The organism is Psychrobacter sp. AOP22-C1-C5 (assembly GCF_052378885.1).
Lineage (GTDB): Bacteria > Pseudomonadota > Gammaproteobacteria > Pseudomonadales > Moraxellaceae > Psychrobacter.
Window position 1 is genome coordinate 1 of sequence record NZ_JBQSYC010000010.1, and the last position, 89,557, is coordinate 89,557.

Annotated in this window: 75 protein-coding genes, 1 tRNA gene and 2 pseudogenes; 41 read left to right on the plus strand and 37 right to left on the minus strand. The window is 43.1% G+C overall.

What is annotated here, in order from left to right; translation table 11 throughout:
- Both ACT3TH_RS11575 and ACT3TH_RS11580 read right to left on the minus strand, forming a co-directional pair.
- Positions 1-1,657: molybdopterin-dependent oxidoreductase (locus tag ACT3TH_RS11575; protein ID WP_444755987.1), on the minus strand; the 1,657-nt coding region annotated here is incomplete at its 3' end.
- Positions 1,658-2,008: 351 nt separating this feature from the next.
- Positions 2,009-3,388 (minus strand): NarK family nitrate/nitrite MFS transporter, encoded by a 1,380-nt coding sequence (locus ACT3TH_RS11580; protein WP_444755988.1) that lies wholly within the window; start codon positions 3,386-3,388, stop codon positions 2,009-2,011.
- A 443-nt stretch (positions 3,389-3,831) separates the two neighbouring features.
- On the opposite strand from ACT3TH_RS11580, the gene ACT3TH_RS11585 reads away from it, so the two are divergent.
- A complete protein-coding gene (locus ACT3TH_RS11585) occupies positions 3,832-5,799 on the plus strand; it encodes a histidine kinase (protein WP_444755989.1) in 1,968 nt (655 codons plus the stop codon).
- A 105-nt stretch (positions 5,800-5,904) separates the two neighbouring features.
- A complete protein-coding gene (gene narL, locus ACT3TH_RS11590) occupies positions 5,905-6,570 on the plus strand; it encodes a two-component system response regulator NarL (RefSeq protein WP_444755990.1) in 666 nt (221 codons plus the stop codon).
- Between the two features lie 126 nt (positions 6,571-6,696).
- Here narL and ACT3TH_RS11595 read toward each other — a convergent pair whose 3' ends face one another.
- On the minus strand, positions 6,697-8,175 hold the full coding sequence (locus tag ACT3TH_RS11595) for an MFS transporter (protein ID WP_444755991.1): 1,479 nt from the start codon (positions 8,173-8,175) through the stop codon (positions 6,697-6,699).
- A gap of 225 nt (positions 8,176-8,400) precedes the next feature.
- On the opposite strand from ACT3TH_RS11595, the gene ACT3TH_RS11600 reads away from it, so the two are divergent.
- Positions 8,401-8,784 (plus strand): DUF1971 domain-containing protein, encoded by a 384-nt coding sequence (locus tag ACT3TH_RS11600; protein ID WP_444755992.1) that lies wholly within the window; start codon positions 8,401-8,403, stop codon positions 8,782-8,784.
- Between the two features lie 357 nt (positions 8,785-9,141).
- Here the strand turns inward: ACT3TH_RS11600 and ACT3TH_RS11605 are convergent, their stop codons facing one another.
- Entirely contained in the window at positions 9,142-9,420 is a 279-nt protein-coding gene (locus tag ACT3TH_RS11605; protein WP_444755993.1) for a peptidylprolyl isomerase, read from the minus strand.
- Between the two features lie 270 nt (positions 9,421-9,690).
- Between ACT3TH_RS11605 and ACT3TH_RS11610 the strand changes: the two genes are divergently transcribed.
- Both ACT3TH_RS11610 and ACT3TH_RS11615 read left to right on the plus strand, forming a co-directional pair.
- Entirely contained in the window at positions 9,691-9,825 is a 135-nt protein-coding gene (locus tag ACT3TH_RS11610; RefSeq protein ID WP_444755994.1) for an SDR family NAD(P)-dependent oxidoreductase, read from the plus strand.
- Positions 9,826-10,082: 257 nt separating this feature from the next.
- The gene (locus tag ACT3TH_RS11615) at positions 10,083-10,694 is read left to right on the plus strand and encodes a hypothetical protein (protein WP_444755995.1); all 612 of its coding nucleotides are present in this window, start codon (positions 10,083-10,085) and stop codon (positions 10,692-10,694) included.
- A 159-nt stretch (positions 10,695-10,853) separates the two neighbouring features.
- Here ACT3TH_RS11615 and ACT3TH_RS11620 read toward each other — a convergent pair whose 3' ends face one another.
- The 4 genes from ACT3TH_RS11620 to ACT3TH_RS11635 all read right to left on the minus strand — a co-directional run bounded on the left by ACT3TH_RS11620 (position 10,854) and on the right by ACT3TH_RS11635 (position 16,149).
- Positions 10,854-11,948 carry an NADH:flavin oxidoreductase/NADH oxidase gene (locus tag ACT3TH_RS11620; RefSeq protein WP_444755996.1) on the minus strand — a complete coding sequence of 365 codons (1,095 nt, stop codon included), beginning with the start codon at positions 11,946-11,948 and terminating at the stop codon, positions 10,854-10,856.
- Between the two features lie 354 nt (positions 11,949-12,302).
- Entirely contained in the window at positions 12,303-13,148 is an 846-nt protein-coding gene (locus ACT3TH_RS11625) for an IclR family transcriptional regulator (protein WP_444755997.1), read from the minus strand.
- Positions 13,149-13,431: 283 nt separating this feature from the next.
- Complete coding sequence (locus tag ACT3TH_RS11630) at positions 13,432-14,697, minus strand: MFS transporter (protein WP_444755998.1); 1,266 nt, start codon at positions 14,695-14,697, stop codon at positions 13,432-13,434.
- Positions 14,698-14,994: 297 nt separating this feature from the next.
- Positions 14,995-16,149, minus strand: a complete 1,155-nt coding sequence (locus tag ACT3TH_RS11635; protein WP_444755999.1) for an acyl-CoA dehydrogenase family protein — start codon at positions 16,147-16,149, stop codon at positions 14,995-14,997.
- Positions 16,150-16,506: 357 nt separating this feature from the next.
- Between ACT3TH_RS11635 and ACT3TH_RS11640 the strand changes: the two genes are divergently transcribed.
- From ACT3TH_RS11640 to ACT3TH_RS11705, 14 genes and pseudogenes are all read left to right on the plus strand, one after another.
- Positions 16,507-17,283: an enoyl-CoA hydratase gene (locus tag ACT3TH_RS11640; RefSeq protein WP_444756000.1), complete on the plus strand. Its 777-nt coding sequence runs from the start codon at positions 16,507-16,509 to the stop codon at positions 17,281-17,283.
- A 128-nt stretch (positions 17,284-17,411) separates the two neighbouring features.
- Positions 17,412-19,004, plus strand: a complete 1,593-nt coding sequence (locus ACT3TH_RS11645) for a 3-hydroxyacyl-CoA dehydrogenase (protein WP_444756001.1) — start codon at positions 17,412-17,414, stop codon at positions 19,002-19,004.
- Between the two features lie 107 nt (positions 19,005-19,111).
- Positions 19,112-20,314: a 3-oxoadipyl-CoA thiolase gene (locus tag ACT3TH_RS11650; RefSeq protein ID WP_444756002.1), complete on the plus strand. Its 1,203-nt coding sequence runs from the start codon at positions 19,112-19,114 to the stop codon at positions 20,312-20,314.
- A 46-nt stretch (positions 20,315-20,360) separates the two neighbouring features.
- On the plus strand, positions 20,361-22,061 hold the full coding sequence (locus ACT3TH_RS11655; protein ID WP_444756003.1) for a fatty acid--CoA ligase: 1,701 nt from the start codon (positions 20,361-20,363) through the stop codon (positions 22,059-22,061).
- Between the two features lie 132 nt (positions 22,062-22,193).
- Positions 22,194-22,664 (plus strand): acyl-CoA thioesterase, encoded by a 471-nt coding sequence (locus ACT3TH_RS11660; RefSeq protein WP_444756004.1) that lies wholly within the window; start codon positions 22,194-22,196, stop codon positions 22,662-22,664.
- A 397-nt stretch (positions 22,665-23,061) separates the two neighbouring features.
- Positions 23,062-23,586 carry a DUF2939 domain-containing protein gene (locus ACT3TH_RS11665; RefSeq protein WP_444756005.1) on the plus strand — a complete coding sequence of 175 codons (525 nt, stop codon included), beginning with the start codon at positions 23,062-23,064 and terminating at the stop codon, positions 23,584-23,586.
- A 331-nt stretch (positions 23,587-23,917) separates the two neighbouring features.
- Positions 23,918-24,247, plus strand: a pseudogene (locus tag ACT3TH_RS11670) (D-glutamate cyclase family protein); the annotation flags it as partial.
- 124 nt (positions 24,248-24,371) lie between these two features.
- Positions 24,372-24,890, plus strand: a complete 519-nt coding sequence (accB, locus tag ACT3TH_RS11675; protein ID WP_444756006.1) for an acetyl-CoA carboxylase biotin carboxyl carrier protein — start codon at positions 24,372-24,374, stop codon at positions 24,888-24,890.
- Positions 24,891-24,961: 71 nt separating this feature from the next.
- The gene (accC, locus tag ACT3TH_RS11680; RefSeq protein WP_444756007.1) at positions 24,962-26,311 is read left to right on the plus strand and encodes an acetyl-CoA carboxylase biotin carboxylase subunit; all 1,350 of its coding nucleotides are present in this window, start codon (positions 24,962-24,964) and stop codon (positions 26,309-26,311) included.
- A gap of 26 nt (positions 26,312-26,337) precedes the next feature.
- Positions 26,338-27,039 carry a 5-oxoprolinase subunit PxpB gene (gene pxpB / locus ACT3TH_RS11685; RefSeq protein WP_444756008.1) on the plus strand — a complete coding sequence of 234 codons (702 nt, stop codon included), beginning with the start codon at positions 26,338-26,340 and terminating at the stop codon, positions 27,037-27,039.
- A 194-nt stretch (positions 27,040-27,233) separates the two neighbouring features.
- The gene (locus ACT3TH_RS11690; protein WP_444756009.1) at positions 27,234-28,157 is read left to right on the plus strand and encodes a biotin-dependent carboxyltransferase family protein; all 924 of its coding nucleotides are present in this window, start codon (positions 27,234-27,236) and stop codon (positions 28,155-28,157) included.
- Entirely contained in the window at positions 28,147-28,881 is a 735-nt protein-coding gene (gene pxpA, locus ACT3TH_RS11695) for a 5-oxoprolinase subunit PxpA (RefSeq protein ID WP_444756010.1), read from the plus strand. The genes ACT3TH_RS11690 and pxpA overlap by 11 nt, the downstream gene beginning before the upstream one ends.
- Before the next feature lie 42 nt (positions 28,882-28,923).
- Complete coding sequence (locus ACT3TH_RS11700) at positions 28,924-30,111, plus strand: NRAMP family divalent metal transporter (RefSeq protein WP_444756011.1); 1,188 nt, start codon at positions 28,924-28,926, stop codon at positions 30,109-30,111.
- 19 nt (positions 30,112-30,130) lie between these two features.
- Positions 30,131-30,556, plus strand: a complete 426-nt coding sequence (locus tag ACT3TH_RS11705) for an acetyl-CoA carboxylase biotin carboxyl carrier protein (RefSeq protein ID WP_444756012.1) — start codon at positions 30,131-30,133, stop codon at positions 30,554-30,556.
- Between the two features lie 163 nt (positions 30,557-30,719).
- Here the strand turns inward: ACT3TH_RS11705 and ACT3TH_RS11710 are convergent, their stop codons facing one another.
- On the minus strand, positions 30,720-31,604 hold the full coding sequence (locus tag ACT3TH_RS11710; RefSeq protein ID WP_444756013.1) for a LysR substrate-binding domain-containing protein: 885 nt from the start codon (positions 31,602-31,604) through the stop codon (positions 30,720-30,722).
- Positions 31,605-31,767: 163 nt separating this feature from the next.
- On the opposite strand from ACT3TH_RS11710, the gene ACT3TH_RS11715 reads away from it, so the two are divergent.
- From ACT3TH_RS11715 to ACT3TH_RS11730, 4 genes are all read left to right on the plus strand, one after another.
- Positions 31,768-32,907 carry an alkene reductase gene (locus ACT3TH_RS11715; RefSeq protein WP_444756014.1) on the plus strand — a complete coding sequence of 380 codons (1,140 nt, stop codon included), beginning with the start codon at positions 31,768-31,770 and terminating at the stop codon, positions 32,905-32,907.
- A 228-nt stretch (positions 32,908-33,135) separates the two neighbouring features.
- The gene (locus ACT3TH_RS11720) at positions 33,136-34,185 is read left to right on the plus strand and encodes a zinc-binding alcohol dehydrogenase family protein (RefSeq protein ID WP_444756058.1); all 1,050 of its coding nucleotides are present in this window, start codon (positions 33,136-33,138) and stop codon (positions 34,183-34,185) included.
- A 245-nt stretch (positions 34,186-34,430) separates the two neighbouring features.
- Positions 34,431-34,640: a hypothetical protein gene (locus tag ACT3TH_RS11725; RefSeq protein ID WP_444756015.1), complete on the plus strand. Its 210-nt coding sequence runs from the start codon at positions 34,431-34,433 to the stop codon at positions 34,638-34,640.
- 267 nt (positions 34,641-34,907) lie between these two features.
- Positions 34,908-35,702, plus strand: a complete 795-nt coding sequence (locus tag ACT3TH_RS11730; protein ID WP_444756016.1) for a tetratricopeptide repeat protein — start codon at positions 34,908-34,910, stop codon at positions 35,700-35,702.
- A 121-nt stretch (positions 35,703-35,823) separates the two neighbouring features.
- On the opposite strand, the gene ACT3TH_RS11735 is transcribed toward ACT3TH_RS11730, so the two are convergent.
- From ACT3TH_RS11735 to pqqA, 6 genes are all read right to left on the minus strand, one after another.
- Positions 35,824-36,873 (minus strand): dipeptidase, encoded by a 1,050-nt coding sequence (locus ACT3TH_RS11735; protein WP_444756017.1) that lies wholly within the window; start codon positions 36,871-36,873, stop codon positions 35,824-35,826.
- A 2-nt stretch (positions 36,874-36,875) separates the two neighbouring features.
- Positions 36,876-38,027 carry a pyrroloquinoline quinone biosynthesis protein PqqE gene (gene pqqE, locus ACT3TH_RS11740; RefSeq protein ID WP_444756018.1) on the minus strand — a complete coding sequence of 384 codons (1,152 nt, stop codon included), beginning with the start codon at positions 38,025-38,027 and terminating at the stop codon, positions 36,876-36,878.
- Positions 38,024-38,308, minus strand: a complete 285-nt coding sequence (gene pqqD / locus ACT3TH_RS11745; RefSeq protein WP_444756019.1) for a pyrroloquinoline quinone biosynthesis peptide chaperone PqqD — start codon at positions 38,306-38,308, stop codon at positions 38,024-38,026. The genes pqqE and pqqD overlap by 4 nt, the downstream gene beginning before the upstream one ends.
- On the minus strand, positions 38,305-39,072 hold the full coding sequence (gene pqqC / locus ACT3TH_RS11750; RefSeq protein WP_444756020.1) for a pyrroloquinoline-quinone synthase PqqC: 768 nt from the start codon (positions 39,070-39,072) through the stop codon (positions 38,305-38,307). Before pqqC ends, pqqD begins: the two co-directional genes overlap by 4 nt.
- Positions 39,073-39,084: 12 nt before the next feature.
- Positions 39,085-39,996, minus strand: coding sequence for a pyrroloquinoline quinone biosynthesis protein PqqB (pqqB, locus tag ACT3TH_RS11755; RefSeq protein ID WP_444756021.1), 912 nt, complete (start codon positions 39,994-39,996; stop codon positions 39,085-39,087).
- Between the two features lie 71 nt (positions 39,997-40,067).
- Positions 40,068-40,142, minus strand: a complete 75-nt coding sequence (gene pqqA / locus ACT3TH_RS11760; protein WP_082894360.1) for a pyrroloquinoline quinone precursor peptide PqqA — start codon at positions 40,140-40,142, stop codon at positions 40,068-40,070.
- A gap of 369 nt (positions 40,143-40,511) precedes the next feature.
- Between pqqA and ACT3TH_RS11765 the strand changes: the two genes are divergently transcribed.
- The 4 genes and pseudogenes from ACT3TH_RS11765 (at position 40,512) to ACT3TH_RS11780 (ending at position 43,177) form a co-directional block, all read left to right on the plus strand.
- Positions 40,512-40,724 carry a hypothetical protein gene (locus tag ACT3TH_RS11765; protein ID WP_444756022.1) on the plus strand — a complete coding sequence of 71 codons (213 nt, stop codon included), beginning with the start codon at positions 40,512-40,514 and terminating at the stop codon, positions 40,722-40,724.
- Between the two features lie 424 nt (positions 40,725-41,148).
- Positions 41,149-41,526 carry a hypothetical protein gene (locus tag ACT3TH_RS11770; RefSeq protein ID WP_444756023.1) on the plus strand — a complete coding sequence of 126 codons (378 nt, stop codon included), beginning with the start codon at positions 41,149-41,151 and terminating at the stop codon, positions 41,524-41,526.
- A 335-nt stretch (positions 41,527-41,861) separates the two neighbouring features.
- Positions 41,862-42,047 carry a hypothetical protein gene (locus ACT3TH_RS11775; protein WP_444756024.1) on the plus strand — a complete coding sequence of 62 codons (186 nt, stop codon included), beginning with the start codon at positions 41,862-41,864 and terminating at the stop codon, positions 42,045-42,047.
- A gap of 125 nt (positions 42,048-42,172) precedes the next feature.
- Positions 42,173-43,177: pseudogene (locus ACT3TH_RS11780) on the plus strand (TerC family protein).
- Positions 43,178-43,354: 177 nt separating this feature from the next.
- Here the strand turns inward: ACT3TH_RS11780 and ACT3TH_RS11785 are convergent.
- From ACT3TH_RS11785 to ACT3TH_RS11800, 4 genes are all read right to left on the minus strand, one after another.
- On the minus strand, positions 43,355-43,963 hold the full coding sequence (locus ACT3TH_RS11785) for a DedA family protein (protein ID WP_444756025.1): 609 nt from the start codon (positions 43,961-43,963) through the stop codon (positions 43,355-43,357).
- 158 nt (positions 43,964-44,121) lie between these two features.
- Positions 44,122-44,197: transfer RNA gene (locus ACT3TH_RS11790), tRNA-Arg, on the minus strand.
- A gap of 67 nt (positions 44,198-44,264) precedes the next feature.
- A complete protein-coding gene (locus ACT3TH_RS11795) occupies positions 44,265-45,071 on the minus strand; it encodes a hypothetical protein (RefSeq protein WP_444756026.1) in 807 nt (268 codons plus the stop codon).
- 21 nt (positions 45,072-45,092) lie between these two features.
- On the minus strand, positions 45,093-45,632 hold the full coding sequence (locus ACT3TH_RS11800; protein WP_444756027.1) for a hypothetical protein: 540 nt from the start codon (positions 45,630-45,632) through the stop codon (positions 45,093-45,095).
- Positions 45,633-46,045: 413 nt separating this feature from the next.
- On the opposite strand from ACT3TH_RS11800, the gene ACT3TH_RS11805 reads away from it, so the two are divergent.
- The 3 genes from ACT3TH_RS11805 (at position 46,046) to recD (ending at position 57,445) form a co-directional block, all read left to right on the plus strand.
- Positions 46,046-50,491 (plus strand): exodeoxyribonuclease V subunit gamma, encoded by a 4,446-nt coding sequence (locus ACT3TH_RS11805; RefSeq protein ID WP_444756028.1) that lies wholly within the window; start codon positions 46,046-46,048, stop codon positions 50,489-50,491.
- A 210-nt stretch (positions 50,492-50,701) separates the two neighbouring features.
- On the plus strand, positions 50,702-55,186 hold the full coding sequence (locus ACT3TH_RS11810; RefSeq protein ID WP_444756029.1) for a UvrD-helicase domain-containing protein: 4,485 nt from the start codon (positions 50,702-50,704) through the stop codon (positions 55,184-55,186).
- Positions 55,187-55,261: 75 nt separating this feature from the next.
- Positions 55,262-57,445, plus strand: coding sequence for an exodeoxyribonuclease V subunit alpha (gene recD, locus ACT3TH_RS11815; RefSeq protein ID WP_444756030.1), 2,184 nt, complete (start codon positions 55,262-55,264; stop codon positions 57,443-57,445).
- A gap of 92 nt (positions 57,446-57,537) precedes the next feature.
- Here recD and ACT3TH_RS11820 read toward each other — a convergent pair whose 3' ends face one another.
- Together ACT3TH_RS11820 and ACT3TH_RS11825 are read right to left on the minus strand one after the other, a co-directional pair.
- The gene (locus ACT3TH_RS11820; RefSeq protein WP_444756031.1) at positions 57,538-58,101 is read right to left on the minus strand and encodes a hypoxanthine-guanine phosphoribosyltransferase; all 564 of its coding nucleotides are present in this window, start codon (positions 58,099-58,101) and stop codon (positions 57,538-57,540) included.
- Positions 58,102-58,191: 90 nt separating this feature from the next.
- Positions 58,192-58,860 carry a hypothetical protein gene (locus ACT3TH_RS11825; RefSeq protein ID WP_444756032.1) on the minus strand — a complete coding sequence of 223 codons (669 nt, stop codon included), beginning with the start codon at positions 58,858-58,860 and terminating at the stop codon, positions 58,192-58,194.
- A 301-nt stretch (positions 58,861-59,161) separates the two neighbouring features.
- Between ACT3TH_RS11825 and ACT3TH_RS11830 the strand changes: the two genes are divergently transcribed.
- The 3 genes from ACT3TH_RS11830 to ACT3TH_RS11840 all read left to right on the plus strand — a co-directional run bounded on the left by ACT3TH_RS11830 (position 59,162) and on the right by ACT3TH_RS11840 (position 62,336).
- Positions 59,162-60,841: a carbon starvation CstA family protein gene (locus ACT3TH_RS11830; RefSeq protein ID WP_444756033.1), complete on the plus strand. Its 1,680-nt coding sequence runs from the start codon at positions 59,162-59,164 to the stop codon at positions 60,839-60,841.
- Positions 60,842-60,958: 117 nt separating this feature from the next.
- On the plus strand, positions 60,959-61,267 hold the full coding sequence (locus tag ACT3TH_RS11835; RefSeq protein WP_444756034.1) for a cory-CC-star protein: 309 nt from the start codon (positions 60,959-60,961) through the stop codon (positions 61,265-61,267).
- 46 nt (positions 61,268-61,313) lie between these two features.
- Positions 61,314-62,336 (plus strand): ArsA family ATPase, encoded by a 1,023-nt coding sequence (locus ACT3TH_RS11840; protein WP_444756035.1) that lies wholly within the window; start codon positions 61,314-61,316, stop codon positions 62,334-62,336.
- 53 nt (positions 62,337-62,389) lie between these two features.
- Here ACT3TH_RS11840 and ACT3TH_RS11845 read toward each other — a convergent pair whose 3' ends face one another.
- Positions 62,390-64,078 (minus strand): GTPase/DUF3482 domain-containing protein, encoded by a 1,689-nt coding sequence (locus ACT3TH_RS11845; protein ID WP_444756036.1) that lies wholly within the window; start codon positions 64,076-64,078, stop codon positions 62,390-62,392.
- 60 nt (positions 64,079-64,138) lie between these two features.
- Positions 64,139-65,536, minus strand: coding sequence for a DUF2868 domain-containing protein (locus ACT3TH_RS11850; protein WP_444756037.1), 1,398 nt, complete (start codon positions 65,534-65,536; stop codon positions 64,139-64,141).
- Between the two features lie 246 nt (positions 65,537-65,782).
- Here ACT3TH_RS11850 and ACT3TH_RS11855 point away from each other — a divergent pair, with 246 nt between their 5' ends.
- On the plus strand, positions 65,783-66,556 hold the full coding sequence (locus ACT3TH_RS11855) for an SDR family oxidoreductase (protein WP_444756038.1): 774 nt from the start codon (positions 65,783-65,785) through the stop codon (positions 66,554-66,556).
- An 83-nt stretch (positions 66,557-66,639) separates the two neighbouring features.
- Here ACT3TH_RS11855 and ACT3TH_RS11860 read toward each other — a convergent pair whose 3' ends face one another.
- From ACT3TH_RS11860 to prpF, 3 genes are all read right to left on the minus strand, one after another.
- Positions 66,640-67,266, minus strand: coding sequence for a GNAT family N-acetyltransferase (locus ACT3TH_RS11860; RefSeq protein WP_444756039.1), 627 nt, complete (start codon positions 67,264-67,266; stop codon positions 66,640-66,642).
- 119 nt (positions 67,267-67,385) lie between these two features.
- Positions 67,386-69,239 (minus strand): ABC transporter ATP-binding protein, encoded by a 1,854-nt coding sequence (locus ACT3TH_RS11865; protein WP_444756040.1) that lies wholly within the window; start codon positions 69,237-69,239, stop codon positions 67,386-67,388.
- Between the two features lie 68 nt (positions 69,240-69,307).
- On the minus strand, positions 69,308-70,561 hold the full coding sequence (gene prpF / locus ACT3TH_RS11870) for a 2-methylaconitate cis-trans isomerase PrpF (RefSeq protein WP_444756041.1): 1,254 nt from the start codon (positions 70,559-70,561) through the stop codon (positions 69,308-69,310).
- 113 nt (positions 70,562-70,674) lie between these two features.
- Here prpF and ACT3TH_RS11875 point away from each other — a divergent pair, with 113 nt between their 5' ends.
- Entirely contained in the window at positions 70,675-70,896 is a 222-nt protein-coding gene (locus tag ACT3TH_RS11875; protein WP_021815393.1) for a TA system antitoxin ParD family protein, read from the plus strand.
- Positions 70,897-70,913: 17 nt separating this feature from the next.
- Entirely contained in the window at positions 70,914-71,204 is a 291-nt protein-coding gene (locus ACT3TH_RS11880) for a type II toxin-antitoxin system RelE/ParE family toxin (RefSeq protein ID WP_444756042.1), read from the plus strand.
- Here the strand turns inward: ACT3TH_RS11880 and ACT3TH_RS11885 are convergent.
- The 6 genes from ACT3TH_RS11885 to ACT3TH_RS11910 all read right to left on the minus strand — a co-directional run bounded on the left by ACT3TH_RS11885 (position 71,188) and on the right by ACT3TH_RS11910 (position 79,509).
- Positions 71,188-71,448, minus strand: a complete 261-nt coding sequence (locus ACT3TH_RS11885) for a type II toxin-antitoxin system Phd/YefM family antitoxin (protein WP_444756043.1) — start codon at positions 71,446-71,448, stop codon at positions 71,188-71,190. The two genes, ACT3TH_RS11880 and ACT3TH_RS11885, sit on opposite strands and share 17 nt — an antisense overlap.
- A 142-nt stretch (positions 71,449-71,590) precedes the next feature.
- Positions 71,591-74,260 carry a Fe/S-dependent 2-methylisocitrate dehydratase AcnD gene (acnD, locus tag ACT3TH_RS11890; RefSeq protein ID WP_444756044.1) on the minus strand — a complete coding sequence of 890 codons (2,670 nt, stop codon included), beginning with the start codon at positions 74,258-74,260 and terminating at the stop codon, positions 71,591-71,593.
- 230 nt (positions 74,261-74,490) lie between these two features.
- Positions 74,491-75,618 (minus strand): bifunctional 2-methylcitrate synthase/citrate synthase, encoded by a 1,128-nt coding sequence (prpC, locus tag ACT3TH_RS11895; RefSeq protein ID WP_444756045.1) that lies wholly within the window; start codon positions 75,616-75,618, stop codon positions 74,491-74,493.
- A 59-nt stretch (positions 75,619-75,677) separates the two neighbouring features.
- Positions 75,678-76,571, minus strand: coding sequence for a methylisocitrate lyase (gene prpB / locus ACT3TH_RS11900; protein WP_444756046.1), 894 nt, complete (start codon positions 76,569-76,571; stop codon positions 75,678-75,680).
- 346 nt (positions 76,572-76,917) lie between these two features.
- Positions 76,918-78,189, minus strand: coding sequence for an NRAMP family divalent metal transporter (locus ACT3TH_RS11905; RefSeq protein WP_444756047.1), 1,272 nt, complete (start codon positions 78,187-78,189; stop codon positions 76,918-76,920).
- 294 nt (positions 78,190-78,483) lie between these two features.
- On the minus strand, positions 78,484-79,509 hold the full coding sequence (locus tag ACT3TH_RS11910) for a LysR family transcriptional regulator (protein ID WP_444756048.1): 1,026 nt from the start codon (positions 79,507-79,509) through the stop codon (positions 78,484-78,486).
- Positions 79,510-79,739: 230 nt separating this feature from the next.
- Here ACT3TH_RS11910 and ACT3TH_RS11915 point away from each other — a divergent pair, with 230 nt between their 5' ends.
- Complete coding sequence (locus ACT3TH_RS11915; RefSeq protein ID WP_444756049.1) at positions 79,740-80,738, plus strand: hypothetical protein; 999 nt, start codon at positions 79,740-79,742, stop codon at positions 80,736-80,738.
- A 9-nt stretch (positions 80,739-80,747) separates the two neighbouring features.
- Here the strand turns inward: ACT3TH_RS11915 and ACT3TH_RS11920 are convergent, their stop codons facing one another.
- The gene (locus ACT3TH_RS11920; RefSeq protein WP_444756059.1) at positions 80,748-81,875 is read right to left on the minus strand and encodes an NAD(P)/FAD-dependent oxidoreductase; all 1,128 of its coding nucleotides are present in this window, start codon (positions 81,873-81,875) and stop codon (positions 80,748-80,750) included.
- A gap of 135 nt (positions 81,876-82,010) precedes the next feature.
- On the opposite strand from ACT3TH_RS11920, the gene ACT3TH_RS11925 reads away from it, so the two are divergent.
- Positions 82,011-82,799 carry a DUF2071 domain-containing protein gene (locus tag ACT3TH_RS11925; protein ID WP_444756050.1) on the plus strand — a complete coding sequence of 263 codons (789 nt, stop codon included), beginning with the start codon at positions 82,011-82,013 and terminating at the stop codon, positions 82,797-82,799.
- Between the two features lie 93 nt (positions 82,800-82,892).
- On the opposite strand, the gene ACT3TH_RS11930 is transcribed toward ACT3TH_RS11925, so the two are convergent.
- Positions 82,893-84,020, minus strand: a complete 1,128-nt coding sequence (locus ACT3TH_RS11930; RefSeq protein WP_444756051.1) for a zinc-binding dehydrogenase — start codon at positions 84,018-84,020, stop codon at positions 82,893-82,895.
- Between the two features lie 38 nt (positions 84,021-84,058).
- The gene (locus tag ACT3TH_RS11935; RefSeq protein ID WP_444756052.1) at positions 84,059-84,736 is read right to left on the minus strand and encodes a glutathione S-transferase family protein; all 678 of its coding nucleotides are present in this window, start codon (positions 84,734-84,736) and stop codon (positions 84,059-84,061) included.
- Between the two features lie 201 nt (positions 84,737-84,937).
- Between ACT3TH_RS11935 and ACT3TH_RS11940 the strand changes: the two genes are divergently transcribed.
- Positions 84,938-85,834: a LysR family transcriptional regulator gene (locus ACT3TH_RS11940; protein WP_444756053.1), complete on the plus strand. Its 897-nt coding sequence runs from the start codon at positions 84,938-84,940 to the stop codon at positions 85,832-85,834.
- Positions 85,835-85,898: 64 nt separating this feature from the next.
- Here the strand turns inward: ACT3TH_RS11940 and ACT3TH_RS11945 are convergent, their stop codons facing one another.
- Together ACT3TH_RS11945 and ACT3TH_RS11950 are read right to left on the minus strand one after the other, a co-directional pair.
- A complete protein-coding gene (locus ACT3TH_RS11945; RefSeq protein WP_444756054.1) occupies positions 85,899-86,537 on the minus strand; it encodes a LysE family translocator in 639 nt (212 codons plus the stop codon).
- Positions 86,538-86,862: 325 nt separating this feature from the next.
- A complete protein-coding gene (locus ACT3TH_RS11950) occupies positions 86,863-86,988 on the minus strand; it encodes a hypothetical protein (protein WP_444756055.1) in 126 nt (41 codons plus the stop codon).
- Between the two features lie 715 nt (positions 86,989-87,703).
- Here ACT3TH_RS11950 and ACT3TH_RS11955 point away from each other — a divergent pair.
- On the plus strand, positions 87,704-87,904 hold the full coding sequence (locus tag ACT3TH_RS11955; RefSeq protein WP_444756056.1) for a hypothetical protein: 201 nt from the start codon (positions 87,704-87,706) through the stop codon (positions 87,902-87,904).
- A 148-nt stretch (positions 87,905-88,052) separates the two neighbouring features.
- Complete coding sequence (locus ACT3TH_RS11960) at positions 88,053-88,907, plus strand: hypothetical protein (protein ID WP_444756057.1); 855 nt, start codon at positions 88,053-88,055, stop codon at positions 88,905-88,907.
- Positions 88,908-89,557: the final 650 nt, after the last annotated feature.

An 89,557-nucleotide genomic window follows, 5' to 3' on the forward strand; every position in this document is an offset into this window, starting at 1 on the left:
TATCGAGGTGATACCAGTGGTTCATACCAGCACCGATGATGATCATCGATTTACCATGGGTTTTATGAGCGTTTTCTGCGAACTCACGTGCCACTTGAATGACACGCTCACGACTCAGACCAGTGATTACTTCTTGCCATGCAGGCGTGCCTGGTACGGTTGCATCGTTGTAGTCATCAGTGACATGCTCGCCACCAACCCCATTATCTACGCCAAGGTTAGCAACCGTTAAATCAAATACGGTTGCGACGATAGCGGTTGTGCCATCGGCAAGGGTGATGGTTTTGCAGGGAATGGTTTTTTGTTGTATGGCTTCGCCTGGTACGGACGCAAAATGTGGGTGTTCAACATGACCAAAATAGTCAAAGCCGACTAAGCAGGTTTCACCACTGTCTTTTAAAGTCAGTGTTAGATCAATATCTGTACCTGTGGTACCGTTTTTTTGTTCAAGGTTCCATTTGCCTTTTTCTCCCCAGCGATAGCCGATAGAGCCAAGCGGGGAAACCAGTTCGCCATCACTGTTCAGTCCGATAGTTTTCCATTCTGGATTGTTTTCTTGACCCAGATTATCAATTAAGTCAGAAGCACGCAGATAGCGACCAGCATGGCGCGCGCCGTTTTCGCCTTCTAGCATGACTAGGACCGGTAAATCGGTGTAGCGCTTGGCATAGTCTAAGAAATAATCGCTTGGCTGCTTGAGATAAAATTCTTTGATAATGACGTGACAAAAGGCTTGAGCCACGGCGGCATCGGTACCTTGTTTTGGGTTCAACCATAAGTCGGTTAATTTAGACACTTCAGCATAGTCAGGGGTGATAGAGACGGTTTTAGTGCCTTTGTAACGAACTTCGGTGAAGAAATGCGCATCGGGTGTACGCGTTTGCGGAACGTTAGAACCCCACGCAATAATATAGTCAGAGTTGTACCAATCCGCTGATTCTGGCACGTCTGTTTGTTCGCCCCAAACCATGGGCGAAGCAGGCGGTAGATCGCAGTACCAGTCATAAAACGATAAGCAGACGCCACCGATAAGAGACAAATAACGACTACCCGCCGCATAACTGACCATCGACATGGCAGGAATCGGAGAGAAGCCAACAATACGATCAGGACCAAAGGTTTTAGCGGTATAGACGTTACTGGCCGCGATGATTTCATTGACCTCGCTCCACGTCGAGCGGATAAAACCACCCAAACCACGCTTGGACTTATACTGTTCAGCTTTGATAGGGTCTTGGACGATACTGCCCCAAGCATCCACTGGATCAGGATGCTGAGCTTTGGCTTCGCGCCATAATTTGAGTAGCGGCTTACGCACTTTAGGATATTTGACACGGTTGGCAGAGTACATGTACCAGCTGTAACTTGCGCCACGAGGACAGCCACGCGGTTCGTGATTCGGTAGATCTGGGCGGGTTTCTGGATAGTCGGTTTGCTGTGTCTCCCAAGTCACCAGTCCGTTCTTTACGTAGATTTTCCACGAGCAAGAACCAGTACAGTTGACACCATGTGTCGAGCGCACGATTTTGTCATACTGCCAACGACTGCGATACACGTTTTCCCAATCACGAGGCTCATCGCGCGTCTCGCCATGTCCATCGGAGAATTCGCCTTGTTTGCGTTTAAAAAAACGGAATTGGTCGAGTAAATGGCTCATTTCGCTATCCTCTGTGTTGTTGCGTATGGTTTATTTAGAGCTGAGTGCAGGCGAGTTCTGTATTCGTATCTGTATGCACATAAGCCGTCAATATCATGTCGATAGCGTCATTCTAAGTAAGTCATAGCAGTCTTACTATCATCTAACATGAGCACAGCACTACCACCTTAGTAGTAGCTGCTAACACTCAAATCTTCTTAAAAGCATCGTTAAGAACAAATAAGTACTGCCAATTAATAAGCCAAAAGTAGCAGTAAACATTTAAAATAATATTTAAGACAAAAAAAGTGCCACTTACATCAGCAAGTAGCACGGTTAAAAGGATAAGGATTGTTTATCGGAAGAGGCGTATTAGCAAGGAATCTCAGCGTTGGAACGGCTATAATACCACCAAGTCAACAAAATACAGAGCACATAAAAGACAACCAAAGCGATAAAAGTGCCGTCAACACCCAGTCCTGAGCCAAACATCTTGGGGACGAAGAATGCGCCATATGCTGCTACTGCTGAGGTAAAACCAACCACCGCAGCTGACTCTTTACGTATCTCAACGAACAGTTCTTCTGTACCCGCTTTTTGTGGTTTAAGGCGCTCATGAAAGGTTCTAAAAATAACGGGAATCATCGTAAAGGTAGAGCCGTTACCAATACCGGTGGTAATAAACAGCACCATGAAGGAGATAAAGTAACCAATGAAACTGCCTTCACTGGTTTCGCTCGGTAAGAAGTACATCACAGCCAAAACGGCCAATACCATCACCACATAGTTCCAAAGCGTCACTTTAGCGCCGCCAACTTTATCAGAGATCCAGCCACCTATTGGACGAAATAACGCCCCAACCAGCGGCCCTAAAAAAGCAAATTTGAGTGCATCAATGGCGGGAAACGAGTTTTTAATCAACATCGGAAAAGCCGCTGAAAATCCAATAAATGAGCCAAACGTGGCCATGTAAAGAATACACATGATCCAGTTGTGTTTACGTTTAAAGATGATTGATTGATCTTTGAATGACGCTTTAGCGGTAGAGATGTCGTTCATCCCAAACCAAGCCAGCACTGAAAACAGTAAGATAAATGGTACCCAGATAAAGCCGGCGTTTTGTAGATAAATCAATTTACCAGTATCTGATACCTGCGGGTCACCGCCCAAACTACCAAATGCCGCCACCAGTATGATGACTGGAACGACGAACTGCATGACAGATACGCCCAGATTACCAAGACCTGCATTCAGGCCAAGCGCGGTGCCTTGCTCCGCTTTGGGATAGAAAAAAGAGATGTTAGACATGGATGACGCAAAATTGCCCCCACCAAAGCCGCAAAGTAGCGCAATAATGGCAAATATCATAAACGGTGTATCAGGATTTTGCACAGCAAACCCCATCCATAGTGCTGGGATGAGTAACGATGCCGTAGAGATTGCCGTCCAACGGCGTCCACCAAAAATAGGCACCATAAAGGAATAAAAAATCCGCAGTGTTGCCCCCGATAGACCTGGCAACGCCGCCAACCAAAACAGCTGTCCGGCATCAAAGTCAAAGCCGACCTCTGGTAGGCGAACGATGACCGCGCTCCACACCATCCATACTGCAAATGCCAGTAATAATGATGGGATAGATATCCATAAATTTCGAGTAGCGACTTTTTTGCCGCCACCTTCCCAGAACTCTTTTATTTCAGGACGCCAGTCAGTGATGAGCTTACCACCTTTGAAGTTGTAATCATTGCCCATACTATTCCTCACTTAATATCGTCTGTGCTTAGTGATCGTTGATATTTTTATATCGTTAAGCCGCTATAAAAATTGCGGTACGCCGCCGCTTTTATTACAAATGATAAAAAAAGCGCGAGTACGATTACGCGTTAGCGCTAACCATCACTTGATGGAGGCATAACAAATAATGACTTACGGTACTTCGTTAACCCCATTATTAGTATTAATACATAGTGGTATACTGATGACTAAAAGGAGTATATTGCAGGCAGGTTTATTAGCGATGGGTTTGTCTTTCAATCCCTTGATACTCAAAACCATGGTCTTAAAAGTTTTAAGTGTGAGGTTTTCAAAAACTGGTTTTTGATGGGTGAACGTTATTAATTATGTATAGTCTACGAAGACAATCTTTGTTCCTTCATGCTTGGATTACGATTCTCATAATCTTTGTCTTATGTTTTATGTCAGCGGTCGGTAGTGGGGTACTTGCTTGGATAGCAAAATCAGATGCCGAGGCTATTAATACCGCAGGCTCGATTCGAATGGCGACGTATCGTATTAGCCTTCAGATAGCGACTGATTTTGAGGCTGATGATCCTTTTAGCTCAAACCTAAGTATTAAACAGAGTGGCTTGGAGAATCAAAGTGACAATCAAATTGCAAACCAGGCAGAACAACAAGATAGATTAGACTTTTCTGATAAAGACATTGCCGAAAAGGTGGACATTCTTGTTGAAGACATGGAAAACCGGCTTGAAGAGTTGCAGGCGTATCAGCTAACGAGTGCCAATAGACATACACTTATTAACAGTGAACTGAGTCAGATTAAAGCCCAGTGGTTTGAAGAGTTGAAGCCCGCGTTATTAGCACAAGATAAGCAGGGTTTTTATGGCGTCTCAGCGCAGTATATCGAAGATGTAAATCGCTTTGTTGGTGAGCTACAGTATAGAAATGAGCAGCGGCAGACATGGCAGCAAAAACTGCAAATGCTCTCACTGATACTAACCATCATTATTATGCTCATTGGCATACGTAGACTCCATCAGTCAGTCCTAACGCCTATCCAGCAACTGATTAAAGCCAATAATCGGTTTAAAGAAGGCAAGTGCGATACCAGAGTATTTATTACGGGTTATAGAGAATTTGAAACGCTTGGCAGCTCTTTTAATGAGATGGCGAGTACGATTGAGACTTCTCAGCGCTCGCTTGAAAATGAAGTGCAGATCAAAACCCAGCATCTGGTAAAAGCCAATCAAGTACTGTCGCTGTTTTATGACTTTTCAAAATCTATCACTACCAATCAAGTGAGCTTATATCGGCTCGATGCGTTGATTGCCGATTTCAGCAAAACCTTTCCCCATTTAGAATTTACGCTGTGTATACAGAATAAATATATCACCCAAAAAAATGCCATTGTTCTTCATGGCGAAAAAATGAAAGAGCTGTGCAAAAAGCTCAACTGCGATAACTGCGTGACCAAAAATGGCGAGTTCACCAAGTCTTATCCTATTAGTCATCAACAAGAAGAGTTTGGTGAGCTACGTGTCAGACCAAAGTCTGCCCTAGTGATGAGCAGTACTTTGACATCGGATGACAAGAATGACATATCGCCATCACAGCGCATTAAAATGACAGAAGAGGAGAGTGCGTTTCTATTTTCAAGTACGGAATTAGATGCCCAAAACAATGAGTTAATCGTTGCATTGACCAATTTAATCAGTGCCGCATTGTCGCTACGCAAGCAAAGACAGCAAGAGCATCAGCTTATTTTGCTCGAAGAGCGCTCGACCATTGCCAGAGAACTGCATGACTCTTTAGCGCAGTCGTTGTCTTATCTAAAAATCCAAGTGAGCGTTTTAGAACGACATCTTAAAAATGCTGGCAGCGAATCAGTGCAAGCCCCTGTGTATCAAAATATTGAACAGATAAAAGTGGGACTGGGTTCAGCTTATCAGCAGTTAAGAGATTTATTGGTCACTTTTCGCCTGACTATTGATACCGACAGTTTTGATGAAGCATTGCACGACGCCGCCAGCGAGTTTGCCTTGAAGGGTAACTTTGATATAGCGGTACACAATCATATTATGACGCTCAATCTAAGTGCCACTGAACAGATAGATTTGATTCAAATTGCCAGAGAAGCCCTATCAAATATCAGCCGCCATGCCCAAGCACAACGCGTAGAGATTCGTCTCGGTTATGAAGAGGACGATAAGCATATCGCTATGAGCATCATTGATGATGGTATCGGTATGTCGGGTAGTGTCGATCAAACACAGCACCACGGTTTAATGATTATGAAAGAGCGCGCCCATAACATCGGTGGCGAGCTAATCGTTGCTGAAAATCAACCGCAAGGCACCATCATCACAGTCAGATTTGAACCCAACTTTTTTAATGAAGATAGCAACAAAGATGCTTATTTGTAATTTAACAAAATAATAATTTTGAATGATTGGCTTGTTGTTTCTAATCTTTTTGTTTTAATTTCGGACAATGAAATTTTTGCACCATTTTTAATTTGTGAGTATGTTATGAGTACTAAAGTTTATACCAGCAGTTCTCCAGCTCGGCTGTTATTAGTGGACGACCATCCTATGCTACGCCGCGGCATATCTGAACTATTAAGTCTTGAGAGCGATGTCAAAGTCGTTGGTGAGGCCAGCAATGGTCAAGATGCATTGGCTTTTTTAGAAAACAATGAAGTGGATTTGGTGATACTTGACCATAAGATGCCGGTACTCACTGGTATCGAAACATTAAGAGAAATCAAAGCAAGAAATATCAGTATCAAGACTGTACTGTTCACGGTTTCTGACAGTGGTGAAGATGTACAAGAGGCTTTAAAGTTGGGCGTCGATGGCTACTTATTAAAGGATATGGAGCCTGAGTTAATTATCGTCGATATTCGAAAGGTATTGCGAGGAGAGCTGGTCATTAGTCCCAATCTTGCATCGATACTGGCACAAACGTTGCGTACACCCAGTATTGAAGACATTGCAGGCAATCTAACGAGTAGAGAACTACAGGTGATTCAAATGATCGCTGAAGGACTCAGTAACAAAATGATTGCCAATAAATTGGATATCGCAGAATCTACCGTCAAGGTTCATGTTAAACACATTCTCAATAAAACAGGTCTGCGCACGCGGGTAGAAGCGGCGGTATGGACAGTGAATCATTTGTCTAAGCAGTCATAGAGGAAGCATCCAGCAGTTATGAAAGTCTTTTAGGTAATGCCCATACTTGCGATAATACACCTCTATCTATGCCAAAAAACCACCGAGCCTATAAGCTAGGTGGTTTTCTTATACAGGTTAATCAGATTAGCCTTCTTCGGCGGCAATCTGTCGATCTACTGATGACATTTTGTATTCGTCATCAAAAGCGCCTTCAGGTTCTTTTAACCAGAAAAAACAAAGTATCCAAGCAATAAACGCCCCTATAGCAATAATAAAAAAGAACTGGTTTGGTTCAACCAAGGTAAAGACAAATAAGTAAAACACGGCCCCAACGTTACCATAAGCCCCTGCCATACCAGATATTTGCCCCGTTAGGCGTCGCTTAATCGACGGAATAATACCGAAAGTTGCGCCTTCTGCACCTTGCACAAACACTGAACATAAAATGGTGAAGACCACGGCAATAAACAATGGCCACTCTGCATTCAGTAACCCCATCAGACCAAAGCCGATACCAATGCCGAACATATATACCAACATAACCAAACGACGATTGCCGATGCGATCAGAGATATAACCCCCTAGCGGACGCGCCCATAAATTAACAAAAGCAAAAGTCGACGCCACTAGACCTGCTACGGTAGGGTCAAGCTTCCACGTTGCTGCAAAAAACATCGGTAGCATAGAGACCACTGCTAGCTCTGCGCCAAAATTGGCGAAATAAGTGACATTGAGGGCAGCCACAGAGGTAAAGGGGTATTTATCGTCTTCAGGAATACCCGCTTTGAGCATGGGCACGTTGACACTAATGGCCTTATAAATTTGGTAGATAACCACAACAGCGATCAGAATATAAAAAGCCCACGCACCTGTCTCACTCAGAAACCCCATATTTTGAGTGCGGTAAACCAATACGCCCAATACACCATATAAGGGAACGATAAATAGGCAATATAGTAAAAGATCTCGCCAACTTGACACCTCTAAGGCTCCCGCCTTACGGGCTTTTTTATGGGTATCTTCTGTAGGGCCATCGGTTATCAAAAACCAATAGGCAACGCCATATGCTGCCATGAGCAAGCCAGATAATGCAATGGCCCAACGCCACCCATCTTCACCACCAAAAAACTGTAGCGCAACGGTAGGGATAGTAATCGCGGCGGCAGCGGAGCCAAAGTTGCCCCAGCCTGCGTAAAACCCTTCAGCAAGGCCAATGTCTTTGGGCTTAAACCACAATGCGGTCATATGTATACCGACAACAAAACCTGCGCCAACGATAGACATAAACAACCGCGCGACAAATAGCTGCATGGCAGAGTTACCGAAAGCGAAAAACCACGTCGGTATCGCCATCACCACCATAAGTATGGAAAACACGCGTCGAGGGCCAAAACGGTCCAATGCCATTCCTACGACCACGCGACCAGGAATCGTTAAAGCGACATTGGCAATCAAAAACAATTTGATGTGATCAGGGGTCAAGTAGCTTTCAGTCTGTAGCATCGACGTTGCGAGCGGTGCCATATTGAACCAGACATAAAAGGTAAGGAAAAAAGCAATCCACGTGTAGTGAAGTGCTCTTATATCACGACGTTCAACCTCAAGTAGCTCTTTCGCATGCATGACAAGTGTCCTCCACCATAAAACTGGCTAGTTTAAATGGAGACAATGTAGCAACAAGTAGGAGACGCTACTATTGGGCGAAAGCAGTATATATCCTGCTTTACATACTACTTAATGAGGATTAAAAAGTAGACTCAATGTGATATATTAATTGATACTCAGAGTCGCAAGACGCTCTTAAGTCGAACACTAAAATAAATAAATCAAATTCGCTAAGGAAGTACCATGAGTCAGTCAATAATACCAACTCACTGGAAAATAAAACGTTCTACCCATTTTTTCACCAAGGATAATGTCCCTAAAGCATTATTGACCCATCACAACACGGCAGAAGGCGTATTTGGCCAAATTTGCGTCATGCAGGGCACAGTCACCTTTTATGGCTTTGCGAATGAAGCCGCTACCGACCCAGAAAAAACCATCGTGATCAAAGCAGGACAGTTTGCTGTTAGCCCGCCTCAATATTGGCACCGCATAGAGTTGAGCGATGATGCCCAATTCAATATCAACTTTTGGACAGAAGGGGACACGGGTAACAAGTCGATGTTTAATAGCTCAACCATCCACACGAAACCCATCGAAAAATTATTTGATCAGTCAGTCAAATGAAAACCATCACACTGACTGAAGTCTTAAACGGTTATTCAAGATGTGAGAGGTAACTCATGAACCACTTTTGTCACCAATCTCGGTAGCGATACGAGCTTTGCAGCAGCTCGTCTTGATAACCAAGGCAATGTTACGCTTAGGGCGGCAAAACCAATCTGAATATGGAATACAAAAAAGTTAGAGAAAAGTCTGGTATCTTTGCTAATCAAGCCAACCTTGTCGCTCATTTATCACCTCATAGGACGGACAAGCCAATAACGAGAGCAACATTAGAATTGGTCACAAACTATAATACAAAATATATATTGTAGCGCGTAGGTCGAGCAGAGCTTCTAATCAAAGCTCCAACTCTAAAGCCTAAGTTCTATAAAGCACCTTAACCACATGCCAGCCAAATTTGGTCTTTACCAAATGCGGGGTAAATAGCTCACCGTTGAAGCAGATTTTATCGAATGCTGGTACCATCTCGCCTTGTGTAAACTCACCTAAATTGCCACCTTTTTTACCTGAGGGGCAGGTTGAGTGTTTCTTAGCCAGCACATCAAACTGAGCGCCTTTTTTAAGCTTGGCAATAATGTCTTCTGCCTGTTCTTTATGTTTTACTAAAATGTGTGATGCGCTAGCTGTACGAGCCATAAGAGTAAACCTTTTATAAAATATAGATAATCGCGGCATTATATCACGGCTTATCTAGGTTGTTAGTCTCACTTGAATGCTGGCAAGTTAACAATATTGCTCATACCAATGTGTATTAACAAGAATAAAGACAATATGTTTAAGTATTTATTGGTATTATTCATCAAACGTTGTTAAATCCTTGGTAGTAAAGAAACTGAATGAGAAGTAAATTTTTACTCTTTTCCTACTACTGTATTTCAAGCTCAATCAAAAAAAGAGACTAATATAATGAAGATTGAACACTCAATCATAATGATAACGGGTGCGTCGTCTGGTATTGGCAAGGCGACAGCGATTGCCGCTGTAGAGAAGGGTGCACACGTTGTTTTACTTGCTCGCCTTGGCAATCTCTTGCGATATTAAAATTGTTACGGAAATCGTAGCCTAACAAGCTATTAAATATGGACAAATAACAGTTGGTTTTTACTCTTTCTTTGCTAATTTTAAGCGACTACTTTTAGCCTGCTAACAAGCCGTGATTTTTGGATATTTTAATTCTTGGTTTGCATTGCAGTCATTCAGTGGAATTATTGAGCTATGTAATATACATCGTTTTAGGGTGTTATAAATCACAAAAATGGGACAGAATAAGCTATTAAGTTTCTTTATCGAGATCGAGCATGGATGAAAAAGTTAAAGCATCATGGGAGCGAGTACTTCATCCTGAGACGCTTAAAAAAAATATTATTACCGCCTCTATATTTTCGATGGCCTTCGAAATGCTCAAGAGCAGCATTGTTGAAAAAATAGAAGGATTTTTTACAGATGGGTTTGATGAAAATGGGATGATTGTTAGTCCTGAATATAAAGAAAAGGTTCTTACCTTAAATAGAAGCCCTCTCTATGCATCATTGAAATGGCTTCAAGATATGAGTGCTATTGATGATAAAGATGTAGAGAAATTTGAGCATATTAAAAAGTGTCGTAATACCTTAGCTCATGAGATGCTCACGTTTGCCTCGTCAGGTGTAGAATTTGATGTCGCCGAAGCATTCGAAGAAATGACTGGCCTATTGAGAAAAATAGAAATTTGGTGGTTTGAAAACCTTGAAATGGCGATAGACCCAGAGGCTTATCCCGAAGGCCTAGACTTAGATCAAGTGATTCTTGGCCCCGTATGGAGTCTTCAAATGCTCATTGACGTTGCTCTTGGGCCAGAGGAGGAGGCGCGAAAATACTATGATCACTTTGTCGCAAATGCAGTCGTTACCAATGACTACTCATGTCACTGAGCCGACAGCCAACATTTAAACGGTATCACTCTTTACTTCTTTTTTAATTGTGCAAAGCCTCTTAACCACTTCTACGCTGAAAAGTGCTCATTAACCACTCTATTTATAACGGCAAAGCTCAATCGGTTTTAACCAATTGAGCCTTTATTGCTTATGTGATTACTCTATCGGAGACGGTTTACCGTGTGGGCTTGAGCGCAGATATTGTTTAGGCGCTTTTACTTTTGCGCCAAGCTCTGCAGCAGCATACCAAGGCCAGTGCGGGTTATAAAGGATGCCTCGTGCTAAGGCAACCGCATCAGCTTGCTGCTCAGTAATGATGCTTTGCGCTTGCTTGGCTTCAGTTATCAAGCCCACTGCGATGACGGGTATATTGACCGCTTCTTTTAAGGCTGTTGCAAAAGGCACTTGATAATTAGCTTCCACAGGAATTTGTTGTTCTGGGCTAAGTCCTGCCGTGCTTACATGGATATAATCACAGCCTAATGCCTCTAATGCTTTAGCCAGTTCGATCGTTTGTGTAAGATCCCAGCCGCCCTCAACCCAATCGGTTGCAGACACACGCACACCCACTGGCTTTTCGCTTGGAAACTCAGCCCGAACCGCTGTAAATACGTCAAGCAGCAAACGCATTCTGTTCTCAAGGCTGCCGCCGTATTGATCATCACGTTTATTAGAAAGTGGCGATAAAAACTGGTGTAATAGATAACCGTGAGCGCCGTGGATTTCAATCAAGTCAATACCCAGCGCATCGGTGCGTTTTGCTGCATTGACAAAGTCGCTTATTAGCGCATCAATGTCATTTTGATCCATTGCTTTGGGCACAGTGGAATTTTCATCATACGCAAGTGCCGACGGTGCAACCGTTTGCCAGCCGTTTAACTGATCCGGCGCAATCGAACCGCCGCCGTCCCATGGTTTTTCAGTTGACGCTTTACGCCCCGCATGGGCAAGTTGGACACCAATCGGCATAGGGCTGTACTGTCTGATAGCTGTTAAAGTTTTACCCAGCGCTGTTTGCGTTCTGTCATCCCACAATCCCAAGTCAGCATAGCTGATACGTCCTTGTGGGTTGACGGCCGTTGCTTCTAAAATAAGTAGTCCTGCGCCGCTCAAACTCAGTTGGCCCAAATGAATCGTATGCCAATCGCTTGCCGCGCCATCATTGGCAGAGTATTGGCACATGGGTGCAATGATAATACGGTTATCTAGTGTTAGTTGCCCAAGTGTCAAAGGCGAAAAAAGCTGGCTCATGGTGAATCCTTAAAAAATACGTCTAAAGGCACGGAAAATAAAATGCAAAAGCGATATAAATTGTCTATGGTCGATTCTCTTTAAAAGAGATACAGTGAGACTGGGATAAATTTTGCGCAACCTCTGTATTAACAGCATGCAAGAAAAATTTATACCAGTCACACATTATTAACGGATCTATTTTATTGAGAACTGACTATATATGATCAGCGATTGAATAGTTGATGGGGATGAATGGTTATTTTTATAGGGCACATTTATGTATAAGCCATGACATGTAGGCCTAAGTGGTTTAAAATTTTTGGCAGGTATGTCTTCATATGACGTTTTACTACTAAATTTTGCTGCAATGCCCTAGCTAATATACAGGTTGTCTTGGATACTGTTTTTCATATGTAGCAGGCGAGGGGCGATGTCTTCTTCTAATTTGTCACGACTAAGCACAAAGCTTGGTGCGCCGCAGTTAAACGTTAGAAGTCCCTCAGTCGGATGCATTAAAGCAGTGGCGACCGCATTCACATCTTTTTGCCATTCACTGATCGAAAAACAATAGCCATAATCGTCATAGTCTTTAAACGCTTTGTCGAGTCCTCGTCTGATTTTTAGCCAATCCTCTTTATACTTACTCCGAATGGCATTTAGGATAAACTCTTGCTCGGCAGGCGGCATACTTGCCAAACAGGCTCTACCCATTGAGCTTAAATGAATGGGCAGGTAAGAGCCAACGTTGCGGCGCATGGTTGTGGCGCCAGAGCCTTGCACGACGTTTAGATAGACCATCATTAGTCGGTCGCGGGTTGCCATAGCGACAGCACTATTGGCATAATCGGCAAGCTCCTCCATGTAAGGTGTGACCAAATTATTGGTAGAGATATTGGCCATCATCGTATAGCCAAAACCCAATACACCGACAGAGAGCTGATATTTACTGCTGTTTGTTGATTGTTTTAAATATCCCAACTTGACCAAGGTATAAGTCAGGCGGGTGATTGTGCCTTTAGGTAGCCCTGTCAATTGACTCAAATCTTGATTGCCAAGATACGGCCGCTGAGGCGTAAAACAACGAAGCAATTCCAGTCCACGAGCCAAGGCTGTGACAAACTGCCTGTCGTTTTGATCCCTCATCTCTGCAATCGGCTCTAACAATTCGATATGGGCGGCATTGTTAGTGTCTTGATCTGCACCAGCTTTAGTTGTCATAGGGTCTTTTTTAGTCTCAATTAAGTGAAGGTAAGTACAAGGGTACACACTACTTGTAAGGCTGTTTGTACAGGTAAATGCAAAACAAAGACGGTGTGACTGGGATAAATTTTTCGTAGCCTCTGTCGGCCTAGGCACAGCAAGCAAGAAAAATTTTTACCAGTCACGTACTATAATGTCGTGTAGCCCTTATTTATCAATATACATTCAGATCTTTAATATAGGCATTATAAGCTATTTCGCTATGCGGTACATATACTGACTGATATTTCATTTATTGGTATTAAGCTTGCTGGGGATCATACTGCTTTTCTTTGATAAACAAAGTTGGAATCAGACCACATAAGAAGTACGCGCCTGCCATCAGCAATAACCCTGAGCCAATAGAATTGTGCATGGCCATATAACCAATAGCGACAGGCGCAATCACTGAACCGAGTCGGCCAATATTAAAAGCGCCGCCAATAGCAGTGCCACGGATAGCAGTGGGGAAGCTTTCGGTTAAATAAGTGGCGTTAATAGCATAAGGAATACCGTATAAGAAACCGAAGGTAATCATCAACCAGCCGATGTTTTCCGGCGTGTGCATATACACCAAAATAGGGATAAATAAGGCAGTGCCCATCGTACCGAAGGCAAATACGATTTTGCGACCGATTTTATCAGCCACAAGGCCCGCGACGACTTTAGCAAACATCATGGTCAAATACGTACCCGCCATATATAGCGCCATCTCTTTAAACTTAATACCTAGTTCGGTTTCTAAATAAGACGGCAGCCAGTTACTGACGCCAAAATAACCAAACAGTAGTAGTCCTGAGCTCATCGACCATAAGATAAACATCAAGCGATGTTTTGGATGTTCAAATATGGCTTTATAGGGGTTTTCAGGTTTTTCAAGCGAGTTTTTGAGTCCGCTGAGCTTAAGCGCGCGCGCCTCTTTCCAAGATTGAGGTTCAGGAATCAAAAAATACATAGAGATTGAGAGAAGAATCGGGATAAAAGTTAAGAGATATAAGGTGCGCCAGCCATAGACAGGAATGATCCATGCTGAGATGCTGGTGATGACTAGTGATCCCAAGGTAAAGCCTGTCATTAGTGCAGCAAGCACGGTCGTTCGATGCTTAGTTGGGACCATCTCAGACATCAGCGTGTTGGTTGCGATATACAAACTACCAAGACCCAAACAAGCGACAAATCGCAATGCCACAAACTGCTCATAGCTCTGCACAAATCCGCTAAAACCAGACAGGATAGAAAACATTGCCGTTGCAATCACGATAACACGCACGCGGCCAAAACGATCACAGGCCCAGCCGCCAAAAACCCCACCGATTGCCATACCAAATAAGGACCAACTGCCGAGCGCTCCAGCTTGTACGTTGGTCAAGCCAAACTCTTCCTTCAAACTTGACAAAGTAAAGGCAAGAATACCAATATCCGCACCATCACATAACAATACTAAAAAACAAAAAAAGAACGCCAATTTCCAAGGTTGTTTTTGAGCGGCATTCAAGCTTGGATTTGACGCGATAGCGGCACTTTTCACAATGAATATCCTTATTGTTGTGAGAGTAAAAGACGATTGTCTCTAGCATGGGTTGTTATATGGCTTAGGTTCAAGCTCAAGCTTAACTTTAGGTATCTGCGTCCTAGCAAATACCTAAGTACGCCTTGATATAGTCAATCCAAAAAAGAAGTAGTGCATATAGACATAATGCGCTACTGGTATAAATTTTTCTCACTGGCTGTTCACAAGCGTGACACAGGTTTCGAAAAATTCAACTCAGTAGAACCGTACTCTTTTAAAATGGATTAGATATCAAATTCCTTAAATGACCGATGATTACTCGCTCGCTTCTTTAATCATATTGCGGGCGATAATAATTTGCTGGATTTGGGTGGTACCTTCGTATAAGCGGTATAAGCGCACGTCACGATAAAAGCGCTCAATGCCGTAATCTGCAATGTAGCCTGCACCGCCATGAATTTGCACCGCTCTGTCAGCAACGCGGCCACACATCTCGGTCGCAAACATCTTAGCGCACGACGATTCTGTCACCACGTCTTTACCTTCATCACGTAGGCGCGAGGCATCTAACACCATTGATTTGGCCGCATAAATTTCTGCCTTTGAATCCGCAAGCATGGCTTGAATCAACTGAAAATTGGCAATGGGTTGACCAAACTGCTTACGATCTACCGCATAGCGTAGAGCATCATCCAACATCCGAGTGGCCGCGCCCGTACTGGCAGCCGCGATATGTAAGCGACCTTTATCAAGTACTTTCATCGCTGTTTTAAAGCCCACGCCTTCGACACCGCCGATCAACGCACTTGCAGGAACGATGCAATTATCAAAGATGACATCGCAAGTGTGCGCGCCTTTTTGTCCCATTTTTTTGTCAATTTTGCCAAGCGTAATACCAGGGGTGTCACTTTCAACGATAAAGGCAGAAATGCCACCTGAGCGTTTGTTTTGCGGATCAGTACGCGCCATGACAGTAAACACACCTGCCTGCGGAGCGTTGGTGATGTAGCGCTTGGTGCCGTTGATTACATAGGTGTCACCATCTTTGATCGCTGTGGTGCTCAGTGACGCGGCATCTGAGCCGGATTCGGGCTCAGTCAAACAAAATGAGCCGATAATCTCACCGCTGGCAAGTTTTGGTAGATATTTTTGTTTTTGTTCTTCAGTTCCATCGATGACCAGACCAGATGAGCCAATGCCGTTATTAGTGCCGATTAGAGAGCGAAAAGCCGGAGAAGTGCGGCCCAATTCAAAAGCCACGATGACTTCCTCTTCCATCGTCAGACCAAGCCCGCCGTATGCTTCAGGAATAGTTAGTCCAAACAGACCCAATTCTCGCATTTGACTAATGATCTCTTCTGGTAAGCGATCGTTTTCTGCCACCCAGTCTTCTTTTGGTATGAGCTGGTTGTTAACGAATTGGCGAATGGTTTGGACGATATGGTCAAGTACTTCCTTATCTCTAATCATAAGATACTTCCTTGTTTAAATAGCATCTGCTGCTTATGGATGATGACTTCGTAATTCAGTCGAATCCCCAGCATAATAGATAATTTATTCAATTACAATACTTTTGGTTTTAAAAACCGCATTGCGGTATTTTTAATAATTAATGAATTTGAAAAGTTCTGATTAAGTAACATTTAATTAAATTTCTTTCTTCACAAAGGAAAATAAACGGTATATATTGGTATCAAATATCGCTGTGCGGTATTTAAGATTTATTTTTGATGTGCTCTTAGGCTTGTAGTGATTTACCTAAGTAGTGCCTTTTACAGCAACGCATGCAAAAACCATATTTAAAAACAGTCGTTAGAGGACAGTATCATGGAAGAGCAAATTATTAGTTGTGAGTACCAAGGAAATGGCGTTAGCGTGGTCAAGTTAAATCGACCTAAGGTTCGCAATGCGTTAAACGGTGAGCTGCGTGAAAAGATGGCAGATATCTTTATTCAATTAAATGATGATCCCCAGACCAAGGCGATTGTATTGACTGGCGGTGACAAAGTGTTTGCCGCTGGCGCTGATATCAATGATTTTTTGACCGCAAAAACAGTCGACGTCTATTTGCGCAATAGCGAGCGCCACTGGGATGCAATTACCAACTGCCGCAAACCTATCATTGCAGCGGTCAATGGCTATGCACTAGGCGGCGGCTGTGAGCTTGCCATGCATGCCGATATCATTGTCGCAGGCAAGTCTGCTAAGTTTGGACAACCAGAGATAAAGATTGGCCTGATGCCGGGAGCAGGTGGCACGCAGCGCCTGTTTCGTGCCATTGGTAAGCACAAAGCAATGAAGCTGATTTTGACAGGCGACATGATAAGCGCAGATGCAGCCGACCAGATGGGACTGGTGTCTGAAGTCGTTGACGATGAGGCCACCATTCAGCGTGCCATTGAAATCGCTGAGCAACTGGCAAACTATTCACCCATTGCTTTGGCCCAAATCAAAGAAGTCGCCAATCTAGGGGTAGATATGCCGCTACAAGCTGGCTTGGCATTAGAGCGTAAAGCCTTTCAGATTCTATTCGATACCGACGATCAGAAAGAAGGTGCCAAGGCCTTTTTGGAAAAACGCACGGCTGAATACAAAGGGCGGTAGTTTGTTTAGGTATGGCCAGTTAGCGTTATAGTGCGCAACTGCTACAAACTTTTCTTGCTTGCTGTCGCCATGCTGGCCCTCTCTGATATTGAACGGATGATAAAAACAAGATTGTATAAGGGATTATTATGACTGTGAACACATTGGCCATTGTTGGCACCGGTATTATGGGCATGGGCATTGCCCAAATCGCCGCCCAAGCAGGCATTCAAGTCCTGTTATTTGATGCAAAATCAGGCGCTGCGGATAACGGCCGACAAACGCTCAAAGTCACGCTCGAAAAGCTGGCTGCCAAAGGCAAGTTTACCGATGACGAGCTACAGGCGACTTTAGAAAATCTTGTCGTGGTTAAAGAGCTGGCATCGATTGCCAATGTCGATGTTGTGATTGAAGCGATAATTGAAAATCTAACCATCAAACAACAGCTTTTTAAACAATTAGAAGATGTGGTATTCGCTGAGACAATTTTGGCAACCAACACGTCATCGCTATCCGTCACGGCGATTGCTGCTGATTGCCAGCATCCAGAGCGCGTAGTGGGCTTTCATTTTTTTAATCCTGTACCCCTCATGAAAATCGTCGAAATCATCCCAGGGCTTTCTACCAAGCCAGCAGTCGTAGAGACACTCACGACCTTAGCTAAGCGTATGGGACATTTGGGTGTGGTGGCAAAAGACACGCCAGGGTTTATTGTCAATCATGGAGGCCGAGCTTACGGCACAGAAGCGTTAAAGATATTGGGCGAAGGCGTTGCAAGTTTTGAGCAGATTGACCGTATTTTACGCGATGGTGCAGGCTTTCGTATGGGGCCATTTGAGTTGATGGATCTCACGGGTGTTGATGTGTCGCATCCAGTGATGGAGTCCATTTATGAGCAGTTTTATCACGAACCCCGCTATCGCCCGCATCCGCTAACCCGTCAGATGCTCACTGGGAAAAGACTTGGTCGTAAAGTGGGAGAAGGGTTTTATCAGTATCAAGATGGACAAAAATTCGTCGCAAATGCGTCGCAATCATCAACTGGGGCGTCATTGTCTACTTTAGAGACTGACTTATCAAATGTCTCAGTTTGGATTGGTGCAGATAGGGCAGAAGACAAGCAACGATTAATTGATTATCTAACTGATTATGACATCAATGTTGATGATAACGATACGCCACACCCCAACAGCCTAGTACTGCTGGCAACTTATGGCGAAGACACCACCAATGCCGCTATGCGCTATCAAGTTAATCCTGAACAAGCTGTGTCCATTGATATGCTCACTGACTTGTCTAAACATCGAACGCTCATGCCAAGTATTGTCACGCAGGATAATTTTATTGCTCAAGCTTATACGCTATTTGGTAGCAATGATAAGAGTAATAAAAGCGCTCAGAATGAGAATATATCAACTACTCAAACCAATGCCACGCTGATTGCTGAGAGCACGGGCTTTGTGGCGCAGCGAGTGCTGGTAATGGTAATAAATCTTGGCTGCGATATCGCCCAGCAAGGCATTGCCACACCTCGCGATATCGACAATGCCGTCAAACTTGGACTGGGTTACCCGTATGGGCCTATCTCATGGGGCGATGCGCTTGGTGCTGAGCGAATCTTACTTATTCTAACGCGTATCTATGCGCTAACAAATGATCCGCGTTATCGTCCAAGCCCATGGTTACAGCGCCGCGCTACCCTTGGTGTCTCGCTGTTTGCTGAGCAAACCCAATATTTGTAATACCAGCATTCGTAACAATAGCTTTTTAAAAACAATACTTTAGAAAACAACGATTTAAAAGACAAACACCAAAAATACGACTATTAAAAATATGACAAGGAAACGTTATGTTAGATGCCTACATTTATGATGGATTAAGAAGCCCTTTTGGTCGCCACGGCGGCGCCTTGGCAAGTGTGCGACCTGATGATTTGATTGCGACCGTGATAAAAGCCTTGGTCGAGAAGCACCAGCTAGCCGATGACACGTTTGATGAAGTATTAATCGGGAATACCAATCAAGCAGGTGAGGACTCACGCAATATCGCTCGCAACGCCGCATTGCTGGCAGGATTGAATGTCAAAACGCCCGGTCAAACCGTCAATTGTTTGTGCGCCTCAGGGTTATCAACGGTCATTGATGCTGCGCGTAGTATCACTTGTAATGAGGGCAATATATTTTTGGCAGGCGGTGTGGAGTCCATGACGCGTGCGCCTTTTGTTTTTGCCAAGACTGAGCAGCCTTTTAGTCGTGAATTCAAAGTATTTGATACGACCATTGGTAGCCGCTTTCCTAATTCTATTTTGACCGAAAAGTTTGGCAACGATAGCATGCCGCAAACGGGAGACAATGTCGCGCGTAAATACAATATCACTCGTGAAGAGGCGGATAAATTTGCGGCGGCCTCGCAAGCGAAGTATCAAGCGGCAAAACAAGCGGGATTTTTTGAAGATGAGATAACGCCAATTGCAGTTTCACAAGGTAAAAAACTGCCGCCAAAAGACATCATAGAAGACGAGCATCCTCGCGCCAGCTCCACGGTTGATGCCCTACAAAAACTCAAACCATTAAATAAAGACGGTATCGTAACCGCAGGCAATGCCTCAGGTATCAACGATGGGGCCGCCGCTTTGATCATTGGCTCGGCGCAAGCAGAACAAAAACTAGGCTTTAAACCCGTTGCCAAGATTTTATCCTCTGGTGCTGTAGGCGTTGAGCCAAACATCATGGGTGTCGGGCCTGTCGACGCCATAAAACTGGCATTAACGCGTGCTGATCTGAGCCTTGAGGATATGTCTATTATTGAGATCAATGAAGCCTTTGCTTCACAAGTATTGGGCTGCCTTAAAGGCTTAGATCTTGATTTTGATGACAAGCGCGTCAATCCGAATGGCGGGGCGATTGCCGTAGGTCATCCACTTGGTGCCTCAGGTGCCAGAATAGCGTTGAGTACAGCGCGCGAGCTACAGCGTACTGGCGGCAAATATGCCGTGGTCAGTCTATGTATTGGTATTGGGCAGGGACTCGCCATGGTTATAGAGCGGGTGTAACGCTTGCCATAACTTCGCACTATTATTTTTATCAAGGATGACATTTATGAAGGCCATGACAAACAGTACAACAACGCCCTCAATACTTAATCAAAATGAAAACTACCATCAAGCTGACGAAGCGTACGGTTTTCCTTTGATTATTAAGCAGCTTCTAAATCGCGCAAAAATCGCTTCTACTAATCAAACCATTAGCTATGCTGACAAGGTAACTTATACGTACGCTGAGTTTTTCCAGCGCGTGAACCGCTTGGCAAATGTGCTTAAGAATATGGGATTGCAAGCAGGAGATGTGGTGGCTGTTATGGATTGGGACAGTCATCGCTATCTTGAGGCGTATTTTGCTGTGCCCATGTCGGGCATGATTTTACAAACAGTTAATATACGCCTGTCTGAAGACAAAGTGCTGTATACCATCAACCATGCCAAACCCAAAGCCTTATTGCTAAATGCTGAGTTTGAGCCGATGGCGAAAGACTATCGTCATGATGCGCCTTCTATTGAGCACGTTATTTGGCTTGATGACGTAGAAGATAGCAATACTGTCCTGCCAGACTATGTCGATGGTGAGTATGAAGCCTTGCTAGCCGCTGTCAGTGACGAGTTTGATTTCCCAGATTTTGACGAAAACACCATTGCTACCACCTTTTATACGAGTGGCACAACGGACGACCCAAAAGGGGTGTTTTTCACCCATCGGCAAATTGTACTGCAAACGCTGGCGAGTACCTTGGCATCAGCGCTCAATGCTGAAGGTCAGGGCGCACGCTACAACGATGTTTATATGCCAATGACACCATTATTTCACGTCCATGCTTGGTGCTGGCCGTATGGTGCGACCATGATAGGACTCAAACAAGTCTATCCTGGGCGATATCTAGCGCCAACCTTGATTGATTTGATTGAGGAGCACAAAGTCACGCTGTCACACGGCGTACCATCGATACTACAGATGCTACTTAAAGAGATGGCAGCGCGAGGGCGTAAGTTTAATAATCTCAAGCTGTTACTAGGCGGCTCAAAGCTAAATGAAGGCTTAGCCAAAGCGGCGATTGAGAGCGGTATCGAATTTATGTCAGGGTTTGGTATGTCAGAATCCTGTCCTGTGTTATCTAGAGCGGTGTTCGATGACAAAACAGACTCAATGACCACAAAGGATCAGCTCAATTATCGTTGTCTGTCAGGTTCGCCCATTATGCTGGTTTCGATGGAAATTTGGGATGAAAACGGCAAACCGCAACCAATGGATGGCAAGTCGACAGGCGAGCTTGTGATTCGAGCGCCTTGGCTGACCCAAAGCTACTTTAAAAATCCAGATGCAGGCAACGAGCTGTGGCGCGGCGGCTGGATGCACACCCAAGACATTGCTTGTATCTCAGCCAACGGTACGCTTAGCATCACGGATAGGCTCAAAGACGTCATTAAGTCGGGCGGTGAGTGGGTATCCTCGCTCGAAGTTGAAACCATCTTATCCTTTCATCCGAGCGTCGCTGACGTGGCTGTGATTGGGATACCTGATGAGCGCTGGGGCGAGCGACCTTTAGCATTGGTGGTGTTAAAACCTGAACATAGCGCAACTAGAGCAGAAGATATCTTGGCACTCGGTCATCAAGCGGTTGAAAAAGGCCATTTACCTAAGTATGGCGTGCCAACCGAGATCAAGTTTTTGGTCGATATGCCAAAAACAAGTGTCGGTAAGCTCGATAAGAAAAGAATGCGAATGATGCATGCAGAAAAGCTTATTTAGTTCAAAAACCTATTAAATAAGAAACTATTAAACAAGAAACTATTAATAATTAAAAATATATTTTGCACTGATGGATGATTTTAAAAACCCTTACTTTACAGTGCATTCATGGCATGACCAGAAGAGAAGATTATGAAAGATTTTGCGATTCTACCAGAAATTCAAGACACTATTGATAAAGATAGCAGCCATCCACTGCACGGTTTTGCGGTTGTCTATCCGCAACAAGTCGCCTGGGGAGATATGGATGCGTTTGGCCACGTCAATAATGTGGTCTATTACACGTACGCTCAAAACGCGCGTATCCACTACAATAGCCAACTCAATTTATTTAATGAAAAAACATTTTCAGTGATGGCGGCGTCATCTTGCCAATACTTCAAACCTGTCACGCAACCTGATACCTTATGGATTGGCGTACAGGTCAAAAAAATCGGCAACGCCAGCTTAATTCATGAATACACATATTATAGTACGGCGATGAATACCGTTGTTGCACGCGGTGAGTCAGTGCTGGTCTATCTTGATAAAGACAGTGGTCAAAAAAAGAATATTGATGAATCAAGAAAAGCGGCGATTGCTACGCTTGAAGGGTTTGGTTAAAGAATAGGTGGGCTGTTAGGTAACGATCGTTTTTTGGACATTGTTGGCATTCTAAGGACTTGCATTAAAAGACAAATGACCATTAAAAACATGCCGAACCAGCCAATAGAAGAAAACACCTCGCCTACAGCCACGATAGCAAGTATTGTGGCAACGATACTTTCACAATAGTGAGTTCACCGAATCCAGCCATTACTAATGACTGATATAGATTAACAAAGTGCTATTCATGATGCATGATGTCAGTTTATGCAATTATTGCGAATAGTAATGAAGTAGGTATTTAAAATAAAAACCATATTAAAACGCTATATTCTAGAAAAGTAATAATGAGAAATACGACTATAGTTCATTAAAAATGTGTTAAGGTAATGTTTTTTTATGTTAAAGAATATCTATGAAAAAGATACTGAGCTCAGTTGTTATATTATTAGTTTTAGTAGCAGGTTATTTATATGCATCTCCTTACTTAGCGCTTAATAGCATAAAAAATGCCGCTCAAGCCCGAGACGCTGACAAACTATCTAGCTATATTGATTTCCCAAGCGTAAAACAGAGTGTCAAAGATCAATTTAAAGCTAAGCTTGCTGCAGAGATGATTACAAGTGAAAATAATGACGGTTTTGAAGCATTAGGCTCAATGTTTGCTACTGCAATGATAGATCCGATAGTTGATGGCTTGATTACTCCAGAGGGGGTAGCAGCTATAATGTTAAAGGAGCAAGAACAAGACTCTCCAGAAGCTACTGGTATACAAGAAGAACCTAAGGAACTAGAATATGAGACCAGTTACGATTCGTTTAATAGCTTTCATGTTGATATAAATAACACAGAAAGGGATGATAATGTAAAGGTTATCTTACATCGCCAAGGTTTAAGCTGGAAAATAACCAACATAGATTTCCCTTTAAATAACTTTTAGTAGGATTTAAAAAGTCTTATTTTAGTTGATAACAATTTTATCTATTTGACCCGATAACTACTAGCTGATATCTAAGTGTCGATTGACATGTAGACATCCAAAAAAATAAAAGCCTTACATAAATTTGTAGGGCTTTTTTTATGCTTACTTGAGTTATTTCCTCAATAACTACCAATCAAACATAGTTCGTCACTAGCAAGATAATAGGAATTGAAGTCGTATTGTAATCTAAAAACCATTCTATTAAATTCAAATAAGGACTAAGGACAGTGCATTTATTAATATATAAGATAATCTATGGAGAGATGTCTCAATTTGGATCCTACACACCGGACGGTTTCATGGAAAAATGGTGGTAAGCATGCGGCCGATACGCTATCAGCTAGTAATGAGAACGGTGCAAGCCACTTTTCGGTTTCCTCAAATACATGGCGCACCCATCCATATAGGCGACCCAAGCTTAATCGGTATAAAAGACATTCATTCCCCCGACTTTGGTGATCAATCGATCTTAAAAGAGGGCGAAGTTCCTGTGTTTTGGGCTTGCGGTGTCACGCCCCAAAGTATCGCCATGACCAGCAAACCTGAGCTTATGATCACGCATGTACCGGAGCATATGTTTATCTGCGATCCCAAAGATGAGGACTTGGCAGTTCTATAATTTTGGCTTACGCCATTCGCTACAGACCGTTATATATAACGTCTTAATCAATACTCACTTCAAACTAAATCAGCCATTTCTCAAAATAATTGCCCATTTTTACTTTAACGGAATAATCAATCATATGAATATTAACTTCACGGATTTAGAAAAGCTCATAAAACTGGCAGAAGGCTCAGACATAAAGTCTTTAGAAATAACGGATGGCGATACGCGTATCTCTATCGTTTGTCAGGTCAATGACAATCACAATGCCAACAGCAGCACGCGCAATTCTACTAATAAGGTGTCCACATCAGAGCAGCAGACAGCAAGCGTATCTGCTCAGAAAGCCAGCACCAATGATGATGAAACAATAGGCTCTAATACAACTGACGAAACAGTAGCTACTGAGGGCGCAGGGAATCACGTCACTGCCCCAATGTTAGGTACTTTTTATCTGCGCCCAGATCCGACAGCCGAGACCTTTTTTAAAGTCGACGATCAGATAGAAGCAGGGCAGACACTGTGTATTATTGAAGCCATGAAAATGATGTATGAAGTTAAAGCAGAAACGAGTGGTACGCTTAAAGAGATTTTGGTAGAAGAAGGTGACGTCGTAGAGTATGAGCAGCCTTTATTTGTGATAGCGCCAAACAGTTAAGGTCAAAGAGCACCGCGTCTATAACGACGCATAAATACTGTATTTGACATCATCTTCTTAGGAAAACAGACATGTTCTCAAAAATCTTAATTGCCAATCGCGGCGAGATTGCTCTACGTATTATCCGAGCTTGCAGACAGTTAGGTATTCAAACCGTCATTGCTCATTCTGAAACCGATAAAGACTCACTGCCCGTACGCTTAGCCGACGAAAGAGTATGTATCGGCCCTGCCAGCGCGGTAAACAGTTATCTTAATCAAAGAGCGATCGTTTCTGCCGCCAAGATAACAGGCGCGCAAGCCATTCACCCAGGCTATGGTTTTTTGTCCGAAAATGCCGATTTTGCGGCTTTAATTGAAGCCTCAGGGCTGATATTTATTGGTCCAACGGCAGATAATATTAGCAAGATGGGTGACAAAGTCGCAGCAAAAGAGCAAATGACGATCGCTGGCGTGCCCTGTGTGCCAGGTTCTGATGGCGCTTTGCCTACCGACTCGGAGCAAGTCATTAAGATTGCCAAAGACGTCGGCTATCCAGTCATTATAAAGGCAGCTAGCGGTGGTGGCGGTCGCGGCATGCGAGTGGTCGAAAAAGAAGCCGATTTACTCTCGGCTATTGCTATGACGCAAACGGAAGCCAAAGCCAATTTTGGTAGCTCAATCGTTTATCTTGAAAAGTACTTACAAGCGCCTCGCCATATTGAAGTCCAAGTGCTGTCTGATACGCATGGTAATGCCATCTATTTAGGTGAGCGCGATTGTTCGATGCAACGTCGCCACCAAAAAGTCATTGAAGAAGCGCCAGCACCCGGTATCACGGACGAACAGCGTCAGCAGATAGGACAGGCTTGCGTAACGGCATGTCAAAAAATGCAATATAGAGGGGCAGGCACGTTTGAATTTTTATACGAAAATGGCGAGTTCTTTTTTATCGAGATGAACACTCGAGTTCAGGTGGAGCACACCATTACTGAAATGATAACGGGCGTTGATATTGTTCAAGAGCAAATAAGAGTCGCTGCAGGATTGGCGCTTGCGCACAAACAAAGCGATATTACAATCACGGGACACGCTTTTGAATGCCGTATAAATGCTGAAAATGCCCAGACATTTTTACCAAACGCAGGACGTATAGACTATTGTCATATGCCAGCAGGATTTGGTATTAGAGTGGATAGCCATGTCGAATCCAACTATACCGTACCGCCGTCTTATGACAGTCTAATTGCCAAAATATGTGTGCATGATCATTCAAGAGCGCAGGCGATAGCGAAGATGCAAGCAGCCTTATCAGAGGCACAAATTACAGGCATTGATACCAATATTGGTCTGCATCAGCGTCTGTTTGAAGACAAGGTGTTTTGTGACGGTCAAATGAGCATTCACTATCTGGCTGAGTGGATACAAGACAATATAAGTTAAGAATAAAAACGAGCGCTAAAGCTGAAATGAAAGCTGACGTTGAAATAAAGATCATGGAGCGCGTACAAATGGAACTACAGTGGCAACTATGCAGTGAAACCAATCTGGCTTTGTTCTTCCCAAAGCCTGTTACCTTAGACAAGCAGCGCCAATGCTGGGCGTTAGCAGATATTATCAATAAAATGCCAGAAGTCATAGAAGTGGTGATAGGTATGAATACGCTCAGTGTGTTCACCCTATCATTGACATGGACTGAGCTTCAAGCCTTTGAACAGACACTATCAGCGTTACTCAATGACATCCCATCAAAAACTATAGAAGGCAAACACATCGAAATCCCTGTGCATTACGGTGGCAAGTATGGGCCTGACCTTGCTGCCATGGCAAAGGCATTAAACCTTTCAGTTGAAGACGTTGTTAATTTGCATACTGAGGTGACTTACACCGTGTATTTCATTGGTTTTCAGCCAGGCTTTCCTTATCTTGGCGGCTTATTTGAATCCTTATATTTCCCAAGACACGCCATACCCCGTACGCAAGTACCAGCAGGTTCAGTCGGTATAGGCGGCCAGCAGACAGGGGTCTATCCTTTTGAATCTCCGGGTGGTTGGCAACTGCTGGGCCAAACCGATACCGCGTTATTTGATTTGACTAAAGAGTCTCCAACCTTGCTAAACGCAGGCGATACCTTAACGTTTACAGCGATTGATATTCATGAGTGTAGTTAATCAAAAATAAAAATGGCAAATCCAGTCATCAGGTTCTACTGGTATAAATTTTCCTTGCTGGCGGTTCGTAAGCGTGACAGAGGCTTTGCAAAATTTACTCCAGTAGAACCGTACTGTTTTTAAAATGGATCGACTATAGGATCATAGCTATAAAGGTAATACGAATAAAAAATATAAATAAATAGGTGGTATCAATGAAAATTTTAGACGCAAGCGCCCTTGCTAGTATCCAAGATTCGGGACGCTTGGGCTACCGAAGCATGGGCGTGGGCAGAAATGGAGTAATGGACAGCTGGTCGCTACAAGCTGGCAACGCCTTGATAAAAAATAAGCTTAACGAGCCAGCAATTGAAATTGCTTTGGGTAATTTGACCATACAGTTTGAAGAAGACGTCAGTTTTTGCTTAACGGGCGCCTTGTATGAAGCTTATTTAGACGATAAGCGTATTCCTTGCTATTGGCGTATCAATGCAAAAGCCAAGCAAATACTTAAACTCGTACGCCCACTACAAGGCATGTATACCTACTTATGTGTGCATGGTGGTTTTAATATTGAGCCAGTCCTACAGTCGACCAGCACCAATACCAAAGCAGGCTTTGGCGGCTTTGAAGGTAGGTATCTTAAAGCTGGCGACATGATAAACGTAAAAAAGGCTTCAAGCTTACCCGTCATTGGCGTGGCTCGCCTTGCGCCAACCCAAACGATCAGAGTGATAAAAAGTAGCGAGTATGAATGCTTTACCGCAGCCTCCCAAGAAGCGTTTGAGACACAAGCGTGGAAGCTGCAAACTAACAGCAATCGTATGGGCTATCGCTTAGCTGGCCAGTCAGGGCTTGAATTTAGCGAGCCTGTAGAGATGAGCTCGCACGGTGTCGATATCGGTATGATTCAAGTACCACCGCAGGGTCAACCCATTGTCTTGATGGCAGATGGGCAGACGACAGGTGGCTATCCCAAAATTGCCACCGTCATTAATGCAGATATCGGACTGATGGCACAAACTCGATTTGGTAAAGCCTGTCATTTTACCGTGGTAGATGTAGAACAAGCTTTGCATGAGCAACAAAAAAGACACCATTATATTAAGCAAATTAAGGAATATGCCGATGAAAATTGATTTGAATGCCGATGTCGCTGAAGGCTGCGGGCAAGATGATAGATTGTTGACCATTGTCAGCTCCGCTAACGTCTGCTGTGGCCTGCACGCAGGCTCTTATAGCGAGATGCTAGCTACTTTGCAACTGGCCAAAAAAAATAATGTCAGAGTAGGCGCACATCCTGGGCTAGATGATAGAGAAAACTTTGGCCGTATTCATCAGCCTTTAGATGAAGCTGATTACCGCGCCTTACTATCGTATCAGTTGGGTGCGACCAAAGCGCTATGTGATTTGGTTGGTGTGCCTTTAGAGTACGTTAAACCGCATGGTGCTCTGTATAACCAAGCCGCCGTTGATGAAGCCTTGTCAGATATTTTGGTGAGCGAAATCAAACGCTTTAATCCAAACTTAAAAGTGATGGGTTTGTCAGGAGGCTATCTTGTCAAATCAGCAAAAAATCATGGTTTGGAGGCGATATCAGAAGTATTTGCCGACAGAAACTATGAAAAAGATGGCTCATTGGTCTCTCGCAGTAAGGACAATGCGCTAATAACAGATACGGATGAAGCGATTAATCATGTATTGCAGATGATTACGGAAGGGACTGTGACTAGTGTATGCGGCGCAAAAGTGCCTGTAGATGCGCAAAGCATCTGCTTACATGGAGATGGCGAACATGCCATTTTATTTGCTCAGAATATAAAAGAGCAACTAGAGCGTAAAGGTATAAAGATATCCGCCTAACAATAGTTTGATTGACCTATTTTGTATCACACAAGGATGTTTATGAGTACCTTAAAAAAACACAATACCGCCATTTTAGGCGCGGCCTTCTTGATGGCGACATCAGCCGTCGGACCAGGATTTTTGACCCAAACGGCGACTTTTACCGAAAGCCTCATGGCAAGCTTCGGCTTTGTTATCTTAATCTCTATTGTTATGGATATTGGGGTACAGCTTAATGTTTGGCGCGTAGTCGCTGTCTCCAAAAAACGCGCACAAGAGATTGCTAATTTAGTGTTTCCTGGCGTCGGCTATTTGCTCGCTTTCTTAATTATTGCAGGCGGGCTTGCTTTTAATATTGGCAACATTGGCGGTGCAGGGCTTGGCATGCAGTCCATGTTCAATATATCGCCTATCACTGGTGCATTAATTAGTGGTGTCATCGCGGTGGCCATATTTTTAGGCAAAGAAGTTGGCCCTATGATGGATAAATTTGCTCAGCTCATGGGCTTTATTCTTATCGTACTGATCATTTATGTAGTATTTAAATCTGATCCGCCACTAGCAGAAGCTGTTACTAAAACCATTATGCCCGATAAGATTGATGCAGTCGCTATTGTGACTTTGGTGGGTGGTACGGTTGGCGGTTATATTACGTTTTCAGGTGCGCATCGCTTGCTAGAAGCTGGCGTGAGCGGAGAAGAGAATCTAAGCGCAGTTACTCGCAGTTCGGTCTCTGGGATCTTAATTGCTTCTATTATTCGTGTGTTTTTATTCCTTGCGGTGTTAGGTGTGGTGTCTCAGGGCTTTGCATTGGATCCTGCCAACCCAGCGATGTCGCCTTTTGAATATATCTTGGGCAATGCAGGTAAGGTTATTTTTGGTATGGTGATTTGGGCCGCCTCTGTGACCTCTGTCATTGGCGCCGCTTATACTTCTGTCTCTTTTATGACCAATTTCCACCCGTTCATTGAAACGTACAAGCGTTATTTTATTATTGGTTTTATCGTGATTTCAACATTCGTGTTTGCCACTATCGGTAAACCGGCTCAAGTTCTAGTATTGGTCGGTACGTTAAATGGCTTGGTACTACCTATTGCCATGGTCATTATTCTTATTGCAGCCTATAGAAAAAATATTGTGGGTAATTATAAACATCCTATTTGGATTGCTGTATTTGGTTGGATAATCGCTATTGCTATGAGTATTTTAAGCGTGATGACGATCGCTAAATATCTTGGTATGAGTTGATAATTAAGTTAAGGAATTTATGATGGATATAGAGCAAATAGCACGTGTGGTTAAACTGGTTGAGAGCAGCCAGTTGCATGAAGTCACGATTGCAGAGAGTGGACAGTCTATTAAAGTGGTTAACAATTTGGATTCACAGAGCAGTGCTAATCCGATAGAAGCTAAGCCGACTCATGAGCCTGAGCAGAGTGGTGGTAGTGGACAGGTGCAGGTACGTGCAACTCATGTGGGAAAAATTTATCTAAGTGAAGACAATGCTACCGATAATTTGGTCAAAGAAGGGGATGTTATTAAAAAAGGTCAGACGATATGCTTCATTGAAGAGCTGACCCGTTTATTACCGGTTGTCAGTGATAAGGAGGGCGTTGTTGACGCCATCTTAGTTGAAAACGGACAAAACATTGAATATGGGCAACCTATTTTGGCGTTGGCGATAAACGCGTAGTCTAGATCAGCCATAATTACTTAAATGAAAAAACCCCACATCGCAAAGTTTGTGGGGTTTTTTGGTATGTACCATTATGTTTCATGGTGCGCCTACCAAGAATAAACGATATATTGCATAGGATAAATAAATCTAAGAGATTGGCTATAGCTAATATTGGCTATTATAGGTTTCGTAACTGGTCAATTAACCAACGATGTATACCACTGTCCCTAGTACGTGGATGCCACGCAGCTATGACCTTAAATGTGGGGGGTAATGCTTCAACCCTAAGCTCTTTGACCTTACTGCTCGGCAATAACCGCGAAGGATAATACGCAATCATATCTGTTGTGTGCAAGATATCTGGTACTGCTGAAAAGCTAGGAACTGACATAACAATGTTTCGTTTTAGACCTCTTTCTAAAAACCATTGATCATGAGAGCCACGCAAGTTAGCACGCGAAGGAGATACCACCAGTTGCGGATGAGCGGCAACTTGTGCCAGTGTTAATACCTCGGTTGCAAACTCATTTTGGCAACCTGTCACGCATAAATGTTGTTCTTCAAATAGAGTAACATACGATAAGTTATCAGGGATAAACTCAGGAAAGGTAATCAGTAAATCAAGCTCACCTGCCGCGATAAGCTGATTGATGTTGTCTGAGGCGAAGTCGCGCACAATCAACTTTAAATTCGGTGCGGCACGGCGCGTTATATTAAACAATTGTGGTAATAATGCCTGTGTCGCATAGTCGGTCGCACTAATCGTAAATACGCCTTTGTATGTTTGAGGTTGGAAAACATCTGGTTCTAACAGCACTTCTAACTGCTTTAATATATGGTCAATGGGTTGCTGCATCGATAGCGCCTTTGGTGTTGCTACCATGGTATTCCCTTGACGAATAAACAATCGATCATCAAACAAATCACGTAACTTACGTAATTGCTCACTAATAGCCTGTTGGGTCAGACCCATTTTGCGCGCGACTTGTGAGAGGTTTTTTAGATCAAGTAAGGCTTGTAGTACTCTAAGCTGCTTAATATCGAGTCTATTCATACCGTTCATAATTTGTACCATTAATAATTGTGTCTTAAACAACAAGTGGTTGTTTCTAATTGTACCTATAAAACTCTATGCTTACCAACATTGCTTAATTAGCCAGTTAACCTGACAGCAGGTGGATTGACTCAAAGAATAAGCCTATCCGTTTGTTTAAAAAGAGAGTGTTATGAATCAACCTATACCAAATACGAGTGCATTATTTTCTTCTGTAGAACTTGGGCCTTATACACTTAAAAACCGTATCGTGATGCCACCGTTGACACGTTCTCGTAGCACGCAACCTGACAATATTCCTAATGACTTAATGGCAAGCTATTATGGACAGCGTGCGACAGCAGGCTTTATGGTTACCGAAGGTACGCAGATTGAACCAAGAGGCCAAGGTTATGCATGGACACCAGGCATCCATTCCCAAGCACAAATTGAAGGCTGGAAAAAAGTCACACAAGTGGTACATGCTAAAGGCAGTATTATTTTTGCTCAGCTATGGCATGTTGGACGTGTGTCTCACACCAGCTTACAGCCCCAAGGTGCTCAGCCTATTGGTCCATCAGCCATTACTGCTGACAACGTCAAAGTATTTATTGAAACAGGCCCAGGCGAAGGTGCATTAGCCGATCCAAGTGAACCACGTACACTCAGCACTGATGAGGTTGGCGAGCTGGTAACGATGTATGCCCAAGCAGCACGCAACGCATTGGAGGCAGGTTTTGATGGGGTAGAGCTGCATTGTGCCAATGGCTATTTGGTGAATCAATTTATTTCTGAGTATAGTAATACCCGTGATGATCGATATGGCGGTTCATTAACCAATCGTCTGCGTTTCTTAAAAGAAGTGGTCGCTGCTGTCAGTGAGGTGGTCGGGGCTGATCGCTTAGGGGTACGTTTTGCGCCTTTATTTGCGAGTACTGGTGAGACTCGTGTGTATTTAGGGCTGGTAGAATCAGATCCACATCATACGTATATTGAAGCGATTAAAGTGCTCGAACAAGCAGGCATTGCTTATTTATCAATTGCAGAGGCCGATTGGGATAACGCACCTAATTTACCAGAGAATTTTTATCAAGCGGTAAGAGCTGAATTTTCAGGACGTATCATTTATGCGGGTAAGTACACCGTGCAGAAATCGATTGATATGTTATCTAAAGGTTATGGTGACTTATTTGCTTTTGGTCGTCCTTTTATTGCTAATCCCGATTTACCTGAGCGCATCGCCAATAATTTGCCACTTAATGAGGTAGACCCTGACACTATGTATGGAGGCACTGAAATTGGCTATAACGATTATCCTCGCTACGAAGAATAGTGAGTAAATAAAAATAAGGCCTTTTATGGCCTTATTTTTATTTATAACTTTAGGGTGTGTTGAACCTTCATAATCAGCCCCAATGATAAAAGTGGAGAATCAGTGCCATGATTGCCATGGTTGAATGCTATATAGCCTTTAATGACCGTTCATGTCGCTACTTTATTCAACACGCCCTATTATTAGGAATAAAAAATTATTAGGAATAAAAAAATGCAAAATCAGACAATAAAAGCCATTGGGTATCAAGACAATTTAGCCATCGATAATGAAAAATCACTAGAAGACATCACCCTCGATAAACCGACTGCCTCAGGTCATGATATTTTGGTAGAGATCAAAGCAATATCCGTAAACCCAGTAGATTATAAAATCCGTCAATCGCGTCCTGCACCAAAGGGTGAGTATGCAGTGATTGGTTGGGATGCTGCTGGCATAGTGACGGCTGTTGGAGAAGAGGTCAGCCTATTCTCAGTAGGAGACAAGGTCTACTATGCAGGTGATTTAACCCGTTCAGGTAGCAACGCTGAGTATCAGCTGGTTGATGAGCGTATCGTGGGGCATATGCCAGCATCGTTGTCTTTTGCTGAAGCAGCTGCACTACCATTGACGACCATCACTGCTTGGGAGATGTTGTTTGATCGTTTACAAGTACCTGTCCCTGATAGCTCGGCAAATGAACACAGTAGTAACGAGAATACTAATGATGTCTCAGTATTGGTCATTGGCGCGGCAGGCGGCGTGGGTTCAATATTAACCCAGCTATTAAAAGTACGCACCTCTGCCACGATTATCGGCACTGCTTCGAGAGATGGAAGTGTACAGTGGTTGAAGGATTTGGGCGCAGATCATGTCATCAATCATCGCAATCCATTGTATGATGAGCTAAAAAAGACGGGCATCAGTGAAGTGGATTACGTCATCAGTCTGAACAACACCGACGAGCATTATGAAGAAATCATCAAATGCTTAAAACCGCAAGGTAAGTTGGGGGTCATTGATGATCCAAAATCATTGGATGCCACCCCTTTAAAAACCAAAAGTTTGAGTCTACATTGGGAGTTTATGTTTGCACGTTCTATGTTCCATACGCCAAATATGATCGAACAGCATCATTTGCTAAATGACGTGGCAAAACTAATTGATGCAGGCAATATCAAAACCACGGTTGCTCATAATCTTGGCACTATCACAGCTGAGCATGTACGCAGTGCGCACCAAATGCTAGAAAACCAACAAGCACATGGCAAGATTGTCTTAGAAGGCTGGTCTGTATAAGTCATAAATCTTTAGAAAGTATAATCTTACAAACCAAAATAGAAAATCACTCTTGCTTAAACGGTCAGGGTGATTTTTTGTGTTTAAGTGGATATATAATTAGTTGTGTTTAAATATCTAATAGTACTTCCGTTAAGGAGGGTAACCAAAAGCGCTATTCTACTGATAAAATTGAAGAGATGGGTGTGATTTATACTCTTTTCGACATAGTTGATCCACTTCCTCCTCAAGGTTTCGCAGCTAAAATGGCTCATGATTATTGGGACGTACCTAAGAATTATATTCTCTTTAGTACAGGTGAAGGTGAAGGGGGTTATTTGTATAATACAGAAGATGATAGCATATGGGATTTTCAGATTGGTCAGCTACAGCAACTGATTGATGGAACATTACCGCACTGGAATAGTTTTTATGAGTTTATAATATGGTATCTGACCGATGAAGAAGATGCGTAATATTCGATGATTTTTATCACAAGGCGTAACTTAATTAGCACCCTATGGCAGGATAGTTGCCACCCCCTAAAAATTAATCTAAATGCGGTCAACAAAAATACATCATGCGATGTTATAGCCGTTTAATCTTGGTACTATGTATAAGGAAGACAAAGGCGTTAGTAAAAACTATGCCAAAGCGGTTGAATGGTATAGTGGAGCTTGTGATCAACGCTATCAAGAAAGCTGTGATGCTCGTCAAAAATTAAATGAGAAAGAATAACTATCATGCAAAAACTCAATAAGCTATTAATTTATAACATGATGGCAGTAGGATTATCGTGTGTGCTAACCCTACCAGCTTCTGCTGCGGATCTTAGTATTGTAAGAATTTTGGTGGATAAAGGAATAGCGACTACTCAAGGCACTCTTGGCTACATGTACCGTACTGGTGATGGTATTAACCAAGATGATATTAAAGCTTTTAAATGGACTCAAGAAGCTGCCAATCGAGGCCATGCATTTTCTCAGTATACGCTTGGAGAGATGTATAGCAATGGCACAGGCGTACGTCAAAATTACGCTAAGGCCATCGAGTGGTATGAAAAAGCTGCCAATCAGGGCAATGCTGAGATTCAATTCAATCTTGGCACTTTTTATCAGAATGGCAAAGGCATTCCTCAAGATTATGAGAAAGCAGTTCAATGGTATCAAAAATCAGCTGATAAAGGTTTTGCACCCGCTCAGTATAATCTCGCTGGAATGTACGATAAAGGCCAAGGTGTTAGTCGGGATTACGCCGAGGCAATGAAATGGTTAAGAAAAGCTGCTGCTCAGGGAGACTCTGGCGCTCAAAATAATATTGGTGATATGTACGAAACTGGTAGAGGAGTTAAACTTGATGATACAAAAGCAGCTGAGTGGTATCTAAAAGCGGCAAATCAAGAAGTAGCCTTAGCGCAGAACAGTCTTGGTTTGATGTACTTTGAGGGCAGAGGTGTGGAGCAAGACAAGGTTAAATCACAAGAGTGGTATAGCAAATCTTGTGACAACGGATATCAGCCTAGTTGTGATGAGTTATAGCAAGTAATAGCGAAGCTAGCGGAGTGTTTGGTAAAGTCTATGTTAGTAATAGCATTATCTACAGTGATAAATCTAGCGCCATAGAGTGACTTGATCGCGCTTATGAAAACGGTGCTCTCGATCATTGCCATATCTTATCCAACACAGCAAACCAGTTTTTTGATGTTACCTTTTCAATAAGATCATCAGAAAAGTGACGTTGTTGCATTCGCTCGATTAGCATAGATATTTGGCTAATATCAGACAAATCATCAGGTAGTAGACAACCATCAAAATCAGAGCCGAAACCCACTTGATCTTTGCCCAGATGGTCAATCAAATAAACAAGGTGATCCACAATCACATCAAGTGAAGTTTGCGTATTACGTTGCCCATCAGCACGAAGAAACGCAACATCAAAATTCACCCCAATCATACCACCGCTTTGCTTAATGGCATTCAGCTGGCGATCGGTTAGGTTTCTTGCTTGCTGACATAAAGCATGCGCATTGGAATGTGTAGCGACAATAGGTTGATGGATAGTCTCTAGCGTATCCCAAAAAGCACGTTCATTCATATGAGATACATCAATCAGCATGCCTTTTTTACTACATTCTAAAATAAGGTCTTTACCTTGATCGGTTAAACCAGATCCCGTATCTGGAGAATGCGGAAAAGATGCGTTTAGGCCGTCACCAAAGAGACTTTTTCTATTCCAAAGTGGGCCGATACTTCTGAGTCCGGCATCATAAAAAACATCCAGCAGGTCAGGCTTAATGGCTAAAAATTCAGCACCTTCAAGGTGAAGAACGATTGCCAGCTTTTGATTTTGCTGACAGGCTTGAATTTGCGCTAAAGACGTACAAATTTGAATCTGACCGTCTGATCGCGCCTGTAATTGCTGAGCGAGTGCTAACTGCTCGCAACAAATATCGACAATTTCTTGCGGGGTGAAGTCTGAGCCTGAGGGATTAGACAATTTATCAGGATGACTGTTTTTGACATACGCATAAGGTGGTAGGAAAATAGAAAACAACCCTCCCATCCAACCTGCTTGTCGGCAACGTTTTAAGTCCAAATGTCCCGGTAGCGTACCATAAATAAAATCGTGCACAGGATCTACGGCTGAGCTCAGCCAAAGACGGGTCAATAGATCGTTATGGCCATCAAAGATGACTGGCTGAGCATTCATAGTCAATCCGTTACGGTACGAGTAGGAATTAGGTGTTCTTGACTCAAGAGTTTGGAACTTTTTGGATTTCTAAAAAGCAAATCTTCAAAAGGAACAGGTGTTTCACTGTTCACACGCGCTTCCTCAATCAGATAGTGATAAGGCGATTTGCCACACACAGGATCGGCATTTTTGGCATCACCTGTCAGCATAAACGCTTGGCAACGACAGCCGCCGTAATCGCGCTCTTTATCTGGACAGCTTTGACACATGTCAGGCATCCAATCATCACCGCGAAACTGATTAAAGCTTGCCGAGTCATACCAAATATCTTTAAGCGGCGTTTCTCGCACATTAGGGAATTGTATTGGCATTTGTCTCGCGGCATGGCAAGGTAGGGCAGTGCCATCAGGTGCCACGGTCAAAAAAATCTTACCCCAACCATCCATACAAGGTTTTGGACGTTCTTCGTAATAATCAGGTACCACAAAAATCAGTTTGCACTTGATACCACGCTCTTCAATCTTTTTACGATACTCATTGGTAATCCGCTCGGCTCTCACCACTTGTTCTTTGGTGGGCAATAGACCTTGTATATTCTCAAACGCCCAGCCATAAAACTGACAAATCGCAAGCTCAACCGTATCCGCTTCAAGCTCTAGGCAGAGATCAATGATCTGGTCAATCTGATCAATATTCTGCCGATGAATCACAAAGTTAAGTACCATCGGATAGTCATATTGCTTGACCAGGCGTGACATCTCATACTTCTGTTCAAAAGCATGTTTTGAACCCGCCAATGCATTGTTTACCAACGGATCACTGGCCTGAAAACTGATTTGAATATGTTGTAGGCCTGCTTCTTTTAGACTTGCGATTCTGGCCTCAGTGAGTCCCATACCTGAGGTGATAAGGTTGGTATAAAAGCCTTGTTTGTGTGCATAAGCGACCAGCTCTTCCAAATCTTGGCGCACGAGTGGTTCACCACCCGAAAATCCAAGCTGTACCGCGCCCATTTGCCGCGCCTGATCAAACACATCAAACCACTCTTGCGTGGTCAGCTCTTGTTTATACTGAGCATAATCAATGGGATTGGAGCAATAAGGACACTGTAATGGGCAGCGATAGGTCAGCTCCGCAAGTAGCCATAATGGAAGCCCTACTGGTGCAGTCATATTAAATCAATCCAATGTTCACGCTGGGCGACCAACATGTATTCGATAATGTCTTGCTCAATTTCAGGAATATCTCCAAACATGGCTTTCACCTTTTTGATAATATCAGCAATGGATGCCTGACCGTCAATATGTTGACCAATGATGCTGGCACTATCGTTTAGCTTAATCATACCCTCAGGATAGAGCAGTACATATGCGTTTTGCGCAGGCTCAAACTGAAAGCGATAACCATGACGCCACACAGGGACGATGGAATGATCTAACTCAGGTAAACTCATTTAAACAATCCTTTATGCCAGACATTATCAGTCGTGACGCTTTGATAAGGGGCTTGATTATGGACATAAGCCAAGCTTAAAGCATCCAAGATGGTCCACAAGATATCGAGCTTAAATTGCAGGATTTCAAGCATACGCTCTTGTTGTTCAATCGTTTTGAATGAGTCTAATGTGATAGTTAGACCATGCTCAACATCACGGCGAGCTTGACTCAAGCGCGAGCGGAAATATGTGTACCCTTCCTCTTTAATCCAAGGGTAATGTTTTGGCCAAGACTCTAAGCGCGATTGATGAATCTGCGGTGCAAACAGCTCTGTCAGTGAGCTACTGGCCGCTTCTCGCCATGATGTGCGTCTGGCAAAATTGACATAAGCATCCACAGCAAAACGAACACCCGGCAACACCAATTCTTCAGAAATCACTTGCTCACGAGTCAGCCCAACGGCTTCTGCCAGACTCAACCAAGCCTCACGGCCACCACCATCAGGATACACCCCATCTTGATCAATCATGCGCTGAATCCACTCTTGACGCACCCGTTGATCAGGGCAATTTGCCATAATCGCAGCGTCTTTCAATGGAATGTTGATTTGATAATAAAATCGGTTGGCGACCCACGCTTGGATCTGCTGCTGGGTCGCTTGCCCTTCATGCATCATAGTATGAAAGGGATGATAAATATGATAATACTGACCTTTAGCCAAAATCGCTTGTTCAAATGCTTCTGTGCTCAGTGCTGTTTTTTCTTCTTGCGCTGTATTCATTTTGTTTTCACCTTACAGTTCAATCTGCATACCATCAAAAGCCACTTCAACACCGTGTCGTTTCAACTCAGCAGCCTGTTCGGATTGTTCATTCAATATCGGATTGGTGTTATTAATGTGGATCAATACTTTACGAGAATTTTCGAGTTGATCTAAATAATGAAGTGAGCCGTCTTTACCGCTAATATGCAAATGCCCCATGTCTTGACCTGTTTTGGTACCGACGCCGCATTCTTGCATCTCGTTGTCAGTCCATAGAGTGCCATCAATCATCACGCAGTCAGAAGCATTCATGATTTGCATGATATCATCGTCAATTTTGCCCAAACCTGGCGCATAAAAGAGTTGTTTTTGTGTTTTTAAATCTTTCACGATCAGAGCAATATTGTCGCCATCGTGTGGATCATTACGGTGCGGAGAGTAGGGCGGCGCTGAGCTTCTAATAATCAAAGGCGTCAATTCTAGATTATCAAAACCTTCAATCTTGAATGTCTGTTTTGGATCAATCTGGTTGTATTGTAGGCCGCCATTCCAATGCTTTAGCATATTAAAGATAGGAAATCCCGTTGTAAGGTCTTGGTAGACCATCCCTGTACACCAAACAGGAATCGGACAACCTTCGCGTAGAGTCAATAGACCCGTCGTATGGTCGAGCTGACTGTCCATCAAGACCACATTCGTGATCCCAGTATCTCTCAATTGACGCGCTGGCTGTGCCGCTTTGAATTCAAATAACTGTTGGCGAATATCTGGTGACGCGTTGAATAAAATCCAATCTACGCCATTTTCTGAGATGGCGATTGAAGATTGAGTACGGGTTTTTGCTTCAATAGTACCAAGGCGTACGCCATGACAATTATGGCAATTGCAATTCCACTGTGGAAAACCACCACCAGCCGCTGAGCCTAAAACATGAATATACATAAATTGATATTTCCAAAAAAATAAAAGCCCTAATCATCTAGGGCTTTTAATGGTTTTAAGTCTAATAAATTCTAACGTGCTTCAAAATACATAGTTACTTCGAAACCGATACGAATGTCTTGAAAAGCTGGTTTAGTCCATTGCATGGGATTACTCCTACAGGATCTTATTAATTAATAAGAAAGGTAAATAAAATGAGTATTTAATGGTATATAATATGAGCCTTGCTGTCAATTTCTGAGGCGTTAGGCTTGTAAGGTTTTGGTAACGTAGCATGATAGTAAAACTCAAAATTTATCTGTCTTTAGTTAATTCTAATCGTCTTTTTTCTGACTTGAATTAAGAGTTAAAAATTGTCTAACCCATTCAGAGCATCTGTCTCAAATGCTTAAAGCTAAGAGAGATGTAGTAGCCGATCAGGCATATGTGAATAACATTGAGTTCTGTCTAGCATCTTGAAACAACAATCATTGATTCAACATAAGTAGCTCCAGTGGTGCAAATGAGGATTTACGATGAACTTGACACAAGAAGATTTTGACGGCAAGGTTCTTGAATTCACTAAAGCTATTATAAAAGCTACCTATGTAGCTACCATGAGCCCTCCAAACCAGAAATTAACTCTAAGTTATGCGAGACAATTTGCTGTAGCTTGGTATGAAGACGCAGATTCTCGACAAGAGGACTTTCAGCATCTTATCAATAAGTTAGCATCTGAAAACAAATAGAATCGTTAGAGCCAGATAAAACCTACTACTCGGTGGGTTTTTTATTGCCTAAGATTTGGTTTCCTCATTCGTGAGGGTGCTACACCACCTTTTGTTCTTCTTAAATGTGAGCGATATAGTGGATGGTGTGGACAGTTGGGAATAAGTACTTGCTATAAGGGAACTATATGAGTCTTATGGCCCATATGAGGTTCTGGCTAAAAACCTTTGTTATTTCGCTTGTTCTAGAAGTCTTGTATCATATTTATAAAGGTCTGACTCTATAATAATTACATTACTAACGTTGTTAAAGATTTAGTAAAAGTTAACAAAAACGTCTTAGTAGGCATATATATTAATATTGGAATTCGTTTAGAGTGACGGTTAGTTACAATGTTTAACACCATAATCAATGGTTTATCTTAACTTTATTAAGGATATTAAAATGAAGAAAATAACATCTAACTATTCATTTCAAAGTAAATTATGGATCGCGTTATTGGTCAGCGCTGTGGGACTAAGTGCTTGCAGTAACGAAGTGGAAGAGAAGCCAGCTAGTACGGACACTACTGAAGCTGCATCGGTTGAAACAGGACCGACTGGTACTGAAGTAGGTACGGACACTGCTATGGGTGAAACAACTAACGATATGGGCATGGCAGATGCAGATAGCCCTATGGATCCAGCTGGTACAACTACGACTGACACAACAGATACTACTGTAACCGATGAAATGACTGACGGCTCAGTAATTGGTGACACAACGATGGTAGACGGACAAAATACGAGTTTCAATAAAACACCAACAGAAAGTGATCAATAGATTATAGAGGTCCCAGATTATAATCTGCATACGCCTAGATTAAACTTAGGATAAGGGTAGTAGTAACTTATCTTAAGGTCATAAACATTAATGAATTGTATGTTGAATAATTAGAAACACAGACGGTTATTACTATATTAAGAAAATTAATTTTCTTAATATAGTAATAACCGTCTTTTTATTGAGAATTGAGTTTACATGGCTTTGAGAATTGAAAGGCCTACTAGTGTGTTTTTCTTTGCCTAAACCCCAACGGAACACCCCCACAGCCTAGCCGTCAAAACTTGCAACAATAAACCTATCTTATCACTACTAATAAATTTAGGCGTCAAGCAATGGCATATATCACCCTCAATAAAGCACACACCCATCATCAAACCACTATTAACGGACAGCCTACCAACCAGTATAGCCGCTATGAAACAGGCTTAATCACTGGTAGTAAGCGCAACTTGCTAGCAATCCTAGCAGATAATACTGGTAGCGACGGTTACGAATTTGACGGTAGGAGTCATAATTAATGTAGATGAAAATAAGTAAAATGTGTATATTAAAGTTTCTTTTTAGGGTTCTGTTACTAGTATGAGTGCATACCAATTGGAACCAAATAGAATCTGATCCCTGTTGTCTATACTTGAGGAATATTGTGGAAACCATCGGCACCCCTTGGCTATATGCCATTTTTTTTGCGATAGTCGCAGTCATGCTACTGATCGACTTTTTAGGCTTTAAGCATAAAGATCAGCCAGAGAGTTCCGACGTAAACGCATTGCAAAATGAGCACCAACCTGTATCTATTAAATTGGCTGCACTATGGAGTATTGCTTGGGTCAGTGTATCTGCTTTATTCGCAGGCGGATTATGATGGTATTTAAATACAAATTTAGGCACAGCAGTTGCTAACCAAAAAACCTTAGAGTTTGTGACTGGTTATTTAATCGAAAAATCACTAGCGATTGATAACGTATTTGTCTGGCTCATGATTTTTGGCGCGTTTGCTGTCCCACCTGCTCTGCAGCGTCGTATACTATTATACGGTGTAATAGGCGCTATTGTTTTACGCACTATTTTTATTCTTGCAGGCGCATGGCTCATTCAAGAGTTTTCATGGGTACTTTATATCTTTGGTGCGTTTTTGGTTTATACCGGTTATAAGTTTCTAAAAGGCGGTCACGACGAACCTGTCGATCTTGAGGAAATGAAGCTATTAAAATGGCTGCGTAGACATATGCGCATTACGCCCACGCTGCGAGGCGAAAAGTTTTTAGTGCGTGAAAATGGTCTATTGTGGGCGACACCCATGTTGGTAGTGTTAATTCTAGTCGAAATCTCTGATGTTATTTTTGCGGTTGACTCTATTCCTGCCATTTTTGCCATTACCACCGACCCATTCATTGTATTGAGTGCTAACTTATTCGCTATTTTAGGTCTGCGTGCTATGTTCTTCCTGTTAGCAGGCGCAGCAGCCACAATGCACTACTTACCGTATGGGCTGGGCGTAATCATGACCTTTATTGGTATAAAAATGCTTCTACTGGATCTTTATCATGTTCCAATTGCAGTTTCTTTAGGCTTTATTGCAGTAGTACTAATTATTACTGGATTGATGTCATGGCGTTATGCTAAAAATAATCCGCAGGCAAAGATATAAGCAAATATGGGACTAATTCGGTAAGTACTTGATATCAAGTTGGCACTGGACGTATTATTGGTTCCCTATAGGTATACCCCAAGGGAACCACATAGTTAGAATTGTTAATCAATTAATAGACCGTTTATAACAGACTATTTTCATTCAGAAATGAAACAATAAATTTTTTTTATTTGCTTAGGTATGTTTATTGGACAGTCGATGTTTAATAAACAAACTAAGAATAATAACTCCTGCAAGCAGTAAGAAAACTTTGGAGTAAGGCGCTAACATAGTCTCAATAACCTCGTAGTTTTTGCCCAAGTAAAATCCTGATAGGGTTAACATTGTCGTCCAAATACCAGAACCTAAAGCCGTTAAGACTAAAAAAGAGACAAGCGGCATTTTATTCATTCCTGCAGGAATGGAGATCAGTGAACGAATACCAGGTACCATTCGTCCAAAAAAGACAGCTTTTTTACCGTGTTTATCGAACCAAGCATTGGACGATAGAACATCCTCAGACTTGATAAATACGTACTTACCGTATTTCTCAGTAAATATTACTAGGCGTTCTTTATTGAATAACGTTCCCAAGTAATAGAGAGGTAATGCCCCAAGGACGCTGCCCAACGTACCTGCTAGTATGACTAACCATATATTTAGATCACCTCTAGCTGCTGCAAAACCTGCTGCCGGCATAATCAGTTCAGACGGTATAGGCGGAAAAACGTTTTCGGCAAACATAGCAAATATAACACCGATATAGCCAAAATCTGCCATGATAGCTAGTACCCATTCACTCATTTGATTTACCTCATACTTATAATGACTGATTAAGTCGTGTTAAATACTCATTTTTAGTGAATCAAGGTAATCTGCCCACGCCTGCATCCCACTATAACCAGAAAACCCCCGTAGCTGTATAGGCTATGAGGGTTTTTGTTGTGATAAGATATATATAGTGGTGCGCCCACCAAGACTCGAACTCGGATCGATCGCTTAGGAGGCAACTGCTCTATCCTGTTGAGCTATAGGCGCATTATGGAGTGACATTGTAGAAAAAAGCGGTCACAAAAGCAATCAACAAAAGCTAAATAGGGACAATTTATCGTGCATCGCCATTGCTAAGCGCGTCGGCGACATCTACTTCTGCCTCACCTGACGCTTGTTTTGACTGCGATGTTGGGTTAAATAAGTCATCCACGCTATTTCTATAACCCTCGATATTATGATAATCGTATTTTTCTAATATATCTTGTCCTGTGCTCGAAAGTAAAAAATTACGGAAGTTAATAGCTGCTGTGTTGTTGGTTAAAATAACCCCTTCAAGTGTCCGCTCGCCTTTCAGTGCATAGCTGTAAGAGTTCAGTGTGGGTGCTTCGGTATAGTAAGTTTTAGCCATCCCAGTCTCATCATCAATGACTGGCTCTTCACTATTTTCAGTAGCGTTACTGGTGCTTGCTCGGCTTTGATTAATTTTGTCTTGAGCTGATTTTAGCTCAGCTTGTAATGGCGCAAGCCGCTGCTCGGGTAGTCTGTCGTTGGCGATAATCATATCTATTCCCACAACGGAGTCTGCGCTATTATCAGATGCAGTGTCTGGCAGTGTTAAAAGAGTACGAGAGGGTACATAACTTGCCGCTACTTTGATATGAGGATAACGAGATTCAAAGCGAGCTATGACATCATCTAAAGCTGCTTGCAAGTTTTCTTCCACTTGTACGTATAAGATAATGTCAGAGACGGTGCTTTCTTCATCGTTCTCAGTGATCATTTTAGCGTCGTTCTGGTTTGCCATGATAGGTAGCGGATCGACATTTTTACGATTGTTGATCCATAACCAAGTGAAGATGGCAATGAAAAGTATCAACAGTAAAATTAGCCCAGCGAGTAGCAGCTTGTAGTCTTTCATATGTAACCGCTCTTCTGTTTGTTAATTTGGTTTAAAGGGTTGATGCAGCACTTCATCTGCCAAGTCTGCCAGCATTTCTGCAAAAATGTCTTCTTCTACAGAGTGGGTCGTTACTTGAGCATCGCTTTTATGACCAGTATTGTTATCGTCTTCGGGCTGCGCGGGTGGATAGTTTGAGGGGGAAGAGGGCTGATTGTCAATGGCTTTTGTGGGTGTCGTAGTTTCATGCACCGCGAGAGGCGACTGACCTGTCACAAGCTTGTCTTTAAGCCATTTAAAACCGTGGGTCTCCCACCATGCTTCAAAGCGAGGTAATCGACTGCCACGCACTGCCGCGGGCAAGTTCAATGTTCGCAGCTTTTGTGCCAACACAGGGTCACCAATGGCTTGATGAATACTAAGATAGAGCGCACTACTATCACCCGTATAAAGACATCTATTCTGCCATGATGTGTCATCAATCTTCATACGCGGTAATTGCCATAACTCACCGCGATAATAAACAACATATAGACGTTGTTTTGGGTGAACGAAAATGGCATCAATGGGACGCAAAGGCATAGTGTTCGATTATCTCGTCAATAAAGAGGATGAAGTATAGACAGAGCGCAGATGCTGGTTCGACAAATAAGATGACGCACCTTTGTACTTTGATAAATATCTTATAACAAAGAAAAGCAGCATAACAACGTAAATAAGCGACACTCAATGTCGTGCAATATTATAATACTGGTATCTATACTGGTAAACGATAATCATCAATGGCAAACTGGCTATCAGTATATTTTGTTATTTTTACAACTATTATGCTAACAGAAATGCTATTGGCGGACGACTACCAAACATGTATTGGTCAGTATCGTTTGTCGCTTGTTCTTTACTTTTCTCAACGCTTTTAAGAGTAGGTTTTTCTTCTATCTACTTTAATTCGTGTTTGTTAGCCTCATTACTTTATTCCAATCAGATTATCTTCTATGTTTACCATTATTCAGTCTCATCGCACCGAAAACCTTGTTGATCAATTGCTTGTGCAATATCAGTCAAAGAACCAATCTGTTTTTGAGCCTTTTATGGTCATTGTGCCTTCAATGGTATTGGGTGATTGGTTGGATAAGACGATTGCCAGCCGCGCTGGGATCAGTACTTTGGTGCATACAAAGTTTTGGGGTCAGTATCAGTGGACGCTGATGCAGGATGTGTTAACGCGTCACAATGCGTATTTGTTGGAGCATAATCCTGAGACTGCAGTCTTAAATGTGCCTGAAGTGGCAGTGTTGTCGCCAACGGTGATGCAATGGCGACTGTTTGGGTATTTGACCTACTATCAAGAGTCGATTGTTAAGGATGAGGCGCATCCGGTCAACCCACTGCTGGCGTCTTTGATTGATGAGCCGCAAGAAGGAGTCAAGCAGGACAAGGTACAACAAGATAAGGCGCAACAAGATGCGCGTATTTGGCAGCTGGCAAGCGATTTGGCGCGAGTGTTTAACCGCTATTTGACCCACCGTGAGGATTGGCTGGCACTGTGGTCGCACAACAAACCGCTTAATGTAGAAGAGTTGATAGCGGATAAAGATGCTTTGTCGTTGCGCTTTGATAAGTATGCACGCGGTACACCTGAGTGGTTGGTGGAGCATTACGTAGAGTTAGAAGTCGCGCAACGATTCTTATGGTCGCACCTGTTTGCCGATGTCCATCAGCACCGCGTCACCATTGAAAATACCTTTTGGTCAGCCTTAGAAAATAATAGAGCAAATGAGCATGCGCAGTTACCCAACGTACTGCGTATTTTTACCATTCAGCAATTGCCGCAGACCGAGCTTGACTTTTTACAGCGCTTATCGAAATACGTGGATATCACATTATTACACTACAATCCATCAAAGCTATTTTGGGCAGATATTGTCGATAAGTCTTGGCTACAGCGTCAGCAGATCATCAATCCTGAAAGCGTATTTTTACGTGAATATGGACATAGTCTGCTATCACGTTTGGGCAAACAATCTCGTGATACCTTTGCTATGCTTGCCAACTTATCGGGTAATGAGCAATACCAAGAGGCGCTTGTAGAGTGGCAAGACAATTTTGATGACGGTTTTGATGAGGGAGCAGCTCAAGGCTTTGATGACATTAATTATGATGTCGATGATCCTGACGCTGCTCGTCATCAAGGCATGCAAGATAGCCCAAGTTTATTGCGACGTCTACAAAACGATGTATTGATGCTGGATGAGCAATCAACCCAACAAGCGACAGCGGCAAAAGTATCAGAAGCGATCAGTCAGCAAATCGAATTGAATGTTGAGACACAAGCGTCATGGTATGAAGATGAGGTGTTAGAAAATAAACGCTTTGAGAAGGAGCGTCTTTGGTCGATATCGTCACAAGATAATAGCCTAAGCATTCATTCATGTCATAATCTACAACGTCAACTCGAAGTACTGCGTATCATGATTGGGCGCTGGTTAAATGAGCCTATCAAAACAGGTGAGAAAAAACGCCATATATCCGATATTGTGGTTTTGCTACCTGATGTTGAGCGTCATCATGCCCTCATTGGCTCTATTTTTGTCAGTGGTAAAGGTCAAGATGGTTTGACCTTACCTGCAAAGGTGACCGGCGTTGTCGATACCGATATTCGTCAATTGTGGGAAGCAATTGTTGGTTTTTATAAACTGCTCGGCAGTCATAGCGCCCGTTTTGAAGCCGCTGAAGTCTTAGACTGGTTGATGCTACCACCTTTGTTTGAAAGCTTTGGCTTAACCCATGAACAAATGAGCCGTGGCTGTGATTTGTTGGTAGAGGCCGGTTTTATTCGAGGTTTTGATGAGCGACATCTCAAGCAAACGTTAGATGCTAACGACTACGATTACCGTTTTAGCTTTGCTCAAGCGTTAGATAGATTGACCTTGGGGCTTGTGATGCCAGAGGCCAGTTTGAGTGATTGCTTATATCCTTTAGCAAAAGAGGATTGGGCGAGCACAGCAATGCCAGAGATGAGTTTGCCGTTGCCGCAGGTGAGTTTAAACGATGCAATGATTGTTGAAGCCCTTTGCCGTATATATACGGGTCTGGTCACACGGCGTGATGATCATATGCAAAGAATGAAAGCGGAAGATTGGCTAGATCAGATTGAGACCCAAGTGATCCATCGCTACTTTGGCGATGTCGATCAAACTCGTACGATGCGCGCCATATACAACGCCATGAACGGTTTCAAATCAAGTTTGCGAGCCAATCGTCATTATAGGCAGTACTCTAGCGGTGATAGCGCTAACAAGGAAGTTGAACAAAGGCTGGCAGGCGTCGAGCAGTTACCGCTAAAATTGAGCTTTATGCTGGACAGTATCGAAGATGAGCTAGAAAGCCAGCAAGTGAGTGCGGAGCCGACGGGCGTTATTACCTTTGGTCGCTTTGGTGCCTTAAGAAATGTGCCATTTGAGCTAGTAGTCATGCTTAATATGGATCTCTCTGAGTTTCCCAATCGTGACCGTGATAATCGATATGATTTGATGAAGGCTGCTAACGCTCGTCGCGGCGATAGAGCCAGTGAGGACGATGATAATGGAGCGTTTTTAGATGCGATGCTGTGTGCGCGTAGTGCTTGCTGGATATTTTATAATGGCCAAAGCTTAACTGATACCCATGAGCATCTGCCAGCTAACCCAGTTAGTGAGTTGTTACAGTTTTTGCAAGGGGAGGTACAGTGGCAGATGAGCTCGCTTGCAACTTTGCCTAAAGATATTGACCCAACGACTGAGAGTCTCAAGCGTTATCTGCCTAAGCTGATTAAGCAGTGGCTGGTCACCGAGCATCCAGCATTACCTTTTCATCGGAGTCTGTTTGAGACCGAAATTGAGGACATTAATGCGTCTGAGCCACAAACCGATACACGCATTGATAGTGCTCAGGATGATAGTGCTATTAATATAGCCAATGAGCTAGACACGTTATTAAATAACGCCATGCGCAAAACCAAATTGGATCAGAAAAAACAATTCCCACCTGCGCCGCTGTGGCAAGCAGTCTTTGATACGCTCAATGGGCGAGCATCACGCGCGTATCCACAATTGGTTGGCTTACCCACCAAAGCACAATACGAAGCCATCGCCCAGATGCTTGGTAAAGGTTTAGGTCAACTGGGACAAGTAGACAATCACACCTTATCTGCATTGGTTGATATGTTAGCGCTAGACACCAGTACTAATAAAGACATGACTAAAAGCGATACCAGCGACTTGCTTGCTCAAATCGTGTTTGATACCGTATTTAATGTGGGAGAAATAGACATCGAAGGCGTATTGGCCTATCAAGTGCGTCATCCTGCCAAAGCGTTTTTGCGTACCCAAAAGGTGCATGTGGTACAAGGTGAGGAAGCGATAGCGCATCAAGAACCGCTGTTTTTAGATAACCTAACGACCTATAAAATTAATGAGCATCTGATTCAAGCATTGGTTGCTGATGCGACCGAAAACGCCAACCCAGCGATGATGTATCAAAAAATCATACCAGCAGGTGTGGCTCGTCAAACCACGATACCCAATCAAAAACAAAAACTGCGACAGCAATGTATAGAATTTAAAGCGCAATTAGTTGCTAATGGCTTTAGTGAAAGTAGTATGGCCAATGAGGGTAAAGAAGGGGATGGGGTAGGTTTGCAGCTGCTTACCTCAACGACCGAGCACTCTGTTCAGATAGAGCTGATGGCCGTGTTAAATAGTATTAATAACGAATCAAGTCATCAGACGGACATAAAAATACTGATGAAGCTATTGCCCAAGGCCATTAAAATAAAAGGTCTAGTGCCGATAGATGCTCAGATGCAGTCTAGCATGTCCTATGCTCAGCAATCACCAAAACAGTGGTTCAATATTTTACCCAACTCTGCAAGCCCCAAGCATCTACTCAAGTTTTGGCTGTCACATTTATATTGGCAAGTTGCCAGACGCACCACTGCTGAGCAAGTGGCGTTGAATGATGGCGTCAGCATTTGGCGCTTTAGCAAGCCCAGCGCGCAAGTGGATACGTATAAAAATATCATTGCCTTTAAACTAAGCCCTGTAATATATGAAGAGGCAATGGTTGAGCTCATCAAGTGGGCGATGTTTGGTAACCTATCTGGTCAAGTACCCATTGCATTATTGCCTGAGTATGCGCTCAACTACCTAGGTAAGTGCTCAAAAGCTGAGCAAAGTGCGGATAAAAATGACAGCTACTGGCCAAAGCGAGCGGATTTTTCCGACTGGTTAAGACCCAGTTATCACTCAGACACGGTATATGATACTTGCTCGCAGCATGCCATTTGGCAATACGTGTTGCGTGAGCAAGATGCCTTTAAAGCGTTAACAGCGGCATTGAATTCCTTAGCACAGCCCCTGTATGGCCCGATGTTTTCTGCCTTAACTGGTCTGGACAACTAGCTAAAATGACTAACACCTAATTTATTTATCTCAATTATCTAATGCGCTGCTTCGTTTATAATAAGGTAAATATAAAAATGGCCACTATAAAAAAGAGTCAGCAAGAAAAATTTGTATCAGTCACGCATTATGATGCCGTGTATCGATTTTATTGAGTATCGATGATAGTTTTTTTGATCCAACAGATAATAATGAAAAGTATATGCCTATATGACAGACTTTATGGACACAACCAATACCACTGATACAGCTATCCAGCCAGGCTTATTTGACGAGTATCCAGATGAGTCATCTCAATCCTCTAACGGGCTTGCTCATACGGCTGAAAGTAATGACATAGAGGATCGCAAGGCGGATGTGATACCAGCAGTTGACGTTGAATTGACAGGTAAGCATCTTATTGAAGCGTCAGCTGGGACAGGCAAGACTTGGACGTTAACTGGTATTGTGCTACGTCTACTGATCGAAGCAAGGCGTGCGCCAGAGCAAATCATTGCTACTACCTTTACTCGTGCTGCGGCAGCCGAAATGCGTCAGCGTATTCATGATCGTTTGGTAGACTTTTACCAACTATTGCAGTGGGTCAATAACCTAAGCGCTGATACAAGCCATAAAAATGTTTTATATCCCGATATATTACAGGTAATGCCTGACAGCGACGACAAGGATAGACAAACAGCTAATAATTCAAGTACTGATAAAGATATTGACGACTTAAATCAAGATCTTGCCCATGATAAACAGGTGGCGGCTGAAAAGCGTATTCAAGCAAAAAAAGAGCGTGAAGTTTGGTTGGTTACTCAGGCGAAATATGTGCGCTTAGATGGCATTATGCAAGACCCTATTAACCTGCACCTAGTCGGTTATTTGTTAGATCACGTATATAGCTACCCAATGGCGGAGGCACTTCGACGCACGGCGCTGGTATTAACCACGTTGGACAAACTGTTTGTGGGTACGCTTGATAGCTTGGCGCAAAAGTGGCTGACCGAATACAGTAGCGAGACTGGTCATCAGCAAGGCATGGCCATTATCGAAGACAGCAGTATTGAGCAGGTGACTGGCAGTATTATTCACGATGAGCTGCGCCAGTTTCAAAGCCGCTTGCATCACGAGCAGCCCAAACTGTATGCGCTAATGGAGCAGCAAGGTAAGCTGACGAGCGTGAGCGATCATAAAAAGTTTGTTTCTCGCTCGCTTAACTTTATTTCTGCGCCGATTGATGAGATAAAACTGGAACAAGGTTTTGATTTTAATACATATGAGCGGCTCATTGCTGAGTTTGCGCAGTTAGATTTAGCCGATATACAGCCTTACTTAAATCCTGATTATAGAAAGTCGCAAGGATTTCGTGGGGGTTCTAATTTAACTAAACAGTTTGATGCTCTCATTGATGTCCATCAAAAAATAGCAGAACATCAGCTGGCATTTAACAGCTATTTAAACGAGCGCGAACATAAGATTCTGACATCATTGCAGGATGCCAGGTATCCAGATGAAGACGGTAAGATTAAGAACTTTAATAAGAATAAAGAAAAAGAGCATCAGACCCTTTTTGAATTAAAAACCATTAGCAAGTTAATGGTTCTTTTAGACATGGTTGAAGGTTTAAATCAGCATATCATCTTGATACTAGCCAATCTGAACCGCCACATTGTTCTCGCGGTGCGTGACAGGCTTCCCGTTATTTTAGAAGAGCGCGGTGAGACGACCTTTAGCCTACAGATGGTGCGCTTAAACCAAGCATTGACTGGTCGTCAAGGCAATAAGCTGGCACGTTATATTCGTCATCATTATCCAGTGGCATTGATTGATGAGTCACAAGATATCAATGGTGAACAAGCCATTATGATTGAAAGCATTTATCTACCAAAGAAAAAGGACAAGCCGTCAACGACCAATAAAACCAATCGCGAGTTTTTACTATTGGTTGGTGACCCAAAGCAGGCTATCTATGGATTTCGCGGTGGTGACGTGGCTAACTATAACTATATGAAAGCCCAGTTTGATACCAGTAGTCGTTGGACGCTAGATATCAACCGCCGCTCAAACGCTGGTATGATTCATGCATTAAACTGCTGGTTTGGTATGCCAACGGCAATGACTGGTGAAAACAAACAATCGCAGCTGGGTCACGGTATTTATTACCAGCATATCAAAGCAGAAAAGCTAGAACATGAATTGTCTTGGTTTAAGTATTCAGCCATGCAAGACAGTAGCTTAGTGACTGAGGTGCTCTCTGACAAACCAGTGAGCGTATTGCATCTATACAGTGGTAAAGACACAGAGCTTGATTATGATGAATTTGAGATTACGGCACGTCATATTGCAACTTTACTCAGCAGTGGTCAGACACTAAAAGGCCAAGCTATACAGCCGAGTGATATCGGAGTGCTGGCTCGCACCAAAAAGAACTTAAAGCAGGTTGAGGATGAGCTGGTCAAGCTGGGTATACCGACTTTGACAACCAGCGATGTCAGTATCTTTGACACTATTATGGCAGAAGAGGTGGCAGCACTACTGGGTGCTATGCTGTATCCGTATCGTCATGACATGATTAATCGGGTGTTGACCAGTCACCTTTATGGTCTGAGTATCAAAGACGTCAAAATTATGATGACGGATCATGAGTCAGGAATTGCTGAGGCTGACAGCACTACGTTCAACTTGCATTCAAATACTTCTCATTCGGCAATTGACCCAACTCAGAAGAGTAAAAAAAGCTATCAAGACTTTATTACTTATCTAAAACAAGGGACGCAAAACTGGCAGCACTTTGGTATTTTGTCAGCGATGCATTACTTATTAGATAAAAGTCCTGTACAACTAGAAGGCGTTTGGCAGTCTTTGGCGGCGCACCCAGAAGGGGATCGGCACATCATGGATTTGCGTCATGTGATGGATATCTTGGCGCAGTATGGCACCAGTATGGGCGAGCATGAGTTGCTGGCTTGGTTTAGACGGCATATAGACACCGCCCCTAATAGCGATTGGGCCAAGCAATATCCGCTACCAACAGAATCTGGCGTGCAACTTATGACCATTCACAAGTCAAAAGGACTTGAGTTTCCGATTGTCTACGTACTGGGTATGGGCGATGCCAGTAGGAAGTCAGGCAACAATGAGAAGTATGGGTTGTATCTTTATAACGCGCAACAAACGCCCGCTGCATTAGGACAACCAGCAAGTCAGAAACAATCAACAGGCAATCAGCGCCGCTTCTCACCACTACAAGGCTCTGCCACCACGGATGGTTATTATACTGATATCGAGACAAATGAGGATTTTGATGAGCTACGCCGGCTTGGTTATGTGGCATTTACACGGGCCAGTGAGCAGCTTTATGTAGTATTGCAAGACCCGAAAAGAAATGTGGATGTTAACTTAAAGCCAGTACTTTATTGGTTTGATTCGCCAGAATCAAATTTTGAGTTGCCTGATATGCTCAAAGAAACCATCGGCATGATCAGAGGACACAAGATCAATGACTTTCATAGTAACAACCATGCCCAGTCAACGGGCTTAAACGATCCTACTCAGCTTGCCAATACCAAACTCACCACAAAAGCGATTGAATACGAAACCTTTTCAGAGGTTATGAAAACAAATTACTTTTATGGCTGGGCTAAGACGAGCTTTACAGCATTGGCCCGTCAGTTAGATGAATCTACACAAGCAATGGCGGTGGTCGATGAGCGCATCGATGATGCAATAGATATTGATATGACAAACGGCTCGATTGAGCCATCACTTGATAGTAATGCGTCTCTTAACAAAACCGATGAGTTAAGTCTTAAGTTAGAGGACGATATCCGTTTTACCTTTGTTAAAGGCGCTAATGCGGGTACATTTTTGCATGAGATATTTGAAAAAATTGATTTTACTAACAAGTCGCAATGGCCTCAGGTTATTGATAGAGCCGTTAGTAGCTACCAGTTGCCGCTGATCTATAGCAGTGCTGAGCAGCAAAATCGTAGATTGCAAGGTGGCACGGCAGGAGAGGGTGTTTTACTTGATTCTAGTTCAATAGATACGACAAAGCATGAGGCATTGATCAATTGGATTGATGAGGTGATACAGGTACCGCTATTGGCCTCTAATCAACCCTTATGCGCTCTTAGTACAGGTCAGCGATTTGCCGAATTGTCGTTTAATATGGGTCTGTCAGAGCGCTTTAAAGCACAGGATATTAACAAGCTGTTTCAAAAATATCTGCCCGATGAGATAGACAAACACGTTAACCTTATCGCGCAAAATAAAACGCACTTATACCGCTATTTACGCGGTGAAATTGACTTAGTATACGAGCACGCTGGCAAGTATTATGTTGTCGATTATAAGAGTAATTTTTTAGGAAATAGCCTAAGCGATTACGATGAAAGTACGCTTAAACAAGCCATGTCTAAAGCAGGGTATTGGTTGCAAGCAGCGATTTACCAAGTGGCCTTACATCGATTTCTTTCGATGAGAATGCATGATTACGCAGGCAATGAAAACAAATATCTAGGCGCAGTAGAGTATGTGTTTTTGCGAGGCGTTTATGATCCCAATTCTCAAGCAGCTGCTCATGTATCACAAGAGTCTAACAATCCTAGCAGTAGTACCTTACACAGCGCTCAATATGGACTAGTGACCTGGGACATCCCAATCGATTTTATTAAAGGTTTAGATGCGTTGTTTGGTATGCCTGATTAGCGAATGTCAAATCAAGACTAACCATTCAAAAAATACAATATCGATTCATCAGTTCAACATAGAGATAAATATAAAATGAGTAATAACAATAATAAAAGTAAAGCAGCAATTGGTTTGCAAGAGAGCTGGGCCAATAACATCAGCGACTATATTTTGCTACGCCGTCAGCAAACGCATTCAGCGTATAATGCGGCGAATCTAGAAGCTACCGACGACAAGCAGGTTGATAAAGCAGAAGACAGTCATGTATTCACTGCTTTATTTGCTATGTTAGCGACGCACTTAGAAGAAGGGCATACTGTCTTAACTATTGAGGAAGCGGAGCACGAAGTACCGCTGCAAGGTCAAATTAAAGGAGAAGTCATTGCGCTATATGCTTGGCAGCGACAGTTATTAGAAATGCTAGCAATGCCGATTTTTGCGCTGATAGATGCCCAAGTAAACACACAAATAGAAGATACGACTGCTGAGGTATCGCTATTTAGTTTACTAGACACGTTATTTGGCAGACGAGATCAGCTCTGGACGCAGCTCGCATTTAGTAATCACAAAAAAGACATGCTTACCAAGCGTCTTGATACGATTGTTAGGCTGTATCAGCTTCTAAAAAACACGAATTTATCTTTCTTTATAAATCTACTTCATCAACACACTTTACTGGTAGAAGTTAATGCCAGCCTTATCAATCAAAATAGCCTAAGTAATAAAATAAACCAACCTATTATATATAACATAGTCGATAATAAAAACACAAAAATATCCGTAACTTTCTGGTTACATCGTTCTTGGCAGGCAGAATTTAACTTAGCAAAACATATCAATACTATTTTGGATCAACACATAACCCCTTTGACCATATCAATACCTGAGAGTTTGAACGGAGAACAGATAAAAGCCATTAATGTGGCTAATAATAATGCTTTTAGTATTATTACTGGTGGTCCAGGTACAGGCAAAACTTATACAGTGGCTCAACTCGTTATCGCATTGCAACAAGCCGCAAAGAGTAGGGATGATAAGCAAGAGAACATCAGATTCAGTACAGACAGTGCTAGCTTAGCACTAGCGGCACCGACTGGTAAGGCCGCCCAGCGGATGCAGGAATCTTTACAAGCAGCTTTAGATGCAGCTGATGTAGAGTTGAATTTGCCAGAAGCCAAGACTATCCATCGTCTTTTGGGAATCGGTCGGACGGGCAGACCACGTTACGATAGTAATAATCCACTGGGTGAAGATATCATCATCGTTGACGAGGCATCAATGCTAGGAGTGGAGCTGGCCAATTATCTTGTAAGTGCAGTGAAGCCAGGCGCACGGCTTATATTATTGGGAGACGCAAACCAGTTAGCAGCAGTAGATGCAGGAGCAGTGCTGGCTGATTTGTGTCGTATCCCAATATTGCAGACCATTCATGCTGAGCTGACTGAAAGCCGTCGATTTAGTGCAGATTCTGGCATTGGTAAGCTTGCCTATCAAATTAATAAGTTGAACGTAGACACACAAAGCATTTGGCAGTTGTTGCAGCAGGATGAAGCATTACGCTTTCAATATGTAAATATTCTACGAGAAGAAATATTAAGTGATAATAAAATAAAAAATAGCCTAAGCGATGAAAAATCAATATCAGGAATGACAAAAAATTATAACTCATACTTAATTGAAATGAAAAAACTAGAAATAAATCCAGTAGAAAAATCCGTACCAGAATCAGTAAAAAACACCGTTACATCATTAATGGAAACATTTAATAAATTTAGAATTCTAAGCGCGGGGCACAATGGTGAGTGGGGCGATCACTACATCAACAATTACCTAACTCAGTGGCATCTTTCTGAGCTGAAGCTACCGCTAGGTCAAAACACATGGTTCCATGGGCGACCTATTATGATTCTGCAAAATAACTATGAGCTAGGCTTGTTTAACGGCGATATTGGTTTTTGTTTGCAGACGGGGGGTGAAAAAGATCGTTTAGAAGTATTCTTTGAAAACAAGACACAGGGTATTGCTGTCAATTTACTGAATGAAGAGTTGGTTGCTACTGCTTATGCGATGACCATTCATAAGTCGCAAGGCTCTGAATTTGACCATGTCGCAATTACTTTTGATAATAGTCATGCAAGATTGCTGAGCAAAGAGCTTATCTATACGGCAGTGACACGCGCTAAGAAACAAGTGACCATATACAGCACAAAAACTGCTTTTGAAAAAGCAGTTCAGACGCCCACTGAGCGCCATACAGGTTTGGCTTTGCAGTTTTAGCTATTCTTGCTAACTGGCTTATCGCTACTTTACTTTTCACAAAATAAAAAAGCATCCAAAATGGATGCTTTTTTAGAACTCAAATGTAATATTTAAACTTTGTCTTCTTTGATTGCGTAGATACCAGGGAGATGACGCAAGTAACCATGAAAATCCATACCACAGCCATAAACATAACGATCTGCAACATTGATACCTACAAAATCCACGTCAAAATCTGCAACTTTGCGATCGTGTTCTTTATTGAGTAGGACACAAGACTCAATTGATAACGGTTTTTCTTTACTCAGTTCTTCGACAACTGCTTTTAGCGTGATACCTTCATCAAAAATATCATCAATCAGCAATACATGCTCGCCTTCGATACTGACATCAGGCTTGAATTTCCAATCAAGCTCGCTCGTGCCTTCGTTGTCACGATAGCGCGAAGCGTGGATATAATGCATGCGATGGTAGAATGTCAAATGAGTCAGCAGTTGGCCAGCTGGGATAAGACCGCCGTTCATTACGACCATGACGATTGGATTAAGACCAGCATAATGTAGATTTAGCTGTGCTGCCAAACGCTCATAAGCAGCAGCAACTTCGATGCTACTGATAAGGCACTCTGAGTTGCGCAGGGTTTTTTCGATTTCTTGATTACTAATTTGGGTCATGAGTTGCGCCTTCGGTAAAAGTGCCGCCTATTTTAGCAAATTTTAGTAAATTTGCCCAACATTACAGTTCTAATAAAAACAACTTATGCATTATTCTGGTTTTTCTACGATAAAAGGGCGGTAATAGTTCGCCAAACGGTTCAGCGAACGATCAGGCAAATCTGGCAACAGCTTATTGAGCGCCATATTCATGCCTTTATCGATTGCAGCTTTGGCAACTGGTACAGATTTGCGTTTGATGATACCAAGTTTAAGCGTTTCGGCGTAACGACTGATAAAGTGAGTCAGTGTCTCTTCATTCATTGTTTCGAGCGCTTTTTTAAATGCTTTCATATCTACATGTTCAGGGGTGATAGCCGCAAAACCTTCATTGACCGTTTTAGCATCGGCGTCAGACAGTTTAAAGCCTACACGCTTTACGCCTTCATTATCGATAAAGGTTGCCTGATCTCGCAAAAAATGAAAACTCGGCAGCACTTCTTCATTGCTTTCTTTACCAAGCAAGATATTGAGTAGAGTATCTGTCGAACGTTCAATCATGGCAACGATTTTGCGCATGGCGGCTTGGCGTTCAGGGTTCGGGATAATGTCAACCAGTCCAACCAATAAGTTATCAATAAGGTCGCGCGCTGTTTGATGAGTAAGCGCATCACGATAAGGGTAGTAATCCACCTTTTCATTTGAAGCAACGACTTGTTCGGCCTCACTAATTAGGGCTTTCAATTTATCTGAAGGTACAAATCCAAAATAATGTGCCATTAAGCTTCCTTTATTTGTTGTTTTTAATGTCTTACCAACGTTACATTCTTTATTAAATCAGTTACTATTTAGTCAGAATACCAAACAAAGGCTCACCAAGCTAAATACTGATTAGTGATTTTCTTGATTATAAAATTCAAGGCTTTGTTAGATAAGACCAATCTTGCAAAGTTTTTATGATTTATTTGATGACTGGTGAGCTGAGTTATTCATTGCACACTAATTTAGCATATTTTTCATATTTTGATTTAAAAAGCTTGAACTTATAAGGCTATCTACTAATTGTCTAGGGAGAGATAAAATGAACAGTGCTATTGTACTGGTATTTGGCATAGCTGCTATGCTTTGTGGTTATGTCTTTTACTCAAAATTTATTGCCACCAAAATCTTAGCATTGGACAACAGTCGTCCCACGCCAGCGCATACGTTGAAAGATGGGGTAGATTATGTTCCTACCAATAAGTATGTGTTGTGGGGACACCATTTTACGTCAGTAGCAGGGGCAGCGCCTATGATCGGTCCTGCGATTGCTGTCATTTGGGGCTGGGTGCCTGCCATCATTTGGGTGGTGCTTGGTACTATTTTTATGGCGGGTGTGCACGACATGTCAGCCATTTGGGCAAGTATGCGTAATAAAGGTCAATCAATCGGCTCTATCGCTGGTACTGTCATGGGCACACGCGTACGCAGTTTGATGATGATCGTGATCTTCTTATTACTGCTGATGGTCAATGCTGTATTTGGCGTCGCTATTGCTAATATGTTGATAAAAACGCCTTCTGCTGTATTGCCAGTATGGGGCGCATTGGTGGTTGCTTTCGTCATCGGTCAGTGTATTTATCGCTACAACATGAATTTGCTGTGGGTGTCTATCATTGGGGTCGCTGCTTTATACGGCCTGATCTATCTTGGGCCCATGTTCCCGATTGTCTTACCTGAGACTTTTTTAGGGTTACCTGACAATGCCCTATGGATTCTTATTTTGTTTGCTTATGCAGCGATTGCCTCTCTACTGCCTGTCTGGATGCTGCTACAACCGCGCGACTATATCAATGGTTTACAACTATTTGTCGGTTTGATTTTATTGTACGCTGCTATCTTTATTGCAACGCCGAACATTGTCGCGCCAGCAATAAACCATGCGCTGCCTATTGGTACGCCTTCACTTATGCCGTTATTGTTTGTCACAATTGCTTGTGGCGCTATCTCAGGATTCCATGGTCTTGTCGCAACAGGAACCACTTCCAAGCAGATTGACAAGGAAGAAGACGTACGTTTTGTTGGTTACTTTGGTGCATTTGGCGAGGGGATGCTTGCGCTGGGTGCTATACTGGCTGCTACGGCAGGTTTCGCCACTCTTGGTGATTGGCAAGCCGTTTATCAAAAGTTCGGTGATGGCTCTATTGGTGCTTTTATTGATGGTGGCGCTACCATATTAAATGCAGGTGTTGGCATTGACATGGTGCTGTCACAGACGATGCTTACTGTCATGGCGGCATTGTTTGCTGGGACTACCATGGATACTGGGGTGCGTTTGCAACGGTACATCTTCCAAGAGTTTGGCGAGTTTTATAAACTGCCAGTCCTAAATAAAAGTGTGGTAGCGACTTTGCTCGCAGTCGGAAGCTGTTTGCTATTGGCGTTTGGTGCAGGTGGTATCGATGGTGCAGGTGGTATGATTATTTGGCCATTATTTGGAACGACCAATCAGCTCATGGCAGCACTAACGTTGATGATCGTTACCGTTATCTTGTTACGTAAAGGCAAACCTGTCTGGTATACCTTAGCACCATTATCGTTTTTGTTGGTTATGACCGTTTTTGCGTTACTTATTCAGCTCAAAACCTTTTTCACTGATGGCAATTGGCTGCTTATCATTATGGATATTATTATTTTGATAGCAACGATTTTAGTGACGTTTGAGAGTTTATCGGTGCTACGCAAAGAATGGTCGATACACAGAGGCAAAAACGATGCCTAAATATTGTTAACATTGATAACGTAAAAAAACGCTAGCATCGATCGATTGCTGGCGTTTTTTATGTTAATAATACATAGGCATGATAGATTATAAAAATAAGTAAAATACGAGCAGGTTATGGAAAATACAACGGAAAACGCAAATATCCCAAGCAGCGATAATGCAAGCATTGAGCCATGGTGGCAACGGTTTGTATCCGGGTTAAATGAATTTTATCATGCGCCGTATCGCCAGACGATGGCACGCGCTGCGCGTGATGAAGAAGATTTTTTTATGCTGCTCATGTTTGCCGAGAGTTTAGGTATTGATAATCCTGCCAGCTTTTATACCTTGGAGCTGCAACCGCTGTTTTTGGAGAACTTCCATGAATGGCATACACGAATGGGTATGGATAGATGTCCCTTTGATCATGTTGGTTGCTGTTAGTCATATCTGCCTGAATAAGAAGTTAACCAAAAAATAAGAGACGAGTATGGCTTTGCAACCTCTACCTGAATTAGTAAAACAGCTGATAACGCAACCGATTATATTTATCGGTGGAAAGGGCGGTGTGGGCAAAACCACGACTGCCGCTGCACTTGCCAGTTATTATGCCAGCCAGCAGCAAAAAACATTGATTGTCTCAACCGATCCGGCGCACAGTTTGGGCGATGTGTTAAAGGTGCAGCTAAGCAATGAAAAGACAGCGATAACGCCTTATCTTAATGCCATCGAGCTAAACCCTGACACCATCGTTGACGCGCATTTTGCTCAAGTTGAGCGTACCATTAAGTCCTATGCCAATCCAGACATGATGCCCAAGATTCGTGAGCATTTAAGGTTATCAAAATCCGCACCGGGCGCACAAGAAGCCGCGATGCTCGAATCCATGTGTCAGCATTTGGTCACTGCCGTAGATGGCAATTATGAGCATATTGTTTTTGATACTGCACCCACAGGACATACTTTGCGTTTACTCGTACTACCAGAGATGATGGGCGCGTGGACAGATGGACTACTGGCACAGCAAAGGCGACAGTCGAAACTGCGTTCGGTGGCGACTCGTTTAGACAGTCACAACCAAAAACATGATGCCAAAAAGACTGAAATAGCCAATCCGTTTGCGCAAAAGAAATCTGATCGCTGGGAGCAAGCAGTGTCTGTACTAGAAAAACGCAAGCAGTTGTTTCGTCAAGCAGGACAATTGCTACATGACCGTACCCAGACCGCGATTGTCCTGGTCATGACAGCCGATATGCTGCCGTTAGCTGAGACCAAGCGAGCGATAGAGCAATTAGAAGATAGTAAACTCACGCCCGCAGCGATCGTCGTCAATCAACTGATATCACCGACTCAGTTTGATGAGTTTTGGCGTCTCCGTGCTGATCGGCAGCAGCAATTGATGCAGGAAATTGAACGCAATTTTACCAACTACCCGATATATCCGATCTACCTACAACAAACAGACGTGCGCGGCACTGACGCATTAAGTAACTTATTATGTCCGGTTACCTAAGCTCTAAAAAGGATCCAAAAAAACGAATACGTCGTTTTAGATCTATCAAGCAATTAATGTTTGCGTTTATCTGATTGCAGTTTGCTAGAGAGCGCCCATGCCATGTCTGCTCGTAGCAACTGCGCCTGCTCGGATTTGCCACCCGCAAGCGATGACCATTGTGGTTTGCCACGTGCTTTTTTTAGCTCACTTGGCAGTTTGTGCGTGGGCCACGGAGCAATTAAGTGATTGTCTTCATCTACGCTATCATCAGTTGATGTTGATAATGCGTGAATACTTTTCTCACCCTTATATAACAACTGAGTGGCGTCCGTTGCCGCATGACCACGATGACGCAGCGCTGTCAGCAAGTCCATCGCACGAGTGGCCAAAAGGGTCAGCGTAGCAGGGTCGATGTACAAGCGTTTTACCCCCGTAATTTTATCGGCAATACTGCTGGTATTGGATAACAATCCACCTGCGATACCGCCAATGGCTGCACCTAACCCTAAAGTCGTGCCTAGTACTGCTGCATCAATACCCAGCCCTAATAGTGCGCCAGCTGCTGCGCCAGACGTCGTGCGAATGCCATAGCTTTTGAGGAGCTCAGGATCAAAGGGATCTTGCTGGTACGCTTGCAATTCAAGTGGGGTCGCGGCAACCGCATTATCATAAAACTTATATAAATTAAGCAGGTTATGCTGCATCGTACGCTCACTTTGGCGAACAGCTTCTTGCATCTGTTGCAATATGGGCATGGGGTCATCATCGTCAGCGATCTCGCGAACAAAAGCGGCGACATTTAATAAAAAATCAGCAATGATAATATTGGCTTCGTCATATAGCTGAGCCCAGTCTGCGGTACGGCGTACCATTAGCTGTTCAAGCATCTCAGAATGGGTAAGCATGGTGGCAAGGTTTTGCCACAAGCGCATCTCATCCTCAAATTCAAACGCGACTGAGTCAAAACGTGTTGATATGTGCAAATTGCGTCTTGCCAGCATCGTCTGCCACTCGTCGATATTGGCGCCTTGACTGTCAGTAAAATTAAACACTGGCATAACAGGTATCGCAGCCCAAGACAAAATAGCCAACTCATCCTTGTATTTGCCCAACACTGGCTCACGCGCATCGACCACGTAGATTGCCATGTCACTTGCCAGCAACTGACGAATAACTTTAGCCTCTTGGCTGTAGTCGTCGTCTTGCAAGTGATGAGAGTTTGAATGGTTTTGATCCGCTCCTTTGGCAATATCTGATACCAAAAACTGCTGTAAGCGCTCAATTCCATCACGGCGACTGGCGGTATTGTCCTCAAGCCAGTCCATCAGTCCTGATGCATCTTCCAGACCAGGAGTATCATACAATGTTACCAACACTTCACCCGTCTGACTGTCCGTCAGTTGGGCTTGCTCTACATGACGTGTGGTCGCAGCTTCATTTTTTACCTCACCAAAGTACACATCGCGTAGCAAGGTACGCAAGATAGAGGTCTTACCCGTGTTGGTATGACCGACGACTGCTAATTTAAGCGCCTCGCCACTGGCAATGGTTTTTTTAGCAGCACTATGATTAGGCTTGGCATGTTTGTTTAATATGGATTCGTCAACTGATGGTTCATTATCGTCCGCAATTATTTGATTTGACTGATAGTCAGGCTTAGGCGAGGACTCTAAATCTAGTTCAGCCTTTTCTCCGAAAAGACCAGATGCTTTATCACTATCGTTTTTTTGATTGTAATTTTTATCATTATTATTGTTCATAATAGAGTCTTATAGTCGTTATGTATGAGGTGCTGTCCGTATTCTTAGGTTGAAACATCACTATTTATTATCAGTCACTAAGCCAATGTTTCGCGCGGAGAGTGCGGTTTGCCACTGCTGATAACGCATGTTTTTATTTTCTGATACCGGCTCTAATCCAGCCGTTTCCTGCTCCGATTTATCTGCAATCAAACCAGTCTCACCCAGTAGCTGTACAATCAGTCCGTCTTTGGCATGACTGGCGATTTGATCTAGTTTACGCAATGTGCCACGGTCAGGCAGTGCCTTCTCATGAATACCAAGCAAGACTTGGACAGGATGATTGTCTAAGTAAGTTTTCAATCGTGCCATGTCGTCACGGTCGTCTACAATCCCAAAGTTCTCAACGTCATTATTGCCATCAAAATCCGTATTGATACCTGATAACCACCATTGTTCTTGTTCTGAGGGATATTCAAGCAAGGCCACCAGTTTCTTGCCAGCACTGACCGTCGCTTTTGGAGCGATAGGTGCCGGTGCTGCCTCAAAGTCATCTTTATCAACCACTTGACGCTGCCAAAAGTTCAGTATCTTTTGATAATAAGGCTGTTTGATGTCCAAACGCATTTTTTTGCGGCGAAACATGAGAGCACAAAACATCCATGCTACTGCTCGCGGCACAATACCGTACATGAGTAAACTGCCAACCAATAACCCAGCCCATTGCCGTGCGACAGACAATGGCATTGCATCTGTCACCAACCGGCTCTGTACGATAGCCGTACTGTCTGGCACATTAAATCCCACCATACTTGGCAACCAGCCCAGTACCTGAGTCAAGCTGATAAGTGCCTGATCAGATAACAGGGTTGACTCCCAGCTAAAACTATATTGACGTACGATGAGTAAAAATATAATCGCAAACAGCATGCCTGTTAACGTTGCTAGCCATAATTGATGACTAAATCGGCCGAGATACCAGCGCATACCGCTATGCTGCAATTGACGTTCGTACAAGTCCACCGCTGCTTGCGTGACATCGTCTTTACCGCGTATAAGATAACTGGGGCTGACAAAACTGGCAAACCAGTTCGAAGACTGCTTACCCTGATTCAGCAAAGTCATCAGCAGCCAGCCTACCAACATGATGGTATGAAAACCTAGCAGACAGACCAAGACATAAAAGAAATTCACCACGTTGGTCTGTAATAAGGTAAATAGCCCCAAAAACCCTGAAATGCACCACACCACACTCATAACAACCATGATGCCTTTGATACGGGCGTCAATCTTACCCAGCACTCGCGCCAGCGCACCGTTACTATCGATACGAGAAGCCCTTCGATGCAATTTTTGAAGAGGTTTGCCATCCTCATTTTGCAGCTTTTCAGTGATAAGTAGCGGATCAGTGGCAAAAACATGCTGCTGAGTCTCAAGCGTGCGTACCAACTCAGTCAATTGATCTTGGGGGGATAGCATAGTGCGATAACATCCGTATAAAAGCGTTCATTTGAGAGTGAATCTTTCGTAATTGTAACGTACATATAGTGGCGATGACTGCTGTTGTTTTGAAATGACGGTCACCAATTATTTACAAATGAACGTGTTTGATGCTTTTCTATCATAGTAAATGCAATAGAAATCAGCCAGAATTACTCATCAAAGAAATGCTGATAACGAAAAAGGTGATGAAAAATCGATTAAATAATTAAAAAGGGAAAGGTTATGAATAATAAAACGTATCTCATTATCGGTGGTACAGGCGGTATCGGCAAAGCCATGGTTGAACAACTGATTGACAGAACGAATAACCATAGTGATCAATCTAATGACAATGACAACGCCCAAATTTTTGCGACATATCATAAAAACGTGCCTGATTTTGCAGCAGACAATCTGCATTGGATACCGATGGACATCTGTGACGAACAAAGTATCAAACAAGCAAGCGACGTCATCAAACAGCAAACCCCGCACATTGACTGGGTCATCAACTGTGCGGGCTTATTACACACGGCCACGCAGCCACCAGAAAAAGCATTGCGGCAGATTGAGACTGAGTTTTTTTTGCAGAATATGCAAGTGAATGCCTTGGCAAGTTTACTCATTGCCAAACATATCAAACCGCTATTGGCAAAAGCCCAGCGGAGTACGGATAATCCTGCCATTTTTGCGACGATCTCGGCGCGAGTTGGCAGCATCAGTGACAATCAACTGGGCGGTTGGTATAGCTATCGCATGAGTAAAGCGGCACTTAATATGGGGATGAAAAATCTGAGTATCGAATGGGGAAGGTCACTTAAAGACGTGTGCGTCGTGGTCATGCAGCCCGGTACTGTGAACACTCAATTGTCTGCGCCGTTCCAAGGAAACGTGGCTGACGGACAGTTATTCTCGCCAGCCTATAGTGCAGAGTGTTTATTGGAGGTCCTAAACAAGATGACAGCGGCGCAATCAGGAAGCTTTGTCGATTGGGCAAATGAGTCCATACCTTGGTAAGGATAAAGGATAGTAGAATTGATAACTGATATTATGTGGCGAACTAACATGTCATCTCGCCACAAACTACTCTATAAAGCCGTTTAAATCATTAAATAAAGCAGACCTAAAATAAACAAGGCGGCCATGATAAACAGCAGAAAGCTGAGAATCTTGGTCGTGGTTGTGCTGGTATGTGCGCTCTCTTTTCTGACTTTGGTCTTTTTGACAACGTACAGCACCATTTTTACGTGCTCAATATTCTCTTCAAGATAACGATCCCCTTCAGGCACAAAACCAAGCGACTCATAAAAACCGAGCAAGTAAGTTTGGGCAGAGATGATAATGGGTCGCTTTTTACCGTATTTTTTGCGGCAATGCGCAATCGCCTGCGTCATTATCTGTCTTGCTAGCCCGTCACCTCGGTGCTCGGCCAGTACAAGCACTCTACCAATGGCTGGCATAGAGGTGTTACTGGACTTAATACCAGGCGCGTCTACACTAAGATTGGATTTAAGCTTATTGAATTCAGGCGGAATAATGCGGCAATAGCCAACCAAGGCTTGATTTTGATGGGCAATCAGGTGCAGACAATCAAAATCTACCTCATCCATGTCTTGGTAGGCACAGTTTTGCTCAACCACAAAAACTTGTGATCGCGCTTTTAAGATATGGTAAAGATCAACTGAGGTCAGCTCATCAAACGTTTTGATAGAAAATTCGTAGGTCATAATTCAGCGGCTTTTGGCAAATCGGTTATTGAATGAGAGGTAAAGTCAGCGAAAATACAGTTAAAACACCATATTTATGCTGTTTCAAATAATGGGCATTATAACGATATAAATGCTTATCAACCATTGATAGTTTGACTGATCTTTTCCAAATTTAAGCTATCGGACATGGCACTAAATATCTCAAAGTACTTGCCGCCTTTTGCATATAGCGCTTCGTGAGTACCAGTTTCTACCACTTGCCCATTTTCTATCACCACAAGGTCATCGGCGTCGATGATTTGTGCAATATTATGCGAGACCATAATCACTGTGCGGTCTTTTTTGATCAAATCTAGGCTCTTTTTGACCTGTTGGCTAGCGATGGCATCAAGGCTTGCCGTAGGCTCATCCAAAAACACAATCGGTGGATCTTTTAAGAACATTCGTGCCAGCGCGATACGCTGCTGCTGACCACCCGACAGAGATTTTGCCGTACTTTCATAGCCATCCGCCAACTTGATAATTTGGTCGTGAATGGACGCTTTTTTGGCGGCGACAATGATGTCATCGATGCTCGCCTCGATATTACCATAGCGGATATTTTCACTGATTGTCCCTGAGAAAATATGATTGCTTTGTAACACCAAGCCAATGCGCTCACGCAACTCATGCGTATCACACTCAGCCAAGTCGCGCCCATCTAACAGTATTCTGCCTGCATCTGGCGCGTAAAATTTTACCAGCAGACTGATAATCGTGCTCTTGCCAGCACCGCTTAAACCGACTAACGCAGTAATGCGATTGGGTCTAATGGTAAAGCTGACATCTTTTAACGCTTGCGTGCCATTGGGATACGTAAAGTCGACGTTTTTAAGCTCGATATGACCTCTTAAGTCATGGCTTTTCATGCCATCGATCGTTTCAACTTGTTTGTCATCTTCCAAAATATCAAAAAACCCTTCAGCATAGGTCAATGCATTATTGATCTGATCATAAATGCGGTGCAGCTGACGAATAGGGGCAGCGACGTTTTGAAACAGCATGACGTGAAATAAAATCATACCAATGGTCATCTCGCCTTTTAGTACAAAGTAAGAGGTGAGCAGAATAATAGCTACGACGCCAATTTGTTCAATAAAGGTTTTGATAGCATCATAAATAAACCCAATACTACGAATACGCAGCTGATTGTCGGTCATGTCTTTTTGAATGGCGAGATGTTTCTCAGCCTCTATCGACTCACGGACAAACGATTTCACCACGCTGATCGAGTTGATGAGAGAGATCACCAAACCACTTTTGGCTTCTCGGAAGCCGCGCATCTGCCGACGAAACCCTTGCAGACGTCTCGCTTGTTTTTGACTGATAAAAAAGTAAATTGGAATGATAAACAGACCGACCAAACCGATCCAAAAATTGGTCGAAAACATAATAACGAGCGAGACAATGGCACTAGCAAACAGCGGCAGCATGTCGATAAAAAAGTTTTGGACAAGGGTCGTGAGACTACTAACACCCAAGTCGATGCGGGTTTGCAATTTACCGCTGTCATTCTCGCTACTGGTATAAAACGACATACGATACGTCAAAATACGCTCGATGATTTTTTGTGACAAATCCCGAGACAGATTGATACGGATCTTTTCACCAAAAAATCGTTGGCCAAACGAGATGAATATCGACAGTATCTCTTTCGTTAATAACACAGCACTAATGATCGTTAACATACGTACGCCAGCCGCCCAAGGCTCGGACAGGGTAGCGATTTCGGTCAAGGTATCAACGGCGTAGCGCAGTACAAAGGCATTCACCTGTGCGGTAAAAGACCCAAGTACCGTCAAAATGAGGGTGGCGACAATCAGCGTCTTATAAGGGGCGGCAAAGACGGCTAATTTTTTTAGGATATCCCATAGCAAAGCACGCCGCTCTGTTTTTTTGAGCGGCGGTTTTTTACTTAATGGGGATTTACTAAGATTTGGTGTGGTTGACATCTGGCTAGGTTAAAGGAAATTGACCAAAAAAGCCATATCAAATAACAGGACGACAGAGGCGAAATGGCTTAAAACGCATCCGCTGGTACAAACACCTCGCCAGCCATAATACGGCGAGCAGAGCGGCTCATCGAGACTTTTTTGGCCTGCCAGCGCCCATCGACTTGCTCTGTTTTGCCGCCAACTAACAAGGTGCCAGATGGATGGCCAAAGCGCACTTCTGACAGCTGTTTTGTAGATTGACTGCCGCCAGCCGCTTTATTGACCAAAGTGCCTTGCGTGGTTGCTGCTGCGGCAATTGCCACTGCGGCTGTACCCATCATCGCATGATGCAACTGCCCCATACTCATGGCGCGCACGACCAAATCAATCTCATCCGCATCGACCGATTTGCCACTAGAGGCGTTGTAGCTTTGGGCAGGGGCTACCCAAGCAAGCTTAGGAATATGTTGGCTGGTTTGAGCCTCACTTATGTCTTGGAATAGTCCCATAGCGACACCGCCTTTGGCACGGATTTTCTCCAGCTTGGCAAGCAAATTACTATCGCTGTTAATGTCAGCTTGCAACTCAGTCCCTGTAAACCCTAAATCTTCTGCATGCATAAAGATGGTAGGAATGCCTGCGCTAATAAAGGTCGCCTTAACGCTATCCGTCTCTAAGCCACAGCCAGACACATCGAAGTCATCGACCAAATTGCCAGTGGGGAACATGTCACTTGAGGAATCGACAGGATCGATAAATTCAATCTTGACCTCGGCAGCAGGGAAGGTGACACCATCCAATTCAAAATCGCCCGTCTCTTGAACTTGTACCTTACCTTGTGCACCTTTATAGACTGGAACATGGGCAATAATGGTTTTACCGATATTTTCTTGCCAAATGTGCACTTCACAAATACCACAATCTGCGTTGTCATCGATGCTGTTAGCAATCTTGTCCGCATCAACCAGACCCATGTTAATGGCACAAGCACCAACTGCTGCGGTTAAATTACCACAGTTACCCGCCCAATCTATCATTGGCTTGGCGATATTGACCTGTCCGAACAGATAATTGACGTCGTGATCTGATCTGTCAGAGGCTGATAAAATCACGGTTTTTGATGTGCTAGAGCTGCCATTACCCAAACCATCGATTTGTTTGCCATATGGATCTGGGCTACCGACGACTCGCAATAAGAAATTGTCACGCGCCTTGCCAGCCACTTGGCAACGCTCAGGCAAATCGGATAATTTAAAGAACGTACCTTTTGAAGTGCCGCCGCGCATATAAGTGGCGGGGACGGAGATTTGTGGGCTGAAAATTTGATTTGATTCGGTCATTATAGAAAGTCCTTTTTCAATTTATCAGAATGGGATTCGGTAATATCTAATACTTGTGGTAAAATACCACAACGGTATAACTTACTGAGTTTTAACTTATTTAGGAGAATGTTATGGCAACAGCCAGTATCCGACTCGATCGATCGTTAGTCGATAAAGCACATGCAATTGCAAAAGCTCAACATCGTACACCACCAAAGCAAATTGAACATTGGGCGACTATCGGTCAAATTATGGAAGATAATCCTGACCTATCCTATGAATTTGTACGCCAGTTATTAATTGCTAAAGCAGAAGTCGATGCTGGTATGGTTGAGCCTTTCGAATTTGGATAGTTTATGTTGGGAAAATAATGAAGTCATCTTTAAGTATTGTCCAATCACATAGCTTTAAAAAAGCCGTTAAAAAATTACACAAAAATCAAAAGTCTGATTTAGATGACGCTATACGTGCCATCGTTGATGACCCTAATCTAGGTACACAGAAGGTAGGTGACTTGTCCTCTGTACGTGTTTATAAGTTTAAAATGGTAAAGCAATTAACGCTACTAGCCTATCAAATTGATGATGGTGAATTGGTTCTAACTTTATTAATGATAGGGGCACACGAAAATTTTTATCGCGACGTTAAATTGATACTTTAGCATGGAGATTCTTCTGAATCTGTTTATCTCGATACTGTGCGATAGACGTCGCTAGATGAGCTACATTAGCAGGCGACTTTAATAAATAAAGTGTCTCCATTAAGCCATTGTAATGAGCAAGCGACATGACAACCATATCATTATCATTCTGACGATTTATAAAAACTATATTAGCATCATCGTTTACTGTATCTAAGACAGCTTGAAAGTCTCTGTTTGCTTCAGAAAAGCTGATAATTTTCATAGAGTCTCTCTTAGTAATAACTTCTATAAAGTATCATACAAATATCCGTTACTATCAACGAAAAAACCGATGTCATATAACCAAGCTATACAACATCGGCGCTTTTATACTTGCTTGCCGGTCATGCTAAACCTCAAACAACCTAAACAATATCTAACGTCCCTTCGATAAACTCTTTAGCAAAGCGCTGTAGCATGCCGCCAGCGTTATACATTTTGACTTCGTCAGCCGTATCTAAGCGGCAGATAATAGGCGTCTCAGTAGTACTGCCATCCGTACGATGAATGACCAAAGTCATCAGCCCGCCAGCAGAGACATCACCCTTGACATCAAACACTTCTGTGCCATCGATGTGTAACGTATTGCGTGTCGTTCCTTTTTCAAACTGTAGCGGGAGCGCGCCCATGCCGACAAGGTTTTGACGATGAATACGCTCAAAGTCCTCAGCGACGACCGCTTCCACACCCGCCAAGCGCACGCCTTTCGCTGCCCAGTCACGGCTTGAGCCTTGACCATAGCCGTCACCCGCGATAATGATAAGCGGCTGTTCACGGTTCATGTAGGTTTCAATCGCCTCCCACATGCGCATGACCTGACCTTCTGGTTCTACACGTGCCAGCGATCCTTGAATCACGTTGCCATGCCTACCATCAACGCCATCACGAACCATCTCGTTAAGCAGTTTAGGATTGGCAAAGGTAGCGCGCTGAGCGGTTAAATGATCGCCGCGATGGGTAGCATAAGAGTTATAGTCTTCCGCTGGTAAACCCATGGTATCGAGATACTCGCCCGCGGCAGAATCACCCAAAATCGCATTAGAAGGTGACAAATGGTCGGTGGTGATGTTGTCACCTAATACGGCGAGTGGACGCATACCAGTGAGTTTATTCATCGCCGCCATTTTGCCTTCCCAATACGGTGGACGACGGATATACGTGGTCTGATCACGCCAGTCATAGAGCGGACTTAATGCTTTTCCAGTATCTTTTTTGGCTTCGTCAAACATCGGGATATAAACTGCGTTAAATTGCTCAGGCTTAACGGCAGCAGCGACAATAGCATCTACTTCGTCATCATCGAACCAGATGTCTTTTAGATAAACGTCATTGCCATTTTGATCTTTACCTAGTGAGTCTTTTTCAATGTCAAAGCGAATGTTACCCGCGATGGCATAAGCGATAACTAGTGGGGGTGATGCCAAAAACGCTTGCTTGGCATACGGATGAATACGACCATCAAAATTACGGTTACCAGACAATACCGCAGTGGTAAATAAATCGTGGTCAATGATTTCTTTTTCGATATCAGGGTCGAGCGCACCGCTCATGCCATTACAGGTGGTACAAGCAAAGCCGACCACGTCAAAACCGATTTCTTGCAACTCAGGCATCAATCCGGCTTCTTCTAAATACATTTTTACCGTTTTGGAGCCGGGTGCTAATGAGGATTTGACCCAAGGTTTGCGCAATAAGCCTTTGGCATTGGCATTTCGGGCAACCAAGCCCGCTGCCACCATGTTGCGTGGATTAGAAGTATTGGTACAGCTGGTGATAGCAGCTATAATCACCGCGCCATCTGGCATAAGACCATCTTTTGGTTCAGGCAATTTTTCATCAGCACCATGAGCGATGCCTTTGGCAACCAAATCCGTGGTCGATACGCGTGCATGTGGACGCGAAGGGCCTGCCATATTCCGGACGACCGCTGACAAATCAAATTCGAGCACGCGCGCGTACTCAGCGTGTTGCATACCATCAGCCCATAGACCAGTTTGCTTGGCGTATTGTTCAACCAGTTTGATTTGATCCTCAGAACGGCCTGTCAGACGCAGATAGTCGATGGTTTGCTCATCAATATAGAACATTGCAGCCGTTGCGCCATACTCTGGTGTCATATTGGAGATAGAGGCACGGTCACCAACGCTTAGCTGGCGTGCACCGTCACCGAAGAATTCAATATAAGTAGAGACCACGCCTGCATCGCGCAAGAACTCAGTCATGGCCAAGACCAAATCCGTACCCGTAATGCCTTTTTGCAATTTACCTGTTAATTTAACTCCAACATAATCCGGCAAGCGCATATAGGAGGGATTGCCTAGCATGACGCTTTCGGCTTCAAGCCCGCCCACACCGATTGAAATCACACCTAGCGCATCGACCATTGGCGTGTGGCTGTCCGTACCAACCAAGGTGTCAGCGAACGCGACTGACTCACCGGCTTTGTTCTGTACGACTTGTACGACAGGCGACATTTTTTCTAGGTTGATCTGATGCATGATGCCGTTGCCGGGCGGCACGACGTTGACATTATCAAAGGCATACTGACACCAATTGATAAAGTGAAAACGGTCATCGTTGCGGCGCTCTTCAATGGCGCGGTTTTTCTCAAACGCGTCTTCTTCAAAACCGGCGTGCTCAACAGCTAATGAGTGATCAACGATTAGCTGAGTGGGCACAATGGGATTGACTTTAGACGGATCGCCGCCTTGCTCAGCGATGGCATCCCGCAGACCTGCCAAATCTACAAACGCTGTCTGGCCCAAGATATCATGACAGACAACACGCGCTGGATACCAAGGAAAATCAAGATCTTGCTTGCCCTCGATGTGCTGCTTGAGCGCGTCCGTTAAGTCCTCTGGCGGGCAACGGCGTACTAGGTTTTCGCACAATACTTTTGAGCAGAACGGGAGCTTGTCATACGCGCCAGCTTCAATACCTTCAATAGCCGCGCGGGTATCGAAGTAATATAGGTCAGTGCCGGGCAAGGGCTTTTTAAATTCATCGTTCATTGGCTGTACTAGAGCGTTGTCCATGGGTCACCTTTGGAGGTTGGCTGGTTATATGTGAAAAAATCCTTCCTTTAGCAAAACCATCATTACTACTGTTTGCGTTAGTAGGCTTTGCTAAAAAAATATTGGCAAAAATTAAAAAGAAGTTGTTTGAACAGATAACGGAGTAACGGCTAAGTATAAAGACGGCTTTGACCTAACCGCTATAGAATCACTAGCCAGCATAAAAATTGCGCTGGCTAGTGATAAGACGTTTAACGCGCACTGATCTCTGGCACAGAACGCAACTCTTCACCCGTATACTCTGCACTCGGACGAATGATACGGTTATTGGCACGTTGCTCAAACACGTGCGATGCCCAGCCCGTCAGGCGCGAACACACAAAAATTGGCGTGAACAGTTTGGTGGGAATACCCATAAAGTGATAGGCAGAGGCATGGAAAAAGTCGGCATTACAGAACAGTTTTTTCTCGCGCCACATGACTTCTTCACAGCGTACTGAGACAGGGTAGAGCACCTCATCGCCCACGTCAGCGGCCAATTTTTCAGCCCATTCTTTGATGACCACGTTACGCGGATCAGATTCGCTATAGATGGCATGACCAAACCCCATGATTTTGTCTTTACGTGTCAGCATCGCCATCATCTCGGTTTCGGCTTCATCCGCTGAGGTAAAGCCCTCAATCATATCCATTGCCGCCTCATTCGCGCCGCCATGCAAGTGACCACGCAATGACCCAATCGCGCCTGTGACACAAGAATGAATATCGGATAAAGTAGAGGCACACACACGAGCGGTAAAGGTCGAGGCGTTAAACTCATGCTCGGCGTATAGGATAAGCGACACATTCATAACCTTGGTGTGTAGCTCGTTTGGCTTTTCACCTTTAAGCAGATGCAAGAAGTGACCGCCAATGGTGTCATCGTCCGTTTCGGTCTCGATACGCACGTTGTCATGGGTAAAGCGATACCAGTAGTTAATGATAGATGGGAATACCGCCAGCATACGATCGGCCTGATCGTTTTGCTGAGCAAAGTCCGTTTCGGTCTCAAGATTACCGAGCATCGAGCAACCGGTGCGTAACACATCCATCGGATGGGCGCTGGCAGGAATACGCTCAAGCACGTCCTTTAGGTCTTGTGGTAGACCGCGCATCTGTTTGAGCTTGGTTTGATAAGCGTCAAGCTCACTTTGCGTTGGCAGGTTGCCATAAAGTAGCAAATATGCCACTTCTTCAAAAATGCATTTGTCCGCCAGCTCCGACACGTCATAACCGCGATAAGTCAGACCAGAGCCTGATTTACCAACGGTAGAGAGTGCGGTTTTGCCCGCGACTTGTCCACGAAGACCTGCGCCTGAAAGTTCTTTCTGTGCTGCCATGTTGAATTCCTTTTTTGGTGGCTTTTTTAACGGTTGTGATAGTAAAACGTGACTCATACTTACTTATTGTCGGCAAACAATTTGTCTAGCGTTTGCTCAAATTCATGATAATTTAAGAAATCATACAGCTCCATACGGGTCTGCATGGTATCGACGACCTTGTCTTGCGTGCCATCGTTCAATAAATGCTGATAGACGTTCAATGCGGCTTTATTCATCGCCCGAAAGGCCGATAGCGGGTACAGCACCATGTCGACACCTACTCCGTATAGTTGGTCTGTGGTATAGAGATCTGTCTGACCAAACTCCGTCATATTGGCAAGGACTGGAATGTGGAGTACATCGGTGAATTTGCGATACATCTCAATGTCTGTGAGCGCTTCAGCAAAAATCATGTCAGCACCTGCCTCTTGAAAGGCAACGGCGCGCTCAACCGCAGCGTCCAGCCCTTCTACCGATAGGGCATCGGTGCGTGCCATCACAACGAAGTCTTCATCCGTTTTGGCGTCTAGTGCCGCCTTTAGGCGATCGACCATCTCTGAGATACTGACGATTTCTTTGTTTGGGCGATGGCCACAACGTTTTTGTGCCACTTGGTCTTCGATATGTACGGCAGCAACGCCCGCTTTTTCCATTTTTTTGATGGTTTGTGCGATATTAAATGCGCCGCCAAACCCTGTATCGATATCGACCAGTAGTGGTGTATCGACAGCATCTGTGATACGGCGGGCGTCTTCTAAGACATTATCCAGACTGGTCATACCCAAATCAGGTAGGCCAAAGGATGCATTGGCAACGCCAGCGCCAGAGAGATACAAGGCTTGATGACCGACTTGGGTTGCCATCATCGCGGTGTAGGCGTTAATCGCGCCCGCAATCTGCAATGGTTGATTATTATCGTTTTTTTGTTTCAATGCACTGCGAAAGCGCGCGCCAGCCGATGCTACAGTCATATCGTGATCCTTAGATAGAAGGGTAATATTCTCTTTCTTGGTATCGATTATACTCAATTCTTAGAGATTACAAAGCCAAATTCGATTAGCATAAATTAATATTGTATTAGTAAAATTAAAAGTATTTAATATTCGAATAGCACTATCCGAAAATCAATCATTTGCTCCCTATACTATTTGTATTTATAAAATAAAGGGACACAGTAAATTTTACTTTTACATTTATTTACAAAGAGAAGAGAGAGGCCTTTCTATATGGCTGTAATTTTAGATAAGAAAAAACCCTTATAGCGAGGCTACAAGGGCTTTATTTTAGAAGAGTATGAGTATTCTAGTGAAGCACGGTTTAACCAAACAGGCCAGCGAGATTGGCTAAGAATAATAAGGCAAAACCTGCCAAGAATATGAGACCTGCAATAGATAAGGCGTTCATACCAAGCGAGAGTTTCTTGTGTTTTGTGACCAATGAGTAGTTCAACCAACCAAAGATAGGGGCGGACACAAATGCTGATACCATCGCAAACTTCAACATAGCACCTAATTGACCCGTAAAGAAGGTGATAATCACCAAGCCGCCACCGATGGCATACGTGGTCCAAAAAGCGATTTGCTTTTTATTGATCTCGCTCTCACCTTTGAGCAAACGCCAGCACTCAGCGTTAGCACGGCCATAACCATCCGCGCAAGTAATCGTGGTGCCAAACATACACATAAAAGCGACGAAGGCGACCAGCAGTCTTGACCATTCACCAATGGTCGCGGTGTACATGTTAATCAGCTGATTGACATACGCGCCGCCCACTAGTTCGATCTCTTGACCTGAGCCGTACTGGACAAACACGCCAAGCGCCAAGAAAAACAATGCCAAAATTGCGGAGACCAAGTAACCAACGTTGAAATCAAGCAGTCCTTGACGATGCGTGGTGTGATCGGTTTTGACTTTGGCTGATGTCCACATAGAGGTAATCGCGGCGAACTCAAGCGGTGCTGGCATCCAGCCCATTAGAGCGACGATAAACCCTAAGGTTGCAAGATTCCAAGGTGAGGCGGCAACAAAGTCCACAGCCATCACTGTCGGCTTGCCAGCCGCAATAACAACAGCTGCTACCGTGGCAAGCGTGAGGGCAATCATAATCCACTTGGTCACACCATCAAGCAACTTGTAATGTCCGGCAATCAGAAAAAACCACGACACAACAACGATGATTACTGACAGAGCCATCGTCGACAGATCCAAAGATTCTGGCAACATAAAGCCCAATATCACAGCGGCAAGCAGTGAGACCGCGCCGGTACTGATAACGGCTGACAGTACAGAAAGAATGAAATAGACCCAGAGATACACCTTTGAGCGTTTGGCATAGCCTGCAATCAAACTCTCGCCTGTATCGTAGACGTAGTCGGTGGCAAATCGAAAAAACGGATACTTAAAAACGTTGGCCAAAATAATCATGATGGCCAGCTGCCAGCCATAGATGGCCCCAGCCTGTGTGGATGAAATCAGATGAGAGCCACCAATGGCGGCCGTGGCCATTAGAATCCCTGGACCGAAGATGCGCCAACTAAAGCCTTCCTGGCTGGTAGCACTATCTAGATCATGTGTTCGTTGTGCAGTCATAAATACCTCGAAATGGTTAAAACGGCAAATTATCACTTACCTGTGTCAGCTTGCCAATGATCATTAGACAACCGCTTTATGACCTGTTTGCTTATAAAACGATTAATCTTGTATCGACTTTAGCACACCAATACTATTCAGGAGAATGATTATTCTAGTTATTATTACTATTTGTTTGCATTGCCATTCTTTTTGGCTATCATAATCAGACGCTAACATCAAGTATTAGGACAGATTATTTTTGGCGTTTCTTTATAGCATACTATTTAGCTAATATCTTATGATTTAAGAGCATCACATAAATTTTTGCTGCCGATACGTAATACCGCGCTGCTCATACACGTGATAGATCGCCGTGAGCAAATCGGAGATTTTGGGGTGCACAAAGTCTTTAAGCGTATGCAAGTAAATGGGGGAGGTGACATTTTCGTGCACCAAGCGTTGATAGCTGATTTGTTCGGTACGCACCGTTTGTAGGCTGGCAGGTACCAGCGTAATACCTTCACCAGCAGCCACCAATCCTAAGGCTACTTGTAAGTCACTGACTGTCGTGGTGGTAAATGGTGAAATGCCGTATTGTGCAAACAAATGCAATAAAGGCTCAGTAATTGGCTCACTAAAAGAGGCTGCCGATTTGGTTGAGCGACTGGATTTTGGATTAACGGTGGTATTGGCCGTGAGATTAGCACTTGCTGGCTTAGGTTTCGTTAACGCTGTGGTTATCGGTAAATGTGTTTGGTGATATAGGATTAAGCGGTTGTTTGCTAGGTCAATCAAGCGCTGATCGCTTATATGGGCCAAAGGATGGGATTTGGGCAGAGCAACGACATACCGCTCATGACGCAGTAGGATTTGTTGAATCCATGGATCTTGATGGGCAAATCGGCCAAAACCGATGTCGATCTCGCCTGATTTTAGTGCATCCATTTGCTGGTACGAGCTAATGTCTTTGAGAGTGACTTCAATGTCGGGGCTGGATTGTTTGAGCCTGGCGATAATTTCAGGCAGCAGGCCATAAAGCACAGAGGGCACAAAGCCAATGTTTAAGATGCTACTTGGAGCGGATAACCGCTGGGTCATACTGGTTACGGTGTCAATCTCTGTCAGTATGGTACTGATTTTATCGTAAAAAAAAGCACCCGCTTCAGTCAGATTTAACGGTCTGTGGTAGCGATCAATCAATTCTACACCCATGTCCGTCTCAAGTTGTTTGAGCAGACGGCTCAGACTGGGCTGTGATAATCCTGTTTGGGCTGCTGCTGCGCTAAAGCTTCGCAGATCGGCGATAACTATAAATGCCTTAAGCTGTTTTAAGTCCATGTCCTCAAACCTATCATTTATATTATTTCTATGTTTTTTGGCGTTATCAGTAGCGTATTTTAGTCATATTTTAAAAATATTGAGTTCACCAAATAAATTGTGCTTGAAGATAACGAGGTGAGCAATTATATTGTTTGCTAACGACATCGTTACATTTTAGCAAGAAACATCATAACTTCATTCTAGCAGTCATTTGATGCCAGTAGAATAAACTGGTTTGGTATTATTCTATGAGCGACAAAAAAAACGACATTGATACGGATTTTGAAGAAAAACTGGCTGAAATAGTCGGTAAAAATTCGCGTAACCGTACCAACAACATTTACGAACGTTTTATCAATCGTGTTGACAATAGCGACGAGGACTATGATGAGAGTCATGAGACTGGAGGCGGACAACAGGCGGACAATGCTCAAAACCTGTCCACGCATGTGCCTCTGGATACATACGAGCGTAGCCTATTAGACACTCAAAAAGAAGATAGGGAAGTAGCTCTTGAATTTACGGATGTCATCTTTGATTTTTCAGATTTAGACAAAGAAGCATCAGTAAGCGAGAGAGTAAATGCAAATAAATCGTTTAGAGATAGTGATTTAGATAATGATTCATTTGGCTTCGACTTCGTTAGTGATGATATAAACGATAGCCGTCAAGCACCTGAGCCTACTGTGCTGCCGGATAATGAAGAGACGGTACCTTTGCCTGATGGTCGAGAGACTGATAGCAGATTAGTACATCAGGACTTACCAACACAACCAGCCGATCAAAAAGAAGCACCATCACCTGATAAGCTGGCAAATAGCAAAAAACCACTCATCATTGGTATGATATTAGGCTCGCTACTGATCGGTGTTGTCGTAGCGATACTTATCTTTACTGGGATATTGTCACCTTCACCGCAGAGTAATGTATCCAATTCGGCTAACGCAAATATGAGTAGCGAGGTAGAGGCGCAAGCAGCAACTGAAAGCGTTGCCAATGTCAGTACAACTCCAGCACCAACGGCGGTAGACAATGTACCATTGGCTGATACCAGTCCTAGCAATCCGTCAGCCGTCACGTCGCAACAAGCCAGCCCAGTCAATAAGAGCCAAGTAGCGACATCTGATGATACGGCGGAACCAACAACCGCCACTTTAGATACTACTTCAAATACCGAACCTGCCATCACTTACGAGGATTTTAGAGAAGAGTCGCAGATTACGGTGTATCGTGAGACAAATGACTAGCGTAAAGAACTAAATATCGCCTTTTGCCATGCGTTCTTCAAAAGAAAGTCTAATATACGCGCCAATACTACGCAGCGGGTCGGGCGGTATCCAGCTCGGCGCTGAATGAGTGAGGATAAAATCTAGCTCCGGACTTTCTTTACCGCAAATGTACTCTGCCATATAGTGACCCAAATAAGTGCCTTTTGCCACCCCAACGCCATTCATAGCAGCCATCACGTATATGCCAGAAGTATGCTCTTTAAAGACAGGCTCGTGATTCATGGTCACGCAAATCATACCGCCCCATGTGTATTCAAAAGGAACATCTGCCAGTTGTGGAAAACGCGCCAGATACGATTTACGATGTGTGGCTTTTGCTTTATCGAGGACTGTCTTAGGGCTGGATAAATGCGGCTGATAGTTCAACGTATTGCGGATAAAAATTCGATTATCTGATGTAAAGCGTACCGTAGTACCAGCAGGATGGACAGAGGTCAACCCCCAAGGTTCTATACCTTGTTCTATGCCTTTAAAATTCTTCATTTCATTATCATTTAGCTGGCGAGTCAAACTGGCATAGGTAAATATCGGTGTAATTCTGTTAGATACGCCAAATTTTTCTGTAAAAGCATTGGTGGCTAAGACGATGGTATCGGCATTAAGTCGTGCTTTTGGGGTTTGAATAATCTTGTTGGTTAAGTCTATGGCTTGGACTGGTGTGTTCTCTAGCAAAGTCACATTGCTTGGTAGGGCGCTGGCGACAGAAATTGCCAAAGCTGCTGGGTTTACCAATATATTGCCTGATGTATAAACCGCGCGCTTATAGTAATGAGTGCCCAATCTCTCGGCAAGCATATCCTCATTTAGAATCTCGTACGGCTCTCCAATGGCCTCTAGCGTATTCACAAAATCCGTCAAGCCTGAGAAGTGCTTTTCTTCATGAGCTGCCAAATACTTGCCAGCCTTATGCCAACTGACATCCAAGCCTTGTTGCTCTTGAATACGCTTTAAACGCTGAATAGCAAAACTGTTTAAGTCTCGAACTTTAGTATTTACTTCTGCATTTGGTTCCGTTGGATCTAAATTATGCGGCAAATCAATAATGAAGCCTGCATTGCGGCCCGAAGCCCCTTGGCCAACTTCTAGCGCATCAATGAATCAACCTGCCGAATTTTGATTGGAAAAATCGTTCTAACATAGTGGCAAGATGATGGTAGTCGTTATGGCTGTAAATTTCTACCTATCGTTTTTACTGTTTCTTAATGAGACGTTAAATTTTGAGGAAGTATCGTGCAAGAATCACGTAAGTTAGAAGATTATCTGATAGAGCGGCCTAAACCGAAAGGTGTAGACGTTCTTTGTGGCTTGAAGCATTTTGCGATCATAACCTACGCCGTTCCAGCGGATAGGTTCAAAGGGTTATTTCCTTCTCGATTTCAACTAGATGTCGTAGAGATAGACGGACAAGAGATGGGGCTAGTATCAGTAGTGCCTTTTATCGATGTCGATTTTACTTCAGCTGTTTTTCCCTTTCCGAAATTTACCATGGGGCAAACAAACTATCGTATTTATATAATCGATAATGAAACTAAAGAGCGCTGCGTATGGTTTCTTGGTACAACGCTCGATTCGTGGACGTTAGCAGTTCCTAGATACTTATGGAGTTTGCCATGGCATACTGGAAGAGTAACTTTTGATTGCTCTTTCAATGAATCAACCGGACTGTATGAAAAGTATCATATGGAAACTTCATCCAGTTGGGCTGAAGCTTCGGTTGAAATAGTGCAATCAAAATTCGATGAACTAGAGTTTCCTGGCTTCCCTGACGTTGAGTCAGCATTGGTGTATCTTACCCATCCTCTTGCTGGGTTCTATTATCGAAGGGACAAAAAATTAGGTACATATCGAGTATGGCACAAAGAACTCAAAGTCAAACCAGCAAAGCTAAAGTCTGCTAGTTTTAAGCTTTTGTCTAATTTAGGCATAGTTGAGGAGGCAGAGCAAAGTGTCCCTTATAGTGTGTTAATAGAGCCAATAAACGAATTTACGATTTACTTACCACCTACCGTTATCGAGTAAAAACTTAACAAGCGCATCAATAAGCACAAAAAAAGCAGACATCATAATCGATATCTGCTTTTTCTTATTTCAAAGTTATTTTTTAAGCAACGATTAGCCCTGAGGTGTGATTAGATACTTCTCACCAGTCGCTTGTTTGCCATAGGCAGCGATTGATTTTAGTTGCAAGGCCTCTTCTAGCGTTACTTCATGCGTGTAGCTGCTGGCAAATGTAGTGGTGATTTCTTCTGCCACGCGTTTGCGCATCGATGCGACCGTTTCAGAACCTAGCTTGCCAAGTGCATTGAATAATAAGAATCCATTAATGCCCCAAGCAAAACCAAAATTACGGTTTATGGTAATAGGGCCACGGTCTAACGCTCCATAGATATACGCTTGTTTAAAAGTGTTTGAGCCATATACGCTGTATTCTTCTACATCACGGGTGATAGCTGCTTCCATACAGTTTAGAATATCACTGGATAACTTGCCGCCGCCAATAGGGTCGAATGAAATAGTGGCACCTGTTTCGATAATCGCTGCGGTTAAGTCCGCAATGAACGTATCACTGCTTGAATTGACCACATATTTTGCACCCATATCACGTAATATTTTTTCTTGTTCTTCTTTACGCACGATATTGATGAGATCAATACCATCGGCCATACAGATACGATTGAGCATTTGGCCGAGGCTAGACGCCGCTGCTGCATGAATGATAGCCTTATGGCCTTCAGCACGCATGGTTTCGACCATCGCTAATGCGGTAAGTGGATTCACAAAAGAAGAGGCGGCTTCTTTGGCTGTCGTGCCGTCTTGCATCTCTATACAGCTTTTTACATTAACGCAGTGATACTGACGATAGGTTCCGCCGCCAATGACAGCAACCATCTTGCCCATTAGTGCTTGTGCGGCGGGCGAGGAGCCTGCTGCGATAACGGTGCCAGCGCCTTCGTTACCTACGGGCGTGTCTTTATTCACACGTGTTTTGAGTGCTGGCATGACTTTAGCAGGTACGTCAGCGGTAATCACAGGGCTGTCATCGGTGCCTGACTGGGTGGCAGTTGACATGTCGGCGGCACTGAACATTACGCCAAAGTCAGACGGATTCAATGGCATGGCTTCCATGCGAACGACGACTTCGTCAGCACTTGGTTGTGGCATCTCGATGTCTTTTAAAGATAGGGTTAGTTTATTGTCATCGCTGATGGTGGAAACCAGTTGTTTATTTCTATCGGTCATAATGTTTACTCCTAATTGATTATATTTTATTCTCAGTATTATTTAGATTGCGCCGCTTGTATCTGAGCTTTCACATGCGTCATAAATTCGGGCATGCTTGCTGCGCGATCTGCTTCTATCTTCTGGGCAATGTCAGATTGTCTCATAGCCTTACTCCATTCTTTCATACCCGGTATCTCTGCCAGAACATCCCAGTCGAGCTGAGTTGAACCCACGGCTTGGACGATAGCGTTGACATAGTGCATATAGATATCAGCCATCGTAAATTCCTTACCCGCAATCCAAGGTGAAAACTGGCACAAGCGATTTAAAGCAGGAATGCCGCGGGCGAGCACTTGACGTACTTCTTGTTTGAGGGCATCAGGTGCATCGGTGCCTGAAAAAACATAAGAAATTAGGCGGCGACTTGGCAATTCAAAATAAAGCTCTGCTATTTTCATAATTTGACGCACAGCTGCACGTTCTGTGGGAGATTCAGGGTACAAAGGTATGGCAGGGTACGCTTCTTCGATGTAATCGCAAATGACACTCGACTCTGAAAGACTAACGCCTTCATCTGTTGTGATAGCAGGTACTTTGCCCATTGGGCTGACAGCAAGCAACTCGTCATTACCAGTAAATATAAGGTTTTCTTGAAATGGGATTTCTTTATATAACAGAGCATGTTTTATTATGTTGTAGTAATTGCTCGAAGCAAAACCGTGCAAAGTAATCATATGTTATTTTTCCATTATTGGTGTTTGGGTTGTTTTTATTAGGGAAGCTTAAGCTAAACATATTATCGCTGTTTTTAATAAGGTGATATATAGGGCAAAACGCGAATCACTATTGCCTTTAAGACAATAATAAGGTCAAATTACTTAGTAATTGATACAGATATGTTGGAAAATTGACTATTTATTGAATGGAGATAGGTTTTGGATCAGTTACGGGCGATACGATACTTTAGTAAAGTGGTCGAGACAGGCAGTTTTAGCAAAGCGGCGAAGGTATTTGGTGTGCCGCCATCCTCTTTATCAAGACGAGTTTCCGATTTAGAAAAGAGTTTGGGCGCCACACTGCTAAAGCGTTCGACTCGAATCGTGAAGCTGACAGAGGTAGGGCAGGTTTATTATAACGATATGCAGCACATATTGAATCAGCTAGAGCAAAGCAAAGAAACGGTACGCAGTTATCAAACAACACCCATCGGACGTCTACGCATAAGCTCGATGGTGGGTTTTGGTGAAAAAATACTGCTGCCGTTACTGGATGAGTTTAGTGCGTTGTATCCGAAAATCGTGCTTGATGTTAGTTTGAGTGACGAGCTATCAACACTGGGACGTGATGATGTCGATATTGCTATTCGTGGTGGCTATGCACCAAACGAGCGCGTGCTTGCAATAAGGCTCATGGATAATGAATTTATTCCAGTGGCGTCCCTCAGCTATTTGGAAAAATATGGCATACCTGACCATGTCATGGAGTTAAAGAAACATAGGGGACTTTATTTTAAAGCACCATCAGGGCGAACCCCTTGGTTATGTTATGTGGATGAGCAATGGCATGATGTCTCAGGGTCCGTAGTAGCGATTTCAAACAATGGGCCATGGCTGGCACAAAGAGCCTGCGCGGGTGACGGTATTTTAATGTCTACACGTTGGGCGTTGGCATCCTACCTTGAGTCGGGTGCGCTACAAGAGCTGACGTTTGAGCATGAGTTGACAGTCACTCAGCATGCGGATATGGCGATTTATTTGCTGTATCAAAAACAGCGATATTTGGTACCCAAGGTAAAGGCGGCGGTCGATTTTTTGGTAGAAAGGATAAAATGATTCTACTTAGTTGTTAGTTGTACTTATGGAAAGAAGTTTGCTGGATAATGATAAATTCAAGTTTTTAGCCAGTAGGTGTTTTTTGTCTTAACATACTAATCGCAAATAGCCCAAGTATAGTGCCTGATAACCATCTTTGGATAAGCATGATATAGGGTTTTTTAGACACGGTATTTTTGATTGAAGACGCGCTCAGTACAATGAGTCCATTACCTATAACTGCTATTGTTATTTGCACCATACCTAGTTGTATGAATTGACTAAAAGTAGAACCATTGGATAGATCAATAAACTGTGGAATAAGAGCTGCATACATTAGCGCAATCTTGGGATTTAATAAGTTAGTAATGAAGCCCATTGAGAATAGATGTAGAGGTGAATGAGGCTTGAACTCATGAGCGACAAACACTGATTTACCTTTCGGCTTAATCATGTTCCAAGCTAAATAGCCTAGATACACGGCCCCTAGAGTCCTTACAATATCATACATGATTGGAACTGACTTAAACAAAGCAGCTAAACCGATAGCCGAGGCAATCATATATATTAAGAATCCCAAGCCAATTCCGGCCAATGATATCATTCCCGCAGTACGCCCTTGAGAAATGGATCTTGAGATTAAATACATCATATTTGGCCCAGGGGATAACACACCTCCTAATGCTATTAGCGATACAGCAAATAAACTTGCACTTGTAACCATCTTTCTTCCTTATGAATTTATGTCGATCTCTACGAAAGGTAAGTTTATCACTGTATAGAACTCAGAATACTTAATTTTCTTGAACAGATAGGTTAATGTGATCGTTATTTAATTAACGTTTTGAATAAAGAGTATATCAGCGATAAAGTCAGAAAAAGACTGGGAGAGGCACTAATAGGAGCTATGCAGTAAGCATGGGAAATTTATAGATCCCCTTAGCAACATATCTTTCCGTATTACCAGATCGTATATTAAAAATGCGAAGCAAAACAAAGAAATAACCAAGTTTTTAGTAATTATTAGAAAAAATATAGACAAATGTCATTTAATGACTGACACACCATATTGAGGATATAGGTGCTAAGTTAGCGGTACCATCCTCATTCAATGTTCCAATGAGGGCGACGGGCGTCCCAAAATAGAGGACTTTTGGTGCGATTGTTTTATGCATGATTCAATACTCTTTCACATAATGGTGTCTACTTAGTTTAAAGAAGGTTTATAACAAAGTATTCTTGAATCTTGCTTTTCAATTCTTGTAGTGTGTTTTGTAGAGTAAAGGAGGCGACGGTCAATTTTTTAGTAGAAAGGATAAAGTAATGGTTGAGCACTGACTGTGAAAATTACTTCTTAATACTTTAATCTACTTTTGTAAGCTAAATTATATTAGAATATATAAGTAACATACATCAATTAATGGGACAGTTTATGTAAAAAGGTGTATTGAGCGATGATTTTATCAATAAGTATAATAATATTGGTAATTCTGATATGGAGAAGAATAATCTATGGCATAGACTGATAATATGGGGTGAGAAGCTTTCGTCTCTTTTATTTATCGCTGGATTGTTATACAGCATATTTATTTGAAAAGAGTTATGTCTGATAGAGAACATTTATTGAAGAGCTTGGGAATATACGAAGTTCGAGCGCAAACCATCTAGGATCCAAAACTATGACAGATAATCGACGGGGTAGATTGAATTGGTATTTATCCTAGTGACGAGAGAATCCTAGAGAGTACTTGAATAAGCAATACATGTATATGTGCAAGCTGATTAATCATCTATCACAAGTCCATCAATACACCACCTTATACTATCTGCGTAACTAAATCTCCTCAGTTTAACTGTACGGATTTGACGGCGGGGGTCAATACCTATTATGTGGCTGATGCAGGAACTAATATTGAGGGAGAGGATGGTATGATTGGAGGCGCAAAATATAACTATGAGGTCAGCTACAAGGTAATACCACAAGACGCTAAATATTATCCAATCCGCCTTACTCGCAGAAGCCTAGATGCTAAGTATAATCACGGTAGTGAAGAGTTGTTTTTTAATATTGAAACACAGAGTTATGAATAAAATTTTCAAATTTAGTTGTTTAAAAAGGAACAATAATAAAGTGTATGTAGTCGTGTAGGGTGCAATTCATCGTAATATTAGAGAGACTAGAAATAATAGATGCTGCTTTAAATACACTCACTCCCTTACCATAAGAAAAGTATAATTTATGATAAACAAACGCCCATCTAATTCCTCACGCACGATAAGTCCACTGCTGATCGCTACCTGCGCGTCCATAGTCTCAACCTTAACGACCGCACAAATCCCAACTTTGCCGCAAATGCCTATTCCAGCAGATATTGCTCAAGCCATCAATAACGTCATGACAGTCAGTTATGGCTCAGACTATGACAAACTGCGCGGTTGTACCCTTTATCATAAACAAGAAGTCTTCGATAACAAAGGCAGTGATTATATCTTTAAGGACAGCTACTGCATCGCTCCTATCAAGTATCAAGTTGAGGAAGTCAACGGTGAGACTCGGCTGTATCTGCTAGCCTCAGGCTACGTTTATGATGGAAAATCAGGTAACGCTTACCCCGGTATTGGTGGTCTATTTGAGCTGTATAAAATAGGTATAGGTAACGCTTGGGTCATGTCCTCAAGTGACCCTTTTATCTATACTGGCGGCTCAGGTAGAAGTCAGCTCTATGATTTTGATCTGTCTCAAGTTGGCGATGACAAATACGCTTGGACGGGCAAGCATTGCGGCGGCAAAGGTGGGCAAAGTGGCTGTCTATGGACTATGTATGCTTCCATAGATAGCAAGGTAAAACCCGTCGCTGAGATAGATCTTGATTATCATAATGAGATAGCAAGAAAATCTATCTATCATGAGGGTGAGGGGCATGTCAGTCATGAACTTTATAAGCCTATGACTGGCGGCTTTTATCCACTGACTGTGACTATCGAAAATACCTCCGTCAACTATCGTAATGGTAAAGAGATAGCACCACGCACCAAAGACATCAGAACTTATGAATATCGTCCGTCCAAGCAGCAGTTTGAGTTGGTTAAATAGCTTTGGTTTATCTAATTCTTGAGCACTTGATATACAAGGAGCTCAGTCTGTACCATGAAGTTATTAACACATAGACTTTATTTAACTTATGCGTACCTAAAGTCAGGTTCACGAGTTAACAGAGATGATTAGCTAGTAAAAACAATGCTCTATAGTGAGGAGGAAAATAAATGGTTCATGAACCTTAATATCTGACTTAGACTGTGTACCACAATTCTCATTTATTATAGAGTGTATATGAAAGTAGATAAGTATTCGAAGACTTGAGTCTACTTATCAAGAATTTTTCGATGATCACCCAAAAGATAGAGTGATATTTTGCCAGTTCAATAGCTTTGATAAACTTTCGTAGGTGCGCGTGATAAGAGCTCTGATATTATTATTTAAGGTAGAATGAACCTCACCGGGATTGTCGGAGACTCAACTTCTGAGAGATTACGACAATTAAAAGACAAACCTACACTCCTGAGATTAAAGAACGCACCGTTCACATGCTAATTGAAGCAGCGAGCGACTATCCCTGTGCGATTCACTATAAATACTCCAAAACAATGATACAGAGTTAACTACAAATAATAGAAATAAATTTATGAAGTATAAGAGAGTAAAATAAATATTGATGCAAACTAGGGTGTGTTGACAATTACCGT

Bases quoted from the DNA above. Each gene is read 5' to 3' on its own strand.
- ACT3TH_RS11580 (WP_444755988.1), bottom strand. From the start codon at position 3,388: ATGGGCAATGATTACAACTTCAAAGGTGGTAAGCTCATCACTGACTGG.
- ACT3TH_RS11585 (WP_444755989.1), top strand. From the start codon at position 3,832: ATGTCAGCGGTCGGTAGTGGGGTACTTGCTTGGATAGCAAAATCAGAT.
- narL (WP_444755990.1), top strand. From the start codon at position 5,905: ATGAGTACTAAAGTTTATACCAGCAGTTCTCCAGCTCGGCTGTTATTA.
- ACT3TH_RS11595 (WP_444755991.1), bottom strand. From the start codon at position 8,175: ATGCATGCGAAAGAGCTACTTGAGGTTGAACGTCGTGATATAAGAGCA.
- ACT3TH_RS11600 (WP_444755992.1), top strand. From the start codon at position 8,401: ATGAGTCAGTCAATAATACCAACTCACTGGAAAATAAAACGTTCTACC.
- ACT3TH_RS11605 (WP_444755993.1), bottom strand. From the start codon at position 9,420: ATGGCTCGTACAGCTAGCGCATCACACATTTTAGTAAAACATAAAGAA.
- ACT3TH_RS11610 (WP_444755994.1), top strand. From the start codon at position 9,691: ATGAAGATTGAACACTCAATCATAATGATAACGGGTGCGTCGTCTGGT.
- ACT3TH_RS11615 (WP_444755995.1), top strand. From the start codon at position 10,083: ATGGATGAAAAAGTTAAAGCATCATGGGAGCGAGTACTTCATCCTGAG.
- ACT3TH_RS11620 (WP_444755996.1), bottom strand. From the start codon at position 11,948: ATGAGCCAGCTTTTTTCGCCTTTGACACTTGGGCAACTAACACTAGAT.
- ACT3TH_RS11625 (WP_444755997.1), bottom strand. From the start codon at position 13,148: ATGACAACTAAAGCTGGTGCAGATCAAGACACTAACAATGCCGCCCAT.
- ACT3TH_RS11635 (WP_444755999.1), bottom strand. From the start codon at position 16,149: ATGATTAGAGATAAGGAAGTACTTGACCATATCGTCCAAACCATTCGC.
- ACT3TH_RS11640 (WP_444756000.1), top strand. From the start codon at position 16,507: ATGGAAGAGCAAATTATTAGTTGTGAGTACCAAGGAAATGGCGTTAGC.
- ACT3TH_RS11645 (WP_444756001.1), top strand. From the start codon at position 17,412: ATGACTGTGAACACATTGGCCATTGTTGGCACCGGTATTATGGGCATG.
- ACT3TH_RS11650 (WP_444756002.1), top strand. From the start codon at position 19,112: ATGTTAGATGCCTACATTTATGATGGATTAAGAAGCCCTTTTGGTCGC.
- ACT3TH_RS11655 (WP_444756003.1), top strand. From the start codon at position 20,361: ATGAAGGCCATGACAAACAGTACAACAACGCCCTCAATACTTAATCAA.
- ACT3TH_RS11660 (WP_444756004.1), top strand. From the start codon at position 22,194: ATGAAAGATTTTGCGATTCTACCAGAAATTCAAGACACTATTGATAAA.
- ACT3TH_RS11665 (WP_444756005.1), top strand. From the start codon at position 23,062: ATGAAAAAGATACTGAGCTCAGTTGTTATATTATTAGTTTTAGTAGCA.
- accB (WP_444756006.1), top strand. From the start codon at position 24,372: ATGAATATTAACTTCACGGATTTAGAAAAGCTCATAAAACTGGCAGAA.
- accC (WP_444756007.1), top strand. From the start codon at position 24,962: ATGTTCTCAAAAATCTTAATTGCCAATCGCGGCGAGATTGCTCTACGT.
- pxpB (WP_444756008.1), top strand. From the start codon at position 26,338: ATGAAAGCTGACGTTGAAATAAAGATCATGGAGCGCGTACAAATGGAA.
- ACT3TH_RS11690 (WP_444756009.1), top strand. From the start codon at position 27,234: ATGAAAATTTTAGACGCAAGCGCCCTTGCTAGTATCCAAGATTCGGGA.
- pxpA (WP_444756010.1), top strand. From the start codon at position 28,147: ATGAAAATTGATTTGAATGCCGATGTCGCTGAAGGCTGCGGGCAAGAT.
- ACT3TH_RS11700 (WP_444756011.1), top strand. From the start codon at position 28,924: ATGAGTACCTTAAAAAAACACAATACCGCCATTTTAGGCGCGGCCTTC.
- ACT3TH_RS11705 (WP_444756012.1), top strand. From the start codon at position 30,131: ATGATGGATATAGAGCAAATAGCACGTGTGGTTAAACTGGTTGAGAGC.
- ACT3TH_RS11710 (WP_444756013.1), bottom strand. From the start codon at position 31,604: ATGAACGGTATGAATAGACTCGATATTAAGCAGCTTAGAGTACTACAA.
- ACT3TH_RS11715 (WP_444756014.1), top strand. From the start codon at position 31,768: ATGAATCAACCTATACCAAATACGAGTGCATTATTTTCTTCTGTAGAA.
- ACT3TH_RS11725 (WP_444756015.1), top strand. From the start codon at position 34,431: ATGGCTCATGATTATTGGGACGTACCTAAGAATTATATTCTCTTTAGT.
- ACT3TH_RS11730 (WP_444756016.1), top strand. From the start codon at position 34,908: ATGCAAAAACTCAATAAGCTATTAATTTATAACATGATGGCAGTAGGA.
- ACT3TH_RS11735 (WP_444756017.1), bottom strand. From the start codon at position 36,873: ATGAATGCTCAGCCAGTCATCTTTGATGGCCATAACGATCTATTGACC.
- pqqE (WP_444756018.1), bottom strand. From the start codon at position 38,027: ATGACTGCACCAGTAGGGCTTCCATTATGGCTACTTGCGGAGCTGACC.
- pqqD (WP_444756019.1), bottom strand. From the start codon at position 38,308: ATGAGTTTACCTGAGTTAGATCATTCCATCGTCCCTGTGTGGCGTCAT.
- pqqC (WP_444756020.1), bottom strand. From the start codon at position 39,072: ATGAATACAGCGCAAGAAGAAAAAACAGCACTGAGCACAGAAGCATTT.
- pqqB (WP_444756021.1), bottom strand. From the start codon at position 39,996: ATGTATATTCATGTTTTAGGCTCAGCGGCTGGTGGTGGTTTTCCACAG.
- ACT3TH_RS11765 (WP_444756022.1), top strand. From the start codon at position 40,512: ATGAACTTGACACAAGAAGATTTTGACGGCAAGGTTCTTGAATTCACT.
- ACT3TH_RS11770 (WP_444756023.1), top strand. From the start codon at position 41,149: ATGAAGAAAATAACATCTAACTATTCATTTCAAAGTAAATTATGGATC.
- ACT3TH_RS11775 (WP_444756024.1), top strand. From the start codon at position 41,862: ATGGCATATATCACCCTCAATAAAGCACACACCCATCATCAAACCACT.
- ACT3TH_RS11785 (WP_444756025.1), bottom strand. From the start codon at position 43,963: ATGAGTGAATGGGTACTAGCTATCATGGCAGATTTTGGCTATATCGGT.
- ACT3TH_RS11795 (WP_444756026.1), bottom strand. From the start codon at position 45,071: ATGAAAGACTACAAGCTGCTACTCGCTGGGCTAATTTTACTGTTGATA.
- ACT3TH_RS11800 (WP_444756027.1), bottom strand. From the start codon at position 45,632: ATGCCTTTGCGTCCCATTGATGCCATTTTCGTTCACCCAAAACAACGT.
- ACT3TH_RS11805 (WP_444756028.1), top strand. From the start codon at position 46,046: ATGTTTACCATTATTCAGTCTCATCGCACCGAAAACCTTGTTGATCAA.
- ACT3TH_RS11810 (WP_444756029.1), top strand. From the start codon at position 50,702: ATGACAGACTTTATGGACACAACCAATACCACTGATACAGCTATCCAG.
- recD (WP_444756030.1), top strand. From the start codon at position 55,262: ATGAGTAATAACAATAATAAAAGTAAAGCAGCAATTGGTTTGCAAGAG.
- ACT3TH_RS11820 (WP_444756031.1), bottom strand. From the start codon at position 58,101: ATGACCCAAATTAGTAATCAAGAAATCGAAAAAACCCTGCGCAACTCA.
- ACT3TH_RS11825 (WP_444756032.1), bottom strand. From the start codon at position 58,860: ATGGCACATTATTTTGGATTTGTACCTTCAGATAAATTGAAAGCCCTA.
- ACT3TH_RS11830 (WP_444756033.1), top strand. From the start codon at position 59,162: ATGAACAGTGCTATTGTACTGGTATTTGGCATAGCTGCTATGCTTTGT.
- ACT3TH_RS11835 (WP_444756034.1), top strand. From the start codon at position 60,959: ATGGAAAATACAACGGAAAACGCAAATATCCCAAGCAGCGATAATGCA.
- ACT3TH_RS11840 (WP_444756035.1), top strand. From the start codon at position 61,314: ATGGCTTTGCAACCTCTACCTGAATTAGTAAAACAGCTGATAACGCAA.
- ACT3TH_RS11845 (WP_444756036.1), bottom strand. From the start codon at position 64,078: ATGAACAATAATAATGATAAAAATTACAATCAAAAAAACGATAGTGAT.
- ACT3TH_RS11850 (WP_444756037.1), bottom strand. From the start codon at position 65,536: ATGCTATCCCCCCAAGATCAATTGACTGAGTTGGTACGCACGCTTGAG.
- ACT3TH_RS11855 (WP_444756038.1), top strand. From the start codon at position 65,783: ATGAATAATAAAACGTATCTCATTATCGGTGGTACAGGCGGTATCGGC.
- ACT3TH_RS11860 (WP_444756039.1), bottom strand. From the start codon at position 67,266: ATGACCTACGAATTTTCTATCAAAACGTTTGATGAGCTGACCTCAGTT.
- ACT3TH_RS11865 (WP_444756040.1), bottom strand. From the start codon at position 69,239: ATGTCAACCACACCAAATCTTAGTAAATCCCCATTAAGTAAAAAACCG.
- prpF (WP_444756041.1), bottom strand. From the start codon at position 70,561: ATGACCGAATCAAATCAAATTTTCAGCCCACAAATCTCCGTCCCCGCC.
- ACT3TH_RS11875 (WP_021815393.1), top strand. From the start codon at position 70,675: ATGGCAACAGCCAGTATCCGACTCGATCGATCGTTAGTCGATAAAGCA.
- ACT3TH_RS11880 (WP_444756042.1), top strand. From the start codon at position 70,914: ATGAAGTCATCTTTAAGTATTGTCCAATCACATAGCTTTAAAAAAGCC.
- ACT3TH_RS11885 (WP_444756043.1), bottom strand. From the start codon at position 71,448: ATGAAAATTATCAGCTTTTCTGAAGCAAACAGAGACTTTCAAGCTGTC.
- acnD (WP_444756044.1), bottom strand. From the start codon at position 74,260: ATGGACAACGCTCTAGTACAGCCAATGAACGATGAATTTAAAAAGCCC.
- prpC (WP_444756045.1), bottom strand. From the start codon at position 75,618: ATGGCAGCACAGAAAGAACTTTCAGGCGCAGGTCTTCGTGGACAAGTC.
- prpB (WP_444756046.1), bottom strand. From the start codon at position 76,571: ATGACTGTAGCATCGGCTGGCGCGCGCTTTCGCAGTGCATTGAAACAA.
- ACT3TH_RS11905 (WP_444756047.1), bottom strand. From the start codon at position 78,189: ATGACTGCACAACGAACACATGATCTAGATAGTGCTACCAGCCAGGAA.
- ACT3TH_RS11910 (WP_444756048.1), bottom strand. From the start codon at position 79,509: ATGGACTTAAAACAGCTTAAGGCATTTATAGTTATCGCCGATCTGCGA.
- ACT3TH_RS11915 (WP_444756049.1), top strand. From the start codon at position 79,740: ATGAGCGACAAAAAAAACGACATTGATACGGATTTTGAAGAAAAACTG.
- ACT3TH_RS11930 (WP_444756051.1), bottom strand. From the start codon at position 84,020: ATGACCGATAGAAATAAACAACTGGTTTCCACCATCAGCGATGACAAT.
- ACT3TH_RS11935 (WP_444756052.1), bottom strand. From the start codon at position 84,736: ATGATTACTTTGCACGGTTTTGCTTCGAGCAATTACTACAACATAATA.
- ACT3TH_RS11945 (WP_444756054.1), bottom strand. From the start codon at position 86,537: ATGGTTACAAGTGCAAGTTTATTTGCTGTATCGCTAATAGCATTAGGA.
- ACT3TH_RS11950 (WP_444756055.1), bottom strand. From the start codon at position 86,988: ATGCATAAAACAATCGCACCAAAAGTCCTCTATTTTGGGACGCCCGTC.
- ACT3TH_RS11960 (WP_444756057.1), top strand. From the start codon at position 88,053: ATGATAAACAAACGCCCATCTAATTCCTCACGCACGATAAGTCCACTG.